This window comes from Mesoflavibacter sp. SCSIO 43206, from assembly GCF_019904215.1.
Taxonomy (GTDB): Bacteria; Bacteroidota; Bacteroidia; order Flavobacteriales; family Flavobacteriaceae; genus Mesoflavibacter; species Mesoflavibacter zeaxanthinifaciens.
The window spans coordinates 1-115,343 of record NZ_CP063201.1 but is presented as its reverse complement, the minus strand read 5'-3'; the positions used below and the strand labels follow the sequence as shown (position 1 = coordinate 115,343).

Genomic DNA, 115,343 nt, shown 5'->3' with positions numbered 1-115,343 from the left:
ATAACCAGCACGTTTTAATGTCTCTGGAATGGTTGTTATTGATGTACCGTGTAAAGACGTAAACACAATATTTAAGTTATCTTTTGCATCTTGACTTGTGTTAAAACTTCCGTTTTTAACAGATGCGTTTATAAATACATCATCTACATCTTGACCTATGTATTGAATATTTTCTTCTTTTGCTTCAAAGTTAATTTCTGAATATTCAAGGTTATTTATTTCTTGAATAATTTCGGCATCTTGTGGCGGAACTAATTGTCCTCCATCTTGCCAATATACTTTGTAACCGTTATATTCTGGCGGGTTGTGTGATGCGGTAAGTACAATTCCACAATGACAATTTAGATGTTTTAAAGTGAAAGAAAGCTCTGGTGTAGGACGCAAATCTTCAAATAAAAACACTTTAATATTATTTGCCGAAAATACATCTGCAACTACTTTTGCTAGTGTTTTACTATTATGTCTACAATCAAAAGCAATAGCTACTTTTAAGTCTTGATTAGGAAAACTTTTATGTAAATAATTGCTTAAGCCTTGTGTGTTTTTTCCGAGTGTATATTTGTTGATACGATTTGTGCCAATACCCATAACGCCACGCATACCACCTGTACCAAATTCTAAATCTTTATAAAAACTTTCCTTTAATTCTTCTGGTTTTAAAGCAATTAAATCTTTTATGTAATCTTGTGTTTTTTTATCGAAAGTTGGTGTTAACCAAGTGTTGACACGTTCTAAAAGTTCTGGGTCAATATATCTCATAACGTAAATAAATTATATACAAAAGTAAGCATTTACAAAATGCTAAAGTTTTTACTCTTTTAAATTTAAAGATTCTTTAATTAAATAGCGTTTTTTGTTTGCGTTTTGACGTAAAATAATTTCTCCTAAAAAACCAGCTATAAAAAACTGAGATCCTAAAATCATTGTTGTAAGTGAAATGTAAAATTGAGGTCGTTGTGTAATTAATCTTCCTGTTGGATTAAAAAATAGCTTATCAATACCTAAATATACAGCAAAACCAAAACCAACAATAAACATAATAACACCTAAAGCACCAAATAAGTGCATAGGTCTTTTTCCAAATCTAGATATAAACCAAATGGTTATTAAGTCTAAAAAACCGTTAATAAAACGGTCCATACCAAATTTAGTTTCTCCATATTTTCTGGCTTGATGTTGTACGACTTTTTCACCAATTTTGGTAAAGCCAGCATTTTTAGCAAGTACAGGTATGTAACGGTGCATCTCGCCATTAACGTCTATGTTTTTTACTACGTTTTTATTGTAGGCTTTTAGTCCGCAATTAAAGTCATTTAATTTAACACCAGATGTTTTTCTTGCAGCCCAATTAAAAAGCTTAGAAGGTAAGTTTTTGGTAAATTTATTATCAAAACGTTTCTTTTTCCAACCAGAAACAAGGTCAAATTTTTGTTTAGTAATTAAGTTGTAAAGTTCTGGTATTTCTTCTGGATTGTCTTGTAAATCTGCATCCATAGTGATTATTACATCACCTTTAGCTTGGGCAAAGCCTGCATGTAATGCTTGAGATTTTCCAAAGTTTTTTAAAAATCTAATTCCTTTTACATTTTTATCTTGCTCTTTTAAAGTGCAAATGGTTTGCCAGGATTGGTCTGTGCTACCATCGTCTATAAAAAGAATTTCATAAGAAAAACCATTGGATTTCATGACTGATGAAATCCAATGGTGTAACTCTGTTAAAGATTCTTGTTCGTTAAGTAGTGGTATGACTACTGATATATCCATAATTCAACTTGAAAATTATTTCAAATATAGAATTATTATGCGTTATCATCAGATTTTTTCATGATTAATGCAGCTATTAAACCAATTATACTAAATATAACAAGTTGGATAACTAAAGACTGTAATACACTACCAATACTAAATTGGTTTGGTTGTTCACGCATTTTTTCAACGGTTTCAACAATTGATTCTTCTGGTGCATTCCAGTTTCTCATCATTTCTGCTGTTCCTTCAATAGTTTTTTCCTTTAAAGTTATAGCAGCATCAGGATCAATAACATTGAAAAGAACTATGGCTACCACGCTAGCAACAATTAATCCAATTAATACCGTTATGAAGTAAGATGTAAAAGCTTCTTTAAATGATATAAAACCATTTTGAGCCTTTTTAGAGTTTACTATAGATATAATACCAAAAATAATAATAGCTAAAAGCATTGCTATTCCTACAAATGGATTTGTTAGTAATTCAAGATTAACAGCATACGATACAACGTATACAACAGCGATAAAAAGCCCTAAATACAATCCATAATTAGATGCAATAGATTTAATAGTTTTTTCCATAATATTTTGATTTAAGTTAGTATTTGTAAGTTAGTATAATTTTACAACAAATTGTTACATAAAAAATGAAATAAAAAATTTTGATAAATTTGTTGTTGATTTGTAAAAAATGCTTAAATTTGCACCTCGAATTTAGTAAAGACACAAAAGCATTAAGCGATGAAAAAAGGTATACATCCAGAAAATTATAGATTAGTAGCATTTAAAGACATGTCTAATGAAGATGTTTTTATAACAAAATCTACTGCAAATACTAATGAAACTTTAGAAGTTGATGGTGTTGAGTATCCATTAATTAAAATGGAAATTTCTAGAACATCTCACCCTTTTTACACTGGTAAGACTAAATTAATTGATACAGCTGGACGTATCGATAAATTCAAAAACAAATACGCTAAATTTAAAAAATAAGTTTAGACGCAATCATATATTAAAAGCCTTTCAATATTTTTTGAAAGGCTTTTTTGTTACCTCTAATTAAGCTATTTTTATACTTTAATCATTAAAAGTTACCATGAATTATATTCTATTTGACGGACCAGTAAGAAACCAATTACTACCATTTACATATACAAGACCAGTTGCAGATATACGCGTAGGTATTTTGACCATTAGAGAAAAATGGGAACAGTATCTTAAAACAACCACAACTACTGTAACCGAAGATTATTTGTCGGACAAATATCCCATGGTAGAAATGGAAGAAAATATTATGCTTAATGCGTCATATTTACCAAACCCAGAATTAATAGAATTAATAATTGGTCTTGAAAAAAATCAAGCAATTTTTAAAGATGAAGACGTTATTGCTTTTTTTACTACAGAAGCCGAAGAGGATATAGATTTTGATAAGTTTGAAGCGATAGAATTTGACAACGATATACTACAAATAGAGCATACTTGGGATATTTTTTCTAAAAACGGAGAAGCGATACAACAAGATTTTGATTTATTGACTAATGACCGTACATCGCAACCAATACCATTAAGTAATAACGTAATTGCACCAGAAAATATATTTATAGAAGAAGGCGCTAAGCTAGAATTTACAACATTAAACGCTAGTTCTGGACCAATTTATATTGGTAAAAATGCCGAAATTATGGAAGGCTCAATCATTAGAGGTCCGTTAGCTTTGTGTGATAATGCTACTATTAAATTAGGAGCTAAAATTTACGGTCCTACTACCATTGGTCCATTTTCTAAAGTAGGAGGAGAAGTTAATAACAGTGTACTATTTGGGTATTCTAATAAAGGACACGATGGGTTTTTAGGTAACTCTGTTTTAGGCGAATGGTGTAATCTTGGTGCAGATAGTAATAATTCTAATTTAAAAAATAACTATGCAGAAGTAAGACTTTGGGATTATGATACCGAGCGTTTTGCTAGAACTGGACTTCAGTTTTGTGGTTTAATGATGGGTGATCATAGTAAATGTGGCATAAATACAATGTTTAACACAGGAACAGTTGTAGGTGTCAATGCTAATATTTTTGGAAGTGGCTTCCCAAGAAATTTTGTACCAAGCTATAGTTGGGGCGGAGCATCTGGGTTTTCTACATATTTAACTAAAAAAGCTTTTGAAGTAGCAGAAGTAGTAATGTCTAGAAGAAATATAGAGTTTACATTACAAGATAAAGCTATTTTAGAACATGTTTTTGAAATTACAAAAAAATATAGAAAAGACTAAGATTATCTAAAAATTTTGCATTTAATAAAAAAGTATTTTAATATTGGATATACTTAAAACTGCCCCAAGTTTATGAAACTAATATTTAAGGATGTAAAGTTATTTACTTTGCTATACTTTTTAGTATTTATTATTGATACTTTTATTAAAAATTCTCAGTTTCGTTTCCCTTTTAGATATATTTCTAAGACACTTTTAATCTTAATTTTACTACTATTTTATATAGTTAATCAAAAAGAAAAAAGTGTATTTAATTACAGATTAGTACTATTAGCTTTATTTAGTTTTATTATTGGAGATTTAGTTTTAGTAGGAGAAAATACTACAAAATCTTTTGCTATTGGAGGTGTTTTTTTTGGGATAGCAAAAGCATTTTATATTGTTAGATTTAGAAATAAAAAAGACTTTTATATAAAAAATCTACTCCCTTTTTTGCTGTTTTGCTTTATTTACATGAGCTTGATGATGAATTTTATTTACAGTAAATTAGGCTTATATTTTATACCTACTTTAATATACTTATTTGTGGTACTATTGCTAGGTCAAATAGCTTATTTAAGAAAAAATGAAGTGAATAATTTAAGCTATTATTTGGTCTTAATAGGTGTTTTATTCTCTATGGTATCCGATAGTATAGCCTTTTTAAAATCTTTTTATGATCCAAGCTTTTTTTATCATAAGTATACAATTATGCTCTTCTATAGTTTATCACAATATCTAATTGTTTTAGGTATACTAAAAGAAAATAACACTCTAGTAACTAGTTGATTATTGTTTGTTTTTAGTTTTAAATTATTGTGATAGCCGTATAATTATTCTATATTGCAAACGCTATTTGTAATAATTTATGACAGCTTTTGTAAATATTAAATATTTTACTTTCGTTTATTTCTTTATATTATTCTTAGATATAATTTTTAAAAATATATCTGATTTTTTTTATGTAAGAATTTTTACAAAATTATCTTTACTTACATTACTTATTGTTTTTTTCTTTCAACATAATAAACCAATTAAGCTATTAAAAGATAAAATTTTTTTAGCAGGTTTGTTTGCTTTTCTTTTGGGAGATTTTTTTCTAATTTTCTATGAATATGAGACAATATACCTTACGGGTTTATTCTGTTTTATGTTAGGTAAAATAGCTTACACAGTAAGGTTTTCTAATCAAAAAGACTTTAAAATTAAAAGGTTATTTCCTTTTCTAACTATCCTTTTTATATATATTGTCTTTATTGCTACTTTAGTTTTTGACAATTTAGGAGACTTCTTTATACCTGTTTTACTTTATTTTTTTGTGTCTATGTTAATCTTCTTATTTGCTTATCTAAGGTATGATGTAGTAAATAGTTTAAGTTTTTATTTAGTTTTTGCAGGTGTTGTATGTAGTGTGTTTTCAGATTCTATATCGGTATTACAATCGTTTTACAATCAAAACTTTGGTCTTAATCAGTATTCTGTAATGTTATTTTACGGATTATTTCAATATCTTGTAGTGCTTGGTATAATAAAAGAGACGGTTTTAATTAATGAATAAAGTAAAATAATGTTAGGAATAATTTTAATTATATTTATAGGAAAACATTTTATCAAATTAGCTGAAGCTTATAATAAAAACAAGTGGTTGTATGCTGTTTTAGGAGTAATAAGCTATTATGCAGGATCAATAATAGGTGGTGTTATTATTGGTGTTTTAAGCGAGGTTTTTGGTTGGTATATAGATTGGGAAAATACTTTGTTAATGACCTTGATTGCGATACCATTTGGTCTTGGTACCGTAGCCTTGTTTCATTACTTATTAAAGAAAAACTTCGAGCAAAATAAACCAGAACCAATTCAAAGTATAGAAGATATTGGCAAATCAATAGAGGAAGAAAAAGAAGAAGAAAAGCCAAAATTCAGAATTTAAAGTTCTTTTTTAACCCTTTTCAATTGTAATAAATTTATAGGATTATTGCCTATACCTGAAACTTTTTTTTGGGTAAATCTTACCACTTCATCATAATATAAAGGTACAATAGGTGCTTCTTTTAAAACTAAACTATCCATTTTAGAATATAGCTTAGCACGTTCATCTACATTAGATTCTAAAAAAGATTGCGTGTACCAAGTGTCAAAAGTTTCATCTTTAAAGTGTGTGTAATTTGGTCCGTTTGGCGCAAAGTTTTCACTGTAAAACAATGATAAATAATTTTGTGCATCAGGATAATCTGCAACCCAACTTGCTCTAAATAATTCTAATTTACCATTTGCTTTACCTTCTTTTAAAGTTGAAGCTGGTATTACATCTACATTGACAATAAGTCCTATTTTTGTTAATTCTCTTTGTATATATTCACAAAAATTAAGGTAATTACTTGTTGTAGTAATTGTTATTTCTGGGTTTAAATTGCCAGTTTGTGTTTTGTAGTCTTCAATAAGTTGCTTTGCTTTTTCTGGGTTATATTCAAAACCAGTATTTTTATTATAACCTGGTAAACCTTTTGGGATAAATCCACCATTTGCGGGTATGCCTATTCCGTTACGTAAATAGGTTATCATTTTTTTTCTGTCAAAACCGTAATTAATTGCTAATCTTAAATTTTTTGAGTTAATTTCATCTTTTTCACTATCCATAAAAAAGGCTAAATATTCCGTATTTAAATAAGGACCTTTAATGATGTTTACAGTTTTGATGTATTTGTCTCTAAGTTCGCCTTTTGTTGTTAAAATTTCATCTTGATAAGAAGCATCCAAGCTGTTTAAAAAATCTAGATTACCTTGTGCAAATTGCATAAATTCACTTTGCTTATCTGGTAAAAAAGTTATAGCTACAGCTTCTAAATATGGTAATTGTTTGCCTTTAGCATCAGTTTCAAAATAGTTATTGTTTTTTCTAAAAACTAACTTTATATTTTCTTCCCAACGTTTAAATTTAAATGGACCAGTGCCAATTGGGTTAGATCTAAAGTTGGTGCCATAATGTTCTACAATTTCTTTAGGGACTACGCTGCAGTACTTTATAGTTAGTAAGCCTAAAAATGCAGGAAAAGGTTGCTTTAGTTTTATAGTAAAAATACTATCGTTTTCAGCTTTAAAGCTTTCTACTTTATTAAAAACCCAACGACCGGAAGAGGCTACTTTTGGATCTAAAATTCGGTTAAAACTATATTCAAAATCTTGTGCTTTTACAGTTCTTGTGCTGTCTTTTTTAAACAACTTATGTTTATGAAAATAAACGTCTTTTCTTAATACAAACCTGTAAGTTAAACCATCTTGAGAAACCGTCCATTTTTTTGCAATACTTGGTATGACTTTTAAGTTATCATTCATCTCAACTAAACCATTAAATAGTTGATTAATAGCCCAAATATCTGCATTGTCTTTAGCAAATGCGGGATCTAAAGATCCTATATTTTTGTGTTCATTATATCTAAAAACTAAATGGTCTTTATTATCTTTTTTAGTCGAATTACAAGACCAAAACAGTAGTAAACTAAAGCTAAAATATAATAAGTGTTTCATTGATTAATTTTCTGGTGTAGCTCTCCATTTTAAGATAGTATTGCAATATAAGTAAGTAAAAACAATACCAACAACAAATAAAATTAAACTTGACCACAAATCTAAGTCTCTTAATAGAACAAAGCAATTTTCAGTTCTTTCAGAATAATCAGGAAATTTTAAGCGACACGCATCGCTTTGGTGTGATGTAATAATTGCCATAATTAATAGTACGTAAGCGACAAATCCAGACAATGTTAGATTGATAAAAATACTGCCTACTAGCTTTTTTAATTTAGTGACTCCAAATAGACCAATAATTATTATAATGGATGCAATAAATAAAATAAAATACATCATAAAGTATTCAAAATCAATACCACCACTTCTTGAGGTAAAGCCTATAGCAGCTGCTACTAATGATATAAAAATAGTAAGTAATATACCGCTAACAATAGTAAATAAAACAGATTTTAAACTGGTTACTCTAAAACAGAATATAAGTAATGCAATTGCAAATGCTATCCAAATAAAAGCATGAATACTAGCATCTATAATAGTTTTGTTTTTTATATCGTCTAAGTTTTCAAACACAATTTTAAGATGATCTGAGTCAAAAAACTTGTTAGTCATTATTTTATCTTGATAGATTTCAAAATCAGATCGATCTATGTTAGACCTATAGCTTTTTTTGTAAGGATAATCTCTGTTGCTTATAAGGTGTTTTACCTCAAAATCTGTTGGATTGTAAACCATTTTAAACCAGTTGTCTGTGTCTAAATTTGTTTTTATTCTATACTTTTTAGATACTTCTAAAAAATCGTTTAACAACTGTTTTATTTCATCTGGGTTATTTCTGTTTAATAAATCAAAATTTCCTTTTTGTACTAATTGTTTTTTAGACACATTTCCATATCTATCGTCTAAAGGATTGTATTCATATCTAGAGTATAAATAATCTACATCGTCTTTACCATAACTGTAAAATATTTTGGAATAGTTGTAATAATTTGGTTTAGCAGATTTTAAATATGCAGAAACATCTACAACAGAATCTTTATAAGCATATATTGTGGTAGTGTCTTTATGCTTATAATACACGTAGCCTTTTACGTTGTAATGAATAGGTTTGTCACTATCATAATAAGAGACAAATTTTAAGTTATAAAACTGATATTTTTTTCCTAAAAAATCAAGATAAGGTTTATCTAAATCAATTTTAGAGTATTCAGTTTCACAATGTAAAGAATCAAAAGGTTTAGGATAAACTAGTCGGTCTACAGTATAATTTTTTAAAGAGTGCGATAAAAATACACTAGCCTTATTAGCAGTTAAAACTTCATTTTTAGTAATGTTATCAGGATATTTATTGACGATATATGTCTTTAAACCAAAATTATACGAGAAGTAGAAGGTTATCGAAAAAAATATGATAATGAAGTATAATACAAATTGCTTAAATAGCTTAAAAGCAGTTGTTGGATAGTAGTTTTTAAACGCATTGTTTTTAAACATAAATACTAGCCAAAGTACTAGCATAACTACAGAAATCATCATGCTAAAGAAAATTGCGCCATTATCAAAAAAGATAGTTTCGGCGCCTCTATTTTGTAAGCTTTCTGGGTTTGTTAATGTAATTAAACCAAATAAAAAGAATAGAATATGAATAATTAAAGAAGCACCTAACATCCAAACTACTTTGGTGTTCCATAATGTTGGATGACGCTCGATTAAATATTTATTTATTTTAGAAATGAATTGCTGCATTTTGAATAATAGAGATTAGGATACAAAAAAACGTCTAGTAGATTTAGTTATGTTTCTGGTATAGGTTACATCAATTTGATGATTACCTAGCGCTTCTAAAACTTGATAAAATTGAGTGTTAGCATCAAAATATGCTACATAAATTCCGCCATTAAAAACCAATTTTTCAAGTTGTAAAGGATTAAAAATTTGCTGAAGTTTTTCACGTTCGCAATTACAATCAATTTCTATAATTAGTTGATTTTTTTCTGCTGTTTCTTCAGTTTCAGAATTGTTATTATCAGTGTATTTTCCGTTTTTTAAATAAATAACTTTATCCGAAACTTTTTCAACTTCATATAATTGCTGAGAGCTTAAAATCAGAGCAATAGGATGATTTAATGAGTTGCAAATAGATTTTAAATCTTCTAAAATAACTTGTTGTGCTAAAACATCAAGGTTTGCTAACGGCTCGTCAAGTAATAGTAATTCTGGTTGACGCAATAAAGTTCTTGCAAGTTCAAAACGCATTTTGTAACCAGAAGATAACTCGCTCCATTTTAAATGTTTGTAATCCCAAAGACCAAGTCTACAAATCATCATTAAAACTCTTGTTTCATTTTCTTCGGGACTAATTCCATAATTAGACAACACAAATTTTAAGTTGTCTTTTAAGCTACCGTACCATTTTTGGGTACGTTGCGGTATGTAAACTAATTTAGATCTTAGTTCAAAATCGGTATTTACTTTACTATCAAAATCATAGTTTAAATTACCAGAAGTATGCTTTAACTCTTTAGCAAGTACACGTAAAAGTGTTGTTTTTCCGTTTCCATTTTCACCAACTAAACCATACACGTTTCCTTTTTTTATAGAAAGATTAATAGGTCCCAAACTAAAACTATTAGAACCATAACTTTTAGTGATGTTTGTTGCTGTGACAATAGGTTTAAAATTGTTGTAAACCTCAATAGGAATTTTAGAAATGTCCTCTAAAGCCTTCAAGCATTTAGTTATAAACTCGCTTTCGTTATCAGGATGTTTAGATTTCCAATCGGTAACTTCAATAATTTGATTATAAATCTCTAAGTTTTGTGTGTCTAAAGCACAATCCATAAGTTTTCTGTAGCCTAAAACAGTATCTTTATTTTCAAAAAAACGATAGACTTCTTGTAGTCTTTTTTCTAATGTAGACATATTGATTTTAAAGGTTTAAACGCTTTTTATAGCAGGAAAAATTACGTATTTTTGCAGCCACAAATTTTAATAGCACTAGGTAAATATAACAAAACTTACTTAGCATAAACACGAATTGCATTGAATAACAAAAAGAAAGTTGGCTTTTATACTTTAGGTTGTAAACTTAATTTTTCTGAAACATCAACCATTGCACGCTCCTTTAAAGACGAAGGTTTTGAACGTGTAGACTTTAATGATGAAGCAGATATTTATGTTATAAATACATGCTCTGTAACCGAAAATGCAGATAAACGTTTTAAAACCATAGTAAAGCAAGCACAAAAAGCAAATCCAGAAGCTTTTATTGCTGCTGTAGGTTGTTATGCGCAGTTAAAGCCACAAGAATTAGCAGACGTAAATGGAGTAGATTTAGTGCTTGGTGCTACAGAAAAATTTAAGATTACAGATTACCTAAACGATTTGTCAAAAAATGATTTTGGCGAAGTACACTCTTGCGAAATAGAAGAAGCTGATTTTTACGTTGGAAGTTACTCAATAGGTGACAGAACACGTGCTTTTTTAAAAGTACAAGATGGTTGTGATTACAAATGTACATATTGTACAATTCCTTTAGCACGTGGTATTTCACGAAGTGATACTTTAGAAAATGTACTAAAAAATGCTAAAGAGATTTCAGAAAGAAATATCAAAGAAATTGTCTTAACAGGAGTAAACATTGGAGATTATGGTAAAGGCGAATTTGGTAATAAAAAACACGAACACACATTTTACGAATTAGTACAAGCTTTAGATGAAGTTGAAGGTATAGAGCGTTTACGTATCTCCTCCATAGAACCTAATTTGCTTAAAAATGAAACGATAGATTTTGTAGCCCAAAGTAAAACGTTTGTGCCACATTTTCATATTCCGCTACAAAGCGGAAGTAACGATATGCTTAAAAAAATGAGACGTCGTTATTTAAGAGAATTGTATGTAGATCGTGTAGAACAAATCAAAAAAGTGATGCCACATGCTTGTATTGGTGTAGATGTTATTGTTGGTTTTCCTGGAGAAACGGATGAGCACTTTTTAGAAACCTACAATTTTTTAAACGAATTAGATATTTCATACTTACACGTATTTACATATTCTGAAAGAGAAAATACAGTAGCAGCTACAATGGATGGCGTTGTGCCTAAAAAAGTAAGATCAAAACGAAGTAAAATGTTACGAGGATTAAGCGTTAAAAAGCGTCGTGCATTTTACGAGTCACAAATAGGTACAAAAAGAACCGTACTTTTTGAATCAGAAAATAAAGAAGGTTACATACATGGCTTTACAGAAAATTATGTCAAGGTTAAAGTACCATGGAACCCAGAATTAGTCAATACGCTTCATCAAGTCCAGCTTACTAAAATAGATACAGACGGTTTAGTAAGATTCGATTTTGTAAACGTAGAAGTGATATAAAACAAAACATCCGAAGTGATTAACTTCGGATGTTTTGTTTTTAAGTTAAATTAAACCTAATTAGATTCTTACACCAACAGGTAATAACCTTTTAAATTGGCGGTTTTTTCTAATAAATTTAGCAATGTAAGGACTTGTAGGGACAACACTTAAGTTGCGCTCTTCAATATTATCAAAAACTATTTTAATAAAATCTGTTTTAAACTCGTCATTATCAAGTGCATCAGGAACAATTAACTTGGTTAAAAAAATCTTTTTTTCTTGAAGAGAATACTCAATTTTAGCAAAATGATCATCTATTTTCAGTTCAAATTGACGTAAAAAATCGTTGTCAATCAGCTCAGCTGCATCAATCATATTTATAAAGTTTTATTAATTATCAAGGAAGTTTCAAAAATAGTACCAAACTATTTTTTAGTTTTATACTACAAATTTACAAAAAATAATAACAACAATAGTTGTTTAAGTTGTTAAAAGCTTATGAGTCAGCAGTTAATACCAGTTTACTTAATGCCAGGTATGGCGGCAAATCCTACAATTTTTGAATATATAAAATTACCCGAAGATCAGTTTGAAATTTTTTGGTTATCGTGGAAAATGCCTTTTAAAAAAGAAACTCTACAAGATTATGCCAAACGTATGTGCGAAGAAGTAAAGCATGAAAACCCTGTACTTTTAGGCGTGTCTTTTGGAGGTATTTTAGTGCAAGAAATGAGTAAACATATTAGTGTAAGAAAATTATTTGTTGTTTCTAGCGTTAAGACTAAACATGAGCTGCCAAAACGTATGAAGTTGCTTAAAGTAACTAAAGCTTATAAATTGCTTCCTACGCAATTAATGGGTAATATAGATTTATTAGCAAAATATGCTTTTGGAGAAACTATTACAAAACGTGTAGAGTTGTATAAAAAATACCTATCTGTTAGTGATAAAGCATATTTAGATTGGGCAATAGAGCAAGTAATATGTTGGGAACAAGATCAAGCAATACCAGAAGCCATACACATACATGGCGATAATGATATGGTGTTTCCGTGTTCTTACATATCAAATTGTACAAAAATTAAAGGCGGAACACACATTATGATTATAAATAAGTATAAATGGTTTAACGAAAATTTACCAAAACTAATCCTAGGTAATTAATAAAAAATCAAATAAAATTTTTAAATTTAGAAAAAGAAATAATGAAGATGAAGTTAGTTAAAAACACATTAGCAGCAGTTGGTTTAGTCGCTATTGGCGCATTATCTATCAATGCTATGCAAGAAGCGCCAACAGACGAAAATTTCACAAAAAAACTTATAAACGACTATAACGTATACGCATTACAAGTTCCAGATTATATGGATTTTGCAGGCGAAGAAGTACCATTATCAAATCCTGATATTTTAGAACGAATGGATAGAGAGCTTTTAGTAAATACCTATTGGCAATCTAACGGTCTATTAATGTTTAAAAGAGCTAAAAAATACTTTCCTATAATAGAACCTATTTTAGCAAAACATGGTGTGCCTGATGACTTTAAATATCTAGCAGTTATAGAAAGTGGTTTAACCAATGCAAAATCACCAGCTGGAGCAAGTGGATTTTGGCAGATTATGAGAGCTACAGGTCGTGAACATGGGTTAGAAGTTAATAGTAACGTAGATGAAAGATACCACTTAGAAAAAGCAACAGAAGTAGCTTGCGATTATCTAAAAAAAGCAAAAGAAAATTTAGGTAGTTGGACACTTGCAGCTGCAGCTTATAACGCTGGTAATGCAGGTATAAAAAGAAGGTTAGATGCACAACAAGTTAAAGGTTATTACGATTTGTTGTTAGGTGAAGAAACTGGTCGTTATGTATTTAGGATTTTAGCTTTAAAAGAAATTTTATCAAACCCTTCAAAATATGGTTTTAATTTTAGAGATAAAGACTTATACTCTAAAGTACCAACATATTTAGTAGAAGTAGATACAGCGGTTACAGATTTTGCTGGTTTTGCAAAGCAGTTTGGTATAAACTATAAAATTTTAAAACTACACAATCCTTGGTTAAGAGAGCCGCATTTAAATAATAAATCAAGAAAGCAATATTTTATAGAATTGCCTAAAGAAGGTTATTATAACATACAACCTTAAATGATAGAGTTTTTACAATCACATTGGTGGACAATAGCAATTACGCTAAACTATATATTGGCACTAATTGCAGTTGTTACCATTCTATTTAAATCTATAAATCCTACAAAAACACTAACATACATTATTGTATTGTTAGTGTTTCCTTTTTTTGGTTTAATCGTTTATTATCTGTTTGGTCAAGAGTATAGAAAAAATAAAATCTTCAATAAAAAAGACATTTTAAATAATGAATTAATACAATCTATTGAAGATAAATTAGAAATAAAACCCGAAGCTTTAACTTTTTATGAAGCAGAAGCAGAAGAAGATCAAATACGTTTAGTTCAACTACTTCAAAAAAATGATAAATCACCGTTAACACAGTATAACGATGTTGAAATTATAATTAATGGTGAAAATAAATTTGAAAAGCTCTTCAAAGATATAGAGTCAGCAAAGCAGCATATTCATGTAGAGTATTATATTTTAAAAGACGATAAAATTGGTACAAGATTTTTAGAATTACTACTTAAAAAAGCAGATCAAGGTGTTAAAATTAAACTTAGTTATGATGATGTAGGAAGCAAAATTTCATCTAAAATGAAAAGAAGGCTTACGCAATCTTCAATAGAGCATCATCCGTTTATGCCAGTATTATTTCCAAAATTTACTGGTAAAATGAATTACCGAGATCACCGAAAAATAGTGATTATTGATGGCGAAATTGGTTATGTAGGAGGAATAAATGTTTCGGACACTTATGTGAATTATCCAGAAAACAAAAAGTATTGGAGAGATACACATCTTAGAATTACAGGTGAAGCTGTATTTACACTTCAAGTTCAATTTTTAACTAATTGGAATTTTGTTTCAGATAAAAAAATAGAGCTAAATCAAACCTATTTTCCAAAAAATAAAACAGAAACCATTACTCCAATTCAAATTGCTGCTAGTGGTCCTGATACCGATTGGGCAAACATTATGGAAGCTATTTTCTTCTCAATAGTAACTGCAGAAAAATACGTGTATATAGCGACACCTTATTTTATTCCTAATGATCAAATTATAACCGCAATGCAAGTGGCTTCAAAAAGCGGAGTAGATGTTAGGATTTTAATACCAGATAAATCAGACTCTTGGATAGCACAACATGCAACAAACTCTTATTTAGAACAATTGTTTGATGCCAATGTTAAGGTTTACAGGTACAAAAAAGGATTTACTCATGCAAAAACAATGGTTATTGATAATGTCTTTACAACCATTGGTACTTGTAATATGGATTATAGAAGCTTCAATATTAACTTCGAAATTAATGCTTTAATCTACAGTAAAGAACAAGCTTTAAAAGCAAAACAGATGTATTTAAACGATTTGGATGATTCTTTGTGTATGGACTATGACCAATGGAAAAACAGAGGTAAATTAGAACGTTTAAAAGAAGCTTATTGCAGGCTTTGGGCTCCGTTGTTATAATTATTTAATTCAAAAATTTTTTAGTCGTATATTTAAAGGGCTAAATTGATAATGAAATTAAAACATCAACCAACATAAGTATTTATAAAGTAAAAAGAATAGTTTGGGTTTTTACATTCTTTTTTCTTACACATTGGTCTACATTTGCTCAATTACCAGACTTTAATCTAGTAGTAACTGCAACAGACGAAACGTGTTCTGGTAACGGTGCTTTGACAATGAGTGTTAATAATACAGCAGTTGGAGCAACAATTACTTATTCATTATTTTTACTACCAGACAGTACAAATCCAATTGCAGAAACTACAGCGTCTTCTTTTAGTAGTTTGCCATCTGGAGATTATATTGTTGTTGCGACACAAACTCTTGGAAGTGAAGAAAATGAGCAACAGCAAGACATTACAATTAACAATTTAACTACAACTTTAGATTACGATATTTCGCATTCAACCACGTCAAATTGTGACGAGTTTGGTACAATCACAGTAAATATAACATCTGGTAATCCAGTGTCTTACGAGGTAATTTCTGGACCAGAAACAGTTGCTCCTCAAACTTCAAATGTTTTTACAGATTTGCCTCAAGGTACTTACATTATTAGAGTTTATGACGATTGTGATAATGCGCTCTCAAAAACCTACACCATGTTACTAGATATTAATGACTTAATTATAGGCGAAGTAGGTTTGCCAATTGTATATGATAATTGTGATGAAGCAGATGTCGAAATTTCTATTGATGCGGCAGAAGGTACAACAATAATTTATCCGCTTTCAGTAACGTTAACACTATATCCACCAGATGGTTCACCAGAGATTGTTTTTAATCAAAATATTACAAGTGGAGACGATTTAAATTTTACAATCAATCAATTAATTCCATTATTTGGATCAGATAGTTTCGGTGTAAATATTTCAATTCAAGATTCATGTCAACTTCTATTTGAATCTGATCAAATTGTAAACCCAAATCCAAAAGTAAATTTAACCACGACAGAAGAATTTTGTGGCGAATTTTTAAACGTAACTATAAACAACTACTTGCCACCTTTCACTTTAAGTTTTACATCTGCGCCTTCAGGTTTTAATCCAACAGATTACAACAATAGTTATCCAGGACCATTTACTGAGGATGATGGAACTATAATTTTTGGTTTTGACGATAATCCAGTACCAACAGGTATGTACACTGTAGAAGTGATAGATGCTTGTAATAGAGTAGGAGCAGGTACTATTTTTGTAGATGAAGTTGTTGTAGATCCGTTAGTAATAACAAGCAATAATGGATGTTCTGCAAATTCTGGTATTTTAGAAATCAGGATTCCTGAACGTGAGGTCATTTCAGCTTCTATAATAAGTGCACCATCATCTTTCTCTGAAACCTTACCTTTTAATGCTGATGAGTTTATTGTTGGAGATATTTTAACCATTCAAGATAATAATCTTCCTGCAGGAGATTATGTTGTTACTGTAGTTGATAATTGTGGTGTAGAATATACTTTAGATGCTAATATTCCGGTATTTCAGTTTCAAGGATTAAATGTATTAACGCTTCCAAATTGCGAAACAGAAACAGGTTCTTTAAATCTAAGCAGTAATCATGGACAATTATCAGAAATTATTATTGTCGCTGCACCTTCCGCTTTCGCGGAAACTATTCCTTTTAATGGTACCAATTTATTAGATGCAAATGGTAACCTTTTTATAAATAATTTACCCGTTGGTGATTATCAATTTGAATCTACTGATACTTGTAATTTTGATTACACAACTAATGTTACCATAAATAGCTATACCAGTAATCCTTTTGCATACACATTAACCAGAAACTGCGGTTCTTTTGATGTTACTATTAATGATTTAGATCAAACAGTAACTAACCAAACATATTGGTTGCAATATTACTTTGAAGAAGATGAAGTTTGGGGACATCCAAATACCGGTGTAGCGTACACAGAAGGCGATATCCCAAATAGCACAACTGCTATTGAAATAGAAAATATGGAAACACTTTATAATATTTTTTTAACAGGAGATTTTAGATTGATAAAAGTGTTTCAATCTATAAATTCAGAAAATCCAGACGTGTATTGTTTAGATCAATTTGCCAATTTCACTGTATATTCAGATTTAGTCATTTCAGGAGTTTATAATCTAAATTGTTCTAGTGGTGGTAATCCGTCAGACGTCGTAGTAGAAGCTATTGGTGTAGCGCCTTTCAATTATAGTATTATTTCCCCAATAACAATAAATAACGGAACTAATAACGTGTTTTCAGACTTACCCAATAATATTTACGAAATTAGAGTAGAAGATGCCTGCGGAAGCATTGAAAATATAACCATTAATCTCGAAAATTTATTACCATTAGCTAGAGCAAACCAACCAGACGACTTTACAATTTGCAAAGCAGATGGTATAGACCAAGAAGTGTTTCAATTAGACACTCAAAACGAACAAATTTTAGGAAATCAAAATCCAAATAACTACACAATAACCTATCATTTATCCCAGTCTGATGCAGATACAGGTAATAATCCGTTGCCAAATCAATTTACAAATAATACCAATCCTCAAACGGTTTACGCAAGGGTTATACATAATAATTTAGCATTGTGTCATGCAACAACGTCATTTCAAATATATGTTGGTCAAGTACCTGTTTTAAGTGAAGAAGAAACAGTTTACATCTGTCCTAATGGTACAGCAACATTAATAGCAGATTCTGGTTTTGATGCGTATTTATGGTCAACACAAGAAACAACACAAAGTATAACTGTAGATCAAGCTGGTACCTATACAGTAACTATTATTGATGAAATAGGTGATTTTTATTGTGAAAGCACAAAGAATTATCAAGTAATAAATTCAGAACCAGCAACTATCGAAAATATAGAAATTTCAGATTGGACTGCTAATGAAAATTCAATAGCAGTAATGACTTCTGGAGCAGGAAATTACCTGTATTCTTTAAATGGAATTGATTATCAAACTCAAAACACTTTTTCTAATTTAGAACCAGGAGAATATACAGTTTACATTAAGGATAGTAATGGATGTGGTATTGTAGATAAAGACGTTTATCTATTACATTACCCTAAATATTTCACTCCAAATGGAGATGATATAAATGAATTTTGGCAGATAAAATTTTCTAATCTAGAACCAGATTTAAAAGTCTTTATCTTTGATAGGTATGGTAAATTGTTAAAACAATTGGGAAGTCAAGACGCTGGTTGGGATGGTACTTATAATGGTAATACCATGCCAACCAACGACTATTGGTTTGTTGTAACCAGAGCAAATGGCCTAACTTACAAAGGACATTTTACGTTAAAACGGTAAATATGCTTATCTGCTTCTTCTTTTTTGAGACCTTAAAGATCCACCTTGACCATAATGTTGCTTAGGCATTTGCGCTTGCTTCATATTTTGCTTCATCATTTTTATTTGGTCAGTAAGCATACCTTGTTTGTCTAGTTTTTGTGCTTCGGCAAGTAGTTTTGTAGCTTCTTGTTTTCTTCGTTTAGAAAAAGCAATACCAGCTAAGTTTAATTTTGCCATAGCCATATCGTGATCCATCGACAATCCTAAGCTTACTGCTTTTTTAAAATAACGTTCTGCTTCATTTACATTGTCTTGAGATACCATTATCCCGTGTAAAAAGTTGTAATACCCTTGTTGCTTTTTTACTAATGCAGCTTCAGGATTTTTAATTTTATTAAGCCATTTTTTTGCGCCGTCAAAATCTTGTTTTCTTAGGCGTAAAAAGGCAAGAAGGATAAATTCATTTTTAAAATATAAAAACAGAAATACTAAAGAAAGTAAAAGGTACATGATTCCATTACCTATCTCACCGTCAATAAATTGCCAGATTGCAACTCCAAATATTCCTACCGCTAGTATTAGTTTAAAAATTTTATTGTACATGTTTTATTTAAATGGTTTATATGTTGTTGTTGAAATTATTGTTGTAGGGATTTCTACACTTTCCATACCTTTCATAATAGAAATTCCTTTTGCTATAGAAGTTATTTTAGCTTCTATTGGCCAACCAGAATTTTTGTTAGAAGTAATTACAGATTGCTGTGTGCCTTCTAAATTCATGGTTAGCGTATCTTCTTTAGATGTTAATGTTATATCACTATTACAAGAAATATATATGTTATTGTCAACCTTGTCAACCTTGTCAAGCTGCCAAGTATTTTTAGCTTTCATATCTCCTTTAAACTCATTTTTCCAAGATTCTCCAATATTTACAGTTTTATTTGGATACATAAAAGTAAATTGGTTAAGACTTTCAATAAGACTTTCGCCACCAAATTCATTTCGTATAGATTCTTTCATGATTTCTTTAGTAAAATTATCAAAATCAAGATCGTTAATCATATTGTTAATTAAATCCTCGGTACCAACTAAACTTACAATTTTTCCTGTTTTTAGCATGTTTATCTCTAAAGCAGTTTCGGTTAACCCTTTAAAGATTTTTCCTTCTACATCGTCTTCACTAATATCTTTTTTAGTATCAACATTAAATATGGTTCCTGCTAAATTGGAAGTGGTTTTCATGAAAAATGAATCATACTTAAAGTTAATAATATAAGAGCTATCTGTCTCTTTTTTGATGTGAAACAGATAATCTCCACCAAGATTATTAATAATTTTATGTTCTTGATCATTCATTTTTTGAACAATTTCTTGTTCAGAAACCTGAGTAATCTTTAAGGTGTCACCAACATTTAAGTTATAGCCAAGATAGTGTTGTGCTTGTATAACACTAGTAAAACCTATCAAAAGGACTAATAAAAATAATTTTTTAAAGGACATAAAAGCATTGTTTTATTTGCTTTTGCAAAGAAACTAAAATTTTATTGAAAAATATTTTTAATTTTAGGTTTGTCAAATTAAAAACCCTTTGTATATTTGCGCTCAGTTTTGGAGATTTCAAAACCAGAATTATATTAAAAATTACATTTTCAGATTTAAAGATAATATACAATGAGTAAAAGAACGTTTCAACCATCGAAAAGAAAAAGAAGAAACAAGCATGGTTTTAGAGAAAGAATGGCTTCTGCTAATGGTAGAAAAGTATTAGCGCGTCGTCGTGCTAAAGGAAGAAAGAAATTATCTGTTTCATCTGAAACTAGACATAAAAAATAATGATTAACAATTGTTAATATATAAAGGCGTTGCTTAGGTGTAACGCCTTTTTTTATATCTAATTATCACTATTTTTGAAAAACCAAAAACAACACATAATACAATGCCTAAAAATCCTAAATTAAAATCTATCCTTATTATTGGTTCTGGTCCAATTATTATTGGTCAAGCGTGCGAATTTGATTATTCTGGTTCGCAAGCATTAAGATCTTTAAGGGAAGAAGGAATCGAAACTATTTTAATTAACTCTAACCCAGCAACTATCATGACTGATCCAAAAATGGCAGATCATGTGTACTTGCTTCCTCTTAATACAAAGTCTATTGTTAAAATATTAAAAGAGCATCCTCAAATAGATGCTGTTTTACCAACAATGGGAGGACAAACAGCGCTTAACCTTTGTATTGAAGCAGACGAAAAAGGTATTTGGGAAGACTTTGGAGTAGAAATTATCGGTGTTAATATTGATGCCATTAACATTACAGAAGACAGAGAAAAGTTTAGAGAGTTAATGTTAAAAATAGGTGTTGGTATGGCACCTCAAGCAACAGCAACTTCATTTTTAAAAGGTAAAGAAATAGCTCAAGAATTTGGTTTCCCGTTATGTATTAGAGCATCGTTTACCTTAGGAGGAGCAGGAGCAGCGATTGTTTATGACGAAAAAGAATTTGACGACGCGCTTACCCGTGGTTTAGAAGTATCACCAATACATGAGGTGATGATTGATAAGGCTATGATGGGTTGGAAAGAGTATGAGCTTGAGCTTTTAAGAGATAAAAATGATAATGTTGTAATTATCTGTACGATTGAAAATATGGATCCAATGGGAATCCATACCGGAGACTCGATTACTGTTGCGCCAGCTATGACACTTTCTGATAAAACATTTCAGAAAATGCGTGATATGGCAATAAAAATGATGCGTAGTATTGGTGATTTTGCTGGTGGATGTAATGTGCAATTTGCGGTAAGTCCAGATGAACATGAAGAAATTATTGCAATTGAAATTAATCCACGTGTATCTCGTTCGTCTGCATTAGCAAGTAAGGCAACAGGATATCCAATAGCAAAAATAGCAGCTAAATTAGCTATAGGCTATCATTTAGACGAACTTCAAAACCAAATTACAAAATCAACTTCTGCTTTATTCGAGCCAACTTTAGATTACGTAATTGTAAAAATACCACGTTGGAACTTTGATAAATTTGAAGGTTCAGACCGTACTTTAGGTCTTCAAATGAAAGCAGTAGGAGAAGTAATGGGTATTGGTAGATCTTTTCAAGAAGCCTTACACAAAGCTACCCAATCTCTAGAAATTAAAAGAAATGGTTTAGGTGCAGATGGTAAAGGTTATAAAAACTATGACCAGATTATAGATAAACTAACTAACGCAAGTTGGGATAGAGTATTTGTAATTTACGATGCAATCCAAATGGGTATTCCTTTAAGTCGTATTCACGAAATCACAAAAATAGACATGTGGTTTTTACGTCAATATGAAGAGTTGTATCAATTAGAAAAAGAAATTTCGACGTATACAATAGACACGATAGAAAAAGACCTATTATTAGAAGCTAAACAAAAAGGATATGGTGACAGACAAATAGCACACATGCTTAATTGTTTAGAAAGTCAAGTGTATAATAAACGTGATGAATTAGGCGTAAATCGTGTGTACAAGTTAGTAGATACTTGTGCTGCCGAGTTTGAGGCAAAAACACCTTATTACTATTCTACATTTGAAAATGATGTAGAAACTGTAGACGGAACACGTTTACCAGATAATGAAAGTGTAGTTTCGGACAAGAAAAAAATTATTGTTTTAGGATCTGGACCTAACCGAATTGGTCAAGGAATAGAGTTTGATTATTGTTGCGTTCATGGTGTGTTAGCTGCTGCAGAATGTGGCTACGAAACTATAATGATAAACTGTAACCCAGAAACTGTATCTACAGATTTTGATACCGCAGATAAACTATATTTTGAGCCAGTATTTTGGGAGCATATCTACGATATTATTCGTCATGAAAAACCAGAAGGTGTTATCGTTCAATTAGGTGGTCAAACAGCATTAAAACTTGCAGAAAAACTATCTAAATATGGCATCAAAATTTTAGGTACTAGTTATGAAGCTTTAGATTTAGCTGAAGACAGAGGAAGTTTTTCTAAACTTTTAAAAGAAAATAATATTCCTTACCCTAAGTTTGATACAGCCGAAACAGCAGAAGAAGCTTTAGCTGTAGCAGATAAATTAGATTTTCCAATTTTAGTACGTCCATCTTATGTACTTGGAGGACAAGGAATGAAAATAGTAATTAATAAGAAAGAATTAGAAAAGCACGTTGTAGATTTACTACGTAGCATTCCTAATAATAAATTATTATTAGATCATTATTTAGATGGTGCAATAGAAGCAGAAGCAGATGCTATTTGTGATGGTGAAAATGTTTACATCATAGGTATAATGGAACATATAGAACCATGTGGAATTCACTCTGGAGATAGTAATGCAACGTTACCACCTTTTAATTTAGGTGACTTAGTAATGCAACAGATTAAAGATCATACAAAAAAGATCGCATTAGCATTAAACACAGTTGGTTTAATCAATATACAGTTTGCAGTAAAAGACGACACTGTGTATATAATAGAAGCTAATCCGCGTGCATCTCGTACAGTACCATTTATAGCAAAAGCTTATGGAGAACCTTATGTAAATTACGCCACTAAAGTAATGCTAGGAGAGAAGAAGGTAACTGATTTTGAATTCAATCCTAAACTAGATGGTTACGCTATAAAACAACCAGTATTCTCGTTTAATAAATTTCCTAATGTAAATAAACAATTAGGACCAGAAATGAAAAGTACAGGAGAAAGTATCTTGTTTATAGATAGTCTTAAAGATGATGAGTTTTATGATCTTTATGCAAGACGTAAAATGTATTTAAGTAAATAAGATGATTGTAATATAATTAAAAAGCCTCATTTATCGAGGCTTTTTTTAATTAGATTGATCTGGTAATTCGATTTTAACTTTGTATTTTTCTAATAAGGGTAAGTAATCAATATGAGAAAAATCTTCGCTATCAAATTCGTTTTGACGTTGTTTTTTAGTTTCCATACGTTTGATGGCTTTTAAAAAACGTTTCACTTCATTTTTATCATTTAAAATTAAACCTGGTACTTTTTTAGAGTCACCATTTTCATCTTTTGCCACCATAGTAAAGTAAGACGAGTTACAATGTTTTACAGCTCCAGTTTGTATGTTTTCAGATTCTACTCTAATACCTACGACCATAGATGTATTGCCAACAAAATTTACAGATGCTTTCATGGTAACAAGCTCGCCAATTTCTATTGGATTTAAAAAATCTACAGTATCTACACTTGCAGTTACACAGTAAGTTTCTGAGTGTTTTGAAGCACAAGCAAAAGCAATTTGATCCATTAAATTTAAAATGTAACCACCATGAATTTTTCCTCCAAAATTAGAGTGCGAAGGTTGCATTAATTGCGAAATACTTACACGAGATGCATCTACTTTTTTATAGGATTTATTACTCATAATTGTTGTTGTCTAATATAAATTTCAATGTCTTTTTTGTAGTAAAACCCAAATACAATAAAAATTAAACCAAATATAATTGCACCAACAGTAATAACCTTTTGTAACTCTTTATTGTTTGTTTCGATAATAGGTTGTACAATTGATTCTAGACCTATTGAAAGTAAACCTGCTCCCAGTATAAAAACAATGATATATCTAGCTCTTAATGTCCATTTGTAAATTATATTTAGGGTATGCTCTGTCAAATTTAGTTACGCTTTTTTTCTTCAACTTTAGTTATAAAATATTTAGTATCACCAAGCCAGAAAAAACTTTGATAACGCTCTATATATGATAGTTTTACAAACTGACCTTGATATTTATTTAAATCTTCAATAACTTGAGATTTTCCTTTTTCTACAGAAAACTGAAATATTTGTGCTTCGCTAACACCTTGACTTATTTCGCCTTCCCAAGTTTTAAATAGCACACCTTTTTTACTAAACTTTACAAGTTCTCCAGCTCTTACACCTTCGCTGTAAGGTACAAAGTAGATAAAGGCAAAGTAGCCTATAACTATTAAAAGGATTACTATAATGGATTTAATTAAGAATTTCATATAAATAATTTTAATCGTCGCTATTAGCTCGTTTTACAATATTTTCTGGTAACGATTTTTTGGCTTTAGCACCTAATTTTTTAATTTTTTCTACACTAGTAATTAAGTTTCCTCGTCCTTCTACTAACTTATTCATTGCAGAAGAATAATCCTTTTTAGCATCGTCAATTTTTTTACCAACACCAGTTAAATCTTTAACTAAGCCTTCAAATTTATCATATAATGCACCAGCTTGACGTGCAATTTCAATAGCGTTTTGTTGTTGTTTTTCGTTGTTCCACATACTATCTACTGTTCTTAAAGTAGCAAGTAGGGTAGAAGGTGTTACAATTACAATATTTTTCTCAAAAGCTTTGTTGTAAAGCGTGTTATCTTCGTTTATTGCTATTGCAAATGCTGGTTCTATTGGGATAAATAGAAGAACAAAATCTGGCGATTCTATATCGTATAAATCTTGATAATTTTTTTCAGATAGTTGCTCGATATGTTTTTTTATCGAGTTTAAATGCGCTTTTAAAAATTGTGCACGTTCGTCTTCATCTGCATTAACATAACGTTCGTAATCGGTTAAAGACACTTTACTGTCAATAATCATTTTTTTGTTATCCGGTAAGTGTAAAACCACATCGGGTAAGACTCGTGTTCCGTCTGCACGAGTAAAACTTTGCTGCACAAAATACTCGCGATCTTTTTCTAAACCAGATTTTTCAAGAACGCGTTCTAATACTAATTCGCCCCAATTTCCTTGCATTTTACTATCGCCTTTTAATGCTCTAGTAAGGTTTGTGGCTTCTTTAGTCATTTGTTGATTTAGATCTTTTAAACCCAATAATTGCTCTTTTAAAGCACTATGCATGCTTATGCTTTCCTTTTGTGTGTCTTCTACTTTTTTCTCGAAGGTTAGAATTTTCTCCTGTAATGGATTTAAAATATTCTTGATATTTTCTTTATTCTGCTCGGTAAATTTGTTTGATTTTTCCTCAAGAATTTTATTAGCTAACAACTCAAAATCTTTACGTAATTGTTCTTGTTGTTGCGCTAACTCTTCATCACGTTTTAAATTTTGTTGTTGAAGATTGTCATACTCAGTACTACGTCTTGTAAGTTCTGCGTTTAAAAATTCTTTTTCGCGTCTAATGTCTTCACGCTCGTTTTCGGTTTTAGCAATTTGTTGACGTAATTCATTTAATTGAAGATTAAAAGCCTCGTTTTTTTTTTGGTTTTCACTGTCGTGAAAGACTTTAAAGTCGTTAAATTGTTGCTGTATATTGGCATTTCTTTCCTCTAAAGTACTTTTTTCGCTTTTACTTTTTAGTTTGGTAAAAAGCATACCCAAATAACCGCCAATAGCTGCCGAAATAAGTATCGCTATAATAAGAATGATGTTGTCGCTCATTTAAAAAATTGATTTTTTCAAAGATAAAATAAAGTTATAAGTTGAAATCTACAAGTTAAAAAGTTTTCTCAACTATTTCTTCACTCTAAAACTTCCTGTTTTTTCATCAAAAACAATCAAATCTTTAGGGAAAAGACTTTCAAAAACACCTTTTGAAATAAGGTTACATGGTTGATCAGAAACCACTTGGTCTTTTGTCATTACAACCATACTGTCACAAAGTTGAATGGCTAAATCAATTTCATGTGAAGAAAACAATATGGTTTTGCCAGTATCTATCGTTAATTGCTTTAGCAGTTTTAAAAGATATGCTTTATGATACATATCTAAATGCGTTGTAGGTTCATCTAAAATAATAATTGGTGTGTCTTGGGCTAAAGCACGTGTAATCATTACTTTTTGAAGTTGTCCATCGCTTAGTTCAAAACATTTTTTGTGCTTTAAATCTTCAATATTTGTAAGTTGAATGGCTTTTTTTATAGCCTCTAAATCTATTGTTGTTAAGTTGCCAATCCAGTTTGTATAAGGTTGTCTTCCCAGAGCGACAAGCTCAAAAACGCTTAGATTTTTAGATGAAATAGGCTCAGTTAAAACCAAACTCATCTCTTTTGCTAATTCTAAATTATTGTACTTGTTTAGCTGTTTTTCATTAATAAAAATATCACCATTTAAAGCAGGTTGTACTTTGGTTAGTGTTCTTAATAATGTTGATTTTCCTATTCCATTTCCGCCGACAAGCGCTATTAATTCACCTTTATTTAGATTAATATTAATGTTTTTAGCAATAGGTGTTTCTTTCTTTTTAGAAATATAACCTATGTCTAAATTATTGGTTTTTAGGATGATATTTTGGTTTTTCGCATTCATTTTAAAATATCATTTTACGTTGTCTAACTAATAACCAAATCACTATTGGTGCACCAAATAAAGAGGTTATTGCATTAATTGGTAACGAATAATCGCTGTTTGGTAATTGTGCAATACTATCGCAAATAAGCATAATAATGGCTCCAATTAAAAACACAGCTGGTAATAATATTTTATGGTTTGAAGTCTTAAATAATTGTCGTGTTAAATGCGGAATTGCTAAACCAATAAAAGCAATTGGTCCAGCAAAAGCGGTAATTGTTCCTGCTAATAAACTAGTTGCAATGATGATAATAAATCTGCTTTTCTTTAAATCTAAACCTAAACTTTTAGCATAATTATCACCTAACAATAAAGAGTTTAACCCTTTAATTGAAAGTATACTAAAGAACAGTCCAAAGCTGTAAATAAAGATAAATATGATAAGCTCTTGCCAATCTAAATCGCCTAAACTACCAAATCCCCAAAAAATGTATTGTTGTAATTGCTCTGCAGAACTAAAATAAGATAACACACTAACTATTGCAGCAGTAATGCTACCAAACATTAAGCCTATAATTAAAATTGCCATCGTATCTCTAACTTTACTTGAAACGATAAGCACAAGTAATAATACTAAAAAACTACCTAAACTTGCAGCAATTACCAAACTCCATTTACTGATTAAAAATGTGGCTAAAAATCCACCAAAGACCGAGCTTCCTAAAATAACTAAAGCAACACCAAGACTTGCACCAGAAGTAATCCCTAAAACAAATGGACCAGCTAAAGGATTTTTAAATAAGGTTTGCATTAACAAACCAGAAATACCTAAACCAGAACCTACTAAAATGGCTGTAATTGCTTTAGGTAAACGGTAATTTTGAATGATATATTCTTGGTTAGAAAAATCTGATGATTTTACTAAAAAACTATCAATAATTGTAGAAAATGAAATCTGTACAGATCCTAAACTGATGTTTAAAATAAACATAGCAATAAGCCCTAAACTAAGTGCTAAAAATGTCCATTTATATGACTGGTTTTGATTCACTTTAAAACTTTAAAAAAATAAGGTTCGTAATCTTTTAAAAGATCTGGATGACCAATTTTAATAATATCTTTTAAAACTAGATCAGGTCTTGCAAAACCAGTTTCGTAATATAAAACGCCACCAGTTGCGCCAGTTGCATTAGTAAAAGAGTAGACTTGATTGTTTTTAAAAGCGTTAAATTGTGTGTAATGGGGATTAGCTTTTTTTAGTGCATCCATAGAAGAGTAATACGACGGACTTAACCATAAATTAGCTTGTTTAGCTTTTGCAAAGACACTTTCAAAATTTAAAGCTAAACTACCTGCAGCTTTAGTGTCTGCATATAAATAATTAAGGTTAGCATCTTTTAAAAGCTGTGCTTCGGTACTAGTTCCGCTTGGTAAATACCATACATCTTTGTGTAATGCGCCACTAATTACAGTTGGTTGATTGGTAACTGTTTTTGCTAATTGTTTTGCGTCTTTATAACTTGTTTCAATAGATTTAAAAATAGAATCTGCTTGTTGTTCTTTATCATACAATGCTCCAAAAAACTTAATCCATTCTGCTTTGGCAAGTGGTGATTTTTCTACCCAATCTCCATTATAAATAACAGGTATGTTTGCTTTTTTTATGGTGTTTAAAGATTTACTTTTTCCGTCTACACCAAAACCAACGACGACATCAGGATTTATGCTTAAAAGGACTTCGGTATTTAGGCCTTCATTTTTACCAAGTTCTCTTACTAAACCATCGTCAATACGTTGTCTTGTTTTAATTGAAGATATATAGTTTGTACCAGGAAAACCTACTAAGGTTTCAACTTCATTTAACAATTCTAAAGCAGGAATATGAGTTGTAGATGTTACTACAATGTTCTGAATAGGAATGGTAATGATACCATCAAATTCATCTTTATTTAATGTTGTTTTTGCAGCATTTTCTTTAGTAATTAAAGCGTAACGGTAATTTTTATCTGCTTTTGGCCAAGGATTTGTAATCGTTAATACTTTAAAATTCCCATTATCTTTTATACTAAAACCTTTTGCGTAATTTAAGTTTAAATTAGTTTCAAAAACGTTTGGTAAAGGTTTTGTTTTGGCTTCATCCTCTTTACAATTTGTAAAAAGCAATATAAAAATAGAAATGTAAATTAATAAGTGTTTCTGTAACATTTGTAACTGGTGTTGACTAAAAAAGCATGTAAATTTATCGAAAATATTTACCATGCGAGACGGTTCAAATTTAACAATATATATAGTAGCAGGTGTTATTATTCTTCATTTTTTATTAGGCTTTGTGTATTTGATTTATAAAATGAATAAGAAAAAATAGTCTTTATTTATTTTATCTGTTACATTTGCAGCAGATTTTGGTTTTGATATAATATTATTTGTATCAAATTAAAAGGGAATCTGGTTAAAATCCAGAACTGTTCCCGCAACTGTAAGCTATAAAGCTTGTTATTTTACTTCATGTCACTGTCTTTATTAGATGGGAAGACCAATAACAAGACGCAAGTCAGGAGACCTGCCAAATTCTATAATTATTATTAATAACCTTCGGGAAAAAGGTTTTAAGGTTTATGAAATTATTTTATAGTCTTGTTTTTTTGTGCTTTAGTACAATTGCTTTAAAAGGGCAAATCAAAGTAGATTCTGTACAAACGTTAGAAACTGTTGTTTTAAGCGATGTTAAATTACAGCAGAATAATTATGGGTTTAAAACAACAACATTAAAAGATTCTGTGTTACAAAACGACTCTAAATCTTTTACAGATATTTTACGTTTTAATAGTAATGTTTACTTTAAAGAAAATGGTTATGGTATGGTGTCTTCCCCATCATTTAGAGGTACAAATGCCTCTCAAACCGCTGTAATCTGGAACGGAATTTCTATAAACTCTCAACTTAATGGTCAAACAGATTTTAATTTAATTAATGTTAATAATTTTGATAACGTCGTTATAAAAAATGGAGGCGGAAGCGTACAGTATGGAAGTGGCGCAATAGGAGGTAGTATACATTTAAATAATAAGTTGAATTTTAGTTCGCATTTTGACAATCAACTAAGGTTGAACTATGGAAGTTTTAACACGCAAAAAGCAAGTTTTAATACTAATTACGGTAGCTCTAAATTTGCAGCAAATTTTGGGTTTCAGTATGTCACTTCAGATAATGATTACAGATACTTAGGTACAGATGAATTTAACGAAAACGGCGCTTTTAATAACTTAAATTTTAATGTCAATTTAGGGTATTTTATTTCAGAAAATAATATCTTAAAACTGTATCATCAATCGTTTTTAGGTGAACGAGAGCTGTCTGGTACCTTAAATACAATTTCTAGAAATAAATATTTAGATGAAAACTTTAGAACATTATTAGAATGGGCAAATATTGGTAATCATTACACCTCAAAAGTAAAAGTAGCTCATTTACAAGAGCTGTTTAAATTTTACCAAAATAAAGACTTAGATGGTTATAGTTATGGCAAAGTAAATACCTATCTAATTAAACATATTTTAGATTACAATCTTTCCAAAAAAATAGCTTTAAAAAGTATCCTTGATTATAATTATTTTGAAGCAGATGGTAGTAGTTTTGGATCACCAAATCGTAGTGCATTTTCTGCAACAGCAATAGCTACTTACAAGCCAAATAGCAAATCTACTTTTGCCTTTAATATTAGACAAGATGTTACTTCAGATTTTGAAAGTCCGTTATTATTTTCTTTAGACGGAAGTTATCAGTTTAAAAATTTTTACAAAGTGTTACTAAATGCCTCTAAGAATTTTAGAGTACCAACATTTAACGACTTGTTTTGGCAACCTGGTGGCAATCTAAATCTTAAACCAGAAACGTCTTACCAAATAGATTTAGGTCATCAATTACAATACAAATGGGTAACATTAGACCTTAACACATATTATATTAAAAATGAAAATTTAATACAATGGAAACCTAGTAACTCCAGTTTTTGGTCACCAATAAATATAAATCAAACACATAGTTATGGTGCAGAATTAGGTTTGAAATTAAACAAAAAATTTGGAAGTCATACTATTACTTTAAACGGTAACTATTCTTATACTATTTCGGAAGATTTAGAGGCTAATAAACAGTTAATCTATGTACCTAAACATAAAGCTAATGTTAGTATAGCTTATAATGTTAAAAGATTGTCTTTTTACTATCAGCATATGTTTAATGACATGGTTTTTACTACCGAAGATAATATTATAAGTCCACTTTACAGCTTACCCAAATATGATTTAGGAAATATCGGCATTTCTTATCAATTAATACAAAATAAAAATCATAATCTTAGATTAGGTTTAGACATTAATAATTTATACGATAAACCATATCAAAATGTAATTTTTAGACCTATGCCTAATCGAAATTATAACATTCAATTACACTATAAATTTTAATAACAACTTATGAAAAAACTATTGTATTCAGTATTAGGATTATCCCTTTTATTTTCTTGTTCTAACGATGATGATGGAACAATACCTCAAGAACCATTAGGCGATTACGAAAACGGATTTATTATTAGTGCAGAAGGAGGACCATCTTCTGTGTCTTATATCTCTAAGGATTTTTCTACTTCAGAAAATGACATTTATTTTAACGTAAATGGAGAAACACTAGGCGTATATTTACAGTCTATTGGTTTTAATGGTGATAAAGCCTATATCATCCAAGATTCTGGTACAATTACAGTAGTAAACCGTTATACTTTTGAGTTAATTACAACAATAACAACAGGATTAACAACACCAAGATATATAGGATTTAATGGCTCTAATGCTTACGTATCAGATTGGGCAGATCCATTTACTACTACAGACGATTATATTGCTGTGGTAGATTTAAACTCTTATACAGTAACATCTACTATACCAGTAAGTGAAGGACCAGAACAAGTATTAGCTAATAATGATAAAGTATTTGTATCTCATAAAGGTGGATATGGTGCAAATAATGAGGTTTCTGTAATAACAACATCAAACTCAACAGTAGCAACTATTTCTGTAAATGATATTCCAGACGAAATGGTTTTAGACTCTCAAGGAAACTTATTAGTTTTAAGTGAAGGTGGACAATCTTGGCAAGCTACTGGAGAAACTTTAGCATCAATTACAAGAATAAATACTAATAATAATTCAGTAATATCTACAATCGAATTTGCTACAGGTAATCACCCAAGTTTAATGTCGTATTCTAACGGAATGGCTTATTATATATTAAACAATGAAGTTTATGGATTAGCAGATGCGGCTACAAACTTACCAAGTTCTTCTTTATTTAGTGTGGAAGCAGGATATGCTTATGGTATGTTTGTAAAAGATGGTAATTTATTTTTAGCAGATGCAAGTTTTTCTGCACAAAGTACATTAAAAGTCTATGATATTTCTAACGGAACCTTATCTGAAAGTTTTAGCGTTGGTGTTGGAGCTTCTAAAATATATTTTAACTAAAAGATAAGTTTAAATTATAATAAAAAAGCCTCAAAATAATCTATTTTGAGGCTTTTATTGTTTAAAGCATTGGTACATCATCTGGTTCTAAATACATGTTTGTACCAGTTGGTGTGTGTTTATTTGAGTAATCAAATATTTTAATTTTGTGTTCAGTAAAGGTTTCTCCTGTTCTTCCATTACCTGTTAGGTGTTGTATGGCTCTAGCTAAAAGCGGTTCGTCTTGTTGTCCTAAAACGCCTAAATTAGATAAACTTTCATCTAAAGATATATCTGGTGTTAAACCATTAGTATAGTCTGAAAAACCCTCTGCATTTTCACTTCTTCCAACTAAAGGTTGCATTGCCCAAGTGTGATTTGGATTTATACTTCCGTTACAGTCTGTATTTGGTGGTAAAAAAGCACAGTCAGGATTGTCGTAAAGTGTTATTGAAAATTCATTTTTTCCTCGGGTATAATCACCAATGTGTACAATGTCTATATACGGAGAAAGTCCGTTAATAACTAATTCACTAGCAGAAGCAGAGCTATATTGGGCTAAAACATAAACTTTACTTAAATTTAAGGTGTTTATAGGGTTGCCATTAATAGTTTCTACAAAATTTTTAGGAGCTAATATGTAGTTAAGATTAAGATTTGCACTAACTTTTAAGTTAGTGTTAGGGTTTGAAAAGAGACTAGTAGAAGGTTTTCCGGCAATCAAACTAGATAACAGCACAGCACTATTTACACTACCACCAGGATTATACCTTAAGTCAAGAACTAACTGTTCAACACCTTCAGCAACAAAATTTGCAAAGACTTGGTTAAGTTGTTGGTCGTAGTCACTTAAAAAGCGATTGTACATTAAGTATCCTACTTTTATACCATCTACTTCAAAGGTGTTTGTAATATATATTGGGTTTTCTTGATAGATTTGTTTTGTAAGCGTAATTTCTTCACCTGTCAAAATCAAGTTGTCATTATTATCTAGTTCTGCCAAGCCAATAGTATAAACGTCGCTAGATATAAGACTTAAGTAATTATCTTCAGTTAATTGTGTTCCGTTTACAGTTAAAAAAATATCGCCACGTATAATATTATTTTCAGAAGCACTAGAGTTTGGTAAAACGTATTGTACATAACCAAAAACATTTGGACCATTATCTATTAGCCCTAATCCAAAAGCCATACCGTTATTTTTGGATACGCCACTTAAAGAGCCACTTAAAGCAAAATAATCGTCAACAATCCAGCTAAAACGATCTTCATTGCTTAAAAGTGAATAAAATAATTGGTTAGGCGAATCAAAGCTATTTAAAAAATTAATGTAGTCTGTATCGTTAGAAAATCTGTTGTCAGCCAAATCTGGAGCGCTATCGGTACCTTGCCAAAAGTACCATAAATTAAGACCTTTCCATACAAAATCTTTAATCTCGGTATCAGAAATAGGATCATCATCAATATCACTAAAACAACTTGTTAGGGCAAGAAAAAATAGCCCGATAACGGAAAATTTGTAATTCAATTTCATAGTTTTCTTTTCAATTTTTCTACTTAAAAGTACTTAATTTACAATCAAATAAAAAAACTTTGTAACAAAATTAATAGTTACTCGTCGTAATAGAAACCACCAAAACCAAAATGACACAAACTGAGTTTTTAAATACAGTGATGCCTTTTAAGGATAAAGTATTTCGTTTAGCAAAGCGATTACTTGTATCTAAAGAAGAAGCAGAAGATGCAACTCAAGAAGTGTTATTAAAGTTATGGAGAAACAAAGGTAAAATAAGCGATTATAAAAACGTAGAAGCGTTTTCTATGACCATGACAAAAAACTTTTGCTTGGATAAATTAAAATCTAAACAAGCACAAAATTTAAAGATTGTTCATAGTAACTATCAAGATCATAAAGTAGCCTTGCAAAAGCAAGTAGAGCTTAACGACAGTATGAGCTGGATAGCAAAAATAATTCAAGATTTACCAGAGCAACAAAAAATGGTCATACAACTTAGAGATATTGAACAATATGACTTTGACGAAATAGCAAAAATGCTAGATATGAAACCTACAGCAATACGTGTAGCCTTATCTAGAGCAAGAAAAACAATAAGAGAACAACTAACAAAAACACACAGTTATGGTGTTAAATAAGATAGAAAAATTAATTGAAAAGTACGAAAACGGAGAAACTACGCTTAAAGAAGAAGCACAGTTAAAAGACTATTTTTCGCAAGAAACTGTAGCGCCTCATTTACAGCATTACAAAGCCATGTTTAATTACTTTTCTTTTAACCAGCAAGAAACCTTTACTAAACAACTTCCATTAAAAACTAAATCGAAATTTAATTATAAGTGGTTAAGTGTTGCAGCAGTAATTGCGTTGATGGTTGGGTTTTATTTTAATCAAAATGAAACTATTACAGAACAAGACAAACAAGATTATGAAAAAGCAAAATCATATTTACAGTTAGTATCTCAAACCCTTAATAAAGGGACTAAACAAATAGAGTATTTAACCGCAATAAACCAAGCAGGTAAACAGGTTAACTATTTAAAAGAAATGAACAACCCAATAGAAAGAATTTACAAATAAAAACAAGATGAAAACAACTAAAACAAATACAATGAAAAAATCAATATTAATAGCAGTAATAGCATTATTAATGCTTCCATTATCAGGAATGGCTCAAAATGTTTTTGAAAAATATAGTGATAACGAAAACGTAACTTATGTTTCAATAAAGCCAAAAATGTTTCAGATGTTAGCAAAAATGGATATAAATACAGACGATCCAGAAGCGCAAGAATACATTAATATGGTAAATAGTATTACCAGTTTTAAAACTATGGCAACAGACGATAAAGATATTTCTTCAGATATCGTAAAATGGGTAAAATCAAGAAGCGCATCTTTAGAAGAGCTTATGATGATTAAAGACGATGGTGTAAATATGACGTTTTATATTAAAGAAGGTAAAGATGAAGATCATGTAAGCGAATTATTAATGTTTGTTAATGGTTTAGAAGCTGTTACAAAAAACAGTAATATTGAAATTAACGGGAAAAAGCGAAGTATAGAAACCGTAGTAATTAGTATAACTGGAGATATAGATTTAAATCAAATATCTAAACTTGCTAACAAAATGAATTTACCTGGTGGCGATGAATTAGAGAAAAAAAATAAAAAATAAACATCATGAAAAGCCAACTAAGATCAATAATAACCATACTTACTTTAGCACTGTTTTTTGTAAGTTGTAAAGATGAAAACTCTATACAAACCTATTTTGTAGATCATAAAGAGCAACCAGAGTTTTTATCGTTAGATTTATCTGCAAAGATGATAGATCTGTCTAAAGCAGATTTGTCACCAGAACAGAAAGAAGCCTATAACTCAGTTAAAAAATTAGATGTGTTAGCTTACCGTGTTAATGATGGAGATATCGTAGCTTATGAACAAGAACTTCAAAAAGCAAAAAAAGTACTAAATAATGATAAGTACGAAGAGTTGATGGAGTTTAAAGATAATGGTATAAGTTTTAAAATAAGTACGATTGGTAATGAAAACACAGTAGACGAGTTTTTAGTACTTGCAAACTCAAAAGAAATGGGTTTTACATTTGTCAGAGTAATAGGCGATGAGATGAAACCAGAACAATTAGTAAAATTAATTACCGAACTTCAACACGCAGATGTTGATAATAACCAACTAAATCAATTATTTAATTATTTTAAATAATTAAGGTTTAAATGTTAATTAAAAAGGCTTATCTAAACAGATAAGCCTTTTTTTATTTTTTTATTCTTTATCAAACGTCATCGTCTGGTTCTTTTTTAATTAAAATTAAATTAACAATAACAAGACAAAAAGAAATAAGTAAAGCACCAATAACAATAGGATTATATAACACATCTAATAAACCTCCTAAAAAAAATATTAGAAGGGTTATGGTTGCAAATAATATAGAAGTCTTGTCTTTAAACATTTTAAATTCCTGTATAATTACTAGGAGTTATAGCTTTTAATTCATTCTTTATCGAATCATTTACATCTAATGTATCAATAAAATTTGAAATAGAATTTTGGTTTATAGTTTCATTAGTTCTTGTTAAACCTTTTAAAGTTTCGTAAGGGTTAGGATAACCTTCACGTCTTAAAATGGTTTGAATGGCTTCTGCAACTACAGCCCAATTGTTTTCTAAGTCATCAGCAAACTTTACTTCGTTTAAAAGTAATTTACCTAAACCTTTTAAAGTTGAAGCAAAGCCAATTAAAGTATGTCCAAATGGTACACCAACATTACGTAAAACGGTACTATCTGTAAGGTCTCGTTGTAATCTAGATATCGGTAATTTTGCAGAAAGATGCTCGAAAATAGCATTTGCAATACCTAAGTTTCCTTCAGAGTTTTCAAAATCTATAGGATTTACTTTATGTGGCATTGCGCTACTACCAACTTCTCCTTTTTTAATTTTTTGCTTAAAATAGTCCATAGACACATACGTCCAAATATCTCTGTCAAGGTCAATTATAATAGTATTGATTCGTTTTAAGCAGTCAAATAAAGCAGCCATGTGGTCATAATGCTCTATTTGTGTTGTTGGGAAAGAATGTTGTAAGCCTAATTTTTCTTGAACAAAACTAGTCCCAAAAGCTTTCCAATCTATATTTGGATATGCAACTTTGTGTGCATTGTAATTACCTGTTGCACCACCAAATTTTGCAGCGCTTGGTATATCGTTAAGTAAGTTAAATTGCTCTTCAAGTCTCACAACAAAAACCATAATCTCTTTTCCTAATCGTGTAGGAGATGCTGGTTGACCGTGTGTTCTGGCAAGCATTGGTACATCTTTCCACTCTTCAGCAAGACGTTTTAATTCTTTTAAAACATTAAGGTATTCTGGTACGTAAGCATCATTCATTGCTTCTTTAATACTTAATGGTATTGCTGTATTATTAATATCTTGAGAGGTTAAACCAAAGTGAATAAATTCTTTATGATCACCTAATCCAAGAGTATCAAACTTTTCTTTAATAAAGTATTCAACTGCTTTTACATCGTGGTTGGTTACTTTTTCTATGTCTTTGATGGCTTGCGCGTCTTCAGAAGAAAATTCTTTGTAAATTTTTCTAAGGTCTTCAAATACAGATGTATTAACATCTTTTAGCTGAGGTAATGGCACTTCACAAAGCGCAATAAAATATTCAATTTCAACTAAAACACGATATTTGATTAATGCTTCTTCAGAGAAAAAATCTTGTAACTTTTCTACTTTATTTCTGTATCTACCATCAATAGGAGAGATGGCATTTAATTGGCTTAAAGACATATTTTGCTTGTTTTTTTGAAAGGCATAAAGATAGTTTTTTAAGAGGAAGACAAAAATTAATCAGTCTATAATTTTTCCAAAAAAGTTAAGCTTTGATTTTTTTTAAAATATGTCTTGCTCTAGCTTTAAACGCGGCACTTTCTTTATAAAAATCACGCTCTAATATAATAGCTAATTCTGGATGGATCCAATTAAATTCTTTTCCAAAAAGGTATAAAGTAGTCATAGAATACGCTTTTGGGGCTACTTTATAATCTCCAATCATATATTCAAAAGCAACTTCAACAATACGTTCTTTATGCGTTTGTGTTAAAGCGTCTTTAATTTTATTTTCTGTTTTAGAAAAGTAGGCGTTAGCTAAGTATTCGCAAATTTTAGCAACTGGTCTAACCGCTTGTTCTTTTTTAACCCGATGCATGTTTGTGGTAAATAGATCTAAATACGGAATGATAACATTTAAATTATCCTTGCATACAAACTCTAAAACCCATGCTGCTCTTGGAGAAACTTTATCATCAACTTGCATTAAAATCTCGATAAGTTTTGGTATTAAACTACTGTTGTTAATAACCATTTGTGCATAATACATTCTTTTTTCTCTAGAATGGTTAACGTAATTTAATTCTTTATAAAGTGTTTCTGTAGTCAAGATTTACTATTTTTAGCGTTTAAATTTAATTAAAATGAAAATAGTAAAGAAAATTCTAATAGCATTGCTTGTGGTTTTAGTTATTGCTCAATTTTTTTCACCAGATAAAAATACAGGAGACACTAAAGATCTTACTGCTTTTTTAGAAGAGACAAAGCCAAATGAAGAGGTTAAAGCTATTTTAAAAAATACTTGTTTTGATTGTCATAGTAGTAATACAGTTTATCCATGGTATAGTAAAATTACACCAGTAAATTATTGGATGGCAGAACATGTAGAAGACGGAAAAAAACACCTAAACTTTTCTAAATGGTCAGAATATTCTGTAAAAAGAAAAGATCATAAATTTGAAGAATTAATAGAAGAAGTAGAAGAAAAAGAAATGCCTTTACCTAGCTATACTTGGTCTCATACAGAAGCAGATTTAAGTACAGAACAAATTGAAGCTGTTGTTGCTTGGGCAAAAAAAGTACGCATGGGTTATGCATTGCAATCTATTCCTCAAAAATAATTAATGAGTAAAAAGTTATTAATCATAGGGTTTGTTTGGCCAGAACCTAAAAGTTCGGCTGCAGGAAGTAGGATGTTACAGCTTATTGAAATGTTTCAGCAAGCTGATTACAATATTACTTTTGCTACAACTTGCAGTAAAACAGATAACGCTTATGATCTCGAATCTATTAATATAAAAGTTGAAAGTATTAAGCTAAACGATTCTAGTTTTGATACTTTTATAAAAAAACTAAACCCAAATATTGTTCTTTTTGATCGTTTTATGACCGAAGAACAATTTGGTTGGCGTGTTGCAGAACAGTGTCCTGATGCTTTAAGAATTTTAGATACAGAAGATTTACATTTCTTAAGAAAAGGAAGACAACAAGCTTTAAAAGATCAAGCACTTTTTAATATTTCTTATTTGCAAAATCATTTTGCAAAACGCGAAATTGCAAGCATTTTAAGATCAGATTTAAGTTTGATCATCTCTCAAGTAGAACAAGACATCTTAATAACACAGTTTAATATAAGCTCAAACTTACTGTATTATTTACCTTTTATGCTGGATCCAGTGTCTATTGAGGATCAAAAACAAGTTCCTAACTTTAAGCAACGTCAACATTTTGTAACCATTGGTAATTTTTTACATCAGCCTAACGAAGATGCGGTAAATTACCTTAAAACCGATATTTGGCCATTAATAAGGAAAGAATTGCCAAAAGCCGAAATGCATGTATATGGTGCATATGCCTCTCAAAAACATTTACAACTAAATGATCCTAAAAATGGATTTTTAATTAAAGGATTTGCCGAAGACGTTTCAGAAGTTGTAAAACAAGCCAAAGTACTTTTAGCACCATTACGTTTTGGTGCTGGTTTAAAAGGAAAAATTATTGATGCCATGAAAACAGGGACACCTTGTGTAACAACAACTATTGGAGCAGAAGGTATGTATGGTACATTAAAAGACACTAATGCTTTTATAGAAGATGATGCCAAAAATTTTGCTAAACAAGCGGTAGAGCTTTATACCAACAAAATTTATTGGCGTGGTAAACAAAAAAATGGGTTTAGAATACTTAATACATTTTTTGACAAAAATATCTACTTAAAAGATACTATTGAAACTATAAAGCATATTGAAGCCGAATTACCGCTTCGTCGTCAAAAAAACTTCATAGGACAAATACTACAACATCATACACTACAAAGTAATAAGTATATGAGTAAGTGGATAGAAGAGAAGAATAAATAAAATAGGACATTACATTACTCTTTTTATTACTTTCGCAACCCTAAACTTATAGGATTATTTTTATGATTTCAGTAGATAATTTAGCAGTAGAATTTAGCGGAACAACGCTATTTAAAGACGTGTCTTTTGTTATAAACCCAACCGATAAAATTGCCCTTATGGGAAAAAACGGTGCAGGAAAATCTACAATGATGAAGATTGTTGCAGGTGTACAAAATGCAACTAGAGGACACGTGCGTACACCAAAAGATGCTGTAATTGCCTACTTACCACAGCATTTATTGACAGAAGATAATTGTACCGTTTTTGAAGAAGCAGCAAAAGCATTTAAACATGTTTTTGAAATGCGTGATGAAATGGACAAGCTTAACAAAGCATTAGAAACACGTACAGATTACGAAAGTGACGAGTATATGTCTATCATAGAAAAAGTTTCCGATTTAGGTGAAAAATATTATGCATTAGAAGATGTTAATTATGATGCCGAAGTAGAAAAAGCACTTAAAGGTTTAGGTTTTAAACAAGAAGATTTTACCCGTCAAACCAACGAGTTTTCTGGAGGTTGGCGTATGCGAATCGAGTTAGCAAAAATATTATTACAAAAACCAGATTTAATCCTATTAGATGAGCCTACAAACCATATAGATATAGAGTCTGTAATTTGGTTAGAAGACTTTTTAGTTAACAAAGCCAATGCGGTTATGGTAATCTCTCACGATAGAGCATTTATTGATAACATCACCAATCGTACTATAGAAGTAACTATGGGACGTATTTACGACTACAAAGCCAATTACAGTCATTATTTACAATTACGCGCAGATAGACGTAGCCATCAATTAAAAGCGTACCAAGAACAACAAAAATTTATTGCCGATAATATGGCGTTTATAGAACGTTTTAAAGGCACCTATTCTAAAACTAATCAAGTTGCTTCGCGCGAGCGTATGCTTGAAAAGTTAGAAATTATTGAAATTGACGAAATAGATAACTCTTCATTAAAATTACGTTTTCCGCCGGCACCAAGATCTGGAGATTATCCTGTTACTGTTAAAGACGTATCAAAAGCATACGATAATAAAGTCGTTTTTAAAGATGCAAATATGTCTATAGCAAGAGGCGAAAAAGTGTGTTTTGTTGGAAGAAATGGTGAAGGAAAATCTACAATGATAAAAGCCATTTTAAATGAAATTGAAGTTGATGGTACTTGCCAATTAGGACACAATGTTAAAGTTGGTTATTTTGCTCAAAACCAAGCTTCTTTATTAGATGAAGAATTAACTATTTTTCAAACTGTAGATGAAGTTGCGCAAGGCGATGTTAGAACACAAATAAAAAATATTTTAGGTCGTTTTATGTTTGCTGGTGATGATATTGATAAAAAAGTTGGTGTATTATCTGGAGGAGAAAAAACCAGATTAGCAATGGTTAAATTGCTTTTAGAACCAGTTAACTTGTTGATTTTAGATGAGCCTACAAACCATCTAGATTTAAAATCTAAAGACGTTTTAAAAGAAGCACTTTTAGAGTTTGATGGTACATTGATTTTAGTGTCTCATGATCGTGATTTCTTGCAAGGGTTATCTCAAAAAGTATTCGAATTTAAAGATCAACGCGTTATAGAACATTTTGAAACTATAGATGCGTTCTTAGAGCGTAATCGTATAGAGCGAATAGCAGATATTAATCTTAATAAATAATCACTAAATTCATCATTTGTTTTTCTGATAAAATTCGTCAGTTCGAGTGAATTTTTCGATTAAAAAAGATAAATTTATATCGAGAATTAGAATTTTAGTAGTAAAATTTTTTACTTCGACGACGATCGGTAACCAATCAAATTAACGTATTTCATTTATAAAATCTTTAATACCTTCTGTAGCAGTTTTACCTATTACGGTTAAATTTTCTTTTGATGCTATTGAAGGTTTTGGATCTATATAAAACTTAGATATATTTTGCGCAGTATAATGCATCAAACTAGCAGCAGGATAAACTTGTAAAGAGGTACCAATAATTAATAAAATATCGGCAGTTTGACAGATGCTAATAGCTTTTTCAAACAACGGAACATCTTCTCCAAACCAAACAATATGAGGCCTTAATTGAATTCCGTTTTTATCAGTAGTTCCAAGAACAATATCATCTTCCCAATGCACAACAGAAGTTTCATCAACAATATTTCTTGCTTTAAATAGTTCGCCATGTAAGTGAGTTACATTACTGCTACCTGCACGTTCATGCAAATCGTCTACGTTTTGAGTAATTATAGATACTTTAAAGTTATTTTCAAGTTTTGCTAAAGTCTTGTGCGCAGCATTTGGTTGTACAGTCTTTAATTGTCTTCTACGTTGGTTGTAAAATTCTAAAACTAAATTGGGATTACTATCAAAGCCTTGTGGAGAAGCTACTTTCATTACGTCATGTCCTTCCCACAAACCATTTTCGTCTCTAAAAGTTTTTAATCCGCTTTCTGCACTCATGCCAGCGCCAGTTAAAACTACAAGGTGTTTCATTTTTTTGTGTTATTTTAGCCAAGTAAATGCAGTTTAAGATAATGTCGCTTAAAATCTTAAACAATTAATTAAAACTAATCAATAATTTCAATCCATGGAAATCTTAAAAAAAATTTCAATACTATTTTCAATTTTTATTGTTTTCTCAAGTTGTACAAAAGATGATGTTGAAGAGAATGTAGAAATAGCTTCAAAAACATATCAATTACAATCTGCAAATGGTTATAGTGTTTCTGGGACTGCACGTTTTATAAATAACTCTAACGGAACTATAAGTATAGAATTAAATCTAACAGGAACACCATCTAACGCAATGTTACCAGCGTATATCCACTCTAATACAGCTGCTGAAACTGGTCCAATTAGCATTAGTTTAGTTCCCGCAAGCGGCGCATCAGGAGAAAGCTTTACAACTTTTAATACTAAAGATGACGGTACACAAATTTCATATCAACAATTACTAAATATGGATGGTTATTTGACTGTACGTGTAGATAGTAATAACTCTCAAATAGTTGCATATGTAGACATAGGTCAAAATGAGTTAACCCAAAATACTACAAGTTACACATTGCAAGAAGTAGATTTGGATGGCGTATCAGGAAACATAACTTTTACAGAGCGTATTAATGGTGAAGCTTTAGCTGTTTTTAACCTTTCTAATTTGCCATCTGGAGGATCTCATCCTGCTTATATATATTCTGGAGATTTAGCAAATGCACCAGGTAGTCTTATTTATGCTTTTAATAATGTAGATGGGACAACAGGAAAAAGCTTTTCTAACATAGCAGAAGATGAAAACGGAAACCCATTACTTTATCAAGATCTACTTACTATTGACGCCTATGTAGATGTTGTTTTAAGTGAAACAACTACTAACTATCATTTAGCACAAGGAAATATAGGATCTAATTAGGCTTAAATTTTAAATATTAAAGCAAACCTGATAGCAAATAACTGTCAGGTTTTTTTATTTTTAACCCATGATAGATATTAAACTTTTAGAACATTTAGAAGGTTATTTAACAGAGAATCGTTTAGAGCGTTTTCATAAAGTACTAGACCAACGTACAAAGCATTTTACTGTAGCAACAGAAGATGTGTATCAATTGCATAACACTAGTGCAGTAATACGTAGTTGTGATGTTTTTGGTATACAAGAAGTAAATATAGTAGAAGAGCAAAATACAAAGCGTATAGATAGAGAAATTGCAATGGGCGCACAAAAATGGGTTGATTTAAACCGCTATCATACTGTAAAAGATAGTATTAAAGATTTAAAAGCCAAAGGATATCAAATTGTAGCAACAACGCCACACACTAACGATTGTGATTTATCAGACTTTGATGTGACAAAAAAGTCTTGTTTTTTCTTTGGAAGAGAAACCGAAGGATTATCTGATGAGGTGTTACAACAAGCAGATGCTTATTTAAAAATACCAATGGTTGGTTTTACAGAAAGTTTAAATATATCTGTAAGCGCAGCAATAATATTGCAACAGATAACAAGTAAACTAAAAAAAACAGATATAAATTGGCAATTAACTGAAACAGAGAAGTTAGAAAAGCGTTTAGACTGGTGTAAAAAGACAATTAAAAGTTATGACGAAATTGTAGAACGATTTTATTCTTAGAGTATACTTTTATATATATTTAAAAAGTATAAAGCATGAAAATAAAGTAAGTGCAAAATTCCAAGGGTTTAATGCATACTTCTCAATATTTTCTTTTTTCCATAGCTTTTTTAATTTAATTATTTTGTTAAAGGTAATTAAGCTAAAGATGTTGAGAAAGATAAATTTTATAATTCCTCCAACCGATGCTATTAAAACAAAAAAAATCATAAACCCAAAACTTTCAAAAACTTCAAATAAATCAAAATTGTCTTTTTTCATATTTATTGAAATTTAATAAAAGACTAAAGACGCTTTTTGCGTGTTCTACTTAATACTTTATATTCTTCGTAACATTCGCTAATAGCATCTAATATTTGAAGGTCGTTTGCGGTATTAATAAACTCTGCAGAATAGTTACATTGACTTACAATTTCATCTAAATCTACTTTTGTAACGCCAAGTAAAGCTGTAAGCATATCACGGTCAAAACGCTTAACTAAAGTATTACGGATGTTATCGTCCTCTTTCATCTTTTTAAGCTTATGTAACTCTCTTCCTTTTTTACTAAAGGTATTATATAAAAAGTCAAGAGGATTAAAAATAGATCCTAACACTTTATTTATGGCATTAGGTTGTTTTTTTCCTGCTTCGTAACCTGTACTTAACCCACTAATACTATATCTGTAGTTGTTGTTTACATTTACTTGTTTGATATCCACTTCTAAATAACCTGTTAATTTAAGTTCGCTTACAACAACTTCTTCTAAAGCTAACGCCAGCTCGGTTAATGTAATGGTAGATTTTTCAATTTTATTAACCCAGTCGTTAGTTACTTTTACTTTTACAGATTTAAAACCAAGGTAAGATAAGTGTAGTGTATCGTTAGCTACTGCGCGTAATTCAAATTCTCCTTTATTATTAGTTGCTGTACCAATAACTTGATTGAGGTTAACGATGTTTACGTTTTCTAATGGTTTTTTTGTAGTAGCATCAATAATTATCCCTTTAACGGTAGAATGTTTTTTTATTTGAGTAGAATCTACTGTTCTTGTTTGGGTAGTATTTTTATTATCTTTTTGTTTGTTGTCTTGAGCAAGACCAATCTGAATGCTAAATACTAAAATTAAAAGGGTAAAAAATGACTTCATGTAATTATTTAATGCTCTAAAAATAATAAAGAAAACGCTAATTGATAGCGTCTTCTTATATATTTGACTAAATATTAACAAAAAGGTTTAACGTCTAGAGCGTCTTGGTCTACCGTGTGTAGATTTAAATTCAGATTTATCTCTGTTGCTACGTTTACTTTTTTTGTTAGAGCTGTTAGAGTCTTCACTTCTTCTGCTACGTCTTTCTCCTTTTGGTTTGTCGCTTCTTCGTCTACGGTCGTTTCCGCCATCACGACGTCTTCCTCCGCCACGTTTTCTGTCACGTCCACCACGATCTTCTGTGATTTCTACGTTTATAAAACGTCCGTTTTCTTTAAAATCTGTAAAGAAAGCTAATACTTTTTCTTGGTGTTCTTTTTCTGTGTTAAAGAAAGAGAAACTGTCTTTTACATCTACTTTAAAAACATCATCGCGACCAAGTTGTAAAGTGTCTCTTAAATAGTCTTTAAGTTTCATCCAATCATAACCGTCTTTTCTACCAACGTTTATAAAGAATCTTGTGCTATCTCCGCTAGAAGATCTACCACTGTCTTGAGAAGAAGCTTCTATATTTAAGTTTTTAGAGTTTTTATAATAATTGAAGAAACGCGAAAACTCTACAGAAAAGAATTTTTTAATTAATTCTTCTTTAGATGTATCTTCAAAAATTTCGTTAATGCTTGGTAAGTAAGCATCAATTTCGTGATTCATTTCTGTGTTATGAACCTTATTTGCTAAAGACATTAATTGTACTTCGCAAATTTCCATACCATCAGGTAATTCTTTTTTATCAAATTCGCGTTTTATAATACGTTCAATGCTCTTAATTTTTCTTACCTCACTTTTAGAAACTATGACCATAGAAACTCCAGTTTTACCAGCACGTCCAGTACGACCAGAACGGTGCGTATAGGTTTCAATTTCGTCAGGTAATTGGTAATTGATTACGTGTGTTACATCATCTACATCAATACCACGAGCAGCAACATCTGTTGCAACAAGCATTTGTATTTGATTGTTTCTAAATGCTTTCATAACCAAATCACGTTGATTTTGACTTAAATCGCCGTGTAAAGCGCCAGCATTGTAACCATCTTCAATAAGTTTTTCTGCAACTTTTTGTGTGTCTCTTTTGGTACGACAAAATATTACAGAAAATATATCTGGATTAGCATCTGCTAATCGTTTTAAAGCTAGATAACGGTCACGAGAGTTAACTAAATAGTACTCGTGTGATACGTTAGATGTACTTTCATTTTTATTACCAACAGTAACCTCTAAAGGATTACTCATAAAGTCTTTAGCAATTCTTGCTACTTCTTTAGGCATTGTTGCACTAAATAACCATGTGCTTTTGTCTACTGGTGTATCTTTTAAGATGTCATTAATGTCATCATAAAATCCCATGTTTAACATTTCATCAGCTTCATCTAAAACAGCATATTGAATTTTAGTGATGTCGACCAAGTTACGGCTAATCATATCTTTCATACGACCAGGTGTAGCTACAATAATTTGTGCGCCACGTTTAACTTGTCTTGCTTGTTCTGTAATACTAGATCCACCGTATATTGCAGTTACGTTAAGACCATTAAGGTACTTACCGTAAAGTTTCATTTCGTTGGTGATTTGTAAACAAAGCTCGCGTGTTGGAGATAGTATTAACCCTTGTGTTGTACGACTGTTAACGTCAATTTTTTGTAACATAGGGAAACCAAAAGCTGCTGTTTTACCAGTACCTGTTTGTGCAAGTGCTACAAGATCGCGCTCGCTTTCTAAAAGTGTTGGGATTGCTTTTTGTTGAACTTCACTAGGTGTTTCAAAACCTAAGTCAGTAATGGCTTGAAGCAAATTAGCGTCAAGACCAAGTTGTTGGAATGTGCTCATTCTAAAATATAAGTATTCAATTGCATTATGTTGGTGTTACATATAGAAGCGAATTGAACAAACTTAAACCTAAAACTTCTAGTAACACATCCTCTCTCTGAGGAATTTATTAAGAAACCGCTTTTTGGGTTTCAGCGTGCAAAGATAGTCTTTTATTTGAGATTTAAATGTTTTGATGTTAAGATTATTTAAACTCAGATAAAACAGGAAGTCCTTTGTTATTAAAATCGAATAAAGCTTGATTTTCCCAAGGTGAAGCTGTTGTGGATTGATTGCCTTTCCAGGCTACTAATTCTGCGCCCCAATAACAAAAACCTAATCCCTTATCTGTTGATTTAATTATGGTTTTTATTTCGCTTATAAATTCTTTTTGACCTTGAGGAGAAGCAGGAAATTCAGGTAAAATTAATTGATCAGTCGTGCCAACAATATTGTTAGTTTGGTCATTCCAATCTAAAGTGAAAGGATAGGCTGTTTCTGCAATAACAATTTGTTTGTTATAAGTAGAACTTAAGCTTTGAAGCGTGTTTTGTAAATTTTCTAAAGAGTGACCATGCCAAATAGGATAGTAGGATAATCCAATAATATCGTAGTCTATGGTGTTGGTTTGATTAAAAAACCAATCGGAATTTTCTAATCCTGCAAAATGAAGAATAATTTTACAATTATTAGAATGTTCTCTTACTGCTAAAGAGCCAGACGATAAAAGCGCTTTGAAATTTGAATTATTTAAAGAAATATCACCCTGAGGATGAAGAAATCCTGAATTAATCTCGTTGCCAATTTGTATATAATCAGGTTGTATTTGTGTAACTACTTTTTTTGTGTAATTATAAACACTGTCTTTTAAAGTTTCAAAATTTAAACCTTGCCATACAGCTGGAGTTTCTTGTTGTCCAGGATCTGCCCAAGTATCTGAATAATGAAGTGTTAACCAAGTTTTAAAACCATATGTTTTTAAAGTTTCAGAAAATTGTTTTACTTCATTAAAGCCAGAATGTTGGCTAGTAGGGTTTACCCAAAGTCTTAGTCTTACTGTATTGACTCCATTTTCTTTTAAGATGTCTAAAATATCTTTTGGTGAATTTTGTTGATCATAAAAAATAGGATTGGTGCTTTCAATTTCTGGTAATCTTGATAAATCTACAGCAGAAATATAGTTTTCTATTTCAGAATTAAAATTGATATTAGTTTGTTCGTCTTTACTACAAGAGCAAATAAATAGAATAATGGAGATATAAATCAATTCGTTTTTCATCTTATAAAGCATTTAAAAAATCAACTAACATTCTTACAGCCTTACCACGATGCCCAATTTTGTTTTTTAATTCTAAATCCATTTCTGCAAAAGTATCTTGATAACCTTTTGGTTTAAAAATAGGATCGTAGCCAAAACCTTTTTCTCCATGTCTTTCAGTTGTAATTTCACCTTTACAAACACCTGTAAACGTTTGTAGGTTATTGTTTAAATGTAGTGCAATAACTGTTTTAAACTGCGCATTTCTGTTTTGTTTATCTTTTAGATTGGTAAGTAACAAATCCATATTGTCATTTGCATCACGTTGTGGTCCTGCGTAACGTGCGCTAAACACTCCAGGTTCGTTATTTAAGGCTTCAACTTCTAGTCCGGTATCGTCAGCAAAGCAATCGTATCCATAATTATTTTTGATGTATTCTGCTTTTTGAATGGCATTACCTTCAATAGTGTCTTGGGTTTCTGGGATATCTTCAAAACACTGTATGTCTTTTAAACTTAATAAAGTAATATGTTTTGGTATTAAACTTTGTACTTCTTTTAGCTTGTTTAAATTGTTGGTAGCGAAGACTAATTTCATCTTAAAAAAGGTTTACTACAAATGTAATTTAAATATGTGTATTTAAAGATTTCTGATATATGATTTATGTCATTTTTATCACGAATTGTCTTTGGTATATTTGATTATAGTTTAATAAAAAATCTTAAAATAATGACAATTAATATTCAATACGTTCATATGTCTACCAGTGAAGCTATGAACACTTACGTAACTGAAAAACTAAATAATTTAACTGAAAAATTTGATTGGATTATTAAAGCTGAAGTTCATTTTGAAAAAGAGCAACATGATCCAATAAAAGGTAAAATTTGTAAAATAGAATTAAGCGTACCTGGTCCACGAATCTTTGCTACTTCTAATGAGGATAATTACGAAAAAGCTGTAAAACACACCATTAAAGATTTAGAAAAACAGCTTAAAAAACGTAAGCACACATTTGCTAATCACTAATTTCTAAATATATATTTTAAAGGCTGATAATAAGTAAAATCTTTTATCAGCCTTTTTTTTATTCGTTTTTGTAACTTTTTTAAAATTGGTGCGTCAAACTAGTATGAAAAAATTAATTATAATCAATGCTATTATTTGGGCAACAGTAATTTTAGTATCTGCAATTTTGTTTAAGGATAATGATAATTGGGACATCTTTTTTATTTTAATCATATCGTTATCAACCATTACAAATGGTTTATTAAATAGACAGTTTTGTAAACAAAAGGAATGTAAGATTAAGTAGTTATCTATGGTGGTAAGGCTCATTTTTTAAAATGGTAAAACCTCTATACAGCTGTTCTATCATAAATAGACGTACCATTTGATGAGAAAAAGTCATTTTAGACAAAGAAACTTTTCCTCTTGCTTTACCATATACTTCAGGACTAAAACCATATGGTCCGCCAATAACAAAAACTAGCTGTTTTATACCAGAATTCATGTGTTTTTGTAGGTAATTAGCAAATTGTACGCTATCGTATTGTTTACCGTTTTCATCTAACAAAATTAAAATATCTGTAGGTGTTATTTTTGATAAAATAAGATTGCCTTCTTTTTGCTTTTGTTGGTCTTCACTTAGGTTTTTTACCTTTTTTAAATCAGGAATTATTTCTAATTCAAACTTTATGTAAAATCCTAAACGCTTTATATAATCGTCAATAAGCTGTTGCAATTGCTTATTATCTGTTTTTCCTATAGCAAGTAGTTTTATAGTCATACGCAAATTTACACTTTATGATTTATGATGTTTTAATTTCAACTAAAAAAATCATAAACCTATAATCGTAAAACGTCATTCAATTTACTATTTTTACACAAAACAATACAAACATGATCAGTCAAGCGCAATTTGATAAAGAAATAGAATTAATAATAACTAACGCCATTAGAGAAGATGTAGGAGATGGTGACCATAGTAGTTTGGCATGTATACCTGCTTCAGCAGAAGGAAAAGCTAAACTTTTAGTAAAAGATGAAGGAATAATTGCAGGCGTAGAGTTTGCTAAAAAAGTATTCCATTATGTTGATCCAAACATGAAAATAGAAACCTTGATTGAAGACGGAAGTCATGTTAAATACGGAGATATTGTGTTTTACGTTTCTGGTGCTTCGCAATCTATTTTAAAAGCAGAACGTTTAGTATTAAACGCAATGCAACGTATGAGTGCAATCGCTACAAAAACAAGAGAATTTGTAGATCTTTTAGAAGGTACAGGAACTAAAGTTTTAGACACACGTAAAACTACGCCAGGTATTAGAGCTTTAGAAAAATGGGCTGTAAAAATTGGAGGAGGAGAGAACCATCGTTTTGCGTTATACGATATGATTATGCTTAAAGATAATCATATAGATTTTGCTGGAGGTATCACAAAAGCAATAGATCAAACCAAGCAGTATTTAAAAGAGACTAATCGTGATTTAAAAATTATTGTTGAAGCTAGAGATTTAAATGAAATTAAAGAAATTTTAAAATCTGATGGTGTATATCGTATTTTAATTGATAACTTTAATTACGAAGACACTAGAGAAGCTGTAAAGCTTATAGGTGATAAATGCTTAACCGAAAGCTCTGGAGGAATTAACGAAAATACGATTAGAGAATATGCACTTTGCGGTGTAGATTACATCTCTTCTGGAGCATTAACGCATTCAGTTTACAATAAAGATTTAAGTTTAAAAGCAGTTGAGTAGTAAATTAAAAATAAAGACTAAATTATTTTATGTCAAAAGCGATAGAGGATAAGCTAAATAAAATTCCTGTAGTTAACATAATTGTTAGATTATTAGGTAAAATTAAACTACCAGGATTAGAAGGTTTATCGCTTTATGATTTATTAGAATTGTACGTTATTGGTATAGCAAAAGGCGCATTAACAGCAAGAGCAAGTGCTATAGCTTATAGCTTTTTTATGGCGTTGTTTCCTTTTTTATTATTTATTTTAATAGTAATTCCTTTTGTTCCAATAGACGATTTTCAAACCGATTTTTTAGTTTTCTTAGAGTCCTTTTTACCAGCAACAACTACAGATTTTTTTTATGAAAATATTTTTAATAACATAGAAGGAAATAAAGAAGGATTAATTTCATCTGTGTTTGTATTATCTATTTTTTTAATGGCAAATGGCGTTAATGCCTTATTTTCAGGTTTTGAAAATTCTTATCATGAACAATTATCTAGAAACGTTGTTAAACAATATTTATATGCATTGGGAATAGCTTTAATATTAAGTTTTTTACTAATTGTAACTGTAGTAGTATTAGGGTATTTTCAAATTTACGTCATGTCTACTTTTGAGGGATATATAGGTTCCAGAAATACAGATTTTTGGGCTAATTTTGCACAGTATATTTTCTTTGTTTTAATGGTGTATTTGGCAACTGCAGTATTATATTACTTTGGTACTGCAGAAGGTAAAACCTCCAAGTTTTTTTCGGTAGGTGCATTATTTACTACCATTTTAATTATGTTAACCTCATATTTATTTGGTATTTATATAGAAAATTTTGCAAAGTATAATGAACTTTATGGCTCAATAGGTGCATTACTAATATTGCTTTTTTATCTTTGGTTAAATGCCAATATTTTATTGCTAGGTTTTGAGTTAAATATTTCACTTAAACAATTAAGAAAAAGTTTTAAATGATAAAACACATCACATTATTACTATTGTTTTTCAGTCTATCAATGTCTGCTCAAGATATTTTTGGAGAATGGCAAACGATTAATAATAAAGGTGAAGAAAAATCTATCGTTAAAATTTATGAAGAAAACGGAGTTGTTTACGGTAAAATAGTAAAAATCAACGACCAGTCTAAAGTTGATGCTTTATGTACAGAGTGTGATGGCGAAGATTATAACAAACCTATCTTGGGTTTAATTATCATAAAAGATGCAGTTAAAGATGGCCAATATTACAAACATGGAACCATCTTAGATCCACAAAACGGAAGCACTTATAAATTAAGATTATCAGTAAATGATAAAGGACAACTTCAGGTAAGAGGTTATTTAGGATTTATATACTCTACACAATATTGGGAAAAAGTAAAATAACTTTTAAAACTAAATCAAATTGCATTTTATAGACGTCATTTTACCAATTCCGTTAGAAAAACGCTTTACTTACAATATAACACAAGCAGAAAGTGAGTTTTTGCAAGTAGGAATGCGTGTGTCAATTCCTTTTGGTAAAACTAAAATCTACACAGGTATTGTTGCAAATATCCATCAAACAGCACCTTCTGTTTATGAGGCTAAAGATATTCATCAAATTTTAGACGAAGCTCCAATCGTTACCCAACAACAACTTAGGTTATGGCAATGGATAGCTAAATATTATATGTGTACAGAAGGTGAAGTCATGCGTGCAGCCTTACCAAACGCTTTTTTGTTAGAAAGTGAAACTATAATAAGCCCAAATAAAACATCAGTAATTAATGAAGAAGATTTAAAAGATGACGAGTTTTTAATTTACGAAGCTTTGCAACATCAATCGTCGTTAAAAATTCAGGACATATCTAACATTTTAGATAAAAAAAATGTGCTTCCTGTAGTTAAACGTTTGGTTGAAAAAGAAGCAGTGATTCTTAACGAAGAAATCTATGAAAAGTACAAGCCAAAATACGTAAGATATGTAAAGTTAAGTAGCAAGTATGCTTCTGAAGCTGAGCTAAATTCGCTTCTAGATAATTTAAACAAAAATGCAACCAAACAAAAAGAGGTTATTTTAAATCTCTTTACTATATCTGCAAGAACAAAAAAACCGGTTAAAGTTTCAGAGTTGATAGAAGTTAGTAAGACAACATCTTCAACCATTAAAACGTTGGTAGATAAAAATATTTTAGAAGAATATCATATTCAAACCGATCGTGTACAATATAATGGTGAAGAAAACTCAGAAAGTAAGCAGTTAAATCAATATCAGACAGAAGCTTTACAACAAATAAAAAATCAGTTTAAAAACCAAAACGTTGTGTTGTTACATGGTGTAACATCTTCAGGGAAAACAGAAGTTTATGTAAAACTAATTGAAGATGTTATAGCTGAAGGAAAGCAAGCCTTGTATTTACTTCCTGAAATTGCATTAACTACACAATTGGTTAGTCGTTTACAAGATTATTTTGGTGAACAAGTAGCTGTTTTTCATAGTAAATATTCAGCGCATGAACGTGTTGAGGTTTATAACAATGTGTTACATAATTCCGCGAAAGCGAAAATAATTTTAGGAGCACGATCATCCATATTTTTACCATTTGATAATTTAGGGTTAATCATAGTAGATGAAGAGCATGAGCAATCTTTTAAACAATTTGATCCAGCACCACGTTATCACGCACGTGATTCTGCAGTTGTGTTAGCATCATTTTTCAAGGCAAAAATTTTATTAGGAAGCGCAACGCCAAGCTTAGAAAGTTATCATAATGCACAAGAAAAAAAATATGGATTAGTAGAAATAATTAGGCGCTATAATAATGTACAAATGCCAGATGTAGAATTGGTAGATCTTAAAGATAAGTACAAAAAAAAGCGTATGAAAGGTCATTTTTCAGACCGATTAATTGAAGAAGTTACAGAAACTTTAAAAGAAGGGTATCAAGTTATTTTGTTTCAAAATAGACGTGGTTATTCTCCAATTGTAGAGTGTATAACTTGTGGTCACTCACCACAATGTCCAAATTGCGATGTTAGTTTAACTTATCATCAATATCGTAAACAATTACGTTGTCATTATTGTGGTTACGGTATTGCTATGCAGCAAAAATGTATGGCTTGTGGCACACCAGATTTAGATACTGTAGGTTTTGGTACCGAGCAAATAGAAGCTGAGGTAAAAGAGTTATTTCCTGATTTTAAAGTAGCAAGAATGGATTTAGATACCACACGAGGAAAATTTGGTTACGAGAAGATTATTACCGCTTTAGAGCAACAAGAAATTGATATTTTAGTTGGTACACAAATGCTTACCAAGGGTTTAGATTTTAGAAATGTCAAACTAGTTGGTATTTTGAATGCCGATAACATGTTAAATTTTCCTGACTTTAGAGCACATGAGAGAAGTTTTCAATTAATGCTACAAGTATCAGGTCGAGCAGGACGTACCGATAAAAGAGGTAAAGTTTTGATACAAACTTATAATCCGTATCATAAAATTTTACAGCAAGTGTCTACAAATGATTATGCAGGTATGTTTAAAGAGCAGTTAGAAGAACGTTATAATTATAAGTATCCACCATTTTATAGATTAATAAAAATTACTCTAAAACATCGTGATTATAATAAAGTTAATTTGGCTGCAGATTGGTTAGCTAAAGCATTGGTACAATTGTTTAAAAATAATGTTTTAGGACCAGAGTTTCCGCCAGTATCAAGAATTCGTAATCAGTATCATAAAAACATTTTGATTAAAATACCTCAAGGCCAACATCTAGGTAAAACAAAAGAAGCTATAAAACGTGTAGAAACTACTTTTAATGCAATAGGAGATTTTAAATCTGTACGTTTAATAATGAATGTGGATAATTATTAAAGATAACTGAAAATGATACAAAAGAAAGTTGTGGAAACTCTTGTAGATATTATAAATGAATTCAAATGTGATGTTAGATTACATTGGGATTGTGATACAAAGATAGAGGTTTCTCAATGGGATAAATGGGCAATAATTCCTTCAGATAGTTATTTAGAGTTACCTTCAGTGGGTCCAGTAAATATTTCAAGTTGTAAAGTTTTAGAAATTAAAACTAAAAAAACAATTGTTATAGGTAGACTAATAGAACCCAAAGTTATTGATTACAGTGAAGAAATTAAAGAACTTTTATTTTCAAATGGAATTGATTTTGATTTCTTTAATTCAATTATTAAAGTAAAAATTCACTAATTTGATTTAACTTATAATATTCAATTAAATAAAAAAATCCCATTTCAAAAAAAGAAACAGGATTTTAGTTTTTATAGTAGAGTAGTTGTTTAAATGCTATTTAAAGCTTCAACTAGTTGTGTTTTTTTATTTCTACTTAACGGTATTTCGTAAGCGCCAACTTCAACATTTTTACTATTAAATCTGTCTATTTTATCAAGGTTGACAATATAAGATTTGTGTATTCTTAAAAACTTACCTTCTGGTAGTTCTTTTTCAAAAGCTTTCATAGTAGATAGGACAACAAGGCTAGTATCTTCTGTAACTAATTTAACATAGTCGCCTAAGGCTTCAATCCATTTAATGTCCTTAATATAAACCTTACGTTTTTTTAGATTACTTTTTACAAAAATATGTTCGCCTTCTTCTTGACTAAAGTCTTGTTTAAGTTTGTGTTGCTCTACAGCTTTTTCTACAGCTTGATTAAAACGATCTCTAGAGATTGGCTTTTGTAAGTAATCTGTAGCATCGTAATTAAAAGCTTTAAAAGCATACTCGGTTTTTCCTGTAACAAAAATAATTTGAGGCTTATTATTTAAAACGTCCAGAAGCTCAAAACCATTAAGAACAGGCATTTCTATATCTAAAAAGATAAGATCTACCTTATGGGTGTTTAGACCATTTTTGGTTTCTAAAGCACTGCTGTATTCAGCAATTAGATTAAGGTTGTTGTTGCCTTCAATAAGTTTTACAATAGACAATCTTTGTATTGCCGAGTCATCTACAACTACACAATTTAGTATCATAGCGTAAGTGTTAAGGTTAAGTTATCGACAATAGTACAAAAAATACGGATTAAAACCAAAAAACATCGGTAAAATGATTTTTTTAACATAAAAATAAAATCATTCGAATATACATTTAAAAAGCTGTTTAACAGAAATATTTACAAGGGTATTGTGTTATTAAATAAAAAGAATTACTTTTGCACTCATTTTTAACACAATAAAATAGATTTTTATGAATCATTATGAAACTGTTTTCATCTTAAATCCCGTTTTATCTGAAACACAGATAAAGGAGACAGTAAAGAAATACGAAGATTTTCTTGTTTCTAGAGGAGCTAAGATGGTATCGAAAGAAGATTGGGGACTAAAAAAATTAGCTTACCCTATTCAAAACAAAAAAAGTGGTTTTTATCACTTATTTGAGTACCAAGTAGAAGGAGAAGTAATAGAGCCTTTAGAGTTAGAATTTAGACGTGACGAGCGTTTTATGCGTTATTTAACTGTAGCAATGGATAAGCACGCTGTTGCATGGGCAGAACGTAGAAGAGAAAAACTTAAACAAAAAGCGTAATCATCATGGCAAGTATCGAACAACAAGCAAAAGGAAAAAAAGAAGGAGAAATTAGATATTTAACTCCTTTAAATATAGAAACTAACAAGACTAAAAAGTATTGTCGTTTTAAAAAGTCTGGTATTAAGTATGTAGATTACAAAGATGCAGACTGGTTATTAAACTTTGTAAACGAGCAAGGTAAAATTTTACCAAGACGTTTAACAGGTACTTCTTTAAAATACCAAAGAAAAGTATCTGTAGCTGTAAAAAGAGCTCGTCACTTAGCTTTGTTACCATACGTAACAGATTTATTAAAATAAAATTATCATAACACAATGGAACTTATATTAAAACAAGACGTTGAAAACGTAGGATTTAAAGACGATGTTGTAACGGTAAAGAACGGTTATGGTAGAAACTTCTTAATCCCAACAGGACAAGCAATTTTAGCAACAAAATCTGCTAAAAAGGCATTAGAGGAAACTTTAAAGCAACGTGCATTTAAAGACAAAAAAGTAATTGAAGAAGCTAACAAAACGTTAGAAGCTTTAAAACAATTAGATATAAAAATAGCTGCAAAAGCTACAGAAGGAGCATCTGCAGGAGATAAATTATTTGGTTCTGTAACTAAATTAGATTTAGTAGAAGCATTTGAAAAAGAAGGACATACTGTAGATAAGAAGTATGTTTCTATCGTTGGAGGTAATATTAAACGTTTAGGTCTATATACGGCAACTGTACGTTTACACCGTGAAGCATCTGCAGATATCGAATTTGAAGTTGTAGCGCAAGCTTAAAATAAGTTAACAAACAAGTTAGCAAATTTTAAATAAAAATTAAAGCCACCTAAAAGGTGGCTTTTTTTATGTTAATTTTACAATATATTTATTGTGTATCCATAATAAAAAAATTATCAGCTTAATGAATAATGTTAAATCAACTTACACCTTTATTTTACCAATAATACTATTATTGGTTGTATTGTCTTGTAATAATAAAAACAAACAAGATGTAAAAGAGCAATTAACATCAAATCAAACCACATCTATTTTACTTAAAAAGTTTAAGTATCGTAGTGATGATAAACCAATAATTAGCGTACATCGAGGCGGAAAAGGATTAAGTAATTATCCAGAAAACTGCCTAGAAACCTTAAAGTATATTAATGATAGTATATCTGCTATTTATGAGATTGATGTAGCACAAACTAAAGATAGTGTATTAGTTTTAATGCACGATAATAGTTTGGATCGCACAACAACGGGTACTGGCAAATTAACTAACTATACTTATAAGCAACTTCAACAGTTAAATTTGGTGGATGATTTTGGCACAGAAACAAATTTTAAGATACCTACACTTAAAGATGTACTTCTATTTGCAAAACAGAACAATATTGTATTAAAACTAGATAAAAAACGAAGTGTAGATTATAAATCTATCGTAAATTTAGTTAATCAATTACAAGCACAAGATCAAGTTGTTTTAATCACTTACGATATACAACAAGCTACAGAAGCCTATACAATAGCACCTCATTTATTACTTTCTGTTTCAGCAAGAAACTCAAAAGAATTAGATTGGCTTTTACACTCAAAAATACCAACCCAAAATATGTTAGCATTTACGGGTACAAGATTATCTTCAGATAGTTTGTATAAAGCCATACATAAATTAGGTATCAAAACCATTTTAGGTACTTTAGGAAACTTAGACAAACAAGCAAAAACAAAATCTGACACATTATATAGACATTGGATGCAAAAAGGTATAGATGTTTTTGCAACAGATAGACCATTTGAAGCCGCTAATGCTTTACAAATTTCAAAATAAAAACACATGAAATACGCAAGACTTACAAAAGAACAATTTGAAGAACTGCACCAAGAATTTATCAACTTTTTAGCCACACAATCTATCACAGCAGAAGAGTGGCAAACCATTAAAACAGAAAAACCAGAAGTAGCCGAACAAGAGCTAGATGTATTTAGTGATTTGGTTTGGGAAGGTGTATTAACAGCAGCTAAATACTTAGAACATATTTCGCCTAAAAACATACATCTTTTTGCATTAAACGACGATCATATGCATTTAATAGGGATAAAAATTGAAAAAGATGATGTAGATGTAACTACGCAAGAAGGCTTTAATTGGTTACGTAATAATTTAATGGACGAAAGTGTAGAGTTTGCTCAAGCAAAAAAAGAATATTCTGATGACAAAAACCTAGATAAATTTGCACTTATTCAACAAGGAAGCAATATTACAAAAGGTGAGTTGTATGAGTATATGAACAATTTAATAAACTAAAATTTTCACTTCTGCATAGATAGTAATCACAACAATTAACTTTCGTTATTTGTAACTAAACTACTATTTTTGCTTTTAGTAATTACAATTACTTTAAAGAAATAGAACACTAAGTTTTTTTAAAGTGAAATAAAAATAATAATCATTTAAATAAATTTCTGCACTCGCAGGAAGTTAATATGGCACAAAAACCAAGCATACCAAAAGGAACCAGAGATTTTAATCCAGAAGAAGTCGCAAAACGAAACTATATTTTTAATACTATAAAATCAAAATTTGAACGTTTTGGATTTATGCCTATAGAAACACCAAGTTTTGAAAACTCAGACACTTTAATGGGGAAATATGGAGAAGAAGGTGATCGCTTGATTTTTAAAATTTTGAATTCTGGTGATTATTTTTCTAAAGTAAAAGATATATTAACAGAAGTCTCAATATTAAAAGAGACTATTTTTGATGTAATAGAAATCTTGAAAAAAAGATATATTAATATCTATTCAGGTTTAGATTTTGAAAATCGTGAACTAGTAAATGAAACGGTAAAATCAATTTTGACAGAAGGTTCTTTGGATAATATTTTTCTACAAGAAACATATTTAGAAACAGTCAATCAAAGAGTTAATTATTCTAAACATCAAAATGAATTTGCTAATTCTTTATATCCTGCTGTAGGAAGGCTAATTCTTGAACATACTTTTTATTATGCTTTTTTTGATTCTAAACTGGTATTTGAAAGTGTTAAATATGCTCTTGATTCAATTTATCTTAATTATTTAGAGTCATCGAAAGTTACTTCTGTTATCTCAGAAAAAGCCCTTCGTTACGACTTAACAGTACCATTTGCAAGATACGTGGTACAACACCAAAACGAGATAGAATTTCCGTTTAAACGTTACCAAATGCAACCAGTTTGGCGTGCAGATAGACCGCAAAAAGGACGTTTTAGAGAGTTTTATCAATGTGATGCAGATGTGGTAGGTAGTAATAGTTTGTGGCAAGAAGTAGAGCTAGTGCAATTATACGATGAAGTGTTTACAGCACTTAAACTAGAAGGCGCAACTATAAAAATTAATAATCGAAAAATCTTATCAGGTATTGCAGAAGTTATAGGTGCAAGTGATAAATTAATAGATTTTACAGTAGCTTTAGATAAACTTGATAAAATAGGCGAGGAGAAGGTAAAAGAAGAAATGCTTAGTAAAGGAATAAGTCCAGAAGGTATAGAAAAACTTCAACCTTTATTTACCTTATCAGGAGATTTTGGAACACAAGTAGAAAGTTTAAACTCTATTTTAAGTACTTCTGAAGAAGGAAAAAAAGGTATTGAAGAACTTCAATTTATAAATACAGCAATTTCAGAACTTGGTTTAAAATCTGCTATACTTCAACTAGATGTTACCCTAGCAAGAGGCTTAAACTATTATACAGGTGCAATTTTTGAAGTTTCAGCTCCAAACGTAGCAATGGGTTCTATTGGCGGAGGCGGAAGATACGATGATTTAACAGGTATCTTCGGTATGAAAAATATGAGTGGTGTAGGTATTAGTTTTGGGCTAGATCGTATCTATTTAGTACTAGAAGAGCTAGAATTGTTTCCTAAAACTATAACAAAGTCTACAGAAGTATTGTTTATTAATTTTGGAGAAAAAGAAGCATTATATTCTCTAAAAGCAATAAAAACCTTACGCGAAAAAGGCATAAATGCAGAGCTTTATCCTGATAATGCAAAAATGAAAAAGCAAATGAATTATGCCAACAAAAGAAATATTCCTTTTGTAATAATTGTAGGAGAACAAGAAATAGAAAACAACCTTTTTGCTTTAAAAAACATGATTACCGGAGAGCAACAAAATGTTAATTTAGAGCAAGTTGTTAAAAAATTTAGCTAAAAACCTTATCTTTAGGTTTTTGCTATTTAAATGAAAAATCTGCTTTTTCTACTAAATTTACTTTTTACAATAGTATTATTTGGTCAAAATCAAGCAAACAATTGGTATTTTGGTCAAAATGCTGGTATTAATTTTAGTAATGGTATACCTGTAGCTCTTGATGATGGAGTCTTGAATACGCCCGAAGGTTGTTCTACAATTTCGGACAGTAATGGAAATTTATTGTTTTATACTGACGGTATTGATGTATGGAATAAAAATCACCAACTAATGCCAAACGGAACAGGTTTGTTAGGTTCAATTTCTAGTACTCAATCAGGTATTATCATACCTCATCCAGGAAATATTAATTTATACTATGTGTTTTCCTTGCCAGAAACAGGAGGAGAAAATGGGTTAAGATATAGTTTGGTAGATATGTCATTAGATTCTGGGTTAGGAGATGTTGTCACTTCAGAAAAAAACGTGCTTTTATATGAATCAACTTCAGAGAAGATTTCTGCAATAAAACATACTAATGAAAATGATATTTGGGTTGTGTCTCATGCAAGTGATTCAAACAAATTTGTTAGTTATTTAGTAACTAATAATGGTATTCAAATGAGTCCTGTAGAAACGCAAATTGGTCATACGCCAATAGATATTTACGATAATGTTGGAGCAATGAAGATATCTCCAGATGGTACAAAATTAGCTGTAGCTTACTCTTCTGAAGTATTAGATTTATTTGAGTTTAATGCTACAACAGGTAAACCAAGTAATAATATTCAGATAACAGATTTTGATCAAGGTCTGCCTATCAGCTATATTTATGGTGTAGAGTTTTCTTCTAATAGTAAATATCTTTATGTATCAGAAACACAAGACGGAATTATACAATTTGATACATCAAATTTTAATTATAATGATATTATAAACTCTAGATACGATTTAACAACAAACGGAGAGTCTTTTGGAGATTTTCCTCATAGTGCCTTACAGTTAGGTCCAGACAAGAAAATTTATGTAGCACATTTTGAGTATGATTATTTAGGCGTTATAAATAATCCTAATGCATATGGAGATCAAGCAGATTATCAGTATGATGGTGTCTACTTAACAACTGGTTTATCTAAAGCAGGACTGCCTCCTTTTATTCAATCTTTTTTTGATTCTTATATAAAATTTGAAGGAAATTGTTTTGGAGAATTTACTGAATTTGAGGTTAGTGGTAACGAAATTTTTGACTCTGTTTTATGGGATTTTGGTGATGGTACATTCTCTAATCAAGAAACTGTAAATCATTTGTATGATGCACCAGGAGAATATCAAGTAGCAATTACTTTGATAGATGGCTTTAACGTAATTGAGCAAAACCAAACTATTACTATTTATGATGTGCCAGTTATTACTTCGTCGTCAGATATTATTTTATGTTCAGATAGCTTTGATGATCCTTTAGATTTTAACTTTCAAAACCAATCCATATTAAATATTGAGTCAAATGGGCAATTTATGACGTCTTATTATAATAGTTTTGTAGAAGCAGAACTAAATTTAAACCCTATAGAGTTACCTTTTCAAAGTGAAAATATAGAAACAACAATTTATGTGCGAGTTTTTAATAAAAATAATCCGGATTGTTTTACTGTTTCACAATTTCAAATTATTTATCTAGAAACACCTGATTTTGAATTTAATGAAAACTGGTATTTGTGTAAAAACGAAGAGGTAACAGTTTCTGTTCCCTATGGTTTTGATAGTGTATTGTGGTCTACAGGAGAAGTGTCTAACACGATAACTCTAAATGAAACTGGTGAATATTGGGTAGAAGTATCTAATTACTATAATGATATAACTTGTACAGAGATTAAGTATTTTAATGTTTCAAATTCTGATGTTGCAGAAATCACGAATATTACTGTAGACGACTGGACAAGCAACAGTAATTCAATAATAGTTGAAGCAGAAGGAATTGGTAATTATGAATATTCTATAGATGGAATATTTTTTCAAGATAGTAACGTATTTAATGATGTTAAGTATGGAGATTATACCGTATATGTTAGAGATAAAAACAATTGTGGTGTAGTAAGTGAAGATGTTTTTTTAATTTATTATCCTAGTTTTTTTACACCTAATAATGATGGAATAAATGATGCTTGGAAGATTAAAAGTATAGCTTCTGAAAGTAGTTATACTATAGACATTTTTGATAGGTACGGTAAATTTATCAAACAATTAAATCCAGATGATAATTCTTGGGATGGTACTTTTAATGGCTTAAATCTTAGGTCTGATGATTATTGGTTTATACTAACACGGTATGACGGAAGGACTTATACTGGTCATTTTGCATTAAAAAGATAAAAAAACCGAAACATACGTTTCGGTTTTTTAATTATAAGGCTTTGATTTATTTATTCGATCAGAACTTTTTTAGAAATTTCACCAATATCTGTTTTCATTTTAATAATGTAAGTCCCTGTACTTAATTTACCTGTTTTTAAAGCAGTATAATCTGAAGTATCAATATCTGTTTCGCTAAATATTTCTTGAGATAAAATGTTATATAACTTAACAGATATTATGTTGTATAACTTAGGGTTATTAATAATAATACTAGTTTGATTATTGTTGTAGTATGTATTAATATCTTGAGCAACTACATTATCTTCAATACTAAGAGTAGAAGAAATACTAAATACCATAGAGAAACGATCTAGATATTCGCCAGCAGGCAGATTAATTGTAAAATCGTTAGCTCTAATATCATGATATGTACTTGTTGCATTATCAAAGATGTAAATCTCTAAATTATCAGGAACATTTTCTAAAGCATCAATAGTAAAAGTATTGTTACCACTATCATCAGTATGTATACCAATAGGTAATACTGTATTAACATCGATAACATCAGTCCCTTGAATAATAAATTTCTTACCTTCTATCATCCAATACATATCATCTACTTGGTGTTGTTTGATTTCTCCATCATAGCCCCAATCATGAGAAGGAGTAGCATGAGAATCTTGAGTAACTAAAAGTTGTCTATGTATACCGTTTACAGTATTGATACCAAGTCTAATTTTTAAACGGTTATCAATATTGTATGCAGAAGCAGTTTCGTTAGTATTAGCAGTTCTAACAAAAGTAGAAGAAGAGCTACCTTCTTTTTCAAAAACACGTTGAGCGTTAGTAAATCTGATAGTACCAGTAGCTTCACTTTTTACGAAGAATCCTTGTCCAACCGGAATGTAACGACCAGGTAATTTAGAAGGCGTACCACCAGTAGCAACCATAGGGTCATTTGTTCCATAAGAAGCAGCAGGAGTAGCACCAGATAAATTATAGGTAGCGTAACCACCTTGGTATTCTGCTAGAAGATGAGATCCTCCGCCCCAATGTTCCCAGAAGTATAACGTACCGGTAGTCGCACCAGGAGCATCAATAGTAGGTGCGTTATCCATTATAAACTGATGAGCATCAATAGCAGAAGCATAAGGGTTACCAACTAAATATTCATTATTAACAGTAATAGGTAAAGTAATATCACCATTATTAGGTTTACCTTGATAGATATAATTTTGTTCTAAAGTAACATTGCCAGAAGTGTTAGCCACACCTTTCATAGTAAATCCTTCCCCAGGAAGTAAAGAACCGGTACTACGTACATGTTGCCAATCTGCATAAGCACCAGATTGATTAGCGTATTTCCAAATCCAATAATCAGCAATACCAATAGGCGAACCAGAAGATCCATTATACCCATTAGTAATAAAGTTAATATTAGTAGGTGCAGCCGGATTAGTACCATCTCTAAAGACATTAGGTAAAGTATAGCTATTGTTATTAGTCGTAGAGTTAATCATACCAACAGGAGATGCCCAAAAATTATAAGTATATAAATCGCGTGTACCTTGTTGATCACGTTCTAAACTACCAGAGCTAGTAGGATCTAAATCACTGTCTGTTGTTTGTATTAACTGAGATTCTCCTTCTAAATCAATTTTACCATCAATTTTAAGGTAGTGAGTTATAGTTAATCCATTACCCGCATTTGTAGCAGTATCACCAGAAAGTTCAAGTTCGTTAGCAGTAACAAATAAACCAAGAACAGAACGGTTTAAATTATTAGTAGTAGGTAAACTAGCATTATCCATAGTAATATTATGAGACGTTTCTACAATATTCCAATCTACAGTAATGGTAGGGTCAACAATAGAAGCAGAGCCAGGTATATATTGCTCAGCACCATTAGTCCAAGAAGAGTTGTTAGTCCAAAGACCATTACTTGTTGTTGTATATGGTAATGGAGATGTTTGATATTCTAAATTAAATTCTGAAGGTTCAGCTAAACTACCTCTGTTTCCGTTACCTGATACGTCATTTAAATGAGTACCTATGTAAGAATTCATGTTATAGTAAGCCAATAAGTTATTCCAGTTAACAACAGAAATATCATTTTTTGTAACAGTAGTTGGTAGTACATCACCATTAACCATTGATGCATTTTCGATTAATTCTTGGTTCATTACAAATCTTAATTGATCTAAAGTTAAAGCTCTATCCCAAATTCTAATTTCATCTAAATCACCTTTAAAAAAGTCAATAATATTAGATTTGTCAATGTAAACAGCTCCAATAGCTAAAGAAGATCCGTTTGGTGTTGAGGATGTGATTATTTTGGTGTTATCTAAAACACCATCAATATAAATATTTGCTGTTGTACCATCATATGTCACTGCTACATGATGCCACACGTTATCTGGAAGTTGAGTGTTTGCATCAATTCTATCTGTAGTTGTGTTTGTGCCTACTGAGAAAGCAGGATAATTATTATTTGTTAAAAATAATTTATAACCAACAGTACCATTATTTTTAGCTAATATTGTTTTATCTGTACCTAAAGCATTTGCTCCATCTGGTTTTACCCAAGCAGAAGCTGTAAAGCTACCGGCTAGATCTACTTTATCACCAATATTAGTATAGTTATCAATGCCGTCAAAACCAAGTTGTCTTTCTCTAACTTCTTCATGAGCAATACCAATCGTAAAATATTTTGTGCCATCAAAGTCAAATGTACCTTCTCTTGTAGGTATACCATTAAATGTAGACGGATCTAAAAAAACTGTTCTTAAATTTGTAAAGAATGTAGGGTCATCTGCAACAAGCATTACATAAGCATCATTACCTGTTAAAGGTGGTAGGCCTGCTAGGTCAGATTCAAAAACAGATAGCTCTACAGTGCCAACATCATCACCTGCGGTTTCAACAATCTTCCAAACTCTATTCATTACATCAGTAACAGTTGTAACAGTAGCTGGTCCTAAGCTAACAACAATTGATGTAGCTGATGAATTTGTATTTTGTCCATTATTTCCCCAAACAAGATATTCGTTACTTGTGTTAAAAGTTTGAGAATTTAGGTTATTAGTTAACTCAGTGTTATTTAAAGAGAATGAAACAATAGCACTGTTATTTACACTTTTTGATTGTTTTTGATATAAATCAGAATTATCGTCACGACCAATACCGGCAATATCATAATTATAACCTGTATTAGCAGACGTGTCCCAAATTATAGTTCCGTCTGAAGCTACATAATCTTTAGACGTACCGTTTACGCCTAAAGTAATACCGTATTTGATTGCTAGATAAGATTCTATTCTATTTCTTTCATCTGTAACAGAAGCATTGTTTTTTCTAGAAGAGAAAGTAATAATTTCCGCTATTGTACCGTAGTAACTAGCTCTGTAGGCTTGACTTCTACCAATCCAATAATTTGAATTGTTAATGTTTGTAAATTGAGGAGAACCTACTTCATAATTATCTACTTTAACTCCATTATATAATACTTCTTGTGCAGTAGGAGATATGCTGCTATTATTTCTAGCATTAATTATACCTACATTATTATATGAAGGTGCAGCACCAGTTTGAGCAACACCATATCCTCTTAAATTAATATCAGATGGATTAGGTTCTGGAGTAGATGATATAGCATAAGTTAAAACTTCGTTATTCATTCTAACGGTATATCCGCCCCAACCAATTCCTGTTACATCTTTATCTGTATTATCTCCAGGGTTAGCGTCACCACAAAACATATCCATAGCTCCATAAGAACTATTTACAGTTTCTTCAGGAAAAGCTACTATAAATATATCTTGAGTATGAAAACCTGTGGAGCCTTCAAGGTATTGTTGTGGTGTGTAATTTAAATTAGTTTCGTAAGGTGCATTAGGAGTATTATTAAAGTCTACTACAGCATTATAATTAACATTTTTACCATAAATATCTCGGTAAGAAGGTTCTTGTCCTGATGTATGAACCGTTGCATTGTTAGTGTTAGCTTGGTCAAACCATGTGCTTAATGGTTGGTTGTCAGATAAACCTGCACCATCATTAGCTTTAAGCCATAATTCTAAGTCTGTAGTTACTCCACCTGGTCCTTCACTTAAAGGTGTTAATCCATAACCTTGAATATTAAAAGTGAAAGGGTTTTCGTTAGAATCATTGTTTGCTATAGAAACTGTAGCGCCTCTTAAACCATTACCAGAAGGATCAAATGTAATATCAAAAGTTGTAAAATTTCCTGCAGAAATTGAGCTGGAAGGTGTTGATGTAAGTGTGAAATCTCCTGAATTAGGTCCTGATATACTAATGTAAGGAGATGGATCTGTAAGGTTTAATGTTAATAAGCCAGTGTTGTTAATAGTGAAAGTGTGTGTGGCTGATCCAGCAGCAACATTGATACTTCCAAAATCTGTATCATCTGCAGTAGAAGGTGTAATGTCATTATTTAAAATATCCGTAGAGTTACCTTCTACCGCTATTTCTGGTAAAGGTGTAGTTACAGCTGTTAATGAAATATCATCAATAGCCATATCGCTTCTGTAATTAGAACCAGTTGTTCCAGAAATTTTTATAGTAACTGTTTGTCCTAAATAAGCTGATAAATCTATAGAGGCTAGGCTCCAAATAGAACCATTACTTGTGTGTTGTTGACCTGTAACTGAAAATATATTGTGATCAAATGTTACACCATTATTAGTACTTAAGTCTACACTTAAAGTTCCCATATTACTTCCATACATATGATAGTAAAATGAAAAATTAGCAGAACTTGCAGAAGACAAATCAAAACAAGGACTTATTAAATCACTTGTATTGTTAAAATTGCTTGATGCTTCTGTGTATAAATACCAATTACCTCCATTAGCACTATTTGGACCAGTATTATTAGAAGGCGTTCCGTTTTGGTTTTTTGTCCAGTCAAAGTCATCAGTTGAGCTTTGTGTCCATTGACCTATACCTGATTCAAAATCTTCGTTATAAGGGAAACTACTAACTATAGAAGAACAAGAACCAGAACAGCCACCACTAACATTAAAGTTTAAAGTTGTACCGGAAGCGTTAGCGCTTGCTCCAGAATTAGTTAAAACTGTGCTTCCTGATGAGGTTATGGTTATATTTGATGCGCCACCATTCCAACCATCTCCATAAGTATCGTACATTATTATGTAATAATTATTCCCGTCAGGAATACAACCTAATGAAACTGTTGTAGAATAAGAATCGTCACAGCACCCATTGTAACCATTATCTATAGTGGCTATGAGCGTATTAGAAGGATCGTAGATTTCTACTCTATTTTCTGAAGACCAATTAGGCCAATTTACACTCACTTCAACAATTGATGTTTGAGCGAAAGAAAATGTTACAAACATTAAAAACAATACTAATGTGTATACTTGTTTTAATGTTAGCTTTTTCAAACTCTTTGGGGTAGAATTTTTCATAAGCAGGTTTGTTTTGGGTTAGGATTAACATTAATATGTGTTAAAATTATGTAAATCAATGATTAAGTGCAAAAATATTCGATGAAATACATTATGCAGTAGAAATTACTTACAAAAAAAACGATAAAAAGCTGATTTCATCGTTTATATGTAATTGTGAATGGTTGTTTAATAAAAAAAGCCGAAACGTATGTTTCGGCTTTTTAATTGAAAGGCTTTGGTTTATTTATTCAATCAGGACTTTTTTAGAAATTTCACCAATATCTGTTTTCATTTTAATAATGTAAGTCCCTGTACTTAATTTACCTGTTTTTAAAGCAGTATAATCTGAAGTATCAATATCTGTTTCGTTAAATATTTCTTGAGATAAAATGTTATATAACTTAACAGATGTTATGTTGTGTAATTTAGGGTTATTAATAATAATACTAGTTTGATTATTGTTGTAGTATGTATTAATATCTTGAGCAATTACATTATCTTCAATACTTAAAGTAGAAGAAGTACTAAATACCATAGAGAAACGATCTAGATATTCGCCAGCAGGCAAATTAATAGTAAAATCGTTAGCTTTAATATCATGATATGTACTTGTTGCATTATCTAAGATATAAATCTCTAAATTATCAGGAACATTTTCTAAAGCGTCAATAGTAAAAGTATTGTTACCACTATCATCAGTGTGTATACCAATAGGTAATACGGTATTAACATCAATAACATCGGTTCCTTGAATAATGTATTTATTACCTTCAATCATCCAATACATATCATCTACTTGGTCTTCATTATTAACACCATCATATCCCCAATCTTCTCCTGCAGTAGCGTGAGAATCTTGAGTAACTAAAAGTTGTCTATGTATACCATTAACAGTATTAATACCAAGTCTAATTTTTAAACGGTTATCAATATTGTATGCAGACGCGCTTTCGTTAATATTAGCAGTTCTAACAAAAGTAGAAGAAGAGCTACCTTCTTTTTCAAAAACACGTTGCGCATTAGTAAATCTGATAGTACCAGTAGCTTCACTTTTTACGAAAAATCCTTGTCCAACCGGAATATAACGACCAGGTAATTTAGAAGGCGTACCACCAGTAGCGACTAATGGGTCATTGGTTCCGTAAGAAGCAGCAGGAGTAGCACCAGATAAATTATAGGTAGCGTAACCACCTTGGTATTCTGCTAGAAGATGAGATCCTCCGCCCCAATGTTCCCAGAAGTATAACGTACCGGTAGTCGCACCAGGAGCATCAATAGTAGGTGCGTTATCCATTATAAACTGATGTGCATCAATAGCAGAAGCATAAGGGTTACCAACTAAATATTCATTATTAACAGTAATAGGTAAAGTAATATCACCATTATTAGGTTTACCTTGATAGGTATAATTTTGTTCTAAAGTAACATTACCAGCTGTGTTAGCCACACCTTTCATAGTAAATCCTTCCCCAGGAAGTAAAGAACCGGTACTACGTACATGTTGCCAATCTGCATAAGCACCAGATTGATTAGCGTATTTCCAAATCCAATAATCAGCAATACCAATAGGCGAACCAGAAGAACCATTATACCCATTAGTAATAAAGTTAATGTTAGTAGGTGCAGCCGGATTAGTACCATCTCTAAAGACATTAGGTAAAGTGTAACTATTGTTATTAGTCGTAGAGTTAATCAAACCAACAGGAGATGCCCAATAATTATAAGTGTATAAATCGCGTGTACCTTGTTGATCACGCTCTAAACTACCAGAGCTAGTAGGATCTAAATCACTATCTGTTGTTTGTATTAATTGTGATTCTCCTTCTAAATCAATTTTACCATCAATTTTAAGGTAGTGAGTTACAGTTAATCCATTACCCGCATTAGTAGCAGTATCACCAGAAAGTTCAAGTTCGTTAGCAGTAACAAATAAACCAAGAACAGAACGGTTTAGATTGTTAGCAGTAGGTAAACTAGCATTGTCCATAGTGATATAATGAGAAGTTTCTACAATATTCCAATCTACAGTAATTGTAGGGTCAACAATAGAAGCAGAGCCAGGTATATATTGCTCAGCACCATTAGTCCAAGAAGGGTTGTTGGTCCAAAGACCATTACTTGCTGTTGTATATGGTAATGGAGCAGCTTGATTATCCATAATATTTTTACCCGTTACTAGGTACTTTATTCTAACCCAATTTTTGTGTCCAGAACCATCAACAACTGTTGTACCATAAAATTCATTTATGTTATGGTAAGCTTGCATGTCATTCCATGGTAAACTTGTTGCTTCATTAAGCGTGATAGTTTGTGGAAGGTAAGCTCCATTAACAGTACCACTAAGGTTTTCTAGTTCTTGATTCATTAAATATTTGATTTGGTTTTGAGTTAATACTCTATCCCAAATTCTTACTTCATCGATATCTCCGTTAAAAGAATTACTAATAGTGTTTTTATCTATATAGTTTACACCAATAGCAAAATAATCTGTAGTGGCAACAGGAATTGCTACTCCGCCAATAGGACTATTACCGTCTTCTACACCATCTATATATAGCCTTAAATTACCACCAGAATAGGTATATGCTATATGATGCCAATTAGTGTCGGTTATAGAAGTAGAAGATTGTGCGTAATTTGTACCATTAATATTGGCTCTAACTCTTCCGTTACTCATAATTTCGAAATTATAAGCATTTCCTTTAGAGACATAATCACCTCCGTTTCCTAGATTTCTAACCCATGCAGATACTGTAAAAGAATTATTAAGGTTTACAAAGTTTTCACCTACTAAAAAATCACCAGCAGAAAATTCTACATTATATTTTCCTTCAACTCTTGAAGCAATACCAAAAGTGAAGTATTTAGTGTTTTCAAAATCATACCAAGTTTCAAAAGTTGATCCATTAACATTCATAGGAATAACGTCAACAATATCATTAGATCCAAAAGAAGAAGAGTTAGAAACTACTAAAGCATATTCTTCATCAGCAGCTTTAGTAGGTAGTACAGATGAAGGAATTGATATTTTAACGTCTCTAATATCATTTCCATTTTCAACAATTTTCCAACGTCTGTCAAATAAAGTTGTTACAGAAGTTGAAGATGCGCCTAAGTTTACAGATAGAACAGAAGATCCTGATAATGCACCATTGTTGTGTCCCCAAACTAAAAAGTCTCTGTCATTATCAAAATTATTAGTATTGTTAGAGTTTGTTGTTGATATGTCTCCATGTCCAATAGTTACAACACTAGAGTTATTAACGTTTTTAGATTGTTTTTGGTTTAATTCAGCAATATCATCACGACCTATACCTGCAATATCATAATTAAAACCTGCATTAGCAGATACATCCCAAATAACATTACCGGTAGAGTCTAAGTAATCTATATCTCCTTGGGGATTTCCTATTGTATTAGTAGAGCTAAGTAGAGTTGTTCCATATTTAAGAGCTAAGTAAGAATGAATTTTTTGCTGATTTAATACAGAATTTTTAGTGTCATAACTAATTATTTCTGCTAAACGACCTTCAAAGTAAGAGTTAACAGCTGGGTTGTAACCATTAAGAGTAAAACGACCTACCCCTAGATAGTAAATTAAATTGTCAAATTCATTGAAGTTAAGTGTTCCTCCTCCTCCAGATACACCTGTTTGATTATCAATTTTTACACCATTTAAATAAATTTCCGTAGAAGAATCGCTTGGATTTGTTTTTATATTAAGTATCATAACTTCCTCATCAACAGTAGTAGTCGTACTAGAAAAACACCTACCATAAGAGTCCGCATTAGGAGGGCCTGATTGAGGATAAGAATCAATTGTATGAGCAATAATTGCGTTTGTATAACGACCAGATATATAGCCAAAACCTATTCCTGTTCCATCAACACTAAAACTTTCATCACCGTATTTACCAGACATAATTTGCTGTCTATAAGTACCAGTATTATCGATTGGTTCTGTTGGTTTAAGAACTACAAAATAGTCTTGAGAGTGGTATCCGCCTTTTCCTTTCATAAAATCTTGAGAACTTCGTTCAAAATCTATGACGGGATTAAAATTTAAATTGTCAGTTGGATTATTTTTAAATAAAGGAGAGTGAGTGCCATAAGCGATTGCATCATTATCATAAGCTTGATCACTCCAAGTTGTCAAAGCAGTATTATTTGTAGTAGTATTAGTCCCATTATCTGCTTTTAACCAAAGTTTTAAATTAGAGTTAATACCAGCAGGACCAAAAGTAGGATCTGCTGGAGCAGTAATATAATCACCTTTAATAATAACATTATCTATAGCAACACCATCATCATGCGAATCATTGTCGCTACCAAAAACAACCCTAAACCTTAGTGAAGCTCTATTATTTAATACTGAAGAAGAAATGGAAGCTTGTACAAATTTAGAATTACTTGATGAGTTTTCATTGTTCAAACCTGACCATCCATGTTGATTATTACCAATACCATCTAAATCATTTGTTGTATACCAATTTGTTCCATCTCCTTGATTTCCTAGCCTATTCCAACCAGTCAAACCAAAAGGGTCATATGTGTATTCCACCAACATACCATCATCGTTTGGATCAGAATCAGTATCATAACGCACATCTATATAAAAAGTAACATTTGTAAAACCAGTTGTAGAAATAGAAGTAGGGTTTGTTAACCTTGTCCTGTAGTTACTACTATAATTATTATAATTATTAATGTGCCAGTAACCACCTTCTGCCGTGAGCGGTGAGTTTGAGGTAGAATAAGCCCAAGATCCTGAACGAAACAAGTCAGTACTTGATGTCCATCCGCCATTATTAGCATCAAAATTTTCGTAATAAATAGTATACTCTTGTGAGTAAGAACATATACTAAATACAATAGCAAAAAAAGTTAGTATAAGCGTTTTCATAATAGGTTATTTTAGATTGGGTTTGATTAATTATTTCAATTTAAATAGCATTTACATTTACACTTACGTAAATTTTACATTAGTAGTTTTAAAATTTTTTACGTAAATGTTGATTAATTCTTAATTAGTTTTTTTATGGTTGTTAAACCAGAATCGAGATCTTTAATCTTAACAAAATAAGTTCCAACAGATAAATTCCCTAGATTATCTATTTTTATATTTTGCTTATTAGATTTGATAAATTGAATAGTTCTTCCGCTTATATCAAAAATCTGGATGGAGTGATTATTGTAATTGCTTTGTGATAAATTAATATTAATAGAATTATCAAAAGGATTTGGATAAATAGAAATATTATTAATGTCAAAATTTTCAGTGTTTAAAGTATTTTGAGTTGCATTAAAATAAAAGTTATCTATTGCAATATCACTAGCAAAACCGTCTCCTGTAATTACATTTATTTTCAGTTTTATAGATTGTCCTACGTAGCTAGAAAGGTCTACTAATTGAGTTTTCCATAAATTTTCTGAAGAAGGATCAAGCAGTAAAATACTAGAGTAAGTTTTACCGTTGTTAGTACTTACAAATAGTTCTATAGTAGAACTAGGGTTGTCACCTGCAGTAATATTGTTACCAAACATGTGATAATCAAATGAAAACTCTGGATTTATAAAATCAGTTAAATCAAAGCAAGGACTTATTAACTCAGCAGATTTGTTAGGGCTACCAGAAGGAGTTACATTTGTAGATGCTTCAGTAAATAAATAAAAAGTACCGTTTGATGCACTAGAAGGACCAGTATTATTTGAAGGAGTGCCTCCAGAATTTAATGAAAAATCTATGTCGTCTCCAGAACCTTGAGACCAAAGACCTAAACCATTTTCAAAACTTTCATCATAAGGAAATTGGTCTACAATATCAGAACAAGGAATATTAGATATACTTATAACCTTAAAGTCATCAAATATAAAACCATCAAATGTAGTTGGGTAGCCATCTGCTCTATTTGAATTGTCAGAATTAAATAAAAAACGAAATTGAACATTACTAGCTCCTAATAGCGCAGAATTATTAGTACCGTCTATAAAAATCTCTTCCATAACCCATTTATCCATTGTATCACCATCATATAATAATTCTCCAGTTGGTTGGTTATTTTGATCTGAAGTTGATTTTCCTGTACTTGTATTAGTACTAAAAGAACTACTATATCTATTTGTTAGGTAATCAGACCCAGGCTTAGTATATTTTCCACAAAGATTAATCCAGTTAGAACCATCTGTAGATCCTTGTATTTGGACATAATCAAAATTACGTTCTAAATCCCATTTTGCATAATATTGTACTACAGCTCCAGCAACGTTGGATAGGTCTACAGAAGAATTAAAAGTGATAGCCTTATTAACATTATTAGAATAAGAACCTGAAGGTGAGTCTGTAATGGCTGTAGTACCAGAGTAAGAGTCTGAAGTTGTTCCCCAGCTACCTCCAGAAGTACTCCAGTTAGACATACCCAAAGCGTCTGGATTATCTATGGCTAAAACTGTTGGACTGTAATATTTTATAATGTTAGCTTGATAAATGATATAACCATCATCATTACTTAAAGTTATTTGAAATTCAATAATATCATTAGGTTGTATTCCAGAATCTAAAGTATAATTAGACGTTAATGTTCTTTGTTCTAACTTATTCCAACCTGTTTGCGTTGAAGGTGATGTAATTGAAGTCAAATTAGATGAAACTGGAGTTACGTTTAAAGTAATATCACCTAATGTTTGTCCTAAATATTCTATTCCAAAATCAAAAGTACCAGATAAAGTTGTTACATCACTAGTATTTAAATCATGAAACTGAGCAAACTTACCGCTGTGGTATACGTTCGCAAAGTTCATACGCATTGCTCTTTTAGCAATATCAACAATTTCTGTAGAGTTTGGCCAGAAACCACCTTCACTACCATCCCAAGCACCATTTTCTGGAGCTAAAGCTAAAATGCTTTGACCAGATCCTGTAGAGCCATTAACATCTGCAACACCACCAAGCATCCAATCACTCATATCACCATTAGCGATAGTAAGAATATCTGGAGCTTCACCATAAATGTATCTATTAAAGCGTGTCATATCATGACAAAATTTATGATATTCTGCTTCTCTTCCAGATGCAGGAGCAGCAGGATAACCATTATAAGCATGAGGTATTAGATTAGATGTAGCATGATGATTCATCGCAGTTTTAAAATTTCTTGTTGCAGAAAAATCACGAACTATTTGAGTTTCAGGCTCAGAAAATGCATTTGGGCCTCTATATGTTTGACTGCTTTGTGTTCCAGAAGACCCACCATATATAGGATTTGGTCCCCAAAAATAGTCGTAGTTTCTATTTAAATCTACTCCTCTCGAATTATTATTTCCTGTATTGTATGGACCTAAGTTTTTACGTTGTAAGCCACCACCAGAAGGTGCAATTTGCTCATTCCACATTAATCCATCTGGATTAGCTACTGGGATAAAGTACATTTCGTGATTATCAACTAATTGTTTTATTCCTGGATCGGTATCATAATTTTCTAAGATGTACCACATGTAGAAAATTAAATTCATCATACTACTTACTTCACGAGAGTGAGTCATACCCGAGTATAAAGACTCAGGTTCATTAATTTCATCTATATCAGGATTATCAGATATTCTCACATAGTATATAGGTTGACCTGCCCAAGTGTCGTACTGTCCTCCATTAGTATAAGAATTACCATATGTAGTTTGGTTAGTAGGTGAGGCATCAGTTTTTACAGAAATAAGGTTAGGGTATAGAGCTCTCATTTCATCAAGCTCTGTTAGTACTTCACTGTAAGTTAAACAACCTGCCATACTACCAAGATTAAAATTTTGGGGTACAGCCCAATCAACTTCACTGCAGCCTTCATATTGTATAAAATTGTCAATAGATTCAGTTTGAGTGCTTATGGATCTTTGTGAAGATGATTGTTGTTTCATCTGCTCAAGTTGCATTTTTGCAACTGGCAATTCTATTTCAGTTTTTTTCTTATAGTAATTAATTAAATCATCAATTTTAATATCATAATCTATATTTAATTCGTTAATCTTATTTAACTCAACGCTTCCTACTTCTAATATTAAATTTTTTTCATTAAAAATAGCTCCACAAGAAAGATCAAAACCAGCATCTTTTAATTGTAATAATTCATTTTCTGTAGGGTTCTTAATTTCAATTCTTTTAGAAATTATAGTTGCTTGAGCAAAACTTTTATTTACAACTAATAATAATAAGAGAATTACATAAGTAATTTTTTTCATTTTGTTTAAGGGTTTAATTAATTAATAATTTGGGTTAAGCAATATTAAAATATCCTAATCCATAAATACTATTTCAATTATTGGAATCATCAGTTTTCTTTTAAACGCAAATTTATCCGACAAAAGGTATAAGTATTCGCCTACAAATGTATGTTACTTTGTTTAATTCATCTATAAAACGCATTATTTTTCGATGAAATACACTTTTTTCTTTCTGAAGTAGCGAAAATACGTACACTTAAAACATCTATTATTTTATAAATTGACTATTCATTTTATGAAAAAACACACGTTTTTATGTTAATTATCTGTTTTTTAACAGGTTAAATCTTAATAAAAAAGTAATCTTAATTAATAATAAGTACGGTAATAGTAGAAGAAAAAACAATTTTATTGCTAAATAAAAAAAGCTAAGACATACATCTTAGCTTTTTTTCTTGTAGCGAGGACGAGATTTGAACTCGTGACCTCTGGGTTATGAATCCAACGCTCTAACCAACTGAGCTACCTCGCCATATTTTGGAGGTGCAAATATAATAACATTATTATATCAAGCAAACATTATTTTTAAAATTAAATATTTTTTAAAATGATTTCTAAACTTGTTAATTAATGTATATATTGGCAGTAATAATTTTCAAGTAAAAATAAATGGAAGAAAAAATTAAGTATGAGTTAGAGTTTCCTATCCATGCATCACCGTCATTAATATACCAGTATATTTCAACACCTTCTGGATTGTCAGAATGGTTTGCAGATAATGTTAACTCTAGAGGAGAATTATTTAAATTTATCTGGGATGGAGCAGAAGAACAAGCAAAGTTGCTAACTAAAAAGTCTGGAGAACGTGTAAAATTTAGATGGTTAGATGACGAAGATGATCCATATTACTTTGAAATTAGAATTCAAGTAGACGAAATTACCAAAGATGTATCTTTAATGATTACAGACTATGCTGAAGAAGACGAGGTAGAAGAAGCAAAAATGTTATGGACTAATCAAATCTCTGACTTAAAACAAGTCTTAGGTTCTGCTTAAAAATCACAACAATTAAAGTATATTTGTCCCAAAGAAATTTGGGACTTTTTTTATGATAAATTTTAACGGAAATCTTCAAGATAATAATACAGTAATCACAAACAGTAATCGTGCATATGCCTATGGTGATGGACTTTTTGAAACCATAAAAGCAGTACACGGTAAACTTCTTTTTTTTGAAGATCATTACTTTAGATTAATGGCATCTATGCGTATTATGCGTATGGAGATACCTATGAGTTTTACTTTAGAGTTTCTTCAAGATGAAATTTTAAAAACCATAAAAGCTAATCAATTAGATACAGCTACTTGTAGAGTAAAGTTGCAAGTGCATAGAGTAGAAGGTGGATTATATGAACCAGAAAGTAATGATGTAGAGTTTATTGTTTCAGTAAAAGCTTTAGATCAAGATTTTTATTTATTAAAAGAAGGCGATTATGAAGTTGATTTATTTAAAGACTTTTATGTGTCTCCTAGTTTAATTTCAACATTAAAATCCAATAATAAAGCCTTAAATGTTGTTGGTAGTATTTATGCAAAAGAAAATAAGCTTGACAACTGTTTGTTAATTAATACAAATAAAAGTGTAGTTGAGGCTTTAAACGGAAATGTATTTTTAGTTAAAGGGAATACTATTAAAACACCACCATTATCAGACGGATGTTTAAAAGGAATAATTAGAAAACAATTAATAGAAATTATTAATTTAATGGAAGAATATACTTTAGAAGAAGCTTCTATTTCTCCTTTTGAAATACAAAAAGCTGACGAAATGTTTATTACCAATGTAATAACAGGTATACAACCAGTATCAAAATATAGAAAAAAGCAGTTTGCGACAAATGTGGCAAAAGCATTGTTGCAAAAGTTAAATGTAAAAGTTAGACTAAGCTAGTTATAACTTGGGTTTTCTGGCGCATTAGACCAAATAGAATAATCACCACCTAATTCTAACATCTTTTCTTTCCAGAAGGTTTCATAATCTTTTTCTATGATATCTTTTTCATAAGTGTTTTTTGTAACAACCCATGCATTAGATTTTAATTCGTCTTCTAGTTGGTTTATTTCCCAACCAGAATACCCTAAAAAGAATTTTATATCTTTTTGATCAATTTTCTTTTCGGCAATAAGATTAGCAACTACATTAAAATCTCCTCCCCAAAAAATTCCTAAAGAAATTTCTATGCTATCTGGGATCAAATCTGGTCTTTTATGTATAAAATATAGATTGTCTTGCTCTACAGGTCCACCATTGTAAACTCTAAAAGAGGCATCAAGTTCTGGTATTAAATCTTTAATAGTGTAGTTTAAGGGCTTGTTAAGTATAAATCCAATAGAACCTTCTTTATTATGGTCTGTAAGCAATACTATAGATCTGTTAAAAGAAACATCTCCTATAATAGAAGGTTCTGCAATTAATAAATCACCCTTTTTTGGTTTGGTTGTAGTCATAATTTAAAAGGATTATTACATTAAATGTAACATTAATTTGTTTAAATACCAATTATAATACTCTATTAACAAAAAAAAGCCTTCTAAAATAGAAGGCTTTTTGGTAATTATTTTAAGCAAATACTAGTTTACAGCGTTTGCTAAATCAGATCCAGCTTTAAACTTAACAACGTTTTTAGCTTTGATTTTGATAGTCTTTCCTGTTTGAGGGTTTCTTCCTTCTCTAGCAGCTCTTCTAGTAACTGACCAAGATCCAAAACCAACTAAAGAAACTCTGTTTCCTTTTTGTAAAGCTCCTTCAATTTCGATTAATGCACACTCTAAAGCTTTTTTTGCTGCTGCTTTAGTAATTCCTGCGTGCTCCGCCATAGCGTCGATTAAATCTGTTTTGTTCATAATTTTAATTTTAATTATTAATAAATAGTTGATTAAACATATTTTTGTTAAATCCTCTTACAAATTTATACGGATTATGCTACTATGCAAGTAATAGTAAGGGAAATAGAGTGTTTTGTTAATAAGTTGCCTCTTTTGTTAATAAAGAAGCTTGTTTTTTTTGCTTTTTTAATAAAATCAGTGATAATAAGGTTTTACAGCATTTTTGCATTTTCACTTAAAGAAAATCCGTTTAAAAGTGATTTTACATCCATATTTCTCTTTCCTGGAAGCTTAATTTCTAGTATTGATATAAAACCACCTTTTACTGCTACCTTAATTGAGGATTTGTCAAAAATAACAGTTCCTGTTGTTAAATTATGATTTTCGGATTCTTTTTCAGCTTTATAAATTTTTACGTCTAATTCTTCATCTTCATTTTTTAAAATAGACCATGCAGCGGGATATGGACTAAGTCCTCTAATTTGGTTAAATATTTGGTCTAAATCTGCTTCCCAATTAATTTTACAATTATCTCTATTTAATTTATAAGCTGTTTTACTAATAGCATCTTCCGGTTGAGGTGTTGTGTTTACATTTCCTTTTTCTATAAGTTTTATGGTGTCTATAACTAGATCGCTACCAATATGCATTAATTTGTCATGTAAACTACCGGCATTTTCTGTTGGATCAATTTCTATTTCTTTTTGAAGGATCATTTCTCCTGTATCAATTTTTTCATCTATAAAAAATGTAGATACGCCTGTTTTTGTTTCGCCATTTATTATTGCCCAATTTATTGGTGCTGCACCGCGATAGTTTGGTAATAATGAAGCATGAAGATTAAATGTACCATGTTTTGGCATATCCCAAACTACTTTTGGTAACATTCTAAAAGCTACTATAATTTGTAGGTTAGCATTTAAAGCTTTTAACTCTTCTAAAAAATCTTCGCTTTTAAGGTTTGTTGGTTGTAAAATGTGTAATCCTTTTTCTTTTGCAAAGGTTTTTACAGCGCTTTCGTTTAATTTTCTTCCACGACCTGCTGGTCTATCTGGTGCTGTAATAACACCAACTACATTATAATTATGCTCTAATATGGTTTTTAAGGTTTGCACAGCAAAATCTGGCGTCCCCATAAATACTATTCGTAAATCTTTCATTTTATAAATGTTTTAATTTATAAGTGTTTGTTGCTGTAACTTCTATTATGTTACGCTCTAACATTTGTTTTAAAGTATTGTTTATTTGTTCTTCAGAAAAAGGTAATGCTTTAAATAAGTCTTTAGAGCTTAAATGACCAAATTCTAATTGTTTTATAATTTCTTTATTGACATCTGCTGAAGTCGTTTTAACTGGAGTATTTTTCTTTTTAATACAGACTGAGCAAATTCCACATTCCTCTAATTCTTTTTCTCCAAAATAGGATAGTAGCTGAATGCTTTTACAAACGTCATTATTATTTACATAATCTAAAACAGCTTTAACTTGCTTTTGCTTTAAGTCGTTTTGTTGTTTTATTGTTTTAGCAATACGGTTAATTGTTTTATCATCTTCTCTTGGTTCTATAAAGGTGATTTGAGCATCTGTTTTATGAATGTTAAGTGTAATAACTTCATCTTTTTCTAAATGCTTTAACGCCATAAAAAGTTGCTGTTCACTTACATTTGCTTTATTAGCAACTAAATTGTTATTTATTTTCGTTTGATGTTCAAAAATACCACCATAGGTTCTTAAAATAGATTTGACGATGGTAGCAAGTTGTTTATTGGTTTCTAAATAAGAAAACAATGCTTTGTTAGGTATAATAAATTGTACTTCTGTACGGTTATTAAATTGTTTGCTTAAAGTTATTACGCTATTTCTATCTAAAATTTGTAATGTATTGTAAGCGCTTGTTGAGTTAAAGCTATAGGTTTTACAAAAGTGATTAAAATTAAATTCAAAAGTTTGGTAAGCGCCTTCACCATAAGACACTTGAAAATAGTTACTTAATTTTCTATATACAGTTTTAACAAAATCTACTGTAGGTAATACACTTATAAATTGTTTGTGTAAAAGAGCATCGTCATTTTTGTTTTTTAAGATAACTGCGTATGCTTTAGTATTATCTCTTCCTGCACGACCTGCTTCTTGAAAGTAGTTTTCTATACTATCTGGTAAGTTTAAATGTATAACTGTTTTTACATCTGGTTTGTCTATACCCATTCCAAATGCATTAGTCGCCACCATAACTTGCTTTTGATTAGTTATCCATTGGTTAAGATGTTGGTCTTTTTCTGTATTATTTAAACCGCCATGATAAAAAGTACTACTGATATTTTTTTGTTCTAAAAAGTTAGAAATTTCAATGGTCAGTCTTCTGTTTCTAACGTAAATAATAGAGGATTGTTTATTTTTATTTAAAATAGCTTCTAAACGAAAAAATTTATCTTCTTCTTCAAAAACCATATAAGCAATATTTTTTCTGTAAAAAGATTGCTTAAAGATTTTTGGATCTAAAAAATCAAGCTCGGTTACAATATCGTCAATAACATTAGGTGTTGCACTAGCTGTTAGCGCAATAACGTTAACGCTTGGTTGTAATTCTCTTAATAAGGTTATGTTTTTATAGGCAGGTCTAAAATCGTTTCCCCATTGGCTTATACAATGTGCTTCGTCTACAGCAATTAAATTAACATTCATTTGTCTAATACGATCTTGTACTAGTTCTTGTTGTAAACGTTCTGGAGATATGTATAAAAACTTATAATTCCCGTAGATACAATTATCTAAAAGGGTATCAATTTCAGTAGGTTTTATTCCGCTAGTTAATGCAATTGCTTTAATACCTTTATTTTGTAAGGCTCTAACTTGATCTTTCATTAACGCCACTAAAGGCGAAATAACTATACAAATACCATCTTTAGCTAAAGCCGGAACTTGAAAACAAATACTTTTTCCGCCACCAGTTGGTAGTAACGCAAAAGTGTCTTCGCCATTTAAAACAGCGTTTATAATATCTTCTTGTAAAGGTCTAAACGATGTAAATTTCCAATAACGTTCTAATATATTTATTGGATGTTGCATTACAAGGCTTTTACAACGTTTAAAATATGGTTAGCTCTTTCTTCGATACTTCCAAAAGGTACGTCTTGCAAGTGATAATCGTATTTTTTGTAGGTTTCTAAAAGGCTTTCGTGTATTTGTTTTGCTTGTTCAAAGTTTTCATAACGTTCGTTATCACTTCTAAAAATTTCTTGCCAAGGTGCTAAAATAAATACATAATCATAAGTATTTTCTTGGCATGATGTAATGAAATTTTCAGGATAACTTTCGTTAGCATAATCCATATATGCAACAACATCTGGTATACCTCGATCTAAGAATACAAACTCATTATTACTGTTTTCTGCTTCTACATATTGTTGTTCTCTTCCTTTTAATAATAACTCGCTAAACAATAAAGGTTTGGTTAAAAACAACTGTTCAATACCATCTTTTCTTGCGTTTAATATAACTTGTCTAGAGATTTCTTCGTAGCAGGTATAACCACGTTTTGTAAGCTCGTTAATAATTGAAGATTTTCCTGTTCCTGGTCCGCCAGTAATAACTATTTTTTTTGTAATCAAAGTCTGTAAATTAAAGTGTAAAAATCGGAATTAAATTCTTTAAAAAAAAATGTAAACAAATTGGTATATTTGCGACTTATAATAACGCTATGGATAATATACCAAATAAAGACGAATTTTACGCTAAGTTAAAAAGCCAATTGCAAGATACCGCAATGTGGCCTACAGAGTATTTATATAAATTTATTGTGCAAACCGAAAAATCAAAAATTGAACACGTAGAGGTTATTTTTGATAATATGGGCGCAGTAATTAATACAAAAGAATCTAGCAATGGTAAATATACCAGCGTTTCGGTTAGCGTAAAAATGAAAAATCCAGACCATGTTATAGAAAAGTATAAAGAGGTCGGAGAAAAAATTGAAGGCGTAATAAGCCTTTAATTTTTTTTTGTATTTTGCAACTGCATTTAGAAACTTCAAAATGCAAAATATATAAATACTACACTTATTTAATTTTGATAGACAATTTAGAGTATAACACAGAGCGTGAACACTTGATTATTCCAGAGTATGGTAGACATATTCAAAAAATGATTAACTATGCAAAATCACGCGAAACAAAAGAAGAACGTAATAAAGTAGCCAAATCTATAATTGCAGTAATGGGTAATTTACAACCACATTTACGCGATGTTCCAGATTTTCAGCACAAACTTTGGGATCAACTATTTATTATGTCTAATTTTGAGTTGGATGTAGATTCACCATTTGAAAAACCTTCTAAAGAAGAATTATCAGAACGTCCTGTACCATTAAAATATCCGCAAAACTTTCCAAAATATCGTTTTTACGGAAACAATATTAAAACGATGATTGACGTTGCTAGAACATGGGAAGAAGGCGAAATGAAAGAAGCATTAGTGTATACTATTGCAAACCATATGAAAAAATGTTTCTTAAACTGGAATAAAGATACGGTTGAAGACGATGTAATTTATGATCATTTATTTGAATTATCTAATGGCGAATTAAATATCAAAAATTCAGAAGAAGATTTAACAGACTCTAGTAGTCTAATGAAAGCTTCTAGCGGAAAGAAATATTCCAACAACAAAAAAGGACACAAAAAGAATAACAGAAACCGAAAAAGATACTAAACTTATTTATGGGAACATTTAAAATTGAAGGTGGACACCAATTAAAAGGAAGCATTCAACCTCAAGGAGCAAAAAACGAAGCATTACAAATCTTATGTGCAGTATTATTAACTCCAGAAAAAGTCACCATAAATAACATACCCGATATAATAGACGTCAATAAACTAATTACTTTATTAGGAAACTTAGGCGTTAAAGTAGAAAAACTTTCTGAAGGTATTTACAGTTTTCAAGCAGATCAAGTAGATTTAAAATATTTAGAGTCTGCAGCTTTTAAAGAAGAAGGACGCGGTTTACGTGGCTCAATAATGATTGTTGGTCCATTATTAGCACGATTTGGTAAAGGATATATCCCAAAACCAGGTGGCGATAAAATTGGTCGTCGTCGTTTAGATACTCACTTTGAAGGATTTATAAATCTTGGAGCTAAATTTAGATACAACCGTGAAGATTATTTTTACGGCGTAGAAGCAGATCAATTAGTAGGAACCGATATGCTTTTAGATGAAGCATCTGTAACAGGTACAGCAAACATTGTAATGGCTGCTGTATTAGCAAAAGGTACTACGACAATATACAACGCAGCTTGCGAGCCTTATTTGCAGCAATTATGTAAAATGCTTAATAGAATGGGCGCAAAAATCTCTGGCGTTGGTTCTAACTTATTAACTATTGAAGGTGTTGAAAGTCTTGGCGGAACAGAGCATACCATGTTACCAGATATGATCGAAATTGGTAGCTGGATTGGTTTGGCAGCAATGACAAAGTCTGAGCTTACTATAAAAAATGTAAGTTGGGATGATTTAGGACAAATACCAAATGTTTTTAGAAAACTAGGAATTACTGTTGAAAAACAAGGAGACGATATACATATTCCTGCACATACAGATGGTTACGAAATACAAAACTATATAGATGGTTCTATTCTAACTATAGCAGATGCCCCTTGGCCAGGTTTTACTCCAGATTTATTAAGTATTGTTTTGGTTGTAGCTACACAGGCTAGAGGAGAAGTACTAGTACACCAAAAGATGTTTGAAAGTCGTTTATTCTTCGTAGATAAATTAATAGATATGGGTGCAAAAATTATCCTTTGCGATCCGCATCGTGCTACAGTTATTGGTCATGATTTTAAATCACAATTAAAAGCAACAACCATGGTGTCTCCAGATATTAGAGCTGGAATTAGTTTGTTAATTGCTGCACTTTCTGCAAAAGGAACAAGTACAATTCATAATATCGAACAAATTGATAGAGGTTATCAAAAAATAGTAGAACGTCTTAAAGCTATTGGAGCTAAAATAGAACGTTTAGAAGGAAATTAATTTTAATTAATTCCTAAAAAAATAAAAAGCATCTAATTTTAATTTAGATGCTTTTTTGTTTAATGTTTTTTCTAGGATACAGCTTCTTTATAAACCTTTAAGCAGCGTTCTCTAGCTTCTTTATGATCTACAATTGGTTTAGGATATGTTGACTTTTGATACTCTGGGACCCATTTTTTTATATACTTATGTTCTTTATCAAACTTATCAATTTGTGTGGTTGGATTAAAAATTCTAAAGTATGGCGCTGCATCTACACCAGATCCTGCAACCCATTGCCAGTTACCAACGTTGCTTGCCATTTCGTAATCGTGTAATTTTTTGGCAAAATAGGCTTCGCCCCAACGCCAATCTATTAATAAATGCTTGCATAAAAAACTACCAACTAACATGCGTACACGGTTATGCATAAAACCAGTTGCGTTTAGCTCTCGCATACCAGCATCTACTAATGGGTAACCTGTATTTCCTGTTTTCCAAGCTTCAAACTCTTCTTTATTATTTCGCCATTTTATGTTATCGTATTTAGATTTAAACGCATTGGTTTGCGTTTTTGGATAATGCCATAAAATTTGCATAAAAAACTCTCGCCAAATTAACTCTTGCCAAAAGATTTCGTTTTTTTCTGCAATTGCTTTTTTAACCATTTTACGCACACTTACGGTGCCAAATCGTAGATGTGGACCAAGTTTTGAAGTCGCGTCTTTGGCAGGAAAATTTCTTTTGTCTTCGTATTCTTGGATTAACGTTGGTGTTACTGTATAATCTGCAATTTTTTGTGAAGACGTTTTAAATCCCATGTCAGAAAGCGTTACGTTTGGTAATCTTGTGTTTTTTACCAAATTGTCTAAATACTCGTTAGTGTAATAGATGTTGAGGTCGTAGTTTTTAAAGTTTTCTTTCCAAGTACGCATGTATGGTGTGTAGACAACGTATGGATCGCCATCTTGCTTAACTACTTCGTCTTTTTCAAAGATAACTTGGTCTTTAAAGGTTTTAAAATTGATGTCATTTTCAGATAAGATGGTTTCAATTTCTGTATCACGTGTCTTAGCGTAAGGCTCGTAATCGTGATTGGTGTAAACCGTATCTATTTCGTAATCTTCAACTAACTGTTTAAAAACTTCTTTTAGAGTACTGTAATATATTGCAATACTACTGTCACGTTCATCTTGAAGCGTTTTTCTCATGCTTTGCAATGTATCAAAAATGAAAGTTACTCTAGCGTCATCTTCTGGTAATTCGTTTAAAATTTCTTTATCAAAAATAAAGATAGGTAACACAGGTTTATCTGCTTTTAGAGCATTGTAAAAGCCTACGTTATCATCTAATCTTAGGTCACGTCTAAACCAGAATATATTTAAAGGTTGTTTCATTTGTTAGTACTTAAAGTAGTTAAAGTGTCTATAGTTGTAAGTATTTAAAGTTAGTGTTTTTGTCTGTCTGATTAAAATTTACCAAATAATTCTTCCAGTTTTTTGGTACGATAATCAAAGATTTCTTTAAGCTTTGGTTTAACTAAAATAGGATGCACTAATTGTCCTAATATGCCCATTGGGATTTTGTAATCTATAATGTCTTCCATTTCTACGCCGCCATCAATTTCTTTAATAAAATGCTTGTGATGCCACAGTGAATATGGACCAAAACGTTGTTCGTCTACAAAATATTCGCCATCAATAACATGAGTAATTTCTGTTACCCATTTTGTTTTGATCCCTAAAACTGGTGTTACAATATATTGAATAATTTGACCTGCAAACATTGGTCTATCTGCTCCAGAAAGGATATGAAATCCCATATAATCTGGCGTGATGACTTTTAAGTTTTTAGGGTCTGACAAAAAATCCCAAGCTTCTTGTTTTGTGATTGGTAAATTTTGTTTTTGATGTAATCTGTATATTTTCATAGCTTAAGTTTTTCCACGAAAGTGAGATCCTTTAATTGTTTATTAGAATGTAAGCATTTAAAGATGTAGCAATTAGTAACCAAATCATATAAGGTAATAGGAGTAAACTTTTGGTTTTCATTATGTTTTTAAAGCTGAAAAAGATGTAAAACACAACAATAGTTAGTAGTATTATCGTAATTAACCCTAATAAAATTAAATGTTGGTTGAAGAAAATGAAATTCCAAATAATGTTTAAAAAGACTTGAATACTAAAGGCTATTTTAATGTTTTTAGAGCTTAATTTAGAAAATAAGTATGTTAAATAGATAGAAAAACACACCATAATAGTCGTCCAAGCTACACCAAATAGCCAGCCTGGTGGCGTCCATGGTGCTTTATTTAAATTAAGATACCATTCTGATGTTGGTCCGTTATTCATCAATAAACTACCTAAGCCTAAACTACCAAGATTTATAAAAAGGAAGAATAAAAATCTTTTAAGATTATTCATTTTTTAAGGATTCAATTTTATTCATAATAGCTTCTGCTTCTGCATACACTTCATCACTTTTAGATCTATTGGTAGTTGAAAGTTTATGCCACTTTTGCATTAGTTTTTCGTATTTTACTTGTAGTTTTTCTACTTCAGATTTTGATTTAAAAAGTCCAAACATTTTTTACTTTAAATATTTTAAAATTTTATTACTTTTTGGTGATGTTACCGAAAGAAAATAATCTATTAACTGTCCGTCTGGACCCACTAAATATTTTTGGAAATTCCATTTTACTTTAGAATTCTTTATTCCATTTTTTTCTTTCTGGGTTAACCAAGCATACAAAGGATGTTTGTTTTTACCTTTTACTTCAATTTTTTCTGTCATTAAAAACGAAACTCCGTAATTAGCTTGGCAAAAAGACATAATTTGGTCTTTATTTCCTGGTTCTTGGTTCCCAAATTGGTTACAAGGGACGCCTATTATTATAATTTTATCACCATAAGTATCATGAAGACTTTGTAAGTCTTCATATTGAGGAGTAAATCCACATTTAGATGCAACATTTACAAACAAAATGTGTTTGCCTTTAAATGCTTTAAAGTCTATTGGTTGTCCTTGTAAGCTATTAATGTTTATATCGTAAATAGAAGTTTGCTTTTGCAAATCTGATTTACTTGAAACAGTACATAATGTTAACAAAAAGGCTTTTAAAACATTCATATACTCTAAATTTTAAAGCTTACAATACCACAATCTAAATCAAACACTTGTCCAGAGATAGAAGATGCTTTATCAGAACATAAAAATGTAGCCATATTTGCGACATCTTCTGGTTGTAAATATTTTTTTAGAGGATGACGCTCTCGCATATTTTCTTCTTGCTTCTCGTTACGCAAAAGTTTTGATGCTAAATCTGTGTTAGTCACAGTCGGAGCAACTGCGTTTATTCTAACAGTTGGCGCCAATTCGGCACCAACAGATTTTACTAAACCTTCAACAGCACTTTTTGATGCTGCAACGCTAGTATGAAAAGGCATACCTAACTTTGTCGCAACAGTGCTAAATAATACAACAGAAGGATTATTACCTTTCTTTAAAGTATCTGTGTATTTTTGTAACGCTTTTACGGCTCCAATGACGTTAATTTCAAAATCGGCTCTAAAATCGTCTAATTTTAAGCGTCCGATAGGTTTTAAATTGATACTTCCGGGACAATAAATTAGATGGTCTAAGTTTTCTATATCAGGTAAATCATCAGTTAAAACATCACAAGAATGGTGTGTTAAATTTTCATGAGAAAAGTCAGGCTTATTCCTGCTAATGTTAGTGACTTTATGTGTGTCTAAAAAACTTTTAGTAATAGCTTTTCCTATACCTTTACTTCCGCCAATAATAACTAGATGGTTCATAGTTATATAGTTACTGTAGTTGGTAAACGTTTTTCTACTTTACGTTTTATAGCGGTTAAGCGTTTCATTAAGTCCATGATTTTTTCGTCTTTCTTTTTCTTATAAATTTGATTTAATTCTAAGATTAAAGACTTTGCCTGTCTTGATAATTTTACACGATCGCTAGTAGATAAAGATCTTAAACTAGTTTGCTCAAACTCTAATGCTTTTTCAATTGTACTCATAGCTTATTGTTTTAAATAGTTTTGTAATTCTGAAATTTTTTGTGGATTGGTAAATTGTCCACTATAAAAAGTTGTAACCGTAGCAGAAGTATCATCCTTTACGCCTCTTGATGATACACAAAGATGTTTAGCATCTATGATAACAGCTACGTCTTCTGTATTTAAAATTTGTTTTAAATCTTCGCCAATTTGATTAGTTAAACGTTCTTGTACTTGAGGTCTTTTTGCATAATATTGTACAATTCTGTTAAGTTTAGAAAGACCAATTACTTTTCCTGAAGATATGTAAGCTACGTGGGCTTTACCTATAATTGGAACAAAGTGATGCTCGCAGTTAGAATAAAAGGTTATATCTTTTTCTACTAGCATTTGGTTGTACTGATATTTATTATCAAACAAAGCTATTTTGGGCTTATTGGCAGGGTTAAGTCCAGAAAAGATTTCTTCAACATACATTTTTGCTACACGTTTTGGTGTACCTTTTAATGAATCGTCGGTTAGGTCTAAACCAAGCACATCCATAATTTCTTCAAAAAGAATAGAGATACGTTCTTTTTTTTCTTCATCAGAAATTTTAAATGCATCTTTTTTCATTGGTGTTTCTAGACTGGTAAATAAATGATCATCACCGATGTCTTCAATAGAAAATCCATTTAATTTGTGTCCGTTGGTTGGAGTTACTAATTTTTCTTTATTCATAGCATCTTTTTTAATTGCTGTTTTCAATAATTGAAACAAAGCAGATTGGTTGTTTTATCTAACGTTTAGATATTTTATTGTGTGTAATTTGTTTTTGTCTACTGCATTTAAATCTTCCATTTTCAAAAGATCTAAGTTTTTGATGTTTAGTAGCTCTTCCTTGTACACGTTTGCGCCAAAGTCTAAAACTACTAGGTTTCATCTCTCTACGCATAAGGTTTATGACTTCTTGTTCTTTTAATCCAAACTGAAAGGCAATAGCATCAAAGGTAGTTCTATCTTCCCAAGCCATTTCAATAATTCTATCAATTTCTCTTATCGTAAAATTCTTATTCATTATGTGGTATTGTTGAAAATTGACTATCAAAATTTATTTTTTGATCTAATAGCTTTTTAAAAAATTGCTTATTTTCTTTAAAGGTTTTGTTTTTTCTAAAATGAATAAATTTTCCATCTGCATGTATACTTGCGCCATTTGTTTTATAAATAACTAGTTTATAATATGGAATAACCCAAGCAAAGCGTTGTAATCCTTTACCAATATGAATCAAAATTCCTTTTGGTCTTAATTCAATACTACCGTAATTTATATCGTTTACTAAATTAACTATGGTATGTAGGTTAGGACTAACCTCGTCAATTATCATACGTTTAGAACCGATACCTTTTAATTTTATAGCTTTAATAAAGGAAAAAGGCTTACCCACCAAATTATTAATTTGTTTAGTAATTTCTTTATCGGTATAAGAAGTGTTAAAAAGCAATAGTTAAACTTTAAGATTCTAATCAAATTTACAAAATGTTTAACCTTTTAAAAAATAAGTTAAACAATATTTAACATATTATTTTTTGATGCATAATAATTAAAATCTATCGCTTATTAAGCATTTTTGTACGGTCGTTTAAAGTATGTCGTTTTAAAATGCGATAGCTTTCTTGTTTTACTATAAAATCATCTTTAAGTCCCCATAATATATCACTAGCTTTTTTTCTTGTTTCTTTTTCATTTACTATAGGAAAAGGATAGTGTTTGCCTAAAATGAAGCCTGTTAGTTGTTGATCAAAATAGGTTATTTCACTGGGATTATGTATAAACGGAGTTTCTAAATTTGCCAATTCAGGAACCCATTGTTTTATAAATTTACCTTCAGGATCGTGCTCTAGACTATTTTTTAATGGATTGTAAATGCGTAACATATTAATTCCCGTTTCGCCAGCTTGCATTTGTATTTGCGGATAATGTATACCAGGTTCAAAATCTAAAAACAAACTCGCTAAATGTTCGCTTAAATTTTGCCAAGGTTGCCAAAGATTATGTGTGAAAAACGAAACCACTAAAGCACGCATTCTAAAATTTAAATAGCCCGTAGTATTTAAGCAGCGCATGCAAGCATCTACTAACGGAAAACCTGTTTTGCCTTCTTTCCAAGCATTTTGAAATTCAACGTTTACAGGTTTTTCAAGTTGATGAAAGCCTTTATTTACACTTTTAAATTCCATTGAATGTTCCATTTCAAACTTCTGAATAAAGTGTGCTTGCCAGCGTAAACGTGATACAAATGCGTTTAAATGACGCCTGTTTTTACCTTTTTCTCTTTCTATTGAAGCAGTATTAATAACTTGTTTTATGGATAAATTACCCCAAGCTATGTAAGGCGATAATCGGCTACAACCTGTTCTAGCTTCTAAAGGTTTCGAAATATGAAACATGTAGTTTTTATAGCGATTATTGAAAAAAGACTGCATGTATTTTATCCCTGTTGTTGTACCGCCTTTCTGAAAATTTTTGTTGTGAATAGTTTCTGTTGAAATGGTTTTAAACTGAAGTTCTAATGCTTCAACTGAAGCAATACTTAATAACTGATTTTGTTTTGGCTGAAACTGTAACTCTGGTTGCATCATAAAATGATCCCAATCTTCAAACCAAGTGTTGCGGTTTCTAAGTCCGCGTTGTACGCCATTATTAGTATTTTCTATCCAAGTGATATGTTGAGTTCGGCAAAATTCCGCGAAAGCGATATCTCTTTTAAACGTTGAAAGTATACCTGTTTCCATATGAGAAAACACATGTGTAATATTGAATTGTTTTTGAAGTTGCTCAACTATATTTTCAATAGAATTATTGACGATTAAAACTTTGGTATTATAAGGTTTTAGTTGCTGATTTAAATCCGTTAAAGACTGTTTTACAAAATCCCAATGACGTTGGCTGTAATGTTTATCTTGAAGTAAAAAATCCTCGAAAGTGTAGAGGAGAAGTACGTTTTGTTTGGTGTTTATGGCGTTGGTAATGGCTTCGTTATCCTGTAAACGAAGGTCGCGTTTTAACCAAACGATGCTAAGGTTGTTTTTCATTAAAAATTGTCAGAATTTTCAATTATACTTTGTGCACGTTTTTTGATGTTTACAAGTTGGTCTTTATCCATTTTATCAAGTAAACTGTACATCATTCCCATACGACGATTATTGCCTAAAATACTGCGTTTGTCATCTAAAAAATTCCAGTATAAGCTGTTAAACGGACACGCTTTTTCGCCTAATTTTTCCTTTTTATCATAATAGCAATCGTCACAATAATTACTCATTTTATTAATGTAGCTTCCGCTAGAAACGTAGGGTTTTGTAGCAATTTTTCCGCCATCTGCAAATTGGCTCATGCCACGCGTATTGGGTAGTTGTACCCATTCTAAAGCATCAACATAAATACCTAAATACCATGCATCAACATCGTCTGGATTTATTTGTGCGAGCAACGCAAAATTACCAGTTACCATCAAGCGCTGTATGTGATGCGCGTAACCATTGTCAAGACTGTTGGTTATGGCATTTTTTAGGCAGTTCATTTTAGTATTTCCTGTCCAATAAAATTCAGGTAGTTTATTGGTATTTTCTAAGTGGTTTTCGGTTTTGTAATCTGGCATTAAAGCCCAATACATACCGCGCATATACTCTCGCCAACCAATAATTTGACGAATAAAACCTTCAACTTGAGAAATATCAATATTGTCACCATGTTTACGCCAATAATTTAAAACGGTATCCACGATATTTTTAGCTGAAATAAGCTTGATATTCATCGCAAAAGACAATCGCGAATGGAATAAATACACATCGTCCGTATGCATGGCATCTTGATAATCCCCAAAATGAATGAGCAATTCCTCACAAAAATATTTAAGTTGATCTAACGCTTGCGCTCGGGTAATTGGATAACTAAACGTTTTAGTATCAAAGTTACCAATGGTTTTGATGTCACTGTTTTTAATTAGCTCAACAATATCTGAAACGTCATTTTTAAAATATTTGTATGACGGAATGTTATGCTCTCCTTTCCATTTGTTGCGATTACTTTTGTCGTAGTTCCATTTACCGCCTTCAGGTTGTTTTCCAGCCATTAAAATATCGTGTTTTTTACGCATATCGCGGTAAAAATTCTCCATTAAATATTGCTTTTTTCCTTTAAAAAAAGCTTTAAAATCCTCGCGTTCTGTGTAAAAATGTTCTGTTGAAAACGCTTCAGATTCAATATCTAAAGACTTGCAAAACTCTGACAATTGTTGGTCTAAACGATACTCGTCTGGTAATTGGTATTCAAACTTTTTAATGTCGTGTTTTTTGATGAGTTGTTTTAAATTTTCTACTAAATCTTGCGTGTTGTTTTTATCGTCTAGTTTGTAATAGTCTACGTTAAAATTGTTGTCTTTTAAGTGATTTGAAAACGCACGCATTGCAGCAAAAAAGCCAATTATTTTTTGAATATGATGTGTAACATAATCGGTTTCTTGGCGCATTTCAAATAGACAATACACTACATTTTTATCGTTGGTTTTATACCAACTGTGTTTGCTGTTTAATTGATCGCCTAGTATAAGTCTAAGTGTTTTCATGAATTCTTTTTTAGTCTTCGACTGCGCTCAGACTGACATAAATGTGTTTTAAAATAAAGTGTCTTGCAACCATAAACGCTGGTATTTTCCGTTACTATCGTAGCGTTCGGCTTGAAGTTTGACGTTAAATTTTCGGTCTCTTGGATCATTACCAACGCCAGCAACATACATCCAGTTACCGTAATTGCTATGCACATCGTAATCGAGAAGTAAACTCTCAAAATACGCTGCACCAATGCGCCAATCTAGTTCCATAGACTTAGCGAAGTAACTCGCTACATTTTGTCTACCACGATTACTCATCCAACCTGTTTTTTTAAGTTCGATCATGTTTGCATTAACAAAAGGTTCAGGTGTTTTACCGTTTATCCAGTCGTTAATTTTTTGCTGATTTTTAGACCATTGGTAATCTTTGTTTAAAATTCCGCCGATATTAAAGATTTGATTGCCAAATTTTAGTGACACATATTTAAAATAGTCGCGCCAAATAAGCTCAAAAATTAGCCAATAGGTAGAATCGTTTTTAAAATGTGCTTTCTCAAACTGCTTGACTTGGTAATAAATATGTTTTGCAGAAATGCTTCCATTGGCTAACCAAGGTGAAAATTTGGAACTAAAATCTTTACCAATCAATCCGTTACGAGTCTTTTTATAAACGCCTAATTTTTTAGTGTTGAAAAAGTAGTCTTCCAAACGTTTTAATGCTTTAGTTTCTCCACCTTTAAATGGAAACGCTGAATTTGGATGCTCTTCAAAATTTTCAAAACCTAAAGCAGAAAGTGATGGAATAGAAGTTGGATTTTCTATACTTTCTTTATTTACTTTTTTTGTTGATGAAGAAGTTTCTGGTCGTATTATGCTTTGTTTTTCGCAAGCTTTTCTAAATTCGGTGAAGACTTTAGGTAGTTGTTTTATATTGAAAGGAATATCTTCTGGATGATATAAAAACTGATTGTAATTTGTTGAAATCTGAATGTGTTCAGGCAACTTTTCTTTCACCTTACTAAACACATCAACTTCTTCTTGCGTCCATTCTTCTTGTAAAAAAATATGGTTGACTTGATAGTTTTCTACCAAATCTGGAATACAATTTTCCGGTTTTATGGTATGCACAAATAACGGAATATTAAGTTGAGCTAGATTATTTTTTAAATCGGTTACGGTTTCAATTAAAAATTTAGCTCTGTATTTTTCCGTTTTTTTAAAGCCAAATTGATCATCTTCAAATTGTCTTGGATCAAAACAATATAAAGCGATAACACGATTATTACTACCAATAGCATTTGCTAATGACGCGTTATCGTGAATTCTTAAATCGTTTCTAAACCAAACTAGGCTTGTGTCTTGTTTCTTCTGCATTTTTCGCTACAATATTTTACGTTATCCCAATTTTTCTCCCATTTTTTTCGCCATGTAAATGGTAGTTGGCAAACGGGACAAATTTTTGTTGGCAAGTGTTGTTTAGCTATTCCTTTAGGCATTGGCTAGTTTATTTATCATTCCGTTAAAAATAAATCCATGAAACGGTAAAACACTATACCAATAGAGTCTTCCCCATAGACCGCGTGGTCTAAAGGTAGCGCGTTGGTAAACTTTACCTTTTGCGACTTGAAACTCTAACCAAGCTTCGCCTGGTAATTTCATTTCGGCAAAAAGGATAAGGCGTTTTTGTTCTTTATCGGCTAATAATACACGCCAAAAATCTAAGGCATCACCAGTTTTGATATCAGTTTTATTGGTGCGACCACGACGTAAACCAATACCACCTACTAGTTTATCTAAATAACCTCTAATTTTCCACAGTGATGTACCGTAATACCATCCATTTTCACCACCAATTGCCCAAATTTTTTCAAGCGTTCGATTTTCATCTTTTACGCGTCGTTCTTTGATGTCTTTGAAACATCCAAATTTTGGAACTTTAAGGTATTTTGTAGAAACTCTTTTTTTGTTTCGGCTACTTATAAAAGCGTCTTTCCAACTAGAGACAATTTCATTTCCTTCAATTTTTACAAAAGCGAATTCTACCGCTTGTCTGTACGTCATTGGTTTTATTTCTAGAAATTGATTGATGTTACTTTTTTCTCCTATAATTTCTATACCCATACTGTTTACTAAAGAAGAGGCTAATTTGTAAGAAGTTGATGTTACAAAATATAGCCAGTAGCTTGATAGTTTTGGCGTCATTACCGGGACAGTAATGATGTATCTTTTTAATTTTCTAATGTCTGCAAATTGTAATAACATTTGCTTGTAAGTCATAATTTCTGGACCAAAAATATCATGAGATGTGTTGTATAATTTTTGTTTACCAAGTCCTTTTGTTAAAAAGGCTAATACATCTCTTACACCAATAGGTTGTGTTTTGGTATTTAACCATTTTGGTGCGATCATTATGGGAAGTTTTTCGACTAAATCTCTAATAATTTCGAAACTAGCGCTACCAGAACCAACAATAATTCCTGCTTTAAAAACGGTTAATGCGTAGTCATTAGATTTTAAAGTGTCTTCTACGTTTTTTCTGGATAATAAATGTTTTGAGAGTTTGGTGTCGTTGGTAATTCCGCTAAGGTAGATAACTTGTTTGACGTTAGTAGTTTCGATATAATTTTTGAAGTTTAACGCACATTCTTCTTCTAACTTATGAAACTTGTCTACAGAATTTGACATAGAATGTATTAAATAATAGGCAGCATCTATGTCTTTAGGGATGTTTTGTAAAGTGTCTGGTTTTAAAAAATCGGCTTCTACAACATGAAGATTTTCTTCATCTGAATATGCTTTTTCCGTACGTAATTTTCCGCGTACAGCGCAAACTACCGTATGACCTTGATCTAAAAGTAACGGAATAATACGCTTACCAATGTAACCTGTTGCGCCTGTTACTAATATTCTCATAGGTTTTGGTTTTTTTATCTACAGATAATTACATTTATTGATTGTTAGCTAAAGATGGTTTAGGTCTTTGGTATTCTAAGCGTTTTTCTAGAGTAGGTATGGCGTAAGTGTCTAATCCGTTAATAGTTGCAATTTCTGCTTTAGATAGGTTAACAAAGCCATCACTTTCTAATAAATTATCATTGATGAAAAGATTTTCAATTTCACCTAAAACAAGAATAGTATCGTTTTCTTTGATGAAATATTCTTGAACAAATTTCATTTGAAGCTGAACTGGCGCATCTTTTACAAAAGGCGCAAGACATTCATTTTTATATTCTGAATTGAGATTAGTAACTTCAAATTCTGAAATATTAGCATCGTATTTAGCAGATGTATGATGCGCATCTTCTATTATTGATTTATGAATGTGATTAATCGTGTAAACACCAGTTGCTTTTATGTTTTCGTAAGTGTTGCGTAAAACGGTTGTTGGTCTACAAAAAAAGCCTAAAAGCGGCGGATTGCTACCAACGTGCGTTACCGAACTAAATACTGCAACATTCTCGATATTATCCTTAGATTTTGTGCCAATTAGATTAGCGCTTTTAAATCCAGAGACACTATTTATAAGATTAATGCGGTATAAATGATGCATTTCTTCGATATGTTTTTTATTGAAATGCTTCATTATTTTAAATTTTGAAAGTTATTGATTTTGATGTCTTTTGCCTTTAAATCGAACATTAAATTGTACAATCCAAAAAACGTACGGTTAATGTAAATAAAATGCTTAGATCCGCGATTACCGTTCATTTTTCTTAATTCAGTGCTTTTACTGTAGCGTTGTCCCATTTCTGAAATAGCATTGAAAAATTCAGCATCAGAAAAATCAAAAGTATCAACATGAAAAGGTTTGGTGAATAGACTTAACAGTTCATGAAACATTGCAGAAAAAAACTCTAATTCTTCTTTACTATCATCTTTACGAAGTATTTCTAATTCGAACATTTTTTTAGTGAAAATATCTTTGTTTTCAAGACTTTCTTTTTTAGCCAATTCAAAATAAGGTGTGTAAAAATCTTCTGGTACTATTTTCATGCAACCAAAGTCTAGAGCAATTAATTCGCCTTTTTTAGATACTAAAAAATTACCAGGATGTGGATCTGCGTGTACTTTTTTAAGCACATGCATTTGGTACATATAAAAGTCCCAAAGCGCTTGTCCAATTTGATTTGCTACCTCTTGATTGGTATTGTGTGCAGTAAATTCAGAAAGATGTTCGCCTTCCATCCAATCCATAGTAATGATACGTTCTGAAGAAAAATCTTCATAATATTCAGGAAATTTAAGGTTAGGAATGTGTTTACATGCATTTACAATTTCTTTACTTTGCTTAACTTCTAGTATGTAGTTTGTTTCTTCTACTAATTTATTTTCGACTTCTTTAAAGTATTTATCACTATCTTTTCCTTTAATATTGAACATTTTGATAGCGATAGGTTTAACCAAAGCCAAATCGCTAGAAATGCTTTCTGCGACACCAGGATATTGAATTTTCACAGCAAGTTTTTTTCCATCCTTTTCTGCTAAATGCACTTGTCCAATACTAGCTGCATTAACCGAATTAAGATTGAAGGTGTCAAAGATTTGACTTGGTAATTGACCGAAATATTTTTTAAAAGTCTTCTTCACTAAAGGTGCCGATAGTGGCGGTACAGAAAATTGTGCTAACGAAAATTTTTCTACATAGGCTTGTGGTAAAATGCTTTTTTCCATACTAAGCATTTGAGCCACTTTTAAAGCACTTCCTTTAAGTTGTTTTAAACTGTCGTAAATATCGTCTGCGTTGTTTTTATTTAAACGTTCTTTAGCTTCGATTTCAGATTTTGTAAGCTTATCACCGTAGTATTTTAGGTAATTAACACCAACTTTAGCACCTGTAGATACTAATTTGGTTGCACGAGATATTTTTGAAACAGGTATTTTGTCTATAGTTTTCAATAGAATGAGAATTAAGAGTTCATTTGAAATTTTTCTTTATAAATAAACTTTCCAAAATCTATTAGGCTTTTTATTGGAGCAATGTCTAATACATCAAAACTTGTATTGACAGATTTTTCTATGAAAATGTCTGTTTTTTCGAAAGATGGAGACGTATCATCCATCCAAAATTTAATGGTTAATAATAATTGCATCCAAGCAGATTCTTTTAAACTTTTTTGTTGAAGTTTATCAATTTGCTCTTGTTTAGTTTCGATAAGCTCTATACCTAATTCTGAAATGTAGTGCGTAAAATGCGATTTTAAATCTTTTAAAACCACATAGTTTTTAAGCTTGTTTTTATGCTGATTAAGAGCATAAATAACGTAGCTTCTGTTAGCTGTTAAGTTTTCAAAAAAAGTGAAGTAAAAACTTAATAGTTTATTACGAGGTTCGAAATTTTGGTAATCTTCGCTAGCATGTAATGCAGTGATTGTATTTTGGTAAAAGGCTTTAAAAATACCTTTTTCTATAGCTTCAAAATTACCAAAATGCTCGTAGAATTTTGCTTCTTCAAAATTGTTTTCTTTCGAAAAAGCATAAACAGATTTAGGTTGTTGGTTATGTTCTAGTACATAATCCATGTAAAATGAGATGATGTTACTAGCTGTTATATTTTTCTTTTTTGCCATCACTGTGAAATTTAATAGCGTAAAGATACAAAATGTTTAACTTATTTTTTAAATAGTTAAACAAAATTTAACAACCTAAATCTGTTAAGTTTAGCTTTATTTAGACAGATAATATTTTTTTCTTAGCCAAAATGCCACTTTAACTAATAAAATAAGCACAGGAACTTCTACTAAAGGTCCAATAACACCAGTAAAAGCTTGTCCAGAGTTTAATCCAAATACCGCAATAGCGACCGCTATAGCGAGTTCAAAATTATTACCAGCAGCTGTAAATGCAATAGCAGCATTTTTATCGTATGTTGCGCCCATAGCTTTACTTACAAAGAAACCTATGATAAACATTACAATAAAATAGATAAGTAAAGGAAGTGCTATAATTAAAACGTCTTTTGGAATTTGTACAATTAATTCGCCTTTTAAAGAGAACATTACAATTATAGTAAATAATAATGCTATTAATGTAATAGGAGAAATTGTAGGAATAAACTTGGTTTTATACCAATCTTCTCCTTTTAATGTGACTAAAATAGTTCTACTTAGTATACCAAGTAAAAAAGGAATTCCTAAATATATCGCAACACTTTCTGCAATTGTTAAAATAGAAATATCTACAATTGCACCTTCAAAGCCAAAATAAGGCGGTAAAACAGTAATAAATAAGTAGGCATAAAAACTATATCCTAATACTTGAAATACACTGTTTAAGGCTACTAATCCTGCTCCGTATTCGCTACTACCTTCTGCTAAGTCATTCCAAACTAATACCATAGCAATACATCTAGCAAGTCCTATTAAGATTAGTCCAACCATATATTCTGGATAGTCTTGTAAGAATATTAGAGCCAAAATAAACATTAAAACAGGACCGATAATCCAGTTTAAGACTAAAGAAATGGATAAAATTTTTACATCTTTAAAAACCTTAGGTAATAAAGCATAATTAACTTTTGCTAAAGGTGGGTACATCATTAAAATTAACCCAATTGCAATAGGAATATTAGTTGTACCACTACTGTAATTATCTATTTGTTTAGGAAAAGATGGAAAAAAGTAACCAATACTTACACCTAATAACATTGCAATAAAAATCCACAAGGTTAGATAACGGTCTAAAAAGTTAAGTCTTTTTTTTGAGGTTGACATTTTAACTTATTTAATAGTTGAGAAAATATATTTCATTTCGGTTGCAATTTGGGCAGAACGTTCTAAGTACTTAATATCTTGAAGGTCTGTATTGTCAAACACTTTTGGGTCATCATAAGTTATAGGTATGCGTTTTTCTGCACCAGCGATAAAAGGACAACCACCATCTGCTTGAGAGCAAGTCATGATTGCAGCAAAATTAGATTTTGGATTAAAATTGTCTCCGTAAGTTTTAGAAAACCCTATTATAGGATGTGAGTTTTGATCGTATTTTATGGTGTAAATAGGATTGTTTCCTTCTGAAATTTTCTCGATATCAAATCCAGTATTTTGCAAAGTTTCTGCAACTTTTGGGTACATTGCTGTAGCTTCAGTACCACCAGAAAAACAAGTTACATTTTCAATATTATAAAATTTTGCAATTGTTTGTGCCCAAATTTGGGATAGATGGCTTCTTCTAGAGTTATGTGTGCAAATAAAATTAATTGTAATAGGTAATTTTTTAGTTGCTTTATCTTGAATATAAGTTACAAGTGGTTGTAAAGTCTTTTTTCTGTCATTAGATATTGTATCAATATCTAATGCGTTAATATAATCTTCGATTTGAGTAATCATAATTATAAAAAAAATTAGCAGCAGTTTCCGTCTGGAGAGCAACAAGGCTCGTTATTTAAATCTTCAAGTTTAACTTTTGGTTTTGGTAGTTGTTTTTCAGGAATACCACATTTATCCTTAGCAAGACAATTTGTTTGCGTAGATGTAAGTAAAAACTGACCATTTTGGAAATTTAAACCAAATTTTTGGATGCTTTGCTTGCCTTGATATTCAACTTCAATTTCAAGATCTTTTAGATTGAAAATATCTTCTGATAATTCGATAATTTGAATTAATTTTTCAGGATGTAGTCTGTGATCGTAATCATTGGCATTCCATAGTTGAAAATTTACCTTTTTTTCTTGTCTTACAGTTCCGCCGCAATCAATAAAATGCTTAGTGGTTTTACCAACTTCTGTTACATGAAAATGGCTAGGTACTAAACTACCATCGGGTAAAACAAACGCAATGGTGTTTAGGTTTTTTAAATGTTTTTTAATTTCTGATAATGTCATAATATTTAATTTTTAACAACAAGTATTAGTATTGTTTTCTGTATCTAAAAAAGCGGTTAAAGTGTTTTTCATTTTTGTCCAATTATCTTGATTTATACAGTAACAAACACTTGTTCCTTCAATAGTTCCTTGAATTAATCCTAATTTTTTTAATTCTTTTAAATGCTGAGAAATTGTAGGTTGAGCTAGTCCAATTACATCTACTAAATCACCACAAACACAAGTGTTAATTTTAAACAAATGCTGGATAATTGCTACCCGTGCAGGATGACCAAAAGCTTTAAAGTATAAGGCTAATTGATTTTGTTCTTCTGTAAACATTTCCGCTTTAATTAATCCCATAATTATATTTGTATATTTGTTTATAGCAATATTACGATTAATAAAATTTTGAGACAAGATTTTTTATCTTTTTAAGTTTTTGTTAACAATTATAGGGTAATCAATATGTAATTTTATGCATCTAAAATTTAAAACTAAAACCAAATGAAAAAGTTAATTACACTTTTAATGGTGTTTGCAGTAACTTTTACTGTAAATGCACAAATTGAAACACCACAACCAAGCCCATTACAAAAAATAGAGCAGAAGGTAGGTTTAACAGATGTCTCTGTACAATATTCTAGACCATCTATGAGAGGACGTACTATTTTTGGAGATTTAGTTCCTTACGGTAAACTTTGGCGTACAGGAGCAAACCAAAATACGATGGTTACATTTAGTACAGATGTTATGGTAGGAGAGTCTACTTTAAAAGCAGGATCTTATGCAATCTTTTCTAAACCTAACAAAGATAACTGGGAAGTAATTTTTTATAGTGATACAAATAATTGGGGAACACCTCAAAAGTGGGATGATAGCAAAGTAGCGGCAAAAGTAAATGCAAAAGTTTATGATATACCAATGGATGTTGAAACTTTTACTGTGTCTTTTGATGATCTAACAAATGATTCTGCTGTATTAGGTATTATGTGGGAGAAAACTTATGTAGCTGTAAAGTTTGAAGTACCAACAGATAAAGCTGTAACAACTGCTATTAATAAAGTAATGAATGGTCCATCTGCAGACGATTATTATGCAGCTGCACGTTATTATTTAGAATCAGGTAAAGACATTAACAAAGCTGTTGTTTGGATGGATAAAGCTATTGAAATGACTAAAGAGAATCCAAGATTTTGGTGGTTACGTCAACAATCACTAATTAAAGCAAAAGCTGGTGATAAAAAAGGAGCAATTAAAGCTGCAAAAGCAAGTTTAGAAGGTGCTGAAAAAGCTGGTAATGCAGATTATATCAAAATGAATAAAGACTCTTTAAAAGAATGGGGAGCAATGTAAATTAGATTTTTAGATAGTTAGATATCTAGATTTTGAGATAAAAAAGCGCAATCGTTATGATTGCGCTTTTTTTTTTATTCATTTTCTTCTAATTGAAAAATAGATTCTACAGGTATTTTAAATAATTTTGAAAGTTTTAATGCTAATAATGTAGATGGTATGTATTTGCCTTTTTCCATAGCATTTATAGTCTGTCTGCTTACACCAATTTTTGAAGCTAATTCTGCTTGTGTTAGGTTATTTATAGCTCTTTGTACTTTAATACTATTCTTCATTGCTATTAAATTTAAATTTTAAGAAGTTAAATCGAATAATAAATATTAGTAAAGGCGTAAACATATTAAAGATTAGTACATCAAAAAAGGTGAAATTGTAAATAAATATAACAGCAAATAATAATACAATGTAATTTGTTATTATAGCCCAAGCTAAGGAGTCTTTTCTTAGTTGATAAATAAATTCGTCTTCTATTTTTTCCTTTGTAAATCCAACTAATAAACCACCTATTATAATCAATATTGAAATAATTTCATCCAGAAGACCAGTTTCGATAATTTGAAAAAATGATTTTTCTTCATCCATAAAAGATCCATTACTGTAAAAGGATAAAACTTTTACTTTTAAGAGTTCATTATCTATAGCTTCAGTGTAGAATAATGCGCCAATAATTAAACCTAATACTAGCAAAATCCATCCAAATTTTTTGTATTTGTTGTGTAATAAATAGCTTGTTTTCATAATTATTCGTTTTTTGATTGAATTTAAATGTAAAATAAACTTTACTTTTAGACAAGTTTATTTTACTAAATTATTCAAAATAAGAGCGCAATCATTATGATTGCGCTTTTGTATTCTTTTTTATAAACGTTTAACTATTTCTGTTTTTATTTAACTCGTCTTGTAATTGACGTCTCACTTTTTGTTCGCGTTCTAAAGCGTTACGTCTATGTTCTTCAAACTCTTCTTCAACTTCTGTTAATTTAGATTTTGCTTCTCGGGTTACGCTATTACTATTTTTAAATTTAAAAATAAAGAAAAGTAAAAAGGCTAAAAGCACAGCTATAATACTCCACATTAATCCATTATATCCGCTTTTGCTCATTTGTATGCCAAATAAAGACATACTATCTTTTTCTTCTTTTGTAGATTTTAAGTTAGTTTTGGTAGAAGATAAGCTACTTTTTAAACGTTCTATTTCTTCATTTTGATTTTTAACGGTGTTTTGCGTAGTTAATAACTCGTTTTTTACAGCTTTTAACGAGTCTAATGTATGAGATTTAAGTTTAGATAACCAGTTGCTTTTAATGACTTCATAGTTTTGACCTCTTTCATCTCTCCAACTATTAGATTTTTGAATAACGTATTCAAATTGACTATCTAAGGTGCCAGAATCTAATGATAATTCATCTTCGTTATTTTCTGTTTGAGAAAATGAAGAAAAAGTGACTAAAAAAAGTAATAAGAATAAAGTAGGGAAACTTTTGATTTTTAACATCTTAAGATTTGTTTTTTAAGTTTTATGTTTTTTTTAAAATATAAAATGCACTCTTTGCGGTTTAAAGATAGCAAAAAGCCCCACAATTGTGAGGCTTTATATATACGTTTTTAAAAAGTGTTTTGGATTTTAATAGTAAGTAAAACGTCTTACTTTAGCTATATATTTAGCTAATCTTATTACTTGATGGCTATATCCATATTCGTTATCATACCATACATATAACACTGCATTTTTACCATCTTTTCTTACAATTGTAGCTTTACTGTCGTAAATTGAAGGCGCAGAGCTACCTACAATATCGCTAGAAACAAGCTCGTCACTCATTTCATATTTAATTTGCTCTACTAAATCTCCTTCTAAAGCATATTTTTTTAGTGTTGCATTAATACCTTCTACTGATGTTTCAGTTTCTAGTTCTAAGTTTAGTATAGCTAAAGATCCGTTTGGTACAGGTACACGAATGGCATTAGATGTTAATTTACCATCAAAGCTTGGTAAAGCTTTAGATACAGCTTGTCCTGCACCAGTTTCTGTAATTACCATATTTAATGCAGCAGCACGACCACGACGATATTTTTTATGGAAATTATCTACTAAGTTTTGATCGTTAGTGTAAGCGTGAATAGTTTCTAAATGTCCGCTTTTTACACCATAAGTATCTTCCATTGCTTTTAAAACTGGTGTAATAGCATTTGTTGTACAAGAAGCAGCAGAGAAAATATCAAGTTTATCAGGGTTATTCTCTAAATGATTAACACCATAAACAATATTTGGTATGCCTTTACCAGGAGCTGTTAATAAGACTTTATCTGCTCCTTTAGAGTTTTTTAGTCTAGTTAATGCTTCTTTATCTCTAAAAGCACCAGTATTATCAATAATTAATGCGTTATCTATACCATATTTAGTATAATCTATATCTTCTGGTTGATTAGCAGTAATAATTTTTACAGTTGTACCATTAATAATTAATGCTTCATTTTTAAGATCTGTATTTACAGTTCCAGGAAAATCACCATGTACAGAGTCGTTACGTAATAAAGAAGCACGTTTTTCTAAAACAGTTTGGTCTAACTTACCACGTGTTACAATAGCTCTAAGACGTAATTGACTGCCTTTACCTGTTCTAGTCATTAACTCTCTGGCTAATAAACGACCGATACGACCAAAACCATATAATACAACGTCTTTAGGAGTTACATTTTCTTTCTTTTTGGCATCTTTTAATTTTTCTGCCACAAAAGACATAGCGTTGCTATATTTTTTTTCTTCTAAGTGATACTCGTAAGTTAATTTACCAATATCTAATTTAGATGCAGGTATGTCAAGAGTTTTAATAGCTTGAGCAATTTCTACAGAATCAAAAATTGAAATTGGTTTTTGAACAAATTCGCCAGCATATTCATGAAGGTTTAAAATTTCAGAAACATTTCTGTCGATTAATTGGTTTCTAAACAATACCAATTCTATCGATTTATCGTACCATAAATCGCTAACAATTTTAATAAATTCTACAGTTGCTCTTCGCCTGTCTGCCTGAAATGCTAATTCGTTTTCGTAAGTTTCGTTGTTTGACATTATTGTTTTAGTTTGTGTTGTTATTTAATTAAAAAGTTTTCACTTTAAAAATTTTCGGCAAAAGTATAGATTTCAAACGTTTTCGTAAAACAAAAAAGGATAAAAAAATAAAAGCACTTCATTTTTAAGATGAAGTGCTTTTAAAAAAGGATAAAATCGAATTTAATTTACCTTAATCCATAACGTGTTTTTTCTCCTTTAGAGTTTATAATCTCAATACTTAATGGTTTGTAAGGATCTCTATTTTCTAATATAGTTTTAACATCGTCTACAGAGTTAACATTTTGATTATTTATTGCTGTTATAATGTTTCCTTCTTTAATACCTTCACTTCTTAAATAGTCTTTATAAGTACCGTTTACCTTGGTGATTTTAACACCATTTTTAACTTTAAATTTTTTTAAGTCGTTAGGTTTTGCATCTTTAATTTCTCCAATAAAAGGTAAGTTATACCTATTATTTTTTAAAAGGGTAACCTTTTTTTCTAAAATATTGCCATCTCTTAAAATTTTAACATAAACAACATCATTAGGCCTTTTAGAGTTCAAGAAACCTCTTAAGTCACTAAATTTTCTGATTTTGATTCCATCAATTTCTTTAATAATATCACCACTTTTAAGTCCTGCAGCTTCTGCACCAGTATCTTCTTCTACGTCATCTATATAAAAACCTTGAGTTTCGTCAAGACCTAATTTTTCCGCGTAAGCGCTGTTTAAGGATCCGCCAATAACACCCAAAATTCCGTTTTGTACATTACCAAATTCCATAATATCCTGTACTACTTTTTTAGCAATATTACTTGGTACTGCAAAAGAATAACCTATGTAAGAGCCTGTTTGAGAGCTAATAGCGGTGTTTATACCTATTAAATCTCCATTTGTATTTACTAAAGCGCCTCCAGAATTACCTGGGTTAACTGCAGCATCGGTTTGTATAAAAGATTGAATGTTTTTTCCGCTTAAATCTCTAGATTTTGCACTAATAATTCCAGCAGTAACTGTAGATGTTAAGTTAAATGGATTACCAATTGCTAATACCCATTCGCCAATTTTAGCAGTATCACTATCTCCAAAAGTGACGTAAGGTAAATCTTCTTCTGTTTCAACTTTTAATAGAGCAATATCTGTATTTGGATCGGTACCAACAATGGTAGCTTCTAGTGTTTGATTATCGTTTAAAGTAACGCTTAACTGTTCAGAATCTTCAATAACATGGTTATTGGTAATAATGTACCCGTCTGGAGATATGATTACACCACTACCAGTTCCTAACTGTCTACGTTGTGGTACACGACCATAAAAAAGGTCTTGTAATGTAGGTTGAGCAGTAGTAATAGCTACGTTTTTAACGTGTACAACCGCATGAATAGTTTTGTCGGCAGCAGTAGTAAAATCAATATTTTCGGCAGCAGCAAGTGCTGTCTTTGTGGTGTTTAAATTGGTTGGTAAAAAACTTGGCTGTTCTATGGTAGCCTGTTGTGCAATTTGTGATTTTTCTTTTTCAAGAAAGGTTTTATAAGTTCCTAGAGTAATTGCGCCTCCTAATACAGAAACAAAAACCAAAGTAATCAACTTCTTCATGTTCTTTTAGTTTAGGTTTATTAGAATAACGATTAAAATTAATTAAATATTGAGCGCCTATTTCAACTTTAACGAGTATTTAACAGCACAATTGTGCTATATTTGTGTCTTAATTTTTTACGTTAATGACTTTAATATTTTACAAATATCAAGGCACAGGTAACGACTTTGTTATCATTGATAATAGACAAGAATTATTTGACAAAAATGATACCAAACATGTCAAATTTTTATGTGACAGACGTTTTGGCATTGGTGCAGATGGATTGATTTTATTAGAAAATCATCCAGAAGCAGATTTTAAAATGGTGTATTATAATGCAGATGGTAATGAAAGCACCATGTGCGGTAATGGTGGACGTTGTATTGTCGCTTTCGCTGAATTTTTGGGCATTTTTAAAAACACAACAACGTTTCATGCAATAGATGGATTGCATCATGCAAAGATTGAAGAAGGCTTAGTATATCTTCAAATGAAAGATGTCGAGACTATTGACACTTTTAATACCCATCATTTTTTAGATACAGGATCTCCACATCACGTACAATTTGTAGACGATTTAAAGACATTTAATGTAAAGGTAGAAGGAGAAAAAATACGTTATGGCGCACCTTACAATCAAGCTGGAATTAATGTTAATTTTGTAGAAAAAATTAACAAAAACACTTTTGCTGTTCGTACTTACGAAAGAGGCGTAGAGGACGAAACTTTATCTTGTGGTACTGGTGTAACAGCAGTTGCAATAGCAATGTATGATTCAGGAGAAAGTGCATCAAATACTATTAATCTTAATGTAGAAGGCGGACAATTAAAAGTGTCTTTTGATAAAGTAGAAGATACTTATAAAAATGTGATGTTAATCGGTCCAGCAACTCAAGTTTTTAAAGGCGAAATAGAATGTTAACATTAAAAGGAGAACATATTTATTTACGTGCTTTAGAGCCAGAAGATTTAGAGTTTATTCATCAAATTGAAAATGATGAAACCATTTGGGAAATTAGCAACACTATTACACCTTATTCTAAATATTTAATCAAGCAATATCTAGAAAATGCTCATAAAGATATTTATGAAGTTAAGCAATTACGACTAGTAATTTGTAATGATGCAGACACTGCTATCGGAATGATAGACTTGTTTGATTTTGATATAAAAAACAAACGCGCAGGAATTGGTATATTGGTAAAATCTGAAACCGATAGACAAAAAGGATATGGTAAAGAAGCTTTAAAACTATTGATAAAATATAGTTTTAAACACTTAGATTTGCATCAATTATATTGTAATATTTCTGAAGATAATGAAGCAAGTTTAAACCTGTTTAAAAATCAAGGATTTGAAGAAATTGGTTTAAAAAAAGACTGGAATTATCTTAACGGAAGCTATAAAAACGAATATTTACTACAATTAATAAATACTAATGTACATTAAAAAAATACTCTTAGCAATAGCCTTAATTGGGTTAGTTATAGCAGGCTATTTTGCCTATTTTGTATACAATGCAATGCTAAAACCTAATACAGCATTTAATAATGAAACGGCTTATATTTATATACCTACCAATGCAACTTATGCAGAAGTTAGAGAACAATTAGAGCCATTATTAAAAGACATTGATAGTTTTGATGCGTTAGCGGTTCAAAAAAAATATACAACTAATATTAAAGCTGGACGATTTCCTATAAAAAAAGGAATGAGTAATAATGATATTATTAATTCCATAAGAAGTAATAATTTACCGATAAAACTAAGTTTTAATAATCAAGAACGAATAGAAGATTTAGCAGGTCGTATAGCACAACAAATAGAACCTGATAGTTTGTCATTACTTAAAGCAATGACAGATTCTACATTTTTAAAAGAGAAAAATTTTACAAAACAAACAGTTTTAAACATGTATGTGCCAAACACATATGAGTTTTTCTGGAATACATCACCAGAGTTATTTAGAGATAAAATGTTAGGCGAATATTATCGTTTTTGGAATGATTCGCGACAAGCAAAACGAAAAGCATTAAAATTATCTGTTAACGAAGTAATGACTATTGCTTCTATCGTTCAAAAAGAAACAGCTAAAATAGACGAAAGACCACGCGTTGCTGGTGTATATTTAAATAGAATAAGAAAAGGTTGGCCACTAGAAGCAGACCCAACAGTAATTTACGCTAAAAAGCTTAAAGAAAACAATTTTGATCAAGTAATAAAACGTGTGCTTTACAAAGATTTAGAAATAGACTCTAAATACAATACGTATAAATATCCTGGTATACCACCAGGACCAATCACAATGCCAGACGTTTCTGCAATAGATGCTGTTTTAAATCCAGAAAAACATAACTACATGTTTTTTGTTGCAGACGTTAAAAATTTTGGATACCATAAATTTGCTAAAACATTGGCACAACATAATGCTAATAAGAGATTGTACACGCAATGGATTAGTAGTCAAGGTATAAATAGATAGACTTGTTTAGATATTTAATTTTTATAATTTTTTGTGTTAGTTCTGTATTAAGTCAAACAGAACAAAATTCTTTTTTCACACCAAGCGATACATTAAATATTAAAAGACGAAATGCTGTTGTTCTTACGGAAACTACTTTAGGCGGCATCACACTTCTTGGTTTAAATCAACTATGGTATGCAGACTATGAACGTTCTAAATTTCATACCATAAATGATAATTCAGAATGGTATCAAATGGATAAGTTAGGGCACATATTTACAGCTTATCATTTAGGAAGATTTGGTGCTCAAACATTAAATTGGGCAGGAGTAAGCAAGAAAAACCAATTAATTTATGGCGGCTCACTAGGTTTTATGTTTTTAACTGGTGTTGAAGTTTTAGATGGATTTTCTGAAGAATGGGGATTTTCTTGGGGAGATTTTGCAGCAAATGCTGCAGGTTCTGGATTGTTTATTGGACAAGAATTACTCTGGGAAGAACAACGCATTAGTTTAAAATACTCTTTTAACAGAACACGTTTTGCATCTAAAAACCCAAATAAGTTGGGTAATGGTATTTTAGAAGAAATACTGAAAGATTATAATGGACAAACGTATTGGTTAAGTGCTAATTTACATTCTTTTTTTAAAGAAAGTAAATTACCTAAATGGTTAAATGTTGCTGTCGGTTACGGTGTTGATGGATTGTTATATGGCGAATCTAATTTGCAACAACTCAATTTTCCTAATCAAAAAAGAAGTAGACAATTTTATTTAAGTCTTGATGTAGATTTAACTAAAATTGAAACTAAATCAGAATTTTTAAAGCAAGTTTTTAATGTCTTTAATGTAGTTAAGATACCATTTCCTACTTTAGAAATTAATGGTAACGGTAAGCTAGTTGGGCACTTTGTTTACTTTTAACAATTCTTAACATGTTGATTTTCAGTATTAAATAATTTGTTGTATATTTGCACGCTGAAATTTTAACCCTATCTATATTTTAAGATTTGGTTATAAATCAAAAACAATGAAAAAAAATATTGGAAAGTTATTATCGCTAGTACTTACAATATCAATTTTATTAGCAGTTGTATTTTACAACAATAATAAAGAAGCTATCGTCATAAAAGATGAAGAGCAAACAACAAAAAGCACAGAAATATCAAATGATATTGCTTTTTATGATGTAAAAGAGCAATATACTCCGCACTTAGGAAAATCTTTTGCTGGATTTAAAGAGGCATTAGGATTTAAAGAATCTCAAAACAACTACTTTAGAGTCAATAAGTTTGGGTATTTAGGGAAATACCAATTTGGAAAAAGTACTTTAAAATTAATTGGTATTTATGATTCTAACATGTTTCTAAAAACACCAGAGTTACAAGAAAAAGCATTTATAGCAAATGCACAACGTAACAAATGGGTTTTGCGTAGAGATATCAAAAGATTTGTAGGTAAAAAAATTAATGGTGTAGAAATTACAGAGTCTGGTATATTAGCTGCAGCACATTTAGCAGGACCAGGAAGTGTAAAAAAATACCTAAGAAGCTATGGTAAAAATGGATTTTCTGATGCGTTTGGAACTTCTGTAAGATATTACATGAAAAAGTTTTCTGGGTACGATACTTCTTCTATCAAACCGTTAAAAAAAGTTAAAGTTAAGCATAGTAGAGCTTAACAATATTATTCCTTATGAATTATAAATAGTGTTGGTCTTTTATGTAAGTCAACACTATTTTTTTTCCATTGATTAGCAGTTTGTGTTTTGATAAATTCTGTATCTAAGGTAATATCACAAGCAACACAGATCAAACAATCGTTACTTAACGTGTTGCAAAGATCTTCTAGCATTTTATTATTTCTGTAAGGTGTTTCTATAAAAGATTGAGATTGATTGTAATCTTTGCTAATTCGTTCTAATCTTTTTATTTCAGATTTTCTTTCATTTTTATCTATAGGCAGATAACCATTAAAAGCGAAAGATTGTCCATTCATACCAGAAGCCATCATGGCGAGTAGAATAGAAGATGGACCAACTAAAGGAACAACTTTTATATTATTTTGATGCGCTAATTTTACAATATCTGCACCTGGATCTGCAATACCTGGGCAACCAGCATCCGATAATAAACCAATAGTTTTTCCTTCTAAACAAGGTTTGATAAAATTAGGTAAATCTTCTGGTTGTGTATGTTTATTTAATTCAAAAAGTGTTAAACTAGGTTGTGATTTTTCTGGAGAAATACTTTTTATAAACTTTCTAGCTGCTTTAGAGTTTTCAACAATAAAAGTATCTAAACTATCAATTATTGTTTTTACTTGTGCTGGTAATACATCAAAAGGATTGTTTTCTCCTAATGTATTCGGAATTAAATAGAGCTGTCCTTTATTCATAACCTTAAAAGTAACAAATTAAGATGATGTATTTATTCGTTTTGCAATAATTTCACAAGCATTATCTAGCATATTGTAAACATTTTCAAAACCTTTATCACCGCCATAATAAGGATCTGGTACATCTAAGTTTTTATCAGGAAAACTTTCATTTAAAATAAGTTTTACTTTTTCTTTTTGTTGACTGTTTTCTGCTAAAGCAATTATATTTTGATAATTTGAGTTATCCATTGCATAAATGATATCAAAGTCTTCAAAATCTTGCTTGTTAAATTTTCTTGCGCGTTGGTTAGTAATATTTAATCCATTTTGTCTTGCTACAGCAATCGATCTTGGATCTGGTTTATTACCAACATGATAAGCTGCTGTACCAGCAGATTCTACAATAAAATTAGAATCTAATTTTGATTTTAGGATACCTTCAGCTAGAGGAGAACGACATATGTTTCCTAAGCAAACCATTAAAATTTTAGTCATGGTAATTGTAAATTATACCGAAAGCTTTTTAGTTAAATCTTCTACGTATTTTCTAAATTGTTTGTCTGTAGATGATAAGTTGTCTACTGTTTTACAAGCGTGTAATACTGTAGCATGATCGCGCTTTCCTATTTGAGAACCAATACTTGCTAAAGAGGCTTTAGTAAACTTTTTTGCAAAGAACATAGCCAATTGTCTAGCTTGTACAATGTGACGTTTTCTTGTTTTAGATTGTAAAGTGTCTACATCCATTTGGAAGTAATCTGATACTATTTTTTGTATATAATCTATTGATACTTCGCGTTTTGTGTTCTTTACAAACTTTTCTACAACTTGTTTAGCTAAATCGATATTTACTTCTTTTTTATTGAAAGAAGATTGAGCAATTAAAGAGATTATAGCACCTTCAAGTTCTCTAATATTGGTTTTTATATTTTTTGCAATATATTCTACAATATCGTCAGGCATTTCAACACCATCTCTATAAAGCTTGTTCTTTAAGATAGACACTCTGGTTTCAAAATCTGGTGTTTGTAACTCAGCAGATAATCCCCATTTAAAACGAGATAATAAACGTTGTTCAATATCTTGCATATCAACAGGCGCTTTGTCGCTTGTTAAAATAACTTGTTTTCCGTTTTGATGTAAATGATTAAATATATGGAAGAATACATCTTGCGTTCCCGACTTACCAGATAAGAATTGTACATCATCAATAATTAAAACATCTACCAATTGGTAAAAATGTATAAAATCGTTTCTGTTATTTTTCTTTACAGAATCTATATATTGTTGTGTGAATTTTTCAGCTGAAATATATAAAACAGTTTTTTCTGGATACTTATCTTTAATATCAACACCAATAGCGTGAGCAAGGTGAGTTTTACCTAATCCAACACCTCCAAAAATTAAAAGAGGATTAAAAGATGTACCTCCTGGTTTTGCAGATACAGCCAATCCTGCACTTCTTGCTAAACGGTTAGAGTCACCTTCTAAAAAGTTATCAAAATTATAATTAGGATTAAGCTGAGATTCTATCTTAACGTTTCTAATACCAGGAATTACAAATGGGTTTTTTAACTCTGGATTTTTATTGTTTAACGGTACATCAACATCTTGAGATTTTACAGCACTTCTATTTGTACTAGGTATTTTTTCTGTAAAAGGTTGTTTGTTACCGTAGGTGTTTTCCATTTTTATAATGTAAACCAACTTTGCTGTTTCTCCTAATTCTTTGGTAAGCGCTACTTTTAGTAGCTTAACATAATGCTCTTCAAGCCACTCGTAGAAAAATTTACTAGGTACCTGAATACTTAAAGCATTATCAGTTAGTTTAACTGCGACTATAGGTTCAAACCAAGTTTTGTATGCTTGAGGTTGGATATTATCTTTTATAAATTGTAGACAGTTATTCCATACCGATTGCGCAGTTACACTCATAATACTATTAAACGTTGTTTTTGTTAGTTAAAAAAAGACCTTAAGAGTTAGAGAAAAGCCTTTAGATTTACAGCTGGACAAATATGTGAACAAAATTCTAAAAAAAAAAATGAAACAGTGTTGAATTTCTAGTTTTTT

General features: G+C 30.7%; 113 protein-coding genes, 1 tRNA gene and 1 riboswitch (1 of these 115 running past the window's edge). Of the genes, 48 read left to right on the top strand and 66 right to left on the bottom strand.

The window, feature by feature from the left end; genetic code table 11:
• The 3 genes in view from INR78_RS00570 to INR78_RS00560 are tightly spaced (at most 51 nt apart) and all read right to left on the bottom strand, a layout consistent with a single transcriptional unit that may run on beyond the window.
• Positions 1-759, bottom strand: the start of a protein-coding gene (locus INR78_RS00570) for a phospho-sugar mutase (RefSeq protein WP_223077039.1). The gene continues 972 nt to the left of window position 1, outside the view; only the first 759 of its 1,731 coding nucleotides appear in the window; the start codon lies at positions 757-759; its stop codon lies beyond the left edge, outside the window.
• Positions 760-810: 51 nt separating this feature from the next.
• Positions 811-1,764, bottom strand: a complete 954-nt coding sequence (locus tag INR78_RS00565) for a glycosyltransferase family 2 protein (RefSeq protein ID WP_027878631.1) — start codon at positions 1,762-1,764, stop codon at positions 811-813.
• 35 nt (positions 1,765-1,799) lie between these two features.
• Positions 1,800-2,330: a DUF4199 domain-containing protein gene (locus INR78_RS00560; RefSeq protein WP_223077038.1), complete on the bottom strand. Its 531-nt coding sequence runs from the start codon at positions 2,328-2,330 to the stop codon at positions 1,800-1,802.
• Between the two features lie 159 nt (positions 2,331-2,489).
• Between INR78_RS00560 and INR78_RS00555 the strand changes: the two genes are divergently transcribed.
• The 5 genes from INR78_RS00555 to INR78_RS00535 all read left to right on the top strand — a co-directional run bounded on the left by INR78_RS00555 (position 2,490) and on the right by INR78_RS00535 (position 5,929).
• Complete coding sequence (locus INR78_RS00555; protein WP_027878633.1) at positions 2,490-2,741, top strand: type B 50S ribosomal protein L31; 252 nt, start codon at positions 2,490-2,492, stop codon at positions 2,739-2,741.
• Positions 2,742-2,844: 103 nt separating this feature from the next.
• On the top strand, positions 2,845-4,020 hold the full coding sequence (locus INR78_RS00550; RefSeq protein WP_223077037.1) for a GlmU family protein: 1,176 nt from the start codon (positions 2,845-2,847) through the stop codon (positions 4,018-4,020).
• Between the two features lie 72 nt (positions 4,021-4,092).
• Positions 4,093-4,788, top strand: a complete 696-nt coding sequence (locus tag INR78_RS00545; protein ID WP_223077036.1) for a lysoplasmalogenase — start codon at positions 4,093-4,095, stop codon at positions 4,786-4,788.
• Between the two features lie 79 nt (positions 4,789-4,867).
• Positions 4,868-5,557 carry a lysoplasmalogenase family protein gene (locus tag INR78_RS00540; protein ID WP_223077035.1) on the top strand — a complete coding sequence of 230 codons (690 nt, stop codon included), beginning with the start codon at positions 4,868-4,870 and terminating at the stop codon, positions 5,555-5,557.
• Positions 5,558-5,566: 9 nt separating this feature from the next.
• Positions 5,567-5,929: a hypothetical protein gene (locus INR78_RS00535; RefSeq protein ID WP_106676914.1), complete on the top strand. Its 363-nt coding sequence runs from the start codon at positions 5,567-5,569 to the stop codon at positions 5,927-5,929.
• Here INR78_RS00535 and INR78_RS00530 read toward each other — a convergent pair.
• The 3 genes from INR78_RS00530 to INR78_RS00520 are packed head-to-tail and all read right to left on the bottom strand — an operon-like array spanning position 5,926 to position 10,446.
• Positions 5,926-7,524: an ABC transporter substrate-binding protein gene (locus INR78_RS00530; RefSeq protein ID WP_223077034.1), complete on the bottom strand. Its 1,599-nt coding sequence runs from the start codon at positions 7,522-7,524 to the stop codon at positions 5,926-5,928. The genes INR78_RS00535 and INR78_RS00530 overlap by 4 nt on opposite strands.
• A gap of 3 nt (positions 7,525-7,527) precedes the next feature.
• Positions 7,528-9,270: a hypothetical protein gene (locus INR78_RS00525; protein ID WP_223077033.1), complete on the bottom strand. Its 1,743-nt coding sequence runs from the start codon at positions 9,268-9,270 to the stop codon at positions 7,528-7,530.
• 15 nt (positions 9,271-9,285) lie between these two features.
• The gene (locus INR78_RS00520) at positions 9,286-10,446 is read right to left on the bottom strand and encodes an ATP-binding cassette domain-containing protein (RefSeq protein WP_223077032.1); all 1,161 of its coding nucleotides are present in this window, start codon (positions 10,444-10,446) and stop codon (positions 9,286-9,288) included.
• Between the two features lie 120 nt (positions 10,447-10,566).
• Between INR78_RS00520 and mtaB the strand changes: the two genes are divergently transcribed.
• A complete protein-coding gene (gene mtaB / locus INR78_RS00515) occupies positions 10,567-11,898 on the top strand; it encodes a tRNA (N(6)-L-threonylcarbamoyladenosine(37)-C(2))-methylthiotransferase MtaB (protein WP_223077031.1) in 1,332 nt (443 codons plus the stop codon).
• A 60-nt stretch (positions 11,899-11,958) separates the two neighbouring features.
• Here the strand turns inward: mtaB and INR78_RS00510 are convergent, their stop codons facing one another.
• Positions 11,959-12,255 (bottom strand): GNAT family N-acetyltransferase, encoded by a 297-nt coding sequence (locus tag INR78_RS00510; protein ID WP_181256104.1) that lies wholly within the window; start codon positions 12,253-12,255, stop codon positions 11,959-11,961.
• A gap of 123 nt (positions 12,256-12,378) precedes the next feature.
• Between INR78_RS00510 and INR78_RS00505 the strand changes: the two genes are divergently transcribed.
• The 4 genes from INR78_RS00505 to INR78_RS00490 all read left to right on the top strand — a co-directional run bounded on the left by INR78_RS00505 (position 12,379) and on the right by INR78_RS00490 (position 18,823).
• A complete protein-coding gene (locus INR78_RS00505; RefSeq protein ID WP_223077030.1) occupies positions 12,379-13,044 on the top strand; it encodes an alpha/beta hydrolase in 666 nt (221 codons plus the stop codon).
• Between the two features lie 47 nt (positions 13,045-13,091).
• Positions 13,092-14,021, top strand: a complete 930-nt coding sequence (locus INR78_RS00500) for a lytic transglycosylase domain-containing protein (RefSeq protein WP_223077029.1) — start codon at positions 13,092-13,094, stop codon at positions 14,019-14,021.
• Entirely contained in the window at positions 14,022-15,479 is a 1,458-nt protein-coding gene (gene cls, locus INR78_RS00495) for a cardiolipin synthase (RefSeq protein WP_223077028.1), read from the top strand. It begins immediately after the preceding gene.
• Between the two features lie 218 nt (positions 15,480-15,697).
• Positions 15,698-18,823 (top strand): T9SS type B sorting domain-containing protein, encoded by a 3,126-nt coding sequence (locus INR78_RS00490; RefSeq protein ID WP_223077027.1) that lies wholly within the window; start codon positions 15,698-15,700, stop codon positions 18,821-18,823.
• 6 nt (positions 18,824-18,829) lie between these two features.
• Here the strand turns inward: INR78_RS00490 and INR78_RS00485 are convergent, their stop codons facing one another.
• Together INR78_RS00485 and INR78_RS00480 are read right to left on the bottom strand one after the other, a co-directional pair.
• A complete protein-coding gene (locus INR78_RS00485; protein WP_027878646.1) occupies positions 18,830-19,408 on the bottom strand; it encodes a hypothetical protein in 579 nt (192 codons plus the stop codon).
• 3 nt (positions 19,409-19,411) lie between these two features.
• Positions 19,412-20,305 carry a DUF6263 family protein gene (locus INR78_RS00480; protein WP_223077026.1) on the bottom strand — a complete coding sequence of 298 codons (894 nt, stop codon included), beginning with the start codon at positions 20,303-20,305 and terminating at the stop codon, positions 19,412-19,414.
• Between the two features lie 171 nt (positions 20,306-20,476).
• Here INR78_RS00480 and rpmH point away from each other — a divergent pair, with 171 nt between their 5' ends.
• Both rpmH and carB read left to right on the top strand, forming a co-directional pair.
• Entirely contained in the window at positions 20,477-20,638 is a 162-nt protein-coding gene (gene rpmH / locus INR78_RS00475) for a 50S ribosomal protein L34 (RefSeq protein WP_027878648.1), read from the top strand.
• 103 nt (positions 20,639-20,741) lie between these two features.
• Entirely contained in the window at positions 20,742-23,594 is a 2,853-nt protein-coding gene (gene carB, locus INR78_RS00470) for a carbamoyl-phosphate synthase large subunit (protein ID WP_223077025.1), read from the top strand.
• A gap of 45 nt (positions 23,595-23,639) precedes the next feature.
• On the opposite strand, the gene INR78_RS00465 is transcribed toward carB, so the two are convergent.
• The 7 genes from INR78_RS00465 to INR78_RS00435 all read right to left on the bottom strand — a co-directional run bounded on the left by INR78_RS00465 (position 23,640) and on the right by INR78_RS00435 (position 29,254).
• On the bottom strand, positions 23,640-24,203 hold the full coding sequence (locus INR78_RS00465) for an acyl-CoA thioesterase (RefSeq protein ID WP_223077024.1): 564 nt from the start codon (positions 24,201-24,203) through the stop codon (positions 23,640-23,642).
• On the bottom strand, positions 24,200-24,451 hold the full coding sequence (locus INR78_RS00460; protein ID WP_223077023.1) for a hypothetical protein: 252 nt from the start codon (positions 24,449-24,451) through the stop codon (positions 24,200-24,202). The genes INR78_RS00465 and INR78_RS00460 overlap by 4 nt, the downstream gene beginning before the upstream one ends.
• 2 nt (positions 24,452-24,453) lie before the next feature.
• The gene (locus INR78_RS00455) at positions 24,454-24,804 is read right to left on the bottom strand and encodes a 6-phosphogluconate dehydrogenase (RefSeq protein ID WP_223077022.1); all 351 of its coding nucleotides are present in this window, start codon (positions 24,802-24,804) and stop codon (positions 24,454-24,456) included.
• Between the two features lie 10 nt (positions 24,805-24,814).
• Positions 24,815-26,200, bottom strand: a complete 1,386-nt coding sequence (gene rmuC, locus INR78_RS00450; protein ID WP_223077021.1) for a DNA recombination protein RmuC — start codon at positions 26,198-26,200, stop codon at positions 24,815-24,817.
• A 72-nt stretch (positions 26,201-26,272) separates the two neighbouring features.
• Positions 26,273-27,067: an ABC transporter ATP-binding protein gene (locus INR78_RS00445; RefSeq protein ID WP_223077020.1), complete on the bottom strand. Its 795-nt coding sequence runs from the start codon at positions 27,065-27,067 to the stop codon at positions 26,273-26,275.
• Between the two features lies 1 nt (position 27,068).
• Positions 27,069-28,040, bottom strand: coding sequence for a FecCD family ABC transporter permease (locus INR78_RS00440; protein WP_370632526.1), 972 nt, complete (start codon positions 28,038-28,040; stop codon positions 27,069-27,071).
• A 56-nt stretch (positions 28,041-28,096) separates the two neighbouring features.
• A complete protein-coding gene (locus INR78_RS00435; RefSeq protein WP_223077018.1) occupies positions 28,097-29,254 on the bottom strand; it encodes an ABC transporter substrate-binding protein in 1,158 nt (385 codons plus the stop codon).
• 181 nt (positions 29,255-29,435) lie between these two features.
• Positions 29,436-29,632: riboswitch (cobalamin riboswitch) on the top strand.
• 32 nt (positions 29,633-29,664) lie between these two features.
• On the opposite strand from INR78_RS00435, the gene INR78_RS00430 reads away from it, so the two are divergent.
• A complete protein-coding gene (locus INR78_RS00430; RefSeq protein ID WP_223077017.1) occupies positions 29,665-31,515 on the top strand; it encodes a TonB-dependent siderophore receptor in 1,851 nt (616 codons plus the stop codon).
• 9 nt (positions 31,516-31,524) lie between these two features.
• Positions 31,525-32,568, top strand: a complete 1,044-nt coding sequence (locus INR78_RS00425) for a YncE family protein (RefSeq protein ID WP_223077016.1) — start codon at positions 31,525-31,527, stop codon at positions 32,566-32,568.
• A gap of 61 nt (positions 32,569-32,629) precedes the next feature.
• Here the strand turns inward: INR78_RS00425 and INR78_RS00420 are convergent, their stop codons facing one another.
• A complete protein-coding gene (locus INR78_RS00420; protein WP_223077015.1) occupies positions 32,630-34,081 on the bottom strand; it encodes a S41 family peptidase in 1,452 nt (483 codons plus the stop codon).
• A 110-nt stretch (positions 34,082-34,191) separates the two neighbouring features.
• On the opposite strand from INR78_RS00420, the gene INR78_RS00415 reads away from it, so the two are divergent.
• From INR78_RS00415 to INR78_RS00400, 4 genes are read left to right on the top strand one after another with little or no spacing between them, the layout of a single operon-like run.
• Positions 34,192-34,701 carry an RNA polymerase sigma factor gene (locus tag INR78_RS00415; RefSeq protein ID WP_223077014.1) on the top strand — a complete coding sequence of 170 codons (510 nt, stop codon included), beginning with the start codon at positions 34,192-34,194 and terminating at the stop codon, positions 34,699-34,701.
• Entirely contained in the window at positions 34,688-35,143 is a 456-nt protein-coding gene (locus INR78_RS00410; protein WP_223077013.1) for a hypothetical protein, read from the top strand. Before INR78_RS00415 ends, INR78_RS00410 begins: the two co-directional genes overlap by 14 nt.
• A 31-nt stretch (positions 35,144-35,174) precedes the next feature.
• The gene (locus tag INR78_RS00405) at positions 35,175-35,741 is read left to right on the top strand and encodes a DUF4252 domain-containing protein (protein WP_027878664.1); all 567 of its coding nucleotides are present in this window, start codon (positions 35,175-35,177) and stop codon (positions 35,739-35,741) included.
• Between the two features lie 5 nt (positions 35,742-35,746).
• Positions 35,747-36,289 (top strand): DUF4252 domain-containing protein, encoded by a 543-nt coding sequence (locus INR78_RS00400; RefSeq protein ID WP_106676870.1) that lies wholly within the window; start codon positions 35,747-35,749, stop codon positions 36,287-36,289.
• Between the two features lie 248 nt (positions 36,290-36,537).
• Here the strand turns inward: INR78_RS00400 and purB are convergent, their stop codons facing one another.
• Together purB and INR78_RS00390 are read right to left on the bottom strand one after the other, a co-directional pair.
• On the bottom strand, positions 36,538-37,881 hold the full coding sequence (gene purB, locus INR78_RS00395; protein ID WP_223077012.1) for an adenylosuccinate lyase: 1,344 nt from the start codon (positions 37,879-37,881) through the stop codon (positions 36,538-36,540).
• An 85-nt stretch (positions 37,882-37,966) separates the two neighbouring features.
• On the bottom strand, positions 37,967-38,530 hold the full coding sequence (locus INR78_RS00390; protein ID WP_223077011.1) for an adenylosuccinate lyase: 564 nt from the start codon (positions 38,528-38,530) through the stop codon (positions 37,967-37,969).
• Between the two features lie 34 nt (positions 38,531-38,564).
• Between INR78_RS00390 and INR78_RS00385 the strand changes: the two genes are divergently transcribed.
• The 3 genes from INR78_RS00385 to INR78_RS00375 all read left to right on the top strand — a co-directional run bounded on the left by INR78_RS00385 (position 38,565) and on the right by INR78_RS00375 (position 41,980).
• Positions 38,565-39,041: a heme-binding domain-containing protein gene (locus INR78_RS00385; protein ID WP_223077010.1), complete on the top strand. Its 477-nt coding sequence runs from the start codon at positions 38,565-38,567 to the stop codon at positions 39,039-39,041.
• A 3-nt stretch (positions 39,042-39,044) separates the two neighbouring features.
• On the top strand, positions 39,045-40,280 hold the full coding sequence (locus INR78_RS00380) for a glycosyltransferase (RefSeq protein WP_223077009.1): 1,236 nt from the start codon (positions 39,045-39,047) through the stop codon (positions 40,278-40,280).
• A gap of 62 nt (positions 40,281-40,342) precedes the next feature.
• Positions 40,343-41,980, top strand: coding sequence for an ABC-F family ATP-binding cassette domain-containing protein (locus INR78_RS00375; RefSeq protein WP_223077008.1), 1,638 nt, complete (start codon positions 40,343-40,345; stop codon positions 41,978-41,980).
• A 141-nt stretch (positions 41,981-42,121) separates the two neighbouring features.
• Here INR78_RS00375 and INR78_RS00370 read toward each other — a convergent pair whose 3' ends face one another.
• Complete coding sequence (locus tag INR78_RS00370) at positions 42,122-42,796, bottom strand: Sir2 family NAD-dependent protein deacetylase (RefSeq protein ID WP_223077007.1); 675 nt, start codon at positions 42,794-42,796, stop codon at positions 42,122-42,124.
• A 94-nt stretch (positions 42,797-42,890) separates the two neighbouring features.
• Between INR78_RS00370 and INR78_RS00365 the strand changes: the two genes are divergently transcribed.
• Positions 42,891-43,712 carry a hypothetical protein gene (locus INR78_RS00365; RefSeq protein WP_223077006.1) on the top strand — a complete coding sequence of 274 codons (822 nt, stop codon included), beginning with the start codon at positions 42,891-42,893 and terminating at the stop codon, positions 43,710-43,712.
• Between the two features lie 67 nt (positions 43,713-43,779).
• Positions 43,780-44,430: an RNA methyltransferase gene (locus INR78_RS00360; RefSeq protein ID WP_223077005.1), complete on the top strand. Its 651-nt coding sequence runs from the start codon at positions 43,780-43,782 to the stop codon at positions 44,428-44,430.
• A 9-nt stretch (positions 44,431-44,439) separates the two neighbouring features.
• Here the strand turns inward: INR78_RS00360 and INR78_RS00355 are convergent, their stop codons facing one another.
• The 5 genes from INR78_RS00355 to INR78_RS00335 form a co-directional block, all read right to left on the bottom strand.
• Positions 44,440-44,691 carry a hypothetical protein gene (locus INR78_RS00355; RefSeq protein WP_223077004.1) on the bottom strand — a complete coding sequence of 84 codons (252 nt, stop codon included), beginning with the start codon at positions 44,689-44,691 and terminating at the stop codon, positions 44,440-44,442.
• Positions 44,692-44,714: 23 nt separating this feature from the next.
• Positions 44,715-45,560, bottom strand: coding sequence for a carboxypeptidase-like regulatory domain-containing protein (locus INR78_RS00350; protein ID WP_223077003.1), 846 nt, complete (start codon positions 45,558-45,560; stop codon positions 44,715-44,717).
• Positions 45,561-45,647: 87 nt separating this feature from the next.
• On the bottom strand, positions 45,648-47,447 hold the full coding sequence (locus INR78_RS00345) for a DEAD/DEAH box helicase (RefSeq protein ID WP_223077002.1): 1,800 nt from the start codon (positions 47,445-47,447) through the stop codon (positions 45,648-45,650).
• A gap of 184 nt (positions 47,448-47,631) precedes the next feature.
• Positions 47,632-48,705, bottom strand: a complete 1,074-nt coding sequence (locus INR78_RS00340) for a glycosyl hydrolase 53 family protein (RefSeq protein WP_255593088.1) — start codon at positions 48,703-48,705, stop codon at positions 47,632-47,634.
• Position 48,706: 1 nt separating this feature from the next.
• Entirely contained in the window at positions 48,707-49,282 is a 576-nt protein-coding gene (locus INR78_RS00335; RefSeq protein WP_106676851.1) for a non-canonical purine NTP diphosphatase, read from the bottom strand.
• A 132-nt stretch (positions 49,283-49,414) separates the two neighbouring features.
• On the opposite strand from INR78_RS00335, the gene hpf reads away from it, so the two are divergent.
• Positions 49,415-49,714 carry a ribosome hibernation-promoting factor, HPF/YfiA family gene (gene hpf / locus INR78_RS00330; protein WP_223077000.1) on the top strand — a complete coding sequence of 100 codons (300 nt, stop codon included), beginning with the start codon at positions 49,415-49,417 and terminating at the stop codon, positions 49,712-49,714.
• A 103-nt stretch (positions 49,715-49,817) separates the two neighbouring features.
• Positions 49,818-50,000 (top strand): hypothetical protein, encoded by a 183-nt coding sequence (locus INR78_RS00325; RefSeq protein WP_223076999.1) that lies wholly within the window; start codon positions 49,818-49,820, stop codon positions 49,998-50,000.
• On the opposite strand, the gene rlmH is transcribed toward INR78_RS00325, so the two are convergent.
• Complete coding sequence (rlmH, locus tag INR78_RS00320) at positions 50,001-50,474, bottom strand: 23S rRNA (pseudouridine(1915)-N(3))-methyltransferase RlmH (protein ID WP_223076998.1); 474 nt, start codon at positions 50,472-50,474, stop codon at positions 50,001-50,003.
• 113 nt (positions 50,475-50,587) lie between these two features.
• Here rlmH and nadC point away from each other — a divergent pair, with 113 nt between their 5' ends.
• From nadC to INR78_RS00295, 5 genes are read left to right on the top strand one after another with little or no spacing between them, the layout of a single operon-like run.
• Positions 50,588-51,448 (top strand): carboxylating nicotinate-nucleotide diphosphorylase, encoded by an 861-nt coding sequence (gene nadC, locus INR78_RS00315; RefSeq protein WP_223076997.1) that lies wholly within the window; start codon positions 50,588-50,590, stop codon positions 51,446-51,448.
• A 29-nt stretch (positions 51,449-51,477) separates the two neighbouring features.
• Positions 51,478-52,401: a YihY/virulence factor BrkB family protein gene (locus INR78_RS00310; RefSeq protein ID WP_223076996.1), complete on the top strand. Its 924-nt coding sequence runs from the start codon at positions 51,478-51,480 to the stop codon at positions 52,399-52,401.
• Entirely contained in the window at positions 52,398-52,811 is a 414-nt protein-coding gene (locus INR78_RS00305) for a DUF2147 domain-containing protein (RefSeq protein ID WP_223076995.1), read from the top strand. Before INR78_RS00310 ends, INR78_RS00305 begins: the two co-directional genes overlap by 4 nt.
• Positions 52,812-52,830: 19 nt before the next feature.
• Positions 52,831-55,284 carry a primosomal protein N' gene (priA, locus tag INR78_RS00300; RefSeq protein WP_223076994.1) on the top strand — a complete coding sequence of 818 codons (2,454 nt, stop codon included), beginning with the start codon at positions 52,831-52,833 and terminating at the stop codon, positions 55,282-55,284.
• A gap of 12 nt (positions 55,285-55,296) precedes the next feature.
• Positions 55,297-55,635 carry a DUF6678 family protein gene (locus tag INR78_RS00295; protein WP_223076993.1) on the top strand — a complete coding sequence of 113 codons (339 nt, stop codon included), beginning with the start codon at positions 55,297-55,299 and terminating at the stop codon, positions 55,633-55,635.
• An 89-nt stretch (positions 55,636-55,724) separates the two neighbouring features.
• Here INR78_RS00295 and INR78_RS00290 read toward each other — a convergent pair whose 3' ends face one another.
• The gene (locus INR78_RS00290) at positions 55,725-56,420 is read right to left on the bottom strand and encodes a LytTR family DNA-binding domain-containing protein (RefSeq protein ID WP_027878685.1); all 696 of its coding nucleotides are present in this window, start codon (positions 56,418-56,420) and stop codon (positions 55,725-55,727) included.
• 214 nt (positions 56,421-56,634) lie between these two features.
• Here INR78_RS00290 and rpsF point away from each other — a divergent pair, with 214 nt between their 5' ends.
• The 7 genes from rpsF to INR78_RS00255 all read left to right on the top strand — a co-directional run bounded on the left by rpsF (position 56,635) and on the right by INR78_RS00255 (position 63,503).
• Positions 56,635-56,973, top strand: a complete 339-nt coding sequence (gene rpsF, locus INR78_RS00285) for a 30S ribosomal protein S6 (protein WP_027878686.1) — start codon at positions 56,635-56,637, stop codon at positions 56,971-56,973.
• Positions 56,974-56,978: 5 nt separating this feature from the next.
• Entirely contained in the window at positions 56,979-57,275 is a 297-nt protein-coding gene (gene rpsR, locus INR78_RS00280; protein ID WP_027878687.1) for a 30S ribosomal protein S18, read from the top strand.
• Between the two features lie 15 nt (positions 57,276-57,290).
• The gene (gene rplI, locus INR78_RS00275) at positions 57,291-57,752 is read left to right on the top strand and encodes a 50S ribosomal protein L9 (protein ID WP_223076992.1); all 462 of its coding nucleotides are present in this window, start codon (positions 57,291-57,293) and stop codon (positions 57,750-57,752) included.
• A gap of 124 nt (positions 57,753-57,876) precedes the next feature.
• Entirely contained in the window at positions 57,877-58,788 is a 912-nt protein-coding gene (locus INR78_RS00270; RefSeq protein ID WP_223076991.1) for a glycerophosphodiester phosphodiesterase family protein, read from the top strand.
• Between the two features lie 6 nt (positions 58,789-58,794).
• Positions 58,795-59,265 carry a DUF6495 family protein gene (locus tag INR78_RS00265; protein ID WP_027878691.1) on the top strand — a complete coding sequence of 157 codons (471 nt, stop codon included), beginning with the start codon at positions 58,795-58,797 and terminating at the stop codon, positions 59,263-59,265.
• A 179-nt stretch (positions 59,266-59,444) separates the two neighbouring features.
• A complete protein-coding gene (hisS, locus tag INR78_RS00260) occupies positions 59,445-61,154 on the top strand; it encodes a histidine--tRNA ligase (protein WP_223076990.1) in 1,710 nt (569 codons plus the stop codon).
• Between the two features lie 30 nt (positions 61,155-61,184).
• Positions 61,185-63,503: a T9SS type B sorting domain-containing protein gene (locus INR78_RS00255; protein WP_223076989.1), complete on the top strand. Its 2,319-nt coding sequence runs from the start codon at positions 61,185-61,187 to the stop codon at positions 63,501-63,503.
• Positions 63,504-63,553: 50 nt separating this feature from the next.
• Here INR78_RS00255 and INR78_RS00250 read toward each other — a convergent pair whose 3' ends face one another.
• From INR78_RS00250 to INR78_RS00235, 4 genes are all read right to left on the bottom strand, one after another.
• The gene (locus INR78_RS00250) at positions 63,554-68,938 is read right to left on the bottom strand and encodes a LamG-like jellyroll fold domain-containing protein (RefSeq protein ID WP_223076988.1); all 5,385 of its coding nucleotides are present in this window, start codon (positions 68,936-68,938) and stop codon (positions 63,554-63,556) included.
• A gap of 226 nt (positions 68,939-69,164) precedes the next feature.
• Positions 69,165-73,823 (bottom strand): LamG-like jellyroll fold domain-containing protein, encoded by a 4,659-nt coding sequence (locus tag INR78_RS00245; RefSeq protein WP_223076987.1) that lies wholly within the window; start codon positions 73,821-73,823, stop codon positions 69,165-69,167.
• A gap of 113 nt (positions 73,824-73,936) precedes the next feature.
• Positions 73,937-77,146, bottom strand: a complete 3,210-nt coding sequence (locus INR78_RS00240) for a M14 family zinc carboxypeptidase (protein WP_223076986.1) — start codon at positions 77,144-77,146, stop codon at positions 73,937-73,939.
• Between the two features lie 440 nt (positions 77,147-77,586).
• Positions 77,587-77,660 (bottom strand) — tRNA-Met (locus INR78_RS00235).
• 137 nt (positions 77,661-77,797) lie between these two features.
• Between INR78_RS00235 and INR78_RS00230 the strand changes: the two genes are divergently transcribed.
• Together INR78_RS00230 and INR78_RS00225 are read left to right on the top strand one after the other, a co-directional pair.
• Positions 77,798-78,184 carry an START-like domain-containing protein gene (locus INR78_RS00230; protein WP_027878695.1) on the top strand — a complete coding sequence of 129 codons (387 nt, stop codon included), beginning with the start codon at positions 77,798-77,800 and terminating at the stop codon, positions 78,182-78,184.
• Between the two features lie 52 nt (positions 78,185-78,236).
• Positions 78,237-79,079 carry an aminotransferase class IV gene (locus INR78_RS00225; RefSeq protein ID WP_223076985.1) on the top strand — a complete coding sequence of 281 codons (843 nt, stop codon included), beginning with the start codon at positions 78,237-78,239 and terminating at the stop codon, positions 79,077-79,079.
• Here the strand turns inward: INR78_RS00225 and INR78_RS00220 are convergent.
• The 5 genes from INR78_RS00220 to INR78_RS00200 all read right to left on the bottom strand — a co-directional run bounded on the left by INR78_RS00220 (position 79,076) and on the right by INR78_RS00200 (position 83,622).
• A complete protein-coding gene (locus INR78_RS00220; protein ID WP_027878697.1) occupies positions 79,076-79,636 on the bottom strand; it encodes a YqgE/AlgH family protein in 561 nt (186 codons plus the stop codon). The two genes, INR78_RS00225 and INR78_RS00220, sit on opposite strands and share 4 nt — an antisense overlap.
• Positions 79,637-79,759: 123 nt before the next feature.
• On the bottom strand, positions 79,760-80,032 hold the full coding sequence (locus INR78_RS00215) for an HU family DNA-binding protein (protein ID WP_027878698.1): 273 nt from the start codon (positions 80,030-80,032) through the stop codon (positions 79,760-79,762).
• A 194-nt stretch (positions 80,033-80,226) separates the two neighbouring features.
• A complete protein-coding gene (gene fmt / locus INR78_RS00210) occupies positions 80,227-81,174 on the bottom strand; it encodes a methionyl-tRNA formyltransferase (RefSeq protein WP_223076984.1) in 948 nt (315 codons plus the stop codon).
• Position 81,175: 1 nt separating this feature from the next.
• Positions 81,176-83,080 (bottom strand): ATP-dependent DNA helicase RecQ, encoded by a 1,905-nt coding sequence (locus INR78_RS00205; RefSeq protein WP_223076983.1) that lies wholly within the window; start codon positions 83,078-83,080, stop codon positions 81,176-81,178.
• Positions 83,080-83,622 (bottom strand): AAA family ATPase, encoded by a 543-nt coding sequence (locus INR78_RS00200; RefSeq protein ID WP_106678282.1) that lies wholly within the window; start codon positions 83,620-83,622, stop codon positions 83,080-83,082. The genes INR78_RS00205 and INR78_RS00200 overlap by 1 nt, the downstream gene beginning before the upstream one ends.
• Positions 83,623-83,711: 89 nt before the next feature.
• On the opposite strand from INR78_RS00200, the gene INR78_RS00195 reads away from it, so the two are divergent.
• From INR78_RS00195 to murA, 3 genes are all read left to right on the top strand, one after another.
• Entirely contained in the window at positions 83,712-84,005 is a 294-nt protein-coding gene (locus tag INR78_RS00195) for a DUF493 family protein (protein WP_027878702.1), read from the top strand.
• Positions 84,006-84,079: 74 nt separating this feature from the next.
• Positions 84,080-84,721: a DUF4290 domain-containing protein gene (locus INR78_RS00190; RefSeq protein WP_027878703.1), complete on the top strand. Its 642-nt coding sequence runs from the start codon at positions 84,080-84,082 to the stop codon at positions 84,719-84,721.
• A gap of 8 nt (positions 84,722-84,729) precedes the next feature.
• Complete coding sequence (gene murA / locus INR78_RS00185; protein ID WP_223076982.1) at positions 84,730-86,046, top strand: UDP-N-acetylglucosamine 1-carboxyvinyltransferase; 1,317 nt, start codon at positions 84,730-84,732, stop codon at positions 86,044-86,046.
• 71 nt (positions 86,047-86,117) lie between these two features.
• Here murA and INR78_RS00180 read toward each other — a convergent pair whose 3' ends face one another.
• The 22 genes from INR78_RS00180 to INR78_RS00075 form a co-directional block, all read right to left on the bottom strand.
• On the bottom strand, positions 86,118-87,422 hold the full coding sequence (locus INR78_RS00180) for a deoxyribodipyrimidine photo-lyase (RefSeq protein ID WP_223076981.1): 1,305 nt from the start codon (positions 87,420-87,422) through the stop codon (positions 86,118-86,120).
• A 71-nt stretch (positions 87,423-87,493) separates the two neighbouring features.
• On the bottom strand, positions 87,494-87,955 hold the full coding sequence (locus INR78_RS00175) for an SRPBCC family protein (protein ID WP_027878706.1): 462 nt from the start codon (positions 87,953-87,955) through the stop codon (positions 87,494-87,496).
• 31 nt (positions 87,956-87,986) lie between these two features.
• Positions 87,987-88,448 (bottom strand): TspO/MBR family protein, encoded by a 462-nt coding sequence (locus INR78_RS00170; RefSeq protein ID WP_223076980.1) that lies wholly within the window; start codon positions 88,446-88,448, stop codon positions 87,987-87,989.
• On the bottom strand, positions 88,441-88,611 hold the full coding sequence (locus tag INR78_RS00165) for a Lacal_2735 family protein (RefSeq protein WP_036226876.1): 171 nt from the start codon (positions 88,609-88,611) through the stop codon (positions 88,441-88,443). The genes INR78_RS00170 and INR78_RS00165 overlap by 8 nt, the downstream gene beginning before the upstream one ends.
• A 3-nt stretch (positions 88,612-88,614) precedes the next feature.
• Positions 88,615-89,154 carry a glutathione peroxidase gene (locus INR78_RS00160; protein WP_223076979.1) on the bottom strand — a complete coding sequence of 180 codons (540 nt, stop codon included), beginning with the start codon at positions 89,152-89,154 and terminating at the stop codon, positions 88,615-88,617.
• Positions 89,155-89,159: 5 nt separating this feature from the next.
• Positions 89,160-89,843 (bottom strand): SDR family NAD(P)-dependent oxidoreductase, encoded by a 684-nt coding sequence (locus INR78_RS00155; protein WP_223076978.1) that lies wholly within the window; start codon positions 89,841-89,843, stop codon positions 89,160-89,162.
• Positions 89,844-89,845: 2 nt separating this feature from the next.
• Positions 89,846-90,067, bottom strand: coding sequence for a hypothetical protein (locus INR78_RS00150; protein ID WP_027878710.1), 222 nt, complete (start codon positions 90,065-90,067; stop codon positions 89,846-89,848).
• Positions 90,068-90,070: 3 nt separating this feature from the next.
• Complete coding sequence (gene folE, locus INR78_RS00145; protein WP_106678320.1) at positions 90,071-90,766, bottom strand: GTP cyclohydrolase I FolE; 696 nt, start codon at positions 90,764-90,766, stop codon at positions 90,071-90,073.
• Positions 90,767-90,824: 58 nt separating this feature from the next.
• Positions 90,825-91,103, bottom strand: a complete 279-nt coding sequence (locus INR78_RS00140) for a TIGR03643 family protein (protein ID WP_106678269.1) — start codon at positions 91,101-91,103, stop codon at positions 90,825-90,827.
• On the bottom strand, positions 91,096-91,530 hold the full coding sequence (locus INR78_RS00135; protein WP_223076977.1) for a hypothetical protein: 435 nt from the start codon (positions 91,528-91,530) through the stop codon (positions 91,096-91,098). Before INR78_RS00135 ends, INR78_RS00140 begins: the two co-directional genes overlap by 8 nt.
• Positions 91,531-91,636: 106 nt before the next feature.
• Positions 91,637-93,121, bottom strand: a complete 1,485-nt coding sequence (locus INR78_RS00130; protein WP_223076976.1) for a cryptochrome/deoxyribodipyrimidine photo-lyase family protein — start codon at positions 93,119-93,121, stop codon at positions 91,637-91,639.
• Positions 93,121-94,653 carry a cryptochrome/photolyase family protein gene (locus tag INR78_RS00125; protein WP_223076975.1) on the bottom strand — a complete coding sequence of 511 codons (1,533 nt, stop codon included), beginning with the start codon at positions 94,651-94,653 and terminating at the stop codon, positions 93,121-93,123. The genes INR78_RS00130 and INR78_RS00125 overlap by 1 nt, the downstream gene beginning before the upstream one ends.
• A 48-nt stretch (positions 94,654-94,701) precedes the next feature.
• Positions 94,702-96,012 (bottom strand): DASH family cryptochrome, encoded by a 1,311-nt coding sequence (locus tag INR78_RS00120; protein ID WP_223076974.1) that lies wholly within the window; start codon positions 96,010-96,012, stop codon positions 94,702-94,704.
• Positions 95,985-96,122 (bottom strand): DUF2256 domain-containing protein, encoded by a 138-nt coding sequence (locus INR78_RS00115; protein WP_208325378.1) that lies wholly within the window; start codon positions 96,120-96,122, stop codon positions 95,985-95,987. Before INR78_RS00115 ends, INR78_RS00120 begins: the two co-directional genes overlap by 28 nt.
• Before the next feature lie 4 nt (positions 96,123-96,126).
• Positions 96,127-97,551, bottom strand: a complete 1,425-nt coding sequence (locus INR78_RS00110; protein WP_223076973.1) for an SDR family oxidoreductase — start codon at positions 97,549-97,551, stop codon at positions 96,127-96,129.
• A 34-nt stretch (positions 97,552-97,585) separates the two neighbouring features.
• A complete protein-coding gene (locus INR78_RS00105; protein ID WP_223076972.1) occupies positions 97,586-98,221 on the bottom strand; it encodes a flavin reductase family protein in 636 nt (211 codons plus the stop codon).
• On the bottom strand, positions 98,221-99,534 hold the full coding sequence (locus INR78_RS00100; RefSeq protein ID WP_223076971.1) for an AarF/ABC1/UbiB kinase family protein: 1,314 nt from the start codon (positions 99,532-99,534) through the stop codon (positions 98,221-98,223). The genes INR78_RS00105 and INR78_RS00100 overlap by 1 nt, the downstream gene beginning before the upstream one ends.
• Before the next feature lie 11 nt (positions 99,535-99,545).
• Positions 99,546-100,205, bottom strand: coding sequence for a TetR family transcriptional regulator C-terminal domain-containing protein (locus tag INR78_RS00095; protein ID WP_223076970.1), 660 nt, complete (start codon positions 100,203-100,205; stop codon positions 99,546-99,548).
• 96 nt (positions 100,206-100,301) lie between these two features.
• Positions 100,302-101,348 carry an ACR3 family arsenite efflux transporter gene (gene arsB, locus INR78_RS00090; RefSeq protein WP_223076969.1) on the bottom strand — a complete coding sequence of 349 codons (1,047 nt, stop codon included), beginning with the start codon at positions 101,346-101,348 and terminating at the stop codon, positions 100,302-100,304.
• A gap of 6 nt (positions 101,349-101,354) precedes the next feature.
• A complete protein-coding gene (locus INR78_RS00085) occupies positions 101,355-101,963 on the bottom strand; it encodes a low molecular weight phosphatase family protein (protein ID WP_223076968.1) in 609 nt (202 codons plus the stop codon).
• A 14-nt stretch (positions 101,964-101,977) separates the two neighbouring features.
• Positions 101,978-102,457, bottom strand: a complete 480-nt coding sequence (locus tag INR78_RS00080) for a DUF6428 family protein (RefSeq protein ID WP_223076967.1) — start codon at positions 102,455-102,457, stop codon at positions 101,978-101,980.
• Between the two features lie 12 nt (positions 102,458-102,469).
• On the bottom strand, positions 102,470-102,799 hold the full coding sequence (locus INR78_RS00075; RefSeq protein WP_223076966.1) for a helix-turn-helix transcriptional regulator: 330 nt from the start codon (positions 102,797-102,799) through the stop codon (positions 102,470-102,472).
• Positions 102,800-102,943: 144 nt separating this feature from the next.
• Here INR78_RS00075 and INR78_RS00070 point away from each other — a divergent pair, with 144 nt between their 5' ends.
• Positions 102,944-103,792 (top strand): DUF2911 domain-containing protein, encoded by an 849-nt coding sequence (locus tag INR78_RS00070; RefSeq protein WP_223076965.1) that lies wholly within the window; start codon positions 102,944-102,946, stop codon positions 103,790-103,792.
• Positions 103,793-103,866: 74 nt separating this feature from the next.
• Here the strand turns inward: INR78_RS00070 and INR78_RS00065 are convergent, their stop codons facing one another.
• From INR78_RS00065 to INR78_RS00045, 5 genes are all read right to left on the bottom strand, one after another.
• The gene (locus INR78_RS00065; RefSeq protein WP_223076964.1) at positions 103,867-104,067 is read right to left on the bottom strand and encodes a helix-turn-helix transcriptional regulator; all 201 of its coding nucleotides are present in this window, start codon (positions 104,065-104,067) and stop codon (positions 103,867-103,869) included.
• Positions 104,057-104,530, bottom strand: a complete 474-nt coding sequence (locus INR78_RS00060; RefSeq protein WP_223076963.1) for a hypothetical protein — start codon at positions 104,528-104,530, stop codon at positions 104,057-104,059. The genes INR78_RS00065 and INR78_RS00060 overlap by 11 nt, the downstream gene beginning before the upstream one ends.
• Before the next feature lie 130 nt (positions 104,531-104,660).
• A complete protein-coding gene (locus tag INR78_RS00055) occupies positions 104,661-105,287 on the bottom strand; it encodes a tRNA (guanine-N1)-methyltransferase (protein ID WP_223076962.1) in 627 nt (208 codons plus the stop codon).
• A 129-nt stretch (positions 105,288-105,416) separates the two neighbouring features.
• Positions 105,417-106,865 (bottom strand): glyceraldehyde-3-phosphate dehydrogenase, encoded by a 1,449-nt coding sequence (locus tag INR78_RS00050; RefSeq protein WP_223076961.1) that lies wholly within the window; start codon positions 106,863-106,865, stop codon positions 105,417-105,419.
• A 167-nt stretch (positions 106,866-107,032) separates the two neighbouring features.
• Complete coding sequence (locus INR78_RS00045; RefSeq protein WP_223076960.1) at positions 107,033-108,445, bottom strand: trypsin-like peptidase domain-containing protein; 1,413 nt, start codon at positions 108,443-108,445, stop codon at positions 107,033-107,035.
• A 125-nt stretch (positions 108,446-108,570) separates the two neighbouring features.
• On the opposite strand from INR78_RS00045, the gene dapF reads away from it, so the two are divergent.
• The 5 genes from dapF (at position 108,571) to INR78_RS00020 (ending at position 112,572) form a co-directional block, all read left to right on the top strand.
• Positions 108,571-109,350: a diaminopimelate epimerase gene (gene dapF / locus INR78_RS00040; RefSeq protein WP_223076959.1), complete on the top strand. Its 780-nt coding sequence runs from the start codon at positions 108,571-108,573 to the stop codon at positions 109,348-109,350.
• Positions 109,344-109,877, top strand: a complete 534-nt coding sequence (locus INR78_RS00035; RefSeq protein WP_223076958.1) for a GNAT family N-acetyltransferase — start codon at positions 109,344-109,346, stop codon at positions 109,875-109,877. Before dapF ends, INR78_RS00035 begins: the two co-directional genes overlap by 7 nt.
• Positions 109,867-110,910: an endolytic transglycosylase MltG gene (gene mltG / locus INR78_RS00030; protein ID WP_223076957.1), complete on the top strand. Its 1,044-nt coding sequence runs from the start codon at positions 109,867-109,869 to the stop codon at positions 110,908-110,910. The genes INR78_RS00035 and mltG overlap by 11 nt, the downstream gene beginning before the upstream one ends.
• A complete protein-coding gene (locus tag INR78_RS00025) occupies positions 110,907-111,815 on the top strand; it encodes a DUF2279 domain-containing protein (protein ID WP_223078011.1) in 909 nt (302 codons plus the stop codon). Before mltG ends, INR78_RS00025 begins: the two co-directional genes overlap by 4 nt.
• 106 nt (positions 111,816-111,921) lie before the next feature.
• The gene (locus tag INR78_RS00020; RefSeq protein ID WP_027878733.1) at positions 111,922-112,572 is read left to right on the top strand and encodes a hypothetical protein; all 651 of its coding nucleotides are present in this window, start codon (positions 111,922-111,924) and stop codon (positions 112,570-112,572) included.
• A 5-nt stretch (positions 112,573-112,577) separates the two neighbouring features.
• Here the strand turns inward: INR78_RS00020 and INR78_RS00015 are convergent, their stop codons facing one another.
• Genes INR78_RS00015 through dnaA form a run of 3 tightly spaced genes read right to left on the bottom strand, consistent with a single transcriptional unit; the run spans position 112,578 to position 115,205 of the window.
• Entirely contained in the window at positions 112,578-113,288 is a 711-nt protein-coding gene (locus INR78_RS00015) for an SAM-dependent methyltransferase (RefSeq protein WP_027878734.1), read from the bottom strand.
• Positions 113,289-113,306: 18 nt separating this feature from the next.
• A complete protein-coding gene (locus INR78_RS00010) occupies positions 113,307-113,765 on the bottom strand; it encodes a low molecular weight protein-tyrosine-phosphatase (protein ID WP_223076956.1) in 459 nt (152 codons plus the stop codon).
• 12 nt (positions 113,766-113,777) lie between these two features.
• Complete coding sequence (dnaA, locus tag INR78_RS00005) at positions 113,778-115,205, bottom strand: chromosomal replication initiator protein DnaA (RefSeq protein WP_027878736.1); 1,428 nt, start codon at positions 115,203-115,205, stop codon at positions 113,778-113,780.
• Positions 115,206-115,343 lie beyond the last annotated feature (138 nt).

Excerpts from the sequence above, each read along its gene's own strand:
- INR78_RS00035 (WP_223076958.1), top strand. The coding sequence starts at position 109,344 with ATGTTAACATTAAAAGGAGAACATATTTATTTACGTGCTTTAGAGCCA.
- INR78_RS00340 (WP_255593088.1), bottom strand. The coding sequence starts at position 48,705 with ATGAAAAACGAATTGATTTATATCTCCATTATTCTATTTATTTGCTCT.
- INR78_RS00015 (WP_027878734.1), bottom strand. The coding sequence starts at position 113,288 with ATGAATAAAGGACAGCTCTATTTAATTCCGAATACATTAGGAGAAAAC.
- INR78_RS00490 (WP_223077027.1), top strand. The coding sequence starts at position 15,698 with ATGAGTGTTAATAATACAGCAGTTGGAGCAACAATTACTTATTCATTA.
- INR78_RS00125 (WP_223076975.1), bottom strand. The coding sequence starts at position 94,653 with ATGAAAACACTTAGACTTATACTAGGCGATCAATTAAACAGCAAACAC.
- INR78_RS00255 (WP_223076989.1), top strand. The coding sequence starts at position 61,185 with ATGAAAAATCTGCTTTTTCTACTAAATTTACTTTTTACAATAGTATTA.
- INR78_RS00540 (WP_223077035.1), top strand. The coding sequence starts at position 4,868 with ATGACAGCTTTTGTAAATATTAAATATTTTACTTTCGTTTATTTCTTT.
- INR78_RS00165 (WP_036226876.1), bottom strand. The coding sequence starts at position 88,611 with ATGTTTGGACTTTTTAAATCAAAATCTGAAGTAGAAAAACTACAAGTA.
- INR78_RS00360 (WP_223077005.1), top strand. The coding sequence starts at position 43,780 with ATGATAGATATTAAACTTTTAGAACATTTAGAAGGTTATTTAACAGAG.
- fmt (WP_223076984.1), bottom strand. The coding sequence starts at position 81,174 with ATGAAAGATTTACGAATAGTATTTATGGGGACGCCAGATTTTGCTGTG.
- INR78_RS00535 (WP_106676914.1), top strand. The coding sequence starts at position 5,567 with ATGTTAGGAATAATTTTAATTATATTTATAGGAAAACATTTTATCAAA.
- rlmH (WP_223076998.1), bottom strand. The coding sequence starts at position 50,474 with ATGACTATAAAACTACTTGCTATAGGAAAAACAGATAATAAGCAATTG.
- rplI (WP_223076992.1), top strand. The coding sequence starts at position 57,291 with ATGGAACTTATATTAAAACAAGACGTTGAAAACGTAGGATTTAAAGAC.
- INR78_RS00230 (WP_027878695.1), top strand. The coding sequence starts at position 77,798 with ATGGAAGAAAAAATTAAGTATGAGTTAGAGTTTCCTATCCATGCATCA.
- INR78_RS00370 (WP_223077007.1), bottom strand. The coding sequence starts at position 42,796 with ATGAAACACCTTGTAGTTTTAACTGGCGCTGGCATGAGTGCAGAAAGC.
- arsB (WP_223076969.1), bottom strand. The coding sequence starts at position 101,348 with ATGTCAACCTCAAAAAAAAGACTTAACTTTTTAGACCGTTATCTAACC.
- INR78_RS00440 (WP_370632526.1), bottom strand. The coding sequence starts at position 28,040 with ATGTTTATTTTAAACATCAGTTTAGGATCTGTACAGATTTCATTTTCT.
- INR78_RS00215 (WP_027878698.1), bottom strand. The coding sequence starts at position 80,032 with ATGAACAAAACAGATTTAATCGACGCTATGGCGGAGCACGCAGGAATT.
- INR78_RS00455 (WP_223077022.1), bottom strand. The coding sequence starts at position 24,804 with ATGAAATTCTTAATTAAATCCATTATAGTAATCCTTTTAATAGTTATA.
- INR78_RS00525 (WP_223077033.1), bottom strand. The coding sequence starts at position 9,270 with ATGCAGCAATTCATTTCTAAAATAAATAAATATTTAATCGAGCGTCAT.
- INR78_RS00240 (WP_223076986.1), bottom strand. The coding sequence starts at position 77,146 with ATGAAAAAAATTACTTATGTAATTCTCTTATTATTATTAGTTGTAAAT.
- INR78_RS00425 (WP_223077016.1), top strand. The coding sequence starts at position 31,525 with ATGAAAAAACTATTGTATTCAGTATTAGGATTATCCCTTTTATTTTCT.
- INR78_RS00195 (WP_027878702.1), top strand. The coding sequence starts at position 83,712 with ATGGATAATATACCAAATAAAGACGAATTTTACGCTAAGTTAAAAAGC.
- INR78_RS00180 (WP_223076981.1), bottom strand. The coding sequence starts at position 87,422 with ATGAAACAACCTTTAAATATATTCTGGTTTAGACGTGACCTAAGATTA.
- INR78_RS00545 (WP_223077036.1), top strand. The coding sequence starts at position 4,093 with ATGAAACTAATATTTAAGGATGTAAAGTTATTTACTTTGCTATACTTT.
- INR78_RS00380 (WP_223077009.1), top strand. The coding sequence starts at position 39,045 with ATGAGTAAAAAGTTATTAATCATAGGGTTTGTTTGGCCAGAACCTAAA.
- INR78_RS00095 (WP_223076970.1), bottom strand. The coding sequence starts at position 100,205 with ATGGCAAAAAAGAAAAATATAACAGCTAGTAACATCATCTCATTTTAC.
- INR78_RS00530 (WP_223077034.1), bottom strand. The coding sequence starts at position 7,524 with ATGAAACACTTATTATATTTTAGCTTTAGTTTACTACTGTTTTGGTCT.
- carB (WP_223077025.1), top strand. The coding sequence starts at position 20,742 with ATGCCTAAAAATCCTAAATTAAAATCTATCCTTATTATTGGTTCTGGT.
- INR78_RS00505 (WP_223077030.1), top strand. The coding sequence starts at position 12,379 with ATGAGTCAGCAGTTAATACCAGTTTACTTAATGCCAGGTATGGCGGCA.
- INR78_RS00085 (WP_223076968.1), bottom strand. The coding sequence starts at position 101,963 with ATGATTACTCAAATCGAAGATTATATTAACGCATTAGATATTGATACA.
- INR78_RS00270 (WP_223076991.1), top strand. The coding sequence starts at position 57,877 with ATGAATAATGTTAAATCAACTTACACCTTTATTTTACCAATAATACTA.
- INR78_RS00415 (WP_223077014.1), top strand. The coding sequence starts at position 34,192 with ATGACACAAACTGAGTTTTTAAATACAGTGATGCCTTTTAAGGATAAA.
- hpf (WP_223077000.1), top strand. The coding sequence starts at position 49,415 with ATGACAATTAATATTCAATACGTTCATATGTCTACCAGTGAAGCTATG.
- INR78_RS00055 (WP_223076962.1), bottom strand. The coding sequence starts at position 105,287 with ATGTTAAAAATCAAAAGTTTCCCTACTTTATTCTTATTACTTTTTTTA.
- INR78_RS00485 (WP_027878646.1), bottom strand. The coding sequence starts at position 19,408 with ATGTACAATAAAATTTTTAAACTAATACTAGCGGTAGGAATATTTGGA.
- INR78_RS00435 (WP_223077018.1), bottom strand. The coding sequence starts at position 29,254 with ATGTTACAGAAACACTTATTAATTTACATTTCTATTTTTATATTGCTT.
- INR78_RS00265 (WP_027878691.1), top strand. The coding sequence starts at position 58,795 with ATGAAATACGCAAGACTTACAAAAGAACAATTTGAAGAACTGCACCAA.
- INR78_RS00110 (WP_223076973.1), bottom strand. The coding sequence starts at position 97,551 with ATGAGAATATTAGTAACAGGCGCAACAGGTTACATTGGTAAGCGTATT.
- INR78_RS00480 (WP_223077026.1), bottom strand. The coding sequence starts at position 20,305 with ATGTCCTTTAAAAAATTATTTTTATTAGTCCTTTTGATAGGTTTTACT.
- dnaA (WP_027878736.1), bottom strand. The coding sequence starts at position 115,205 with ATGAGTGTAACTGCGCAATCGGTATGGAATAACTGTCTACAATTTATA.
- INR78_RS00205 (WP_223076983.1), bottom strand. The coding sequence starts at position 83,080 with ATGCAACATCCAATAAATATATTAGAACGTTATTGGAAATTTACATCG.
- INR78_RS00430 (WP_223077017.1), top strand. The coding sequence starts at position 29,665 with ATGAAATTATTTTATAGTCTTGTTTTTTTGTGCTTTAGTACAATTGCT.
- rpsR (WP_027878687.1), top strand. The coding sequence starts at position 56,979 with ATGGCAAGTATCGAACAACAAGCAAAAGGAAAAAAAGAAGGAGAAATT.
- INR78_RS00065 (WP_223076964.1), bottom strand. The coding sequence starts at position 104,067 with ATGAAGAATAGTATTAAAGTACAAAGAGCTATAAATAACCTAACACAA.
- INR78_RS00310 (WP_223076996.1), top strand. The coding sequence starts at position 51,478 with ATGTCAAAAGCGATAGAGGATAAGCTAAATAAAATTCCTGTAGTTAAC.
- INR78_RS00295 (WP_223076993.1), top strand. The coding sequence starts at position 55,297 with ATGATACAAAAGAAAGTTGTGGAAACTCTTGTAGATATTATAAATGAA.
- rpmH (WP_027878648.1), top strand. The coding sequence starts at position 20,477 with ATGAGTAAAAGAACGTTTCAACCATCGAAAAGAAAAAGAAGAAACAAG.
- INR78_RS00170 (WP_223076980.1), bottom strand. The coding sequence starts at position 88,448 with ATGAATAATCTTAAAAGATTTTTATTCTTCCTTTTTATAAATCTTGGT.
- INR78_RS00565 (WP_027878631.1), bottom strand. The coding sequence starts at position 1,764 with ATGGATATATCAGTAGTCATACCACTACTTAACGAACAAGAATCTTTA.
- INR78_RS00500 (WP_223077029.1), top strand. The coding sequence starts at position 13,092 with ATGAAGTTAGTTAAAAACACATTAGCAGCAGTTGGTTTAGTCGCTATT.
- INR78_RS00160 (WP_223076979.1), bottom strand. The coding sequence starts at position 89,154 with ATGAATGTTTTAAAAGCCTTTTTGTTAACATTATGTACTGTTTCAAGT.
- INR78_RS00560 (WP_223077038.1), bottom strand. The coding sequence starts at position 2,330 with ATGGAAAAAACTATTAAATCTATTGCATCTAATTATGGATTGTATTTA.
- INR78_RS00520 (WP_223077032.1), bottom strand. The coding sequence starts at position 10,446 with ATGTCTACATTAGAAAAAAGACTACAAGAAGTCTATCGTTTTTTTGAA.
- INR78_RS00155 (WP_223076978.1), bottom strand. The coding sequence starts at position 89,843 with ATGAACCATCTAGTTATTATTGGCGGAAGTAAAGGTATAGGAAAAGCT.
- INR78_RS00120 (WP_223076974.1), bottom strand. The coding sequence starts at position 96,012 with ATGCAGAAGAAACAAGACACAAGCCTAGTTTGGTTTAGAAACGATTTA.
- INR78_RS00305 (WP_223076995.1), top strand. The coding sequence starts at position 52,398 with ATGATAAAACACATCACATTATTACTATTGTTTTTCAGTCTATCAATG.
- cls (WP_223077028.1), top strand. The coding sequence starts at position 14,022 with ATGATAGAGTTTTTACAATCACATTGGTGGACAATAGCAATTACGCTA.
- INR78_RS00345 (WP_223077002.1), bottom strand. The coding sequence starts at position 47,447 with ATGAGCACATTCCAACAACTTGGTCTTGACGCTAATTTGCTTCAAGCC.
- INR78_RS00020 (WP_027878733.1), top strand. The coding sequence starts at position 111,922 with ATGAAAAAAAATATTGGAAAGTTATTATCGCTAGTACTTACAATATCA.
- INR78_RS00050 (WP_223076961.1), bottom strand. The coding sequence starts at position 106,865 with ATGTCAAACAACGAAACTTACGAAAACGAATTAGCATTTCAGGCAGAC.
- INR78_RS00550 (WP_223077037.1), top strand. The coding sequence starts at position 2,845 with ATGAATTATATTCTATTTGACGGACCAGTAAGAAACCAATTACTACCA.
- INR78_RS00175 (WP_027878706.1), bottom strand. The coding sequence starts at position 87,955 with ATGAAAATATACAGATTACATCAAAAACAAAATTTACCAATCACAAAA.
- rpsF (WP_027878686.1), top strand. The coding sequence starts at position 56,635 with ATGAATCATTATGAAACTGTTTTCATCTTAAATCCCGTTTTATCTGAA.
- INR78_RS00150 (WP_027878710.1), bottom strand. The coding sequence starts at position 90,067 with ATGAGTACAATTGAAAAAGCATTAGAGTTTGAGCAAACTAGTTTAAGA.
- INR78_RS00105 (WP_223076972.1), bottom strand. The coding sequence starts at position 98,221 with ATGAAGCATTTCAATAAAAAACATATCGAAGAAATGCATCATTTATAC.
- INR78_RS00080 (WP_223076967.1), bottom strand. The coding sequence starts at position 102,457 with ATGACATTATCAGAAATTAAAAAACATTTAAAAAACCTAAACACCATT.
- INR78_RS00445 (WP_223077020.1), bottom strand. The coding sequence starts at position 27,067 with ATGAATGCGAAAAACCAAAATATCATCCTAAAAACCAATAATTTAGAC.
- INR78_RS00325 (WP_223076999.1), top strand. The coding sequence starts at position 49,818 with ATGAAAAAATTAATTATAATCAATGCTATTATTTGGGCAACAGTAATT.
- INR78_RS00250 (WP_223076988.1), bottom strand. The coding sequence starts at position 68,938 with ATGAAAAATTCTACCCCAAAGAGTTTGAAAAAGCTAACATTAAAACAA.
- purB (WP_223077012.1), bottom strand. The coding sequence starts at position 37,881 with ATGTCTTTAAGCCAATTAAATGCCATCTCTCCTATTGATGGTAGATAC.
- murA (WP_223076982.1), top strand. The coding sequence starts at position 84,730 with ATGGGAACATTTAAAATTGAAGGTGGACACCAATTAAAAGGAAGCATT.
- INR78_RS00130 (WP_223076976.1), bottom strand. The coding sequence starts at position 93,121 with ATGAAAAACAACCTTAGCATCGTTTGGTTAAAACGCGACCTTCGTTTA.
- INR78_RS00045 (WP_223076960.1), bottom strand. The coding sequence starts at position 108,445 with ATGAAGAAGTTGATTACTTTGGTTTTTGTTTCTGTATTAGGAGGCGCA.
- INR78_RS00510 (WP_181256104.1), bottom strand. The coding sequence starts at position 12,255 with ATGATTGATGCAGCTGAGCTGATTGACAACGATTTTTTACGTCAATTT.
- INR78_RS00365 (WP_223077006.1), top strand. The coding sequence starts at position 42,891 with ATGGAAATCTTAAAAAAAATTTCAATACTATTTTCAATTTTTATTGTT.
- INR78_RS00355 (WP_223077004.1), bottom strand. The coding sequence starts at position 44,691 with ATGAAAAAAGACAATTTTGATTTATTTGAAGTTTTTGAAAGTTTTGGG.
- INR78_RS00075 (WP_223076966.1), bottom strand. The coding sequence starts at position 102,799 with ATGGGATTAATTAAAGCGGAAATGTTTACAGAAGAACAAAATCAATTA.
- nadC (WP_223076997.1), top strand. The coding sequence starts at position 50,588 with ATGATCAGTCAAGCGCAATTTGATAAAGAAATAGAATTAATAATAACT.
- dapF (WP_223076959.1), top strand. The coding sequence starts at position 108,571 with ATGACTTTAATATTTTACAAATATCAAGGCACAGGTAACGACTTTGTT.
- INR78_RS00555 (WP_027878633.1), top strand. The coding sequence starts at position 2,490 with ATGAAAAAAGGTATACATCCAGAAAATTATAGATTAGTAGCATTTAAA.
- INR78_RS00385 (WP_223077010.1), top strand. The coding sequence starts at position 38,565 with ATGAAAATAGTAAAGAAAATTCTAATAGCATTGCTTGTGGTTTTAGTT.
- INR78_RS00070 (WP_223076965.1), top strand. The coding sequence starts at position 102,944 with ATGAAAAAGTTAATTACACTTTTAATGGTGTTTGCAGTAACTTTTACT.
- INR78_RS00060 (WP_223076963.1), bottom strand. The coding sequence starts at position 104,530 with ATGAAAACAAGCTATTTATTACACAACAAATACAAAAAATTTGGATGG.
- rmuC (WP_223077021.1), bottom strand. The coding sequence starts at position 26,200 with ATGAGCGACAACATCATTCTTATTATAGCGATACTTATTTCGGCAGCT.
- INR78_RS00220 (WP_027878697.1), bottom strand. The coding sequence starts at position 79,636 with ATGACTACAACCAAACCAAAAAAGGGTGATTTATTAATTGCAGAACCT.
- INR78_RS00010 (WP_223076956.1), bottom strand. The coding sequence starts at position 113,765 with ATGACTAAAATTTTAATGGTTTGCTTAGGAAACATATGTCGTTCTCCT.
- mltG (WP_223076957.1), top strand. The coding sequence starts at position 109,867 with ATGTACATTAAAAAAATACTCTTAGCAATAGCCTTAATTGGGTTAGTT.
- INR78_RS00290 (WP_027878685.1), bottom strand. The coding sequence starts at position 56,420 with ATGATACTAAATTGTGTAGTTGTAGATGACTCGGCAATACAAAGATTG.
- INR78_RS00350 (WP_223077003.1), bottom strand. The coding sequence starts at position 45,560 with ATGAAGTCATTTTTTACCCTTTTAATTTTAGTATTTAGCATTCAGATT.
- INR78_RS00335 (WP_106676851.1), bottom strand. The coding sequence starts at position 49,282 with ATGAAATTAGTCTTCGCTACCAACAATTTAAACAAGCTAAAAGAAGTA.
- INR78_RS00410 (WP_223077013.1), top strand. The coding sequence starts at position 34,688 with ATGGTGTTAAATAAGATAGAAAAATTAATTGAAAAGTACGAAAACGGA.
- INR78_RS00420 (WP_223077015.1), bottom strand. The coding sequence starts at position 34,081 with ATGAAATTGAATTACAAATTTTCCGTTATCGGGCTATTTTTTCTTGCC.
- INR78_RS00400 (WP_106676870.1), top strand. The coding sequence starts at position 35,747 with ATGAAAAGCCAACTAAGATCAATAATAACCATACTTACTTTAGCACTG.
- INR78_RS00405 (WP_027878664.1), top strand. The coding sequence starts at position 35,175 with ATGAAAAAATCAATATTAATAGCAGTAATAGCATTATTAATGCTTCCA.
- folE (WP_106678320.1), bottom strand. The coding sequence starts at position 90,766 with ATGAATAAAGAAAAATTAGTAACTCCAACCAACGGACACAAATTAAAT.
- hisS (WP_223076990.1), top strand. The coding sequence starts at position 59,445 with ATGGCACAAAAACCAAGCATACCAAAAGGAACCAGAGATTTTAATCCA.
- INR78_RS00465 (WP_223077024.1), bottom strand. The coding sequence starts at position 24,203 with ATGAGTAATAAATCCTATAAAAAAGTAGATGCATCTCGTGTAAGTATT.
- INR78_RS00375 (WP_223077008.1), top strand. The coding sequence starts at position 40,343 with ATGATTTCAGTAGATAATTTAGCAGTAGAATTTAGCGGAACAACGCTA.
- INR78_RS00140 (WP_106678269.1), bottom strand. The coding sequence starts at position 91,103 with ATGAATAAGAATTTTACGATAAGAGAAATTGATAGAATTATTGAAATG.
- INR78_RS00245 (WP_223076987.1), bottom strand. The coding sequence starts at position 73,823 with ATGAAAACGCTTATACTAACTTTTTTTGCTATTGTATTTAGTATATGT.
- INR78_RS00225 (WP_223076985.1), top strand. The coding sequence starts at position 78,237 with ATGATAAATTTTAACGGAAATCTTCAAGATAATAATACAGTAATCACA.